Annotated in this window: 84 protein-coding genes and 1 rRNA gene (1 of these 85 running past the window's edge); 65 read left to right on the plus strand and 20 right to left on the minus strand. The window is 73.5% G+C overall.

Features of this window, described 5'->3' with window-relative positions; genetic code table 11:
* Positions 1–83 (plus strand): 5S ribosomal RNA (rrf, locus tag ACGFZP_RS34340); the annotation flags it as partial.
* Positions 84–180: 97 nt separating this feature from the next.
* Positions 181–1,020, plus strand: a complete 840-nt coding sequence (locus ACGFZP_RS34345) for a phosphatase PAP2 family protein (protein WP_392940432.1) — start codon at positions 181–183, stop codon at positions 1,018–1,020.
* A gap of 137 nt (positions 1,021–1,157) precedes the next feature.
* On the opposite strand, the gene ACGFZP_RS34350 is transcribed toward ACGFZP_RS34345, so the two are convergent.
* Together ACGFZP_RS34350 and ACGFZP_RS34355 are read right to left on the minus strand one after the other, a co-directional pair.
* Positions 1,158–1,718: an acetate uptake transporter gene (locus tag ACGFZP_RS34350; protein ID WP_392940434.1), complete on the minus strand. Its 561-nt coding sequence runs from the start codon at positions 1,716–1,718 to the stop codon at positions 1,158–1,160.
* A gap of 286 nt (positions 1,719–2,004) precedes the next feature.
* A complete protein-coding gene (locus ACGFZP_RS34355; protein WP_392940435.1) occupies positions 2,005–4,566 on the minus strand; it encodes a SpoIIE family protein phosphatase in 2,562 nt (853 codons plus the stop codon).
* A 570-nt stretch (positions 4,567–5,136) separates the two neighbouring features.
* Between ACGFZP_RS34355 and ACGFZP_RS34360 the strand changes: the two genes are divergently transcribed.
* The 9 genes from ACGFZP_RS34360 (at position 5,137) to ACGFZP_RS34400 (ending at position 18,474) form a co-directional block, all read left to right on the plus strand.
* Entirely contained in the window at positions 5,137–9,636 is a 4,500-nt protein-coding gene (locus ACGFZP_RS34360) for a HAMP domain-containing protein (protein WP_392940619.1), read from the plus strand.
* Between the two features lie 304 nt (positions 9,637–9,940).
* Positions 9,941–10,576 (plus strand): two-component system response regulator, encoded by a 636-nt coding sequence (locus ACGFZP_RS34365; protein ID WP_392940437.1) that lies wholly within the window; start codon positions 9,941–9,943, stop codon positions 10,574–10,576.
* Positions 10,577–10,700: 124 nt separating this feature from the next.
* Positions 10,701–13,394: a DNA translocase FtsK gene (locus ACGFZP_RS34370; protein WP_392940439.1), complete on the plus strand. Its 2,694-nt coding sequence runs from the start codon at positions 10,701–10,703 to the stop codon at positions 13,392–13,394.
* Between the two features lie 273 nt (positions 13,395–13,667).
* A complete protein-coding gene (locus ACGFZP_RS34375; RefSeq protein ID WP_392940441.1) occupies positions 13,668–14,528 on the plus strand; it encodes a helix-turn-helix domain-containing protein in 861 nt (286 codons plus the stop codon).
* A 96-nt stretch (positions 14,529–14,624) separates the two neighbouring features.
* The gene (rimO, locus tag ACGFZP_RS34380; protein ID WP_392940443.1) at positions 14,625–16,112 is read left to right on the plus strand and encodes a 30S ribosomal protein S12 methylthiotransferase RimO; all 1,488 of its coding nucleotides are present in this window, start codon (positions 14,625–14,627) and stop codon (positions 16,110–16,112) included.
* Positions 16,109–16,747: a CDP-diacylglycerol--glycerol-3-phosphate 3-phosphatidyltransferase gene (gene pgsA / locus ACGFZP_RS34385; protein WP_392940444.1), complete on the plus strand. Its 639-nt coding sequence runs from the start codon at positions 16,109–16,111 to the stop codon at positions 16,745–16,747. The genes rimO and pgsA overlap by 4 nt, the downstream gene beginning before the upstream one ends.
* A gap of 152 nt (positions 16,748–16,899) precedes the next feature.
* Positions 16,900–17,376, plus strand: coding sequence for a CinA family protein (locus tag ACGFZP_RS34390; RefSeq protein WP_392940621.1), 477 nt, complete (start codon positions 16,900–16,902; stop codon positions 17,374–17,376).
* 375 nt (positions 17,377–17,751) lie between these two features.
* Positions 17,752–18,120 (plus strand): helix-turn-helix domain-containing protein, encoded by a 369-nt coding sequence (locus ACGFZP_RS34395; RefSeq protein WP_148642736.1) that lies wholly within the window; start codon positions 17,752–17,754, stop codon positions 18,118–18,120.
* 153 nt (positions 18,121–18,273) lie between these two features.
* A complete protein-coding gene (locus ACGFZP_RS34400; protein ID WP_392940446.1) occupies positions 18,274–18,474 on the plus strand; it encodes a hypothetical protein in 201 nt (66 codons plus the stop codon).
* Between the two features lie 128 nt (positions 18,475–18,602).
* Here ACGFZP_RS34400 and ACGFZP_RS34405 read toward each other — a convergent pair whose 3' ends face one another.
* On the minus strand, positions 18,603–23,312 hold the full coding sequence (locus ACGFZP_RS34405; RefSeq protein ID WP_392940448.1) for an ATP-dependent helicase: 4,710 nt from the start codon (positions 23,310–23,312) through the stop codon (positions 18,603–18,605).
* 224 nt (positions 23,313–23,536) lie between these two features.
* Between ACGFZP_RS34405 and ACGFZP_RS34410 the strand changes: the two genes are divergently transcribed.
* The 7 genes from ACGFZP_RS34410 to rny all read left to right on the plus strand — a co-directional run bounded on the left by ACGFZP_RS34410 (position 23,537) and on the right by rny (position 31,438).
* Positions 23,537–25,150 (plus strand): S8 family serine peptidase, encoded by a 1,614-nt coding sequence (locus ACGFZP_RS34410; protein WP_392940450.1) that lies wholly within the window; start codon positions 23,537–23,539, stop codon positions 25,148–25,150.
* Between the two features lie 111 nt (positions 25,151–25,261).
* On the plus strand, positions 25,262–25,828 hold the full coding sequence (locus ACGFZP_RS34415) for a GNAT family N-acetyltransferase (protein ID WP_392940452.1): 567 nt from the start codon (positions 25,262–25,264) through the stop codon (positions 25,826–25,828).
* Positions 25,829–25,862: 34 nt separating this feature from the next.
* Complete coding sequence (locus tag ACGFZP_RS34420; protein ID WP_387950175.1) at positions 25,863–26,057, plus strand: DUF3046 domain-containing protein; 195 nt, start codon at positions 25,863–25,865, stop codon at positions 26,055–26,057.
* Positions 26,058–26,159: 102 nt separating this feature from the next.
* A complete protein-coding gene (locus ACGFZP_RS34425) occupies positions 26,160–27,485 on the plus strand; it encodes an AI-2E family transporter (protein ID WP_392940454.1) in 1,326 nt (441 codons plus the stop codon).
* A gap of 154 nt (positions 27,486–27,639) precedes the next feature.
* Positions 27,640–28,764 carry a recombinase RecA gene (gene recA / locus ACGFZP_RS34430; protein WP_392940456.1) on the plus strand — a complete coding sequence of 375 codons (1,125 nt, stop codon included), beginning with the start codon at positions 27,640–27,642 and terminating at the stop codon, positions 28,762–28,764.
* Between the two features lie 7 nt (positions 28,765–28,771).
* Positions 28,772–29,797, plus strand: coding sequence for a regulatory protein RecX (locus tag ACGFZP_RS34435; protein ID WP_392940458.1), 1,026 nt, complete (start codon positions 28,772–28,774; stop codon positions 29,795–29,797).
* Positions 29,798–29,983: 186 nt separating this feature from the next.
* Positions 29,984–31,438, plus strand: a complete 1,455-nt coding sequence (rny, locus tag ACGFZP_RS34440) for a ribonuclease Y (protein WP_392940460.1) — start codon at positions 29,984–29,986, stop codon at positions 31,436–31,438.
* On the opposite strand, the gene ACGFZP_RS34445 is transcribed toward rny, so the two are convergent.
* The 5 genes from ACGFZP_RS34445 to ACGFZP_RS34465 form a co-directional block, all read right to left on the minus strand.
* Entirely contained in the window at positions 31,419–33,164 is a 1,746-nt protein-coding gene (locus ACGFZP_RS34445) for an FAD-dependent monooxygenase (RefSeq protein ID WP_392940462.1), read from the minus strand. The genes rny and ACGFZP_RS34445 overlap by 20 nt on opposite strands.
* A gap of 107 nt (positions 33,165–33,271) precedes the next feature.
* Positions 33,272–34,123, minus strand: coding sequence for an amino acid ABC transporter permease (locus ACGFZP_RS34450; protein ID WP_392940463.1), 852 nt, complete (start codon positions 34,121–34,123; stop codon positions 33,272–33,274).
* Between the two features lie 76 nt (positions 34,124–34,199).
* A complete protein-coding gene (locus tag ACGFZP_RS34455; RefSeq protein WP_392940465.1) occupies positions 34,200–34,850 on the minus strand; it encodes an amino acid ABC transporter permease in 651 nt (216 codons plus the stop codon).
* A 48-nt stretch (positions 34,851–34,898) separates the two neighbouring features.
* On the minus strand, positions 34,899–35,801 hold the full coding sequence (locus ACGFZP_RS34460) for a glutamate ABC transporter substrate-binding protein (RefSeq protein WP_392940467.1): 903 nt from the start codon (positions 35,799–35,801) through the stop codon (positions 34,899–34,901).
* Positions 35,802–35,919: 118 nt separating this feature from the next.
* A complete protein-coding gene (locus ACGFZP_RS34465) occupies positions 35,920–36,693 on the minus strand; it encodes an amino acid ABC transporter ATP-binding protein (protein WP_392940469.1) in 774 nt (257 codons plus the stop codon).
* 384 nt (positions 36,694–37,077) lie between these two features.
* Here ACGFZP_RS34465 and ACGFZP_RS34470 point away from each other — a divergent pair, with 384 nt between their 5' ends.
* Both ACGFZP_RS34470 and ACGFZP_RS34475 read left to right on the plus strand, forming a co-directional pair.
* Positions 37,078–37,830 carry a response regulator transcription factor gene (locus ACGFZP_RS34470; protein ID WP_392940470.1) on the plus strand — a complete coding sequence of 251 codons (753 nt, stop codon included), beginning with the start codon at positions 37,078–37,080 and terminating at the stop codon, positions 37,828–37,830.
* A gap of 6 nt (positions 37,831–37,836) precedes the next feature.
* Positions 37,837–39,279 carry a sensor histidine kinase gene (locus ACGFZP_RS34475; RefSeq protein WP_392940472.1) on the plus strand — a complete coding sequence of 481 codons (1,443 nt, stop codon included), beginning with the start codon at positions 37,837–37,839 and terminating at the stop codon, positions 39,277–39,279.
* A 49-nt stretch (positions 39,280–39,328) separates the two neighbouring features.
* On the opposite strand, the gene ACGFZP_RS34480 is transcribed toward ACGFZP_RS34475, so the two are convergent.
* Positions 39,329–40,348 (minus strand): TAXI family TRAP transporter solute-binding subunit, encoded by a 1,020-nt coding sequence (locus tag ACGFZP_RS34480; RefSeq protein WP_392940474.1) that lies wholly within the window; start codon positions 40,346–40,348, stop codon positions 39,329–39,331.
* A gap of 85 nt (positions 40,349–40,433) precedes the next feature.
* On the opposite strand from ACGFZP_RS34480, the gene miaB reads away from it, so the two are divergent.
* Together miaB and ACGFZP_RS34490 are read left to right on the plus strand one after the other, a co-directional pair.
* Entirely contained in the window at positions 40,434–41,930 is a 1,497-nt protein-coding gene (gene miaB / locus ACGFZP_RS34485) for a tRNA (N6-isopentenyl adenosine(37)-C2)-methylthiotransferase MiaB (RefSeq protein ID WP_392940476.1), read from the plus strand.
* 72 nt (positions 41,931–42,002) lie between these two features.
* Entirely contained in the window at positions 42,003–42,701 is a 699-nt protein-coding gene (locus ACGFZP_RS34490; RefSeq protein WP_392940478.1) for a hypothetical protein, read from the plus strand.
* A gap of 38 nt (positions 42,702–42,739) precedes the next feature.
* Here the strand turns inward: ACGFZP_RS34490 and ACGFZP_RS34495 are convergent, their stop codons facing one another.
* Positions 42,740–43,051: an antitoxin gene (locus ACGFZP_RS34495; protein WP_392940480.1), complete on the minus strand. Its 312-nt coding sequence runs from the start codon at positions 43,049–43,051 to the stop codon at positions 42,740–42,742.
* Between the two features lie 168 nt (positions 43,052–43,219).
* On the opposite strand from ACGFZP_RS34495, the gene miaA reads away from it, so the two are divergent.
* From miaA to hflX, 5 genes are all read left to right on the plus strand, one after another.
* A complete protein-coding gene (miaA, locus tag ACGFZP_RS34500) occupies positions 43,220–44,185 on the plus strand; it encodes a tRNA (adenosine(37)-N6)-dimethylallyltransferase MiaA (RefSeq protein ID WP_392940482.1) in 966 nt (321 codons plus the stop codon).
* 261 nt (positions 44,186–44,446) lie between these two features.
* Entirely contained in the window at positions 44,447–44,956 is a 510-nt protein-coding gene (locus tag ACGFZP_RS34505) for a hypothetical protein (protein ID WP_392940484.1), read from the plus strand.
* Positions 44,957–45,041: 85 nt separating this feature from the next.
* A complete protein-coding gene (dapF, locus tag ACGFZP_RS34510; protein ID WP_392940485.1) occupies positions 45,042–45,950 on the plus strand; it encodes a diaminopimelate epimerase in 909 nt (302 codons plus the stop codon).
* 156 nt (positions 45,951–46,106) lie between these two features.
* The gene (locus tag ACGFZP_RS34515) at positions 46,107–48,461 is read left to right on the plus strand and encodes a RelA/SpoT family protein (RefSeq protein ID WP_392940487.1); all 2,355 of its coding nucleotides are present in this window, start codon (positions 46,107–46,109) and stop codon (positions 48,459–48,461) included.
* Positions 48,462–48,609: 148 nt separating this feature from the next.
* Entirely contained in the window at positions 48,610–50,115 is a 1,506-nt protein-coding gene (hflX, locus tag ACGFZP_RS34520; RefSeq protein WP_392940489.1) for a GTPase HflX, read from the plus strand.
* Between the two features lie 73 nt (positions 50,116–50,188).
* On the opposite strand, the gene ACGFZP_RS34525 is transcribed toward hflX, so the two are convergent.
* Both ACGFZP_RS34525 and ACGFZP_RS34530 read right to left on the minus strand, forming a co-directional pair.
* On the minus strand, positions 50,189–51,325 hold the full coding sequence (locus tag ACGFZP_RS34525) for a trypsin-like serine peptidase (RefSeq protein ID WP_392940491.1): 1,137 nt from the start codon (positions 51,323–51,325) through the stop codon (positions 50,189–50,191).
* A gap of 31 nt (positions 51,326–51,356) precedes the next feature.
* On the minus strand, positions 51,357–52,532 hold the full coding sequence (locus ACGFZP_RS34530; RefSeq protein ID WP_392940493.1) for a trypsin-like serine peptidase: 1,176 nt from the start codon (positions 52,530–52,532) through the stop codon (positions 51,357–51,359).
* A 394-nt stretch (positions 52,533–52,926) separates the two neighbouring features.
* On the opposite strand from ACGFZP_RS34530, the gene ACGFZP_RS34535 reads away from it, so the two are divergent.
* From ACGFZP_RS34535 to ACGFZP_RS34555, 5 genes are read left to right on the plus strand one after another with little or no spacing between them, the layout of a single operon-like run.
* A complete protein-coding gene (locus ACGFZP_RS34535; protein WP_392940495.1) occupies positions 52,927–54,750 on the plus strand; it encodes an IucA/IucC family protein in 1,824 nt (607 codons plus the stop codon).
* Entirely contained in the window at positions 54,642–55,319 is a 678-nt protein-coding gene (locus tag ACGFZP_RS34540) for a GNAT family N-acetyltransferase (protein WP_392940623.1), read from the plus strand. The genes ACGFZP_RS34535 and ACGFZP_RS34540 overlap by 109 nt, the downstream gene beginning before the upstream one ends.
* Positions 55,320–55,334: 15 nt before the next feature.
* Entirely contained in the window at positions 55,335–56,807 is a 1,473-nt protein-coding gene (locus ACGFZP_RS34545; RefSeq protein ID WP_392940497.1) for a lysine N(6)-hydroxylase/L-ornithine N(5)-oxygenase family protein, read from the plus strand.
* Entirely contained in the window at positions 56,785–58,611 is a 1,827-nt protein-coding gene (locus tag ACGFZP_RS34550; protein WP_392940498.1) for an IucA/IucC family protein, read from the plus strand. The genes ACGFZP_RS34545 and ACGFZP_RS34550 overlap by 23 nt, the downstream gene beginning before the upstream one ends.
* Positions 58,612–58,623: 12 nt before the next feature.
* Positions 58,624–60,756: an ATP-dependent DNA helicase gene (locus tag ACGFZP_RS34555; protein ID WP_392940500.1), complete on the plus strand. Its 2,133-nt coding sequence runs from the start codon at positions 58,624–58,626 to the stop codon at positions 60,754–60,756.
* Between the two features lie 85 nt (positions 60,757–60,841).
* Here the strand turns inward: ACGFZP_RS34555 and lexA are convergent, their stop codons facing one another.
* A complete protein-coding gene (gene lexA / locus ACGFZP_RS34560) occupies positions 60,842–61,504 on the minus strand; it encodes a transcriptional repressor LexA (RefSeq protein WP_224281048.1) in 663 nt (220 codons plus the stop codon).
* Positions 61,505–62,068: 564 nt separating this feature from the next.
* Between lexA and nrdR the strand changes: the two genes are divergently transcribed.
* From nrdR to ACGFZP_RS34635, 15 genes are all read left to right on the plus strand, one after another.
* A complete protein-coding gene (gene nrdR, locus ACGFZP_RS34565) occupies positions 62,069–62,566 on the plus strand; it encodes a transcriptional regulator NrdR (RefSeq protein ID WP_392940502.1) in 498 nt (165 codons plus the stop codon).
* A gap of 207 nt (positions 62,567–62,773) precedes the next feature.
* Complete coding sequence (locus ACGFZP_RS34570; protein WP_392940503.1) at positions 62,774–65,671, plus strand: vitamin B12-dependent ribonucleotide reductase; 2,898 nt, start codon at positions 62,774–62,776, stop codon at positions 65,669–65,671.
* 180 nt (positions 65,672–65,851) lie between these two features.
* Positions 65,852–66,136, plus strand: coding sequence for an RNA polymerase subunit sigma-70 (locus tag ACGFZP_RS34575; RefSeq protein ID WP_392940505.1), 285 nt, complete (start codon positions 65,852–65,854; stop codon positions 66,134–66,136).
* Positions 66,137–66,139: 3 nt separating this feature from the next.
* A complete protein-coding gene (locus tag ACGFZP_RS34580) occupies positions 66,140–66,700 on the plus strand; it encodes a Clp protease N-terminal domain-containing protein (protein WP_392940509.1) in 561 nt (186 codons plus the stop codon).
* Positions 66,701–66,957: 257 nt separating this feature from the next.
* Complete coding sequence (locus ACGFZP_RS34585; protein ID WP_392940511.1) at positions 66,958–68,640, plus strand: sensor histidine kinase; 1,683 nt, start codon at positions 66,958–66,960, stop codon at positions 68,638–68,640.
* Positions 68,640–69,074, plus strand: coding sequence for a roadblock/LC7 domain-containing protein (locus tag ACGFZP_RS34590; protein WP_392940513.1), 435 nt, complete (start codon positions 68,640–68,642; stop codon positions 69,072–69,074). Before ACGFZP_RS34585 ends, ACGFZP_RS34590 begins: the two co-directional genes overlap by 1 nt.
* A complete protein-coding gene (locus ACGFZP_RS34595) occupies positions 69,071–69,439 on the plus strand; it encodes a DUF742 domain-containing protein (RefSeq protein WP_392940515.1) in 369 nt (122 codons plus the stop codon). The genes ACGFZP_RS34590 and ACGFZP_RS34595 overlap by 4 nt, the downstream gene beginning before the upstream one ends.
* The gene (locus ACGFZP_RS34600; RefSeq protein WP_392940516.1) at positions 69,420–70,058 is read left to right on the plus strand and encodes an ATP/GTP-binding protein; all 639 of its coding nucleotides are present in this window, start codon (positions 69,420–69,422) and stop codon (positions 70,056–70,058) included. Before ACGFZP_RS34595 ends, ACGFZP_RS34600 begins: the two co-directional genes overlap by 20 nt.
* Positions 70,055–71,299, plus strand: coding sequence for a cytochrome P450 (locus tag ACGFZP_RS34605; RefSeq protein ID WP_392940518.1), 1,245 nt, complete (start codon positions 70,055–70,057; stop codon positions 71,297–71,299). The genes ACGFZP_RS34600 and ACGFZP_RS34605 overlap by 4 nt, the downstream gene beginning before the upstream one ends.
* Positions 71,300–71,468: 169 nt before the next feature.
* On the plus strand, positions 71,469–72,692 hold the full coding sequence (locus ACGFZP_RS34610; protein ID WP_392940520.1) for a cytochrome P450: 1,224 nt from the start codon (positions 71,469–71,471) through the stop codon (positions 72,690–72,692).
* A gap of 293 nt (positions 72,693–72,985) precedes the next feature.
* On the plus strand, positions 72,986–74,371 hold the full coding sequence (locus tag ACGFZP_RS34615; RefSeq protein WP_392940522.1) for an ABC transporter substrate-binding protein: 1,386 nt from the start codon (positions 72,986–72,988) through the stop codon (positions 74,369–74,371).
* A gap of 205 nt (positions 74,372–74,576) precedes the next feature.
* Complete coding sequence (locus ACGFZP_RS34620) at positions 74,577–75,584, plus strand: carbohydrate ABC transporter permease (protein WP_392940524.1); 1,008 nt, start codon at positions 74,577–74,579, stop codon at positions 75,582–75,584.
* Positions 75,581–76,660 carry a carbohydrate ABC transporter permease gene (locus ACGFZP_RS34625; RefSeq protein ID WP_392940526.1) on the plus strand — a complete coding sequence of 360 codons (1,080 nt, stop codon included), beginning with the start codon at positions 75,581–75,583 and terminating at the stop codon, positions 76,658–76,660. The genes ACGFZP_RS34620 and ACGFZP_RS34625 overlap by 4 nt, the downstream gene beginning before the upstream one ends.
* Before the next feature lie 98 nt (positions 76,661–76,758).
* On the plus strand, positions 76,759–79,905 hold the full coding sequence (locus tag ACGFZP_RS34630) for an Ig-like domain-containing protein (protein ID WP_392940528.1): 3,147 nt from the start codon (positions 76,759–76,761) through the stop codon (positions 79,903–79,905).
* Between the two features lie 183 nt (positions 79,906–80,088).
* Complete coding sequence (locus ACGFZP_RS34635) at positions 80,089–81,666, plus strand: DUF4153 domain-containing protein (protein ID WP_392940529.1); 1,578 nt, start codon at positions 80,089–80,091, stop codon at positions 81,664–81,666.
* 195 nt (positions 81,667–81,861) lie between these two features.
* Here ACGFZP_RS34635 and ACGFZP_RS34640 read toward each other — a convergent pair whose 3' ends face one another.
* A complete protein-coding gene (locus ACGFZP_RS34640) occupies positions 81,862–83,409 on the minus strand; it encodes an MFS transporter (protein ID WP_392940530.1) in 1,548 nt (515 codons plus the stop codon).
* Positions 83,410–83,569: 160 nt separating this feature from the next.
* Between ACGFZP_RS34640 and ACGFZP_RS34645 the strand changes: the two genes are divergently transcribed.
* From ACGFZP_RS34645 to ACGFZP_RS34655, 3 genes are all read left to right on the plus strand, one after another.
* Positions 83,570–84,415 carry a TetR/AcrR family transcriptional regulator gene (locus tag ACGFZP_RS34645; RefSeq protein ID WP_392940532.1) on the plus strand — a complete coding sequence of 282 codons (846 nt, stop codon included), beginning with the start codon at positions 83,570–83,572 and terminating at the stop codon, positions 84,413–84,415.
* Positions 84,416–84,594: 179 nt separating this feature from the next.
* Positions 84,595–85,296 (plus strand): ribonuclease HII, encoded by a 702-nt coding sequence (locus tag ACGFZP_RS34650; RefSeq protein ID WP_392940534.1) that lies wholly within the window; start codon positions 84,595–84,597, stop codon positions 85,294–85,296.
* Between the two features lie 100 nt (positions 85,297–85,396).
* On the plus strand, positions 85,397–86,119 hold the full coding sequence (locus ACGFZP_RS34655; RefSeq protein ID WP_392940536.1) for a hypothetical protein: 723 nt from the start codon (positions 85,397–85,399) through the stop codon (positions 86,117–86,119).
* A 396-nt stretch (positions 86,120–86,515) separates the two neighbouring features.
* Here the strand turns inward: ACGFZP_RS34655 and ACGFZP_RS34660 are convergent, their stop codons facing one another.
* Both ACGFZP_RS34660 and ACGFZP_RS34665 read right to left on the minus strand, forming a co-directional pair.
* On the minus strand, positions 86,516–87,127 hold the full coding sequence (locus tag ACGFZP_RS34660; RefSeq protein ID WP_392940538.1) for a hypothetical protein: 612 nt from the start codon (positions 87,125–87,127) through the stop codon (positions 86,516–86,518).
* Positions 87,128–87,603: 476 nt separating this feature from the next.
* Entirely contained in the window at positions 87,604–89,847 is a 2,244-nt protein-coding gene (locus tag ACGFZP_RS34665; RefSeq protein ID WP_392940540.1) for a RecQ family ATP-dependent DNA helicase, read from the minus strand.
* Positions 89,848–90,077: 230 nt separating this feature from the next.
* On the opposite strand from ACGFZP_RS34665, the gene ACGFZP_RS34670 reads away from it, so the two are divergent.
* Positions 90,078–91,619, plus strand: a complete 1,542-nt coding sequence (locus ACGFZP_RS34670; protein ID WP_392940541.1) for a DUF4192 family protein — start codon at positions 90,078–90,080, stop codon at positions 91,617–91,619.
* A gap of 127 nt (positions 91,620–91,746) precedes the next feature.
* Here the strand turns inward: ACGFZP_RS34670 and ACGFZP_RS34675 are convergent, their stop codons facing one another.
* The gene (locus ACGFZP_RS34675; RefSeq protein ID WP_392940543.1) at positions 91,747–93,060 is read right to left on the minus strand and encodes an alpha/beta fold hydrolase; all 1,314 of its coding nucleotides are present in this window, start codon (positions 93,058–93,060) and stop codon (positions 91,747–91,749) included.
* Between the two features lie 823 nt (positions 93,061–93,883).
* Here ACGFZP_RS34675 and ACGFZP_RS34680 point away from each other — a divergent pair.
* The 7 genes from ACGFZP_RS34680 to ACGFZP_RS34710 all read left to right on the plus strand — a co-directional run bounded on the left by ACGFZP_RS34680 (position 93,884) and on the right by ACGFZP_RS34710 (position 104,099).
* Entirely contained in the window at positions 93,884–96,019 is a 2,136-nt protein-coding gene (locus tag ACGFZP_RS34680; protein ID WP_392940626.1) for a glycogen debranching N-terminal domain-containing protein, read from the plus strand.
* Positions 96,020–96,175: 156 nt separating this feature from the next.
* Complete coding sequence (locus ACGFZP_RS34685; protein WP_387950094.1) at positions 96,176–96,934, plus strand: NUDIX domain-containing protein; 759 nt, start codon at positions 96,176–96,178, stop codon at positions 96,932–96,934.
* A 225-nt stretch (positions 96,935–97,159) separates the two neighbouring features.
* Entirely contained in the window at positions 97,160–98,782 is a 1,623-nt protein-coding gene (locus ACGFZP_RS34690; RefSeq protein WP_392940545.1) for an ATP-binding cassette domain-containing protein, read from the plus strand.
* 3 nt (positions 98,783–98,785) lie between these two features.
* Positions 98,786–99,691 carry a hypothetical protein gene (locus ACGFZP_RS34695; protein ID WP_392940547.1) on the plus strand — a complete coding sequence of 302 codons (906 nt, stop codon included), beginning with the start codon at positions 98,786–98,788 and terminating at the stop codon, positions 99,689–99,691.
* Between the two features lie 282 nt (positions 99,692–99,973).
* A complete protein-coding gene (locus ACGFZP_RS34700) occupies positions 99,974–100,852 on the plus strand; it encodes a FadR/GntR family transcriptional regulator (RefSeq protein ID WP_392940549.1) in 879 nt (292 codons plus the stop codon).
* 481 nt (positions 100,853–101,333) lie between these two features.
* Positions 101,334–102,983, plus strand: coding sequence for an RNA polymerase sigma factor (locus ACGFZP_RS34705; RefSeq protein WP_392940551.1), 1,650 nt, complete (start codon positions 101,334–101,336; stop codon positions 102,981–102,983).
* Positions 102,984–103,298: 315 nt separating this feature from the next.
* Positions 103,299–104,099, plus strand: a complete 801-nt coding sequence (locus ACGFZP_RS34710) for a S1 family peptidase (RefSeq protein ID WP_392940628.1) — start codon at positions 103,299–103,301, stop codon at positions 104,097–104,099.
* A 206-nt stretch (positions 104,100–104,305) separates the two neighbouring features.
* Here ACGFZP_RS34710 and ACGFZP_RS34715 read toward each other — a convergent pair whose 3' ends face one another.
* A complete protein-coding gene (locus ACGFZP_RS34715) occupies positions 104,306–104,539 on the minus strand; it encodes a hypothetical protein (RefSeq protein ID WP_387950084.1) in 234 nt (77 codons plus the stop codon).
* A gap of 539 nt (positions 104,540–105,078) precedes the next feature.
* On the opposite strand from ACGFZP_RS34715, the gene ACGFZP_RS34720 reads away from it, so the two are divergent.
* The 6 genes from ACGFZP_RS34720 (at position 105,079) to ACGFZP_RS34745 (ending at position 112,096) form a co-directional block, all read left to right on the plus strand.
* On the plus strand, positions 105,079–107,190 hold the full coding sequence (locus tag ACGFZP_RS34720; RefSeq protein ID WP_392940553.1) for a type IIA DNA topoisomerase subunit B: 2,112 nt from the start codon (positions 105,079–105,081) through the stop codon (positions 107,188–107,190).
* Between the two features lie 157 nt (positions 107,191–107,347).
* Positions 107,348–107,854, plus strand: a complete 507-nt coding sequence (locus ACGFZP_RS34725; protein ID WP_392940555.1) for a DUF1453 domain-containing protein — start codon at positions 107,348–107,350, stop codon at positions 107,852–107,854.
* A 52-nt stretch (positions 107,855–107,906) separates the two neighbouring features.
* Entirely contained in the window at positions 107,907–109,025 is a 1,119-nt protein-coding gene (locus ACGFZP_RS34730) for a sensor histidine kinase (RefSeq protein WP_392940630.1), read from the plus strand.
* Entirely contained in the window at positions 109,022–109,729 is a 708-nt protein-coding gene (locus ACGFZP_RS34735) for a response regulator (protein ID WP_392940557.1), read from the plus strand. The genes ACGFZP_RS34730 and ACGFZP_RS34735 overlap by 4 nt, the downstream gene beginning before the upstream one ends.
* Before the next feature lie 124 nt (positions 109,730–109,853).
* Positions 109,854–110,423, plus strand: a complete 570-nt coding sequence (locus ACGFZP_RS34740) for a DUF485 domain-containing protein (RefSeq protein WP_392940559.1) — start codon at positions 109,854–109,856, stop codon at positions 110,421–110,423.
* Entirely contained in the window at positions 110,420–112,096 is a 1,677-nt protein-coding gene (locus ACGFZP_RS34745) for a cation acetate symporter (RefSeq protein WP_392940561.1), read from the plus strand. Before ACGFZP_RS34740 ends, ACGFZP_RS34745 begins: the two co-directional genes overlap by 4 nt.
* Positions 112,097–112,153: 57 nt before the next feature.
* Here the strand turns inward: ACGFZP_RS34745 and ACGFZP_RS34750 are convergent, their stop codons facing one another.
* Positions 112,154–112,843, minus strand: coding sequence for a response regulator (locus ACGFZP_RS34750; RefSeq protein WP_392940563.1), 690 nt, complete (start codon positions 112,841–112,843; stop codon positions 112,154–112,156).
* Positions 112,843–114,558 (minus strand): ATP-binding protein, encoded by a 1,716-nt coding sequence (locus ACGFZP_RS34755; protein ID WP_392940565.1) that lies wholly within the window; start codon positions 114,556–114,558, stop codon positions 112,843–112,845. Before ACGFZP_RS34755 ends, ACGFZP_RS34750 begins: the two co-directional genes overlap by 1 nt.
* A gap of 366 nt (positions 114,559–114,924) precedes the next feature.
* Between ACGFZP_RS34755 and ACGFZP_RS34760 the strand changes: the two genes are divergently transcribed.
* Positions 114,925–115,343, plus strand: partial view of an ABC transporter ATP-binding protein gene (locus tag ACGFZP_RS34760; protein ID WP_392940567.1) — the 5' portion only. The gene runs 391 nt beyond the window's last position; only the first 419 of its 810 coding nucleotides appear in the window; it begins with the start codon at positions 114,925–114,927; its stop codon lies beyond the right edge, outside the window.

Genomic DNA, 115,343 nt, shown 5'->3' on the forward strand with positions numbered 1-115,343 from the left:
ACATTCCGAACCCGGAAGCTAAGCCTCACAGCGCCGATGGTACTGCAGGGGGGACCCTGTGGGAGAGTAGGACGCCGCCGAACAATCATTCCAAAAAGACCCCCATCCATTCGGATGGGGGTCTTTTTGCGTTAACGTCTCTGCCAGCACATCTGAGCTCGGTGGAGAGGCGCGATCCCGTTGCAGAACCTGACCCTGACCTGGCACTCCGCCGGGGGCGCCGCGGTCGCTCTCTACGGCGGCTCGTACGCGGCCGCGCGGGCCAGACGGACGCCGCTGTCGACGATGCTGCGGGAGGCCGGCACGCTGTTGGCGCTGTTCGCGCTCTGGCAGCTGGTCGGGCACCTCTCCGTGATGAGCACCGACCACGCCCTGGACCGGGCGGCGTGGATCCACCTGACGGAGTTGTCGCTGGGGCTGCCGGACGAGGCGTCCTGGCAGGCCGCCGTCACCCCCTGCCCGGCCCTGGTGAAGCTGGCGAACTACTACTACGCCTCCATGCACTTCGCGGTGATGATCGGGGTGCTGGTCTGGGTGTTCGTCCGGTACCGCGCGCGGTACGCGTGGGTGCGCAACACCGTGGTGATCACGACGGCGATCTGTCTGCTGGTCCAGTTCATCCCGGTGGCGCCGCCCCGGATGCTGCCCGGGAGCGGCTTCGTGGACGTCGCCAAGGAGTACGGGCAGTCGGTGTACGGGGGCGCGGTCGGCGGGGTGGTGGTGGCCGACCAGCTGTCGGCGATGCCCTCGGTGCACGTGGCCTGGTGCGTGCTGGCGGCGGTCGCGGTGATCAGGGTGTCGCCGAGCCCGCTGCGGTGGGTGATGGTGCTCCACCCGGTGCTGACCGTGGTGGTCGTCGTGGTCACGGCGAACCACTTCTGGGCGGACGGCCTGGTGGCGCTGGCGATCCTGCTGTTCGCGTACGCGGCCCAGGCGGCCGCGGCTCGGTGGCGGGCCCGGCGGCCGGCGGCCGCGTCGGAGGGCAGTCCGGCCGAGGAGCGCACTGCCGTACACCCCTGAGGCGCCGGGACGGGGGAGTGGCGACGACAGGACGCCGGTGGGCCGGACCCCGTACGAGGGGGTCCGGCCCACCGGCGGCTGCCAGAGCGGCCGCTTGTGCAGGAGCGGTGCCTACTGGATCAGCGGTGCCTAGCGGATCACTTGACCGGCAGTGCGGCCCGGCCCCACGCGCTGTTGGTCAGCGCGGCGGTGGCCCAGTACCAGGCGGCGAGCCCGGAGGCGGCCGCGACCCAGCCGGCGAACTTGGCCAGGCCACCGGTGGTGGTGAAGGTGGCGATCGCGGAGAGCGCCAGGGAGACCGTCAGCAGGCCGTAGACGAGGCGGCTGAACAGGCCGGACTGCCAGGCGGCCGCGGTGAGGGTGAGGGCCAGCAGGGCCCACAGCAGCAGGAACAGTCCCGCCGCGTTCTTTCCGGCCCCGCCGGCCACGGACCAGGTGGCCCAGAACGCGCCGAGGCTGGTGAAGGCCGTCCCGGTGAAGCCCTCGCCGGCGCGGAGCTGCCAGAGACCGGCGATGAACAGGGTGAGGCCGCCGAGAAGGTGGGCGAGAGAGGCTGCGTCGCCGGCCGTGGTGCCACTGAAGATGCCAGTGGAGAGCAGGCCGTAGGCGAGGAGAGTCAGGCCGAGGGCGAGGTAGCCGAGGTTACCCGCGTCGGCTCCGGAACGGGCGTTCTGTGCCCCGGAAGCTTCGTTGCTCACCGGAGGCTCCTTTCACTCTGGGCGCGCGCAGGGCGCTGTCAACGCAAGTGGGTGTTCGATGAGGTGGATGCGCGCGACCGCGCCGAGGGCGCACGGCTGGAGCGTGCGACGGCTGCGGTCAGAATGATGGGCCAGCGCGAAAGCCGCTGGTCGTGTCCCCTCCGGGGGATTCCCCGGTGAGATCGGTGTACCCGGCCCGGCTGGCTTGTACCCTTGTGAATCGTACAATTTGCGGCGCCGTCAGCTGTCGAACGCTCACGGTCGGCCGGTCGGCGGACAGCCGCGGTCAGCCCACGCGCTGGGTGGGCACCCGGAGGGTGAGGATCGCCATGTCGTCGGACGGCGGCTCCGGGGCGAAGCGCTCGACGGCCCGCTGGACCCGCAGGGCCACCGCTCCCGCGGTCAGGCCGGTGCAACCGGTGAGCACCTCCGCCAGGCCGTCGTCGCCCAGCATTCGCAGGCCCTCCCGGCGTTCGGTGACGCCGTCGGTGACGCAGAGCAGGACCTCGCCGGGTGCGAGCACCAAGTGCTCGGCGGTCAGGTCGAGTTCGTCCATCACTCCGAGCAGCGGCTGAGGTGTGGCGGCCCGGTCGACCTGGCCGTCGGTGCGCAGCCGAAGCGGCAGCGGGTGGCCGGCGCAGACCATCGAGAGCTCGGTGCTGCCGTCCGGCCGGGGCGTCATCTCGCCGTACAGCAGGGTCAGGAATCGGCTGCGCGAACCCTCGTCCAGGATGGCCGCGTTGAGCCGGCTGAGGACCTGCGGGGCGTCCAGGCCCTCGCGGGCGAGCAGGCGCAGCGAGTGCCGGGCGAGGCCGGTGACGGAGGCGGCCTCGGGGCCGGTGCCGCAGACGTCGCCGATGGCGAAGCCGTAGGTGCCCTCGCGAATGGTGAACAGGTCGTAGAAGTCCCCGCCGACCTCGTTGCCCTCGCCGGCGGCCTGGTAGTAGACGTCCACCTCGACGCCCGGGATCTCGGGCAGCTCCGGCGGCAGCAGGCTGCGTTGCAGGGCCTGGCTGGTGGCGGTGCGCTCGGAGTAGAGGCGCGAGTTGTCGAGGGCCAGGGCCGCCCGGCGGGAGAGGTCCTCGGCGAGCTCCAGGATCTCCTGGCGGAATCTGACGCCGGCCGGGGTGCCGAGTGCGAGCAGGCCGATGACCCGGTTGCGGGCGACGAGCGGCAGGACCACCGTCTCGCCGAGCAGGCCGGAGAGTTCGGGGCTCTCGGTGAGTCCGGCGGCGCGGGCGGTGTCGACCGGAGCGGTCCAGAACCGGGCGCCGTGGTTGGGGCCGGAGTCCGGGGCGGAGGTCTTGTCGAGCAGGGCGCGCAGCGGGTCGATGCGGTCCTCGTCCTCGTGCAGGACGAAGGCCAGCGAGGCGGCCGCGCCGTGGTCGCCGTTGGTGTAGACGGCGCACCAGGAGGCCAGGGTGGGGACGGCCATCTGGGCCATCAGGGCGAGGGTCTGCTCGTGTTCGAGGGTGCCGGCCAGCAGGTCGGAGGCCTCCACGAGGAAGGAGAGCGAGCCGCGGCGCAGTCGTTCGAGCTCGGTCAGCCGGGCGCTCTCGACGGCGAGGGCGACCCGGTCGGCGGCGAACTGGACGCGCAGCGCGTCCTCGTTGTCGTAACGGCCGGGCGTGGCGGCCGCGATGCCGAGCGAGCCGATCAGGCGGCCCTCGACCTTGAGCGGGACGGTGAGCAGCGAGCGCATGCCGCTGCCGGTGAGGACCGGCAGGCCGGTGGGGCGGGTGGCGAGGTCCTCGTGGACGGAGGGCAGCCGGGCGGAGTCGTAGCGGTTGCCGCTCTCGACCGGGAAACGGGTGTGCCGGCGGTGGCCGGAGGTGAGCCCGGTCGCGGCCCGTACCTCGAACTCGGTCTCGTCGTCGGTGGTGAGCAGCACGTAGGCGGCGTCGGCGTCGAGCAGGTCGCGGGCGCGTTCGACGGTGCGCTGGAGCAGGGCGTCGAGGTCGTCGCTGAGGGCAGGTCCGGAGAGCAGGTCGAGCCGGGTGCCGGTCGGGTCGGGGGCGTCGGCGGGCAGGCCGCGGGCGGGGGAGCGCAGGACCGCGCGGTCGGGCTCGCGGACCAGCAGGCAGAGCGTGGACGGGATGCCCTCGGTGTCGCGGATGCGGACCTGGACGCCGTACACGTCGATGGTCTGGCCGTCGGCGCGGCGCAGGCCGAAGCTGCCCTCCCAGCGGGCCAGTCGGAGGGTCTCGGCCAGACCGAGGCCGATGCCGGGGGACTGCGGCCAGGCGGCGAGGTCGGCCCAGGGCAGGCCGAGCACGGCGCCGGCGGGGTGCTGGAAGAGCGCCTCGGCGTCCGGGTTCCAGGCGAGGACCCGGCCGTCGTCGTCGAGTTGGACCACCGCGACGTGCACCGGGCCCGCGGTGCTGGGCAGTTCGCTGCCCGGGGTGGCGGGTACCGCGTACCGGGTGCCGATCACGTGGGCGGGCAGGGCGAGGCGGAACCAGACGGTCTTGCGGCCGGCGGAGTACTCGACGCCCCAGCGCTCGGCGAGGGCGGAGCACATCAACAGGCCGCGGCCGCCCTCGCCGTCGGGGTCGGCGTAGCGGTCGGAGGCGGTGACGGGGACGTCGGCGAAGGAGGGGAGGCCGCGTTCGGGGTGGTGGTCGGTGACCTCGATCCGGACGGTCTCCTCCTCCCGCAGACAGCAGACCTCGGCGGCCGTGCCGGCGTGCACCACGGCGTTGGTGACGAGTTCGCTGACCAGGACGACGGCGTCGTCGACGACCTCGGGCAGGCCCCAGCCCAGCAGGGCGTCCCGGACGAAGCCGCGGGCGGCGCCTGCGGAGCGGCCGACGGGTTCGAAGGTGGCGGCTGCGCGCGCGGTGACCACGTTGCCACTTCTCCTCTGCTCTGGCCCTGGCTGTCCCCGGTGCGGCGCCGACTCCCGGCGCGCCGGCCGGGCGGGCGGCGGCGCTGGGGCGGGTCGTGGCCCGGTGCAGCGCTCCACCCTACTTTCCGGTTGGTTCCCCGTGGGGGCGGGGCGGCGAAACAGGCACCTGAGGGTGATTCTGCCCACCTGTTTCGGCCGGGGCGGTACCAACCGAGCGCAACCGGCCGTATACCCGGCGCCGGTGCTGCCAGACTGGGGGGTCCGCGAGGGCCGGTCGGGCAGTACGGTCGTTGCGGGTGCCGGTGCGCCGAGAGGGCCGCCGGTGCGCAGTTGCGCCGGGCCGGTGGCCGGGCCGGGGCCCGATGGGGCGCGGGGCGGTCACCGGACAGTTCACGATGTGGGAGGGTCCCGTTGAGTTCGGCCACCAAGGACGCAACCGGTACGACGCCGCCGGCTCCGCGCGGCGGGCGGCCCGGGGCCGCGCCGCGGAGCGCGGCCGGTCGGCGAGTGAACCACAACCGGGGCGCCGAGCCGGCCGAGCTGCGCAAGTTGCTGGCCGCGCTGACCGCGATGCGGGACGGCAACTTCCGGCGCCGGCTGACGGTGCCGGGGGACGGTCCGCTCGCGGAGATCGCGGCGGTGTTCAACGAGGTCGCCGAGCGGAACCAGCACCTGACGGGCGAACTGGCCCGGGTCCGCCGGGCGGTGGGCCGCGAGGGCCGGCTGAACGAGCGGCTGGAGACCGGCGCGGGCGAGGGCGCCTGGATGGCCGCGGTCGACAACTGCAATGCGCTGATCGATGACCTGGCCCGGCCGATGGCCGAGGTGGGCCGGGTGCTGGCCTCGATCGCCGAGGGCGACCTGGACCAGAAGATGGAGCTCCGCTCGCTGCACAGCAACGGGGTGAGCCACCCGCTGCGCGGCGAGTACCTGAAGATCGGGCGGACCGTCAACGGGCTGGTGGACCAGCTGTCGGAGTTCACCGACGAGGTGACCCGGGTGGCGATCGAGGTCGGCACCGAGGGCAAGCTCGGCGGCCAGGCCAAGGTGCGCAGCGTCTCGGGCAGCTGGAAGGACCTGGCGGACTCGGTCAACACCATGGCGGGCCGGCTGACGGCGCAGGTGCGCAACATCGCCCAGGTGACCACCGCGGTGGCCAAGGGCGACCTCTCGCGCAAGGTCACGGTCGAGGTGGCCGGCGAGATGCTGGAGCTGAAGAACACCGTCAACACGATGGTGGACCAGCTCAACGGCTTTGCCGCGCAGGTCACCCGGGTGGCCCGGGACGTCGGGACGGAGGGCCGGCTCGGGGGTCAGGCGCAGGTGCCGGGCGTCGCCGGGGTCTGGCGGGACCTGACCGACTCGGTGAACTTCATGGCCGACAACCTGACCGGCCAGGTGCGCAACATCGCCCAGGTGACCACCGCGGTGGCGCGCGGGGACCTCTCGCAGAAGATCGAGGTGGACGCGCGGGGCGAGATCCTGGAGCTGAAGAACACCATCAACACGATGGTGGACCAGCTCTCCGGCTTCGCTGAGCAGGTGACCCGGGTGGCCCGCCAGGTGGGCACCGAGGGGCGGCTCGGGGGTCAGGCGCAGGTGCCGGGCGCGGCCGGGGTCTGGCGGGACCTGACCGACAACGTCAACTTCATGGCGAACAACCTCACCGATCAGGTGCGCAACATCGCCCAGGTGACCACCGCGGTCGCCAAGGGCGACCTGTCGCAGAAGATCCAGGTGGACGCGCGGGGCGAGATCCTGGAGCTGAAGAACACCATCAACACGATGGTGGACCAGCTGGGGGCGTTCGCGGACGAGGTGACCCGGGTCGCCCGGGACGTCGGCACCGAGGGCATCCTCGGCGGGCAGGCGAGCGTGCCGGGGGTGTCCGGCACCTGGAAGGACCTGACCAACAGCGTCAACCTGATGGCCAACAACCTGACCAGCCAGGTCCGCAACATCGCCGAGGTGACCACCGCGGTGGCCCGCGGCGACGTCTCGAAGAAGATCACCGTCGACGCCCGCGGCGAGATCCTGGAGCTGGTCACCACCGTCAACACGATGGTCGACCAGCTGTCGGCGTTCGCCGACGAGGTGACCCGGGTGGCGCGCGAGGTGGGCACCGAGGGGATCCTGGGCGGCCAGGCGCGGGTGCGCGGGGTGTCGGGCATCTGGAAGGACCTGACCGACAACGTCAACTTCATGGCCTCCAACCTGACCAGCCAGGTGCGGAACATCGCCGAGGTCGCCACCGCGGTGGCCCGCGGCGACCTCTCCAAGAAGATCGACATCGAGGCGCAGGGCGAGGTCGCGGCGCTGGCCGGCACCCTGAACACCATGGTCGACCAGCTCTCCGCGTTCGCGGTGCAGGTCACCAGGGTGGCCCGCGAGGTGGGTACCGACGGCATCCTGGGCGGCCAGGCCGGGGTGCCGGGCGTGGCCGGGATCTGGAAGGACCTGACCGACAACGTCAACCTGATGGCCAACAACCTGACCGGCCAGGTCCGCAACATCGCCCTGGTGATCACGGCGGTGGCCCGCGGTGACCTCTCGCAGAAGATCGACGTGGACGCGCGGGGCGAGATCCTGGAGCTCAAGACCAGCATCAACACCATGGTCGACCAGCTCTCGGCGTTCGCCGACGAGGTGACCCGGGTGGCCCGCGAGGTGGGCACCGACGGCCGCCTCGGCGGCCAGGCCCGCGTCCCCGGGGTGGACGGCACCTGGCAGGACCTCACCGAGTCGGTGAACGAGCTGGCCAACAACCTGACCCGGCAGGTGCGCGCGATCGCCCAGGTGGCCACCGCCGTGACCAGGGGCGACCTCTCGCTGCGGATCGACGTGGACGCGTCCGGGGAGCTCGACGAGCTCAAGGACAACATCAACCAGATGATCGCCAACCTGCGCGAGACCACCCGCACCAACCAGGAGCAGGACTGGCTGAAGACCAACCTGGCCCGGATCTCCGGCCTGCTGCAGGGCCGCCGGGACCTGGAGGCGGTCGCCTCGCTGATCATGACCGAGCTGACCCCGGTGGTCTCCGCCCAGCACGGCGCCTTCTTCCTGGCCCAGCCGGCCGGCCGCACCGCCGAGCTGATCACCGAGGACGACGACGAGAACGACACCGTGCTGCGGCTGATCGGCAGTTACGGCTACCAGCGCCGGGCGATGCCGACGACCTTCCGGCCCGGCGAGTCGCTGATCGGTCAGGCCGCGGTGGAGAAGCGCTCGATCATCCTCAAGGAGGCGCCGCCCGGGTACCTCAAGATCGCCTCGGGTCTCGGCGAGGCCTCGCCGGCCCACATCGTCGTCCTGCCGGTGCTGTTCGAGGGCCGGCTGCTGGGCGTGATCGAGCTGGCCACCTTCAGCTCCTTCACCACCGTCGCGCTGGACTTCCTCAACCAGATCGCCGACCTGATCGGCGTCACCGTCAACACCATCAGCGTCAACACCAAGACCGAGGGGCTGCTGCTGGAGTCCCAGCGGCTCACCGCGGAACTCTCCATGCGGTCGGCCGAGTTGGAGGCCCGCCAGGAGGAGCTGGAGCGCACCAACGAGGAGTTGCAGGAGAAGGCCGAGCAACTCGCCCAGCAGAACCGCGACATCGAGATCAAGAACAGCGAGATCGAGGAGGCCCGGCAGGTCCTGGAGGAGCGCGCCGAACAGCTCGCCCTCGCCTCCCGCTACAAGAGCGAGTTCCTCGCCAACATGTCTCACGAGCTGCGCACCCCGCTCAACTCGCTGCTGATCCTGGCCAAGCTGCTCTCCGACAACAACGAGGGCAACCTCTCGCCCAAGCAGGTCGAGTTCGCCGACACCATCCACGGCGCCGGCTCCGACCTGCTCCAGCTGATCAACGACATCCTCGACCTGTCCAAGGTCGAGGCCGGCAAGATGGACGTCCGCCCGGCGCGGATCGCCCTGGTCCAGCTGGTGGACTACGTCGAGGCGACCTTCCAGCCGGTCGCGGTGGACAAGAACCTGGACTTCGCCGTCCGGGTCTCGCCCGCCCTGCCGGTCACCCTGCACACCGACGAGCAGCGGCTCCAGCAGGTGCTGCGCAACCTGATCTCCAACGCGGTCAAGTTCACCGACGCCGGGGCCGTCGACTTCTCGATCAGCCCGGCCGGCCCGGACGTCCCGCAGCACGTCCGCGAGCGGCTGCTGGAGTCCGGGGCGATCAAGGACCCGGACGACGCGCTGATCGCCTTCTCGGTCTCCGACACCGGCATCGGCATCCCCGGCAACAAGCTGCGGGAGATCTTCGAGGCGTTCAAGCAGGCCGACGGCACCACCAGCCGCAAGTACGGCGGCACCGGCCTCGGCCTGTCGATCAGCCGGGAGATCGCCCGGCTGCTGGGCGGTGAGATCCACGCCGAGAGCGAGCTCGGCAAGGGCTCGACCTTCACCCTGTACCTGCCGCTGCGCACCGAGGCCGCCGAGCTCCCCGGCGCCGGGCAGCCGGTCCAGGCCGCCCCCGCGGTGCGCGCCGCGGTCGGGGTCACCCCGGCCGGCACGCCCGTCCCGGTCGGCGAGAACCCGGCCGACCACTGGGCCCAGGAGGTCCGCGAACTCGCCGAGGAGCGCCGCCGGGGCGCCGTCGAGCGCCGCCGCGCGGCCGCCCTGGAGGGCCCGGGCCTCACGTCGGTGCCCACCACGGCGGTCCGTCCGTCCGGTCGGGTGGCCGCCCGCTTCGACGGCGAGCAGGTGCTGATCGTGGACGACGACGTCCGCAACGTCTTCGCCCTCACCAGCGTGCTGGAGCAGCACGGCCTGACCGTCCTGTACGCCGAGAACGGCCGCGAGGGCATCGAGATGCTGGAGCAGCACGAGAACGTCGCGCTGGTCCTGATGGACATCATGATGCCGGAGATGGACGGCTACGCGACCACCGAGGCGATCCGGCGGATGCCCCAGTTCGCCGGGCTGCCGATCATCGCGCTGACCGCCAAGGCGATGAAGGGCGACCGCGAGAAGTCCCTGGAGGCCGGCGCCACCGACCACATCACCAAGCCGGTGGAGACCGACCACCTGCTCGCGGTGATGCGCCAGCGCCTGCACCGCGACTGACGGCAGGCCCGACCCGCCGGGGGCGCGAAGCGCGAGGTCCGCTCCGTGCTTCGCGCCAGCCGGGGGGCCGGTTTGCTGGCGGGGAGGGGCGGGAACCGGGTAGGGTCACCGATCGTTGCGAACAGTGACCGGATGGCAACACGCTGCTGAGCGTGCGCCGGTGCACTGGATGCGCGCCGCTCCGGATCATCTCGCGACGGAGCGATGTGCCGGGCGAGGGGGTGCGGCTAGCATGACCGGGGTAGTGGTGGGCAGTACGCGGGTGCCTTCCCCAGGCAGTCAGACGTCAGGAGGGCGGGTCGTAATGCAAAAGGCGAAGATCCTCCTGGTCGACGACCGGCCGGAGAACCTGCTGGCGCTGGAGGCGATCCTCTCCGCGTTGGACCAGACGCTGGTCCGTGCCGCGTCCGGCGAGGAGGCGCTCAAGGCGCTGCTCACCGACGACTTCGCGGTGATCCTGCTGGACGTCCAGATGCCCGGGATGGACGGCTTCGAGACCGCCGCGCACATCAAGCGGCGCGAGCGCACCCGGGACATCCCGATCATCTTCCTGACCGCGATCAACCACGGACCGCACCATACGTTCCGGGGCTACGCGGCCGGCGCGGTCGACTACATCTCCAAACCCTTCGACCCCTGGGTGCTGCGGGCCAAGGTCTCGGTCTTCGTCGACCTCTATGTGAAGAACTGCCAGCTCAAGGAGCAGGCCGCGCTGCTGCGCCTACAGCTGGAGGCCGGCGAGAACCGGCCGGCCATCGGCGGTGCGCTGCTCGGCGAGCTGTCGGCCCGGCTGGCGTCCGTGGAGGAGCAGGCCGAGGCACTCGGCAAGCAGCTGGACGGCGCCGAGCACGGCGGGGCGGCCGCGACCGCGGCGCACCTGGAGCGCAGGCTCGCGGAGCTGCGGCGCGCCCTGGAGGCGCTCCGCCCGGGGACGGACTGAAAGCCGGTCGGTTTCCGCCGTCCGGATGAAAACGGATCAGCATGACGGTGTGTCTGCGACACGGCCGAGCCCCCCGGCTCGGCCGCATGTGCACGGGGTGTCGGCGCCGGTAGGCTGCTGAGCCATGGCCACACGTACGCCCGGAAGCGCGGCACGCAACTCGAGTCCGGGACCGTCCAAGAAGGCCGCGGCGAAGGCTCCGGCCAAGCCGCCCGCGAAGAAGGCGGCCGTCAAGAAGGCCGCCCCGGCGAAGAAGGCGGCGGTCAAGCCGGCTCCGGCCGCGCCGCCCCCGCCGAAGCCGATACTCTTCCGCGCCGTGCGCGCCGTCTGGCTCGGCCTGGCGCACGGCGTCGGCGCCGTGTTCCGGGGCTTCGGCGACGGCGCCAAGAACCTGGACCCGGCCCACCGCAAGGACGGCGTCGGCCTGCTGCTGTTCGCGCTCGCGCTGGTCACCGCCGCCGGGACGTGGTTCAGCCCGCAGGGCTGGCTGGGCCAGGCGGCCACCAACGTGGTGTCCGGGCTGTTCGGCCGGCTGGACGTGCTGGTGCCGTTCCTGCTCGCGGCGGTGGCGATCCGGCTGATCCGCCACCCGGAGCTGCCGGAGGCCAACGGCCGGATCATGATCGGCCTGAGCGCGCTGCTGGTCGGCGTCCTCGGCCTGGTCCACATCGGCTGCGGCGCCCCCATGATGGGCAGCGGCGCGACCCGGATAAGGTCGGCCGGCGGCATCCTCGGCTGGGCCGCGTCCACCCCGATGATGGCCGCCGCCGGGCCCGCGCTCGCGGTGCCGCTGCTGCTGTTGCTGGCCTTCTTCGGCCTGCTGGTGGTCACCGCCACCCCGCTCAACCGGATCCCCGAGCGGCTGCGCGCGGTCGGCGTCCGGCTCGGCGTGGTCGAGCCCCGCCCGCAGGACGAATCGGCCGACGGGCGTGCGCCGGAGTGGGAGCCGTCCACCGAGCCGCCCGAGGACGCCGACCCCTCGGCGCTGCCCTTCACGGTGGACACCGACGGCGACGGCCCGCCGGACGAGATCGCCGCCCGCCGCCGGCGCCGCCGGCGCAAGCAGCCGGACGAGCAGGAGCTCGCCTCCGCCGTCCCCGACATGTTCGTGAAGGACCCCGAGGACCCGTACGCCACCCGCAACCTCGCCGCCGGAGCGGCCGCCGACCTGGACGGCGCGCTGGTCTACGGCGTGCCAGCCTCCTCCGCGGTGGCGGACATGATGCACCAGGTGCAGGACCGCACCGCCCCGCCGGAGGAGCCGGCCGTCCCGGCCGCCCGCGCCGGCGGCCAGGCCGCGCCCGAGGAGCACGGCCCGGCGCCGGTGCGGATGGAGCAGCTCCAGCTCTCCGGCGACATCACCTACGCGCTGCCCTCCCTGGACCTGCTGGAGCGCGGCGGCCCCGGCAAGACCCGCAGCAAGCTCAACGACGACGTGGTCGCCCAGCTCACCGGCGTCTTCGCCGAGTTCAAGGTGGACGCCCGGGTCACCGGCTTCACCCGGGGCCCGACGGTCACCCGCTACGAGGTCGAGCTCGGCCCCGCCGTCAAGGTCGAGCGGATCACCGCGCTCGCCAAGAACATCGCCTACGCGGTGGCCAGCGCGGACGTGCGGATCATCAGCCCGATCCCCGGAAAGTCGGCGGTCGGGATCGAGATCCCCAACCTCGACCGGGAGATGGTCAACCTCGGCGACCTGCTGCGCTCGCGCGCGGCCGCCGACGACTCGCACCCGATGCTGGTCGGCATGGGCAAGGACGTCGAGGGCCACACCGTGATGGCCAACCTCGCCAAGATGCCGCACATCCTGGTGGCCGGCGCGACCGGCGCGGGCAAGTCCTCCTGCATCAACTGCCTGATCACCTCGGTGCTGGCGCGGGCCACCCCGGACGAGGTCCGGATGGTGCTGGTCGACCCCAAGCGGGTCGAGCTGACGGCCTACGAGGGCATCCCGCACCTGATCACGCCGATCATCACCAACCCGAAGAAGGCCGCCGAGGCCCTCCAGTGGGTGGTGCGCGAGATGGACCTGCGCTACGACGACCTCGCCGCGTTCGGGTTCCGGCACGTGGACGACTTCAACGCGGCGGTGAAGGCCGGCAAGGTCACCCCGCCGCTCGGCAGCGAGCGCGAGCTGACGCCGTACCCGTACCTGCTGGTGATCGTCGACGAGCTGGCCGACCTGATGATGGTCGCCCCGCGCGACGTCGAGGACTCGGTGGTCCGGATCACCCAGCTCGCCCGTGCGGCCGGCATCCACCTGGTGCTGGCGACCCAGCGGCCCTCGGTGGACGTGGTCACCGGTCTGATCAAGGCCAACGTGCCGTCCCGGCTGGCGTTCGCAACCTCGGCGATGGCCGACTCCCGGGTCATCCTGGACCAGCCCGGCGCGGAGAAGCTGATCGGCAAGGGCGACGCGCTCTTCCTCCCGATGGGCGCCAGCAAGCCGATCCGGATGCAGGGCGCGTTCGTCACCGAGGCGGAGATCGCCGCCGTGGTCCAGCACTGCAAGGACCAGCTGGCGGCCGCCTACCGGGACGACGTGACGGTCGGCGGCGGGCCGAAGAAGGAGATCGACGAGGAGATCGGCGACGACCTCGACCTGTTGATCCAGGCGGCCGAGCTGGTGGTCTCCACCCAGTTCGGCTCCACCTCGATGCTCCAGCGCAAGCTGCGGGTCGGCTTCGCCAAGGCGGGCCGGCTGATGGACCTGATGGAGTCGCGTGGGATCGTCGGTCCCAGCGAGGGCTCCAAGGCCCGCGACGTGCTCGTCACACCGGACGAGCTCGACGGCATCATCGTGGGCATCCGGGGTTGAGACGGGTGCGCACCGAAGGTGACCTCCGATCCGGTTCACCCGTTCGGAGGGGGGTAGGCGCGGTGTACGGAACCGAACGGGCGTACACGGCGTCACAGGCCGCAAAGCGGCCTGGTTGCACGGCCTCCACCCGCGTTGATGCCAGGTCAGCGCGGGAACGGGCCCCGGCCCGGACGGGTCCGCGCATTCGGTCCTATTCCGCTTGAGAAACGATCCGCCCGCGCCCCTAGACTGTTCTCCAGCAGGTGGCCATCCGCTCGAAAGGCGTGCCCCGTGACCATCGGCAAGTCCCCCGACCGCGAGAACGCCCCGACGTCCGCCCACCCGGCCGGCGCGGAGCACGCGGCCGATGCCCCGAGCATCGGCCGGGTGCTGTCCGTCGCCCGGATCGACGCCGGGCTCACGGTGGATCAGGTGAGTAGCAGCACCCGCGTCCGGGTGCCGATCGTGCATGCCATCGAGGAGGACGACTTCGGCCGCTGCGGCGGCGATTTCTACGCCCGTGGCCATATCCGTGCGATCGCCCGTGCGGTCGGCGTGGACGGCGAGGAGCTCGTCGCCCGCTACGACGCCGCGCACGGCGGCGCCCCGGCCCAGCGGCGTCCGGCCCAGCTGCTGGACACCGGGCCGATCAAGGTCACCGACCGCCGTCGGCCGAACTGGACGGCCGCCATGGTCGCCGCGATCGTCGCCGTGGTCGCCCTGATCGGCTTCAACCTGGTCAGCGGCAAGACGGGCGGCTCCACCACCGGCTCCGCCAGTGCGCCGCTGCCCAGCGGCTCCGGCACCGGCTCGGTGGCCCCGGCGCCCTCGCCCAGCGTGCAGCCGCCCGCCCCGGCGCCCAGCGTCGCGGCGATCGCCGCCGCCCCGGCCGACAAGGTCACCGTGAAGCTGGTCGCCGAGAAGGACACCAGCTGGGTGTCCGCCCTGGACGGCGCCGGCAAGTCGCTGTTCCAGAACAACATCGAGGAGGGTCAGGACCAGACCTTCACCGACCCCAAGCAGATCAAGCTGGTGATCGGCAACGCCGGGGCCGTGCACGTGTACGTCAACGGCAAGGACCTCGGTCCGGCGGGCAAGAACGGCCAGGTGGTGCACGTCACGTACACCCCCGGCGACCCGCAGGCTGGCTGACCACGACGGGGTCGAGACCCGGCGGAGGCCGGGCAAAGCGAGGCGCGCGGCCTCCGGGGCGAACGGCACCGGGGGCCGCGCGTTAATCTTGGCCCTATGCCTGAACGCCGTACTGTCGCCCTTGTCACGCTCGGATGCGCCCGCAACGAGGTGGACTCCGAGGAACTCGCCGGGCGACTGGAGGCCGACGGCTGGTCCCTGGTCGACGATGCCGCCGAAGCCGATGTCGCCGTCGTGAACACCTGCGGCTTTGTCGAAGCCGCCAAGAAGGACTCCGTCGACGCCCTGCTGGAGGCCAACGACCTCAAGGGGCACGGCCGCACCCAGGCCGTCGTCGCGGTCGGCTGCATGGCCGAGCGCTACGGCAAGGAGCTGGCCGAGGCGCTGCCCGAGGCCGACGGCGTGCTCGGTTTCGACGACTACGCCGACATCTCCGACCGCCTGCAGACCATCCTCTCCGGCGGCCACCACGCCTCGCACATCCCGCGCGACCGCCGCAAGCTGCTGCCGCTCAGCCCGGTCGAGCGCCAGGCCGCCGCCGCCGAGATCGCGCTGCCCGGCCACGGCGCCCCCGAGGACCTCCCGGCGGGCCTCGCGCCGGCCTCCGGCCCGCGCACCCTGCGCAAGCGGCTGGACGACAGCCCGGTCGCCTCGGTGAAGCTCGCCTCCGGCTGCGACCGGCGCTGCTCCTTCTGCGCCATCCCGGCCTTCCGCGGCTCGTTCGTCTCCCGCCGCCCCTCCGACGTCCTGCACGAGGCCCAGTGGCTGGCCGGCGAGGGCGTCCGCGAGGTCGTCCTGGTCAGCGAGAACAACACCTCGTACGGCAAGGACCTCGGCGACATCCGGCTGCTGGAGACGCTGCTCGGCGAGATCTCCTCGATCGAGGGTGTCGAGCGGGTCCGGGTCTCCTACCTGCAGCCCGCCGAGATGCGGCCCGGCCTGATCGACGCGATGACCGGGACCACCGACGTGGTGCCGTACTTCGACCTGTCCTTCCAGCACTCCGCGCCCGCCGTGCTGCGCCGGATGCGCCGCTTCGGCTCCACCGACCAGTTCCTGGAGCTGCTCGGGACGATCCGCGGCAAGGCCCCGCAGGCCGGCGCCCGGTCCAACTTCATCGTCGGCTTCCCCGGTGAGACCGAGGAGGACTTCGCCGAGCTGGAGCGCTTCGTCACCAACGCCGGCCTGGACGCGATCGGCGTCTTCGGCTACTCCGACGAGGACGGCACCGAGGCCGCGACCTATGACGGCAAGCTGCCCGAGGACGTCGTGGCGGACCGGCTGAACCGGCTGACCCGGCTGGCCGAGGAGATGACCGCCCAGCGGGCCGAGGAGCGGATCGGCACCGAGGTCGAGGTGCTGATCGAGTCCGTGGAGGGCGACCTGGTCGAGGGCCGCGCCGCCCACCAGGCCCCCGAGACGGACGGCCTCACCGCGCTCACCGGGGTCGAGAACCCCGAGATCGGCCAGTTCTACCGGGCCCGGGTGGTCGCCAGCGAGGGCGTCGACCTGGTCGCCGAGGCGCTGGAGCAGGTCCGGGTGCCCAGGCTCGCGGGAGCCCAGGCCGTAGGAGCCGGGGAATGACCAAGGGGCCCGGCGCCCCGACCGCGGCCCACCCGGGCAGACCGGAGGCCGCGGTGCCTCCGGCGCCGGGCATCTGGAACATCGCGAACATGCTCACGATGCTCCGGCTGCTGCTGGTGCCGGTCTTCGTCGCGCTGCTCTTCGCCGACGGCGGCCACGACCCGAAGTGGCGCGCGGTGGCCTGGGCCTCCTTCGCCGTCGCGATGATCACCGACCTCTTCGACGGCGAGCTGGCCCGTCGCAAGGGCCTGGTCACGGACTTCGGCAAGATCGCCGACCCGATCGCCGACAAGGCGATCATGGGCTCGGCGCTGATCGGCCTGTCCATCCTGGGCGACCTGCCGTGGTGGGTCACGGTGGTGATCCTGGCGCGCGAGCTCGGCATCACCCTGATGCGGTTCTGGGTGATCCGGTACGGCGTGATCCCGGCCAGCCGGGGCGGCAAGCTGAAGACGCTCACCCAGGGCATCGCGGTGGGCATGTACGTGCTGGAGCTGACCGGCTGGCTGGCCACCGCCCGGGCCGTGCTGATGGCGCTGGCGGTGCTGCTGACCGTGGGCACCGCGCTGGACTACGTCGGACAGGCGCTGCGACTGCGCCGCGAGGGGCTGGCGGCGGCGCGCGCCGACCGGTGAAGGGGGATCCCGGAGTGGACGCGGCGGACGGACTGTTCGGGGTGGATGGAGTGTTCGGGGTGGACGGGGTGGACGGGGGCTTCGGGGTGGACCAGGTGGGCACGGGGGCGCCGACCGGCGCGGGGAGCGGCTCGGCGGGCGCCGACTACGAGCTGGCCGCGCGGGCGCACGCCGTGCTGCGCGGCGAGGGCAGCACCCTGGCGGTCGCCGAGTCGCTCACCGGCGGCCTGCTGGCCGCCGTCCTGGTGGACGTCCCCGGGGCGTCCCGGACCTTCCGGGGGTCGGTCACCGCGTACGCGACCGAGCTGAAGGCCTCGGTGCTCGGCGTCGACGAGGGCCTGCTGGCCGTCCACGGCCCGGTGCACCCGGTGGTGGCGCGGCAGATGGCCGAGGGGGTGCGGCGGCTGCTGGGCGCCACGTACGGGCTCGCGACGACCGGAGTGGCCGGGCCGGAGCCGCAGGACGGGCAGCCGGTGGGCACCGTACACCTTGCCGTCGCCGGTCCGGGGGGAAGTCTGGTCAGTTCGCCACGGCTGTCGGGGGAGCGTGCCACAATCCGTCACAGGGCGGTGACCGCCGCTCTGGAGCTGCTCGTCGGGCGGCTTCCGTCCGGTTCGGACACGCACTGACCCTGTCGTCCACCCGCCGCCGGCCCGGTACGGCGCCGTCGCGGCAGGGCTTCGGGAGAGACCGCCTACCCAAGATCTCCACCGAACCGAGATCTGCCGAGCTGGCGCACGGGTATGGCACAGCTGGAGGATCGTGTTACATCGGAGGGCCTGGTTGGGCAGAAACCAGGTGGCGAAGGAATGGCGCAGCGGTGGCCGGGTGCCGCGCGGAGGGCACGACGAGGGGCTCGACGGCCCGGGCGCGGCACCGAAAATGGGGAGGGGACAGCCTTGCAGCCCAGAGTGAACACGACCATGGTCCCCGCACGCGAAGCGGGCAAGGCGGTACGGTGGGGACGTGACATCTCGATCCGCAGTCCGAGGAGGGAGGCACCGATGATCCTGCTTCGTCGCCTACTGGGCGATGTACTGCGTCGGCAGCGCCAGCGCCAGGGCCGCACACTCCGCGAGGTGTCGGCAGCCGCCAGGGTTTCGCTCGGTTACCTCTCCGAGGTCGAGCGGGGGCAGAAGGAGGCCTCCTCGGAGCTGCTCTCCGCCATCTGCGACGCACTCGACGTCCGGATGTCCGAGGTCATGCGCGAGGTCAGCGACGAACTGTCGCTCGCCGAACTTGCGGCGATGGCCACCCTCTCCGAAGGTGAACTGCTGAGGCCGGTCCTCGAACCGGTACCGCTGCCCGCCCCCGGCACCGACCGGGCGAACCTCTCGCCCAAGGCCGCCGCGATGGACGTGGTCGCCGCCTGACTCCGGCCTCGACTTCCGGGCGCCTGGTGCCCGGGGCGAGCGAAGGAGGCGGTCGTGCGGAGAGCTGCGGTGGCGTACACCGAGGCCCGAATACGCCTGGGGCGCCTGGTGTCCCGACGGCGGTCGTCTCCCCGGTGGGTCCGATGGGTCCTGTTGTTCTTGACCGGTGCGCTCGGCTGGTGGCTGCTGGTCGCCCGGGGGCCGCTGCCGGACGGTGCCGCGCTGGGGCTGCTCGCGGCCGGCGGCTGGGGGCTCGGTCTGATCCCCGTCCACGCGGACTGGAGAGCGACCGGACCACGGAGCCGAACGGGTGAGGGCATGGCCCGGGTGGAGGCGGAACCTCCGATCGGGTGACAGCGCCTGACGGGCAGAGCCCTCGACCGGCGCAGAATCTCAGTGGGCAGAGCCCTCGCTGGGCAGAACCGAAGACGTGCACGAAGGCCGCGGGGCCGGTGGGACCGCCCCGCGGCCTTCGCCGTGTCTCAGGGCCGCAGCCGCAGCCCGCGCGGGGTGGCGTGGAAGCCGGCCTCCTCCAGGGCGGCGCCGAGGTCGGAGCCGAGGGCGGGCTCGCCGTTGGCCCGCTCGATGGTGACGCTGCCGAGTGCACCCTGGCGGACGGCCGAGGCGAGGGCCGAGGCGGCCAGTACCCGGGCGCCCTCCTCCTGCGGCCAGGCCAGCAGGGACTTGCCGCCGCGCTCCACGTAGAGGGCCAGCTCGCCGTCGACCAGGACCACCAGGGCGCCGGCCTTGCGCCCCGGCCGGTGGGCCCGGGCCTCCGTGGCGCCCGGGGCGGCGGGCGGATCGGGCCAGGGCAGCGCGGCCCCGTAGGCGTTCGCCGGGTCGGCGGCGGCCAGCACCAGCAGCTGGGGCGGCTCGGCCGACGGCCCGGCCGGCCATTCGGTGGCCCTGGTCCGCTCCAGCCGCCCGCTGACCGAGCGCAGCCGGTCCGCGGCGCCCTCCATGGCGAACTGGGCGCCGCCGAGGCCCTCCACGAAATAGCCCCGGCGGGCCCGGCCGCGCTCCTCCATGGCGGCCAGCACCCGGTAGACGCCGGCGAAGCCGCCGGGCACCCGCTCGGCGGCCGCCGCGCCCCGGGTGAGCAGGCCGTGCCGGTCCAACAGGCTCTGGGCCTGGGCGGTGGCCCGGACGGTCGGCTCGGCGGTGAAGGCGGGCAGCAGCGACCAGCGGCCGGCCACCGTCGGCGGCCCGCTGCGCAGGGCGCCGCCGGTGCGGCCGAAGGGGCGGCCGGCGCCGCCGTAGCGGCCGCGCGGGGTGGCCCGGGGGGCGCGGTGGGCGGTGGCGCCCGCCGTCCGGCCGGAGCCGAGCAGGGCGCGCAGCGGGGCGAGGGTGTCGTTGCTGACGTACCCGGCCCAGACCAAGTCCCACAGGGCGTCGACGACCTCCGGCTCCGAGGTCTCGGTGAGGCCTTCGGCGTGCAGCCGGTCGACCAGCTGGCGGAAGAACAGGCCGTAGCCGCCCTCCAGGGCCGCCATCAGGGCGGTGTGCACGGGGGTGACGGCGGGTGGGACGGGCTCGGGGCGCAGCAGGTGGGCGTTCTCGGCGAGGTGCAGGCTGATCCAGCCGTCCTTGCCGGGCAGGGCTCCGGCGCCGGACCAGCCGAGCTCGCCGGCGGCCATCAGCTCGTCCAGCAGGCCGGGCGTGTAGTCGGCGAGGCGGGCGGGCAGGACGAGCTTCTCCAGGGCGGAGGCGGGCAGGGCGGTGCCCTGGAGCTGTTCGACCACCCGGAGCAGGCCGTCGGGGCCGCGCAGCCGGTGGCCGGCCAGGTGCTGCCACTGCGGGAGGAAGGCGGCCAGGGCGCGTGGCGGCACGGCCTCGACCTCCTGGCGCAGGGCGGCCAGTGAGCGGCGGCGCAGTCGGCGCAGTACCTCGGCGTCGCACCACTCGACGGTGGCGGTGTGGCCCTCGACCGGTCGGAACTCTCCCTGGACGAGGCGGCCGGCGGCGGTGAGCCGGTGCAGGGTGCCGGTGACGACGGCGGCGCCGAGGCCGAAGCGCCCGGCCGCCTCGGTGGCGGTGAACGGGCCGTGGGTGCGGGCGTGCCGGGCGAGCAAGTCCCCCAGCGGGTCCTTGACCGGTTCGGTGAAGGCCTCGGGGACGCCGACCGGCAGGGGGGTGCCGAGGGCGTCGCGCAGGCGTCCGGCGTCCTCGATGGCGGCCCAGCGCTGTTCGCCGGCGATCCGGACCTGGATGACCCGGCGGGCGGCCTCCAGCTCCAGGGCCCAGAGCGGTTCGGCGCCGCGGGCGGTGAGCTCGGCCTCGGCGAGCGGGCCGAGCAGGCGCAGCGCGTCGGCGACGCCCTCGGCGTCCTTGATCCGGCGCTCGGGGGTGAGGCGCTGGAGTTCGGCCTCCAGCTCGGCGAGCACCGCGGGGTCGAGCAGCTCCCGCAGCTCGGCCTGGCCGAGGAGTTCGGAGAGCAGCCGGGAGTCGAGCGAGAGGGCGGCCGCGCGGCGCTCGGCGAGCGGGGAGTCGCCCTCGTAGAGGAACTGGGCGACGTAGCCGAAGAGCAGGGACCGGGCGAACGGGGAGGGTTCGGAGGTGGTGACCTCGACCAGGCGGACGGCGCGGGACTCCAGATCCCCCATCAGCTCGACCAGGCCGGGGACGTCGAAGACGTCCTGGAGGCATTCCCGGACCGCCTCCAGCACGATCGGGAAGGAGCCGTACTCGGAGGCGACCTCGAGGAGCTGGGCGGCGCGCTGGCGCTGCTGCCAGAGCGGGGTGCGGCGGCCGGGGCTGCGGCGCGGCAGCAGCAGGGCGCGGCCGGCGCACTCGCGGAAGCGGGAGGCGAACAGGGCGGAGCCGCCGACCTGGTCGGTGACCAGCTGTTCGATCTCGGCCGGGTCGAACAGGGCGGCGTCGGCGCCGACCGGTGCGTCGTCCGAGGCCGCCCGGCCGGTCTGCTCCGGCTGCTCCAGCGGGAAGTCGAGCAGGTCGGCGTCCGGCAGCCGGAGCACGATGCCGTCGTCGGCGTGCATGACCTGCGGGTCCAGGCCGTGCTTCTCGCGCAGGCGGGCGCCGAGGGCGAGTGCCCAGGGGGCGTGCACCTGGGCGCCGAAGGGGGAGTGGATGACGATCCGCCAGTCGCCCAGCTCGTCCCGGAAGCGCTCGACCACGATGGTGCGGTCGTCCGGGAGGTGGCCGCAGGCCGTCCGCTGCCGGGCGAGGTAGTCGAGCAGGTTGCCGGCGGCCCAGTCGTCCAGGCCGGCCGCCTTGAGCCGGGCGGTGGCGGCCTCGGGTGGCAGCGCGCCGAGCTCGCGGGTGAACGCGCCGAGCGCGCGGCCGAGCTCCAGCGGGCGGCCGAGGGTGTCGCCCTTCCAGAACGGGAGCCGGCCGGGGACGCCCGGGGCGGGGGTGACCAGCACCTTGTCGTGGGTGATCTCCTGGATCCGCCAGGAGGTGGTGCCGAGGGTGAAGACGTCGCCGACGCGGGACTCGTAGACCATCTCCTCGTCGAGCTCCCCGACGCGGCCGCCGCCCTTCTTCGGGTCCGCGCCGGCGATGAAGACGCCGAACAGGCCGCGGTCGGGAATGGTGCCGCCGGAGGTGACGGCCAGCCGCTGGGCCCCGGGGCGGCCGGTGACGGTGCCGGCCACGCGGTCCCAGACCAGACGGGGGCGCAGTTCGGCGAAGGCGTCCGAGGGGTAGCGGCCGGCCAGCATGTCGAGCACGGCGTCGAAGGCGGACTGCGGGAGGGTGGCGAACGGCGCGGCGCGGCGGACCAGGGTGAGCAGGTCGTCCACCGGCCAGCTGTCCAGCGCCGTCATGGCGACCAGCTGCTGGGCGAGCACGTCCAGCGGGTTGCGCGGGATGCGCAGCGCCTCGATCCGCCCGGACCGCATCCGCTCGGTGACCACGGCGGACTGGACGAGGTCCCCCCGGTACTTGGGGAAGACGACGCCGGTGGAGACGGCGCCGACCTGGTGGCCGGCCCGGCCGACCCGCTGCAGGCCGGAGGCGACCGAGGGCGGGGACTCGACCTGGACGACCAGCTCGACGGCGCCCATGTCGATGCCGAGCTCCAGGCTGGAGGTGGCGACCACGGCGGGCAGCCGGCCGGCCTTCAGCTCCTCCTCGACCAGGGCGCGCTGCTCCTTGGAGACCGAGCCGTGGTGGGCCCGGGCGATGACCGGCGGGGCGCCCTTGGCGACGCCGGACTCGGCCATCAGCTGGGCGGGGGAGTGCGCCTCGGGCAGCGGCTCGCCGGAGGCCCGCTCGTGGGCGATCTCGTTGAGCCGGTTGCAGAGCCGCTCGGCGAGGCGGCGGGAGTTGGCGAAGACGATGGTCGAGCGATGGGCCTGGACGAGGTCGACGATCCGCTCCTCGACGTGCGGCCAGATGGAGCTCTGCCGGGCCGGGTCGGCGGCCTCGCCGGGGCCGGCGGGCGCGGCGGGCAGGTCGTCCAGGTCGGGGACGGGGACGACCACCGAGAGGTCGAACTCCTTGGTGGAGGGGGGCTGGACGATGGCGGCGCCGCGCTGCGGGCTGAGGAAGCGGGCCACCTCCTCGACCGGGCGGACGGTGGCGGAGAGGCCGATCCGGCGGGCGGGTGCGTCGAGCAGCTCGTCCAGCCGCTCCAGGCTGAGGGCGAGGTGGGCGCCGCGCTTGGTGCCGGCGACGGCGTGCACCTCGTCCAGGATCACCGTGTCGATGCCGCGCAGGGCCTCCCGGGAGGCGGAGGTGAGCAGCAGGAAGAGCGACTCGGGGGTGGTGATCAGGATGTCCGGCGGGTGGCCGGCGAAGCGGCGGCGGTCGGCGGCGGGGGTGTCGCCGGAGCGGATGCCGACCTCGACCTCGGGCTCGGGCAGGCCGAGCCGGACGGCGGCCTGGCGCAGCCCGGCCAGCGGGGCGCGCAGGTTGCGCTCGACGTCGACCGCGAGGGCCTTGAGCGGCGAGATGTAGAGGATCCGGCAGCGTCGCTTGGGGTCGGCCGGGGGCGGGGTGCTGCTGAGCCGGTCCAGGGCGGAGAGGAACGCGGCGAGCGTCTTGCCGGAGCCGGTGGGGGCGACGACCAGGACGTCGGTCTGCCGCTGGATGGCGCGCCAGGCCTCGGCCTGGGCGGTGGTGGGCGCGCTGAACGCACCGGTGAACCAGGCCCGGGTGGCCGGGGCGAAGCCGGCGAGCGGGTCGGGCGGCTGGTCGGCCGGCTGCTGGTCTGGGGTGCGGGGCGCCATGCCCCCATGGTGCCGGGTGGCACTGACAACCGGGGGCGGGCGCCGGCGGGCCGGGGGCGGGTGCGGGCGGGCCGGGGGGGCGGGCCGGGGGCCTGAAACGTCTGGCGTCATTAAAAAAGGCAAAGCAGACAATTCGCTCCTATGGTGATTTCAGACCCGTGATTCCCCCGTGACCCTCGGGGCCCCTCCCGTGGACATCGGGACCGACGAGCGGAGACCGTGCGATGGCGCAGGTGCACCCGTCCGGCAGCGGTCCCGGGCACGTCCGGCGCGGCGCCCGGGGACCGGTCCGGGCGCTGCTCGCGATGCTGCTCACCGCACTGGTGGTCGGCGGCGCCGTCCCGTACGTCTCCGGGCCGGGCCGGGCCTACCTCAGCTACCTGGTGCTGGCCGAAGCGCAGGACGCGGCCGGCGCGGCCCTGGCCGGGGAGCAGACCCGGGCGGCCGGCGGGCAGGTCGTCCAGGAGTACCCGCAGATCGGGGCGGTGCTCGCGTACGCCACCGGCGGCTTCGCCGACAAGGTCCGCGCCCGGCCCGGGGTGGCCGCGGTCGGCGCCACCCGGACCGCCCCGGTGCCCGGCCCGCCGCGCCCGCTGGACGGCGCCGGGGACTTCGGCGCGGGCGCCGACCTGGCCCGCGGCGGCAGCGCGGACCGACTGGGCGGCGCCGGCAGCGCGGACGGACCTGCCCGCGGCGGCAGCGCGGACGGCCGGGACGACGCGACCGCCACCGTGCCGGACCCGGGCGAGGCCGACGCCTGGAACCTCGCCATGCTCGGCCCGGCCGGCCGGCCCGCGGGCGACGCGCCCGCCGGGCCGGGAGCCGCCCCCACCGCCACCCTGCTGACCAGCCCCGCCGCCGACCCGGGCGGCTCCTCCACCGAGGCGCTGCGCAAGGTGCTGGTCGCGGTGCTGGACTCCGGCGTCGACGACACCCACCCCGACCTGCGCGCCGCCGTCGACCCGAAGAGCTCGGCCTCCTGCGCCGACGGCCGCCCCGACGCCCGGACCGGCGCCTGGCGGCCCGACCTCGGCGTCGGCGAGAGCGGTCACGGCACCCACGTCGCCGGGATCGTCGGCGCCGCCCGGGACGGGCACGGCGTCAGCGGCGTCGCCCCCGGCGTGCGGATCGCCGCCGTCCGGCTGCTCGGCCCGCTCGGCCAGTACTACGCCGAGAACATCGTCTGCGGCATGCTCTGGGCCGCCGACCACGGGGCCAAGGCGATCAACAACAGCTACTTTGCCGACCCGTGGAAGTACAACTGCCCCGAGGACCGCGACCAGGCCGCACTGACCGCCGCCGTGGCCCGGGCCGCCGACTACGCCCGGCGCCAGGGCGCCGTGGTGGTCGCCTCGGCCGGCAACGACTCCCAGGACCTCGGCGCCGCCCGCACCGACGAGCGCAGCCCCAACGACCGGGTCTCCGGTCCGGCGCAGTCCCGGTACGTCGGCACCGAGTGCGTCCGGCTGCCCGGCGAGCTCCCCGGCGTGGTCACGGTGACCGCCGTCAACCGGGACGGCCAACCGTCCGGCTACTCCAACTACGGGCGGGGGAGGGTCTCGCTGGCCGCCCCCGGCGGGGACCCGGACGGCGGCGCCCAGGGCGCGATCGTCTCCGACTGGCCCGGCGGCCAGTACGCGGCGCTGGCCGGCACCTCGATGGCCGCGGCGCACGTCACCGGCGCGGTCGCGGTGGCGGCGGCGCTCCACCCGGACTGGGGGTCGGACCGGCTCGCGGCCCTGCTGGCCACCACCGCGTCGGCGGCCTGCCCGCCCGGCCCGTACGCCTGCGGGGACCGCCAGTACTACGGGGCCGGGACGCTCGCCCTGCCGCGCTGACCGGCTCTGCCGTCGTGGTCGCGCCGCCGTGGCCGCGCCGTCGTGGCCGGCACGGTGGCCGGGTCCGGAAAACCCGGTGACGGGCGGTACGGGGTGGGCGACGATCGGGACATGACCGTCTTCCTGACCACCGAGCGGCTGGTGCTGCGCCGCTTCACCGAGGCCGATGTCGACCACCTGGTGGAACTGGACGGCGACCCCGAGGTGATGCGCCACCTCACCGGCGGGCGGGCCACCCCGCGCGAGGTGGTGGAGCGGGAGCTGCTGCCGCTCTACTTCGAGCACTACCGGCGGTTCGGCGACCTCGGATGGTGGGCCGCCGAGGAGCGGGCGGGCGGGGCCTTCCTCGGCTGGTTCGAGTTCCGGCCGCCGGACCCGCAGGACCGGGGCGAGGTCGAGCTCGGCTACCGGCTGCGGCGCCCGGCCTGGGGGCGGGGCTACGCCACGGAGGGCGCGCGGGCGCTGATCCACCGGGGCTTCACCGGGCTCGGGGTCCAGCGGGTGGTGGCCTACACGATGGCGGTCAACGAGGGCTCGCGGCGGGTGATGGAGAAGGCCGGGCTCAGGTACGTCCGGACCTTCCAGGAGGAGTACCCCGAGCCGCTCCCCGGCAGCGAGCTGGGCGAGGTCGAGTACGCGCTGGAGGCCGCCGCCTGGCGGCCGGGCCAGGAGCCGTAGGGCTCGCCGGGCCCGGTCCGGGATACTGGTGGGCATGAGGCTGACGGAGTTCTGGCGACGGATGTACGCGCAGTTCGGCGAGGCTTACGCGGAGTCCTTCGCCTCCGATCACGTGATGAGCGAGTTGGGCGGGCGGACGGTGCGCCAGGCCCTGGAGGCGGGCTGGGAGGCCAAGGACGTCTGGCGCGTGGTCTGCGACACCCAGGGCGTGTCGGCGCTGCTGCGCTGAGCCGCCGTCCGACCGGGCCGGGCCCGCGGGCCCGGCCCGGTCGACGCTCCCGGGGCCCGGGCGGGTGTCCGGCCCCCGGACCGCATGGGTGAGACTGTGCGGGTGGAAAGCAGTGCAGAACCCCAGAATCCGGACAGGTCGCCGCAGGACGCCGAGGACGCCGAGGGGGCCGCGAGCCCGCCGCCCGCACCGGAGGCCGCCGCACCCGGCGGTCCCTCCGCGCCCGGCGGGGCGTTGGGCGCCGGAATGCCGCGCTGGCTGCCCCGCGCGATGATGCTGGCGCTGGCCATGGTCGGGCTCTTCCAGCTCGCCGACTGGGCCTTCCACCAGCTGATCGACCTCTTCGTGATGCTGCTGGTGGCCTTCTTCCTCTCGCTGGCGCTGGAGCCGGCGGTCGACCGGATGGCGGCCCGGGGCGTGCGCAGGGGCGTCGGCACCTTCCTGGTCTTCGTCGCGGTGGTGGTCGCGGTGGGCGGCTTCCTCGCCGCGCTCGGCACCCTGCTGGTCGACCAGGTCGGCAAGATCGCGGGGGACCTGCCGCACCTGCTCGACAACCTGATCCACTGGATCAACCGGACCTTCCACCAGGACCTCTCGCTCGACGAGTTGCAGAAGAAGCTGCTCAAGGACTCGGGCGCCATCGAGACCTACGCCCAGCAGGCCGCCGACAACGTCTGGGGCGTCTCCTCCACCCTGATCGGCGGGCTCTTCCAGGCCTTCACGGTCGGCCTGTTCACCTTCTACTTCACCGCCGACGGGCCCCGGGTGCGCCGGACGGTCTGCTCGCTGCTGCCGCCCGCCAAGCAGGCCGAGGTGCTGCGGGCCTGGGAGATCGCGCTCGCCAAGACCGGCGGCTACCTCTACTCGCGGGCGCTGCTCGCGGTGGCCTCGGCGCTGGCGCACTGGGTGATGTTCGCGCTGCTGGACCTGCCGTACGCGGCCGCGCTGGCGATCTGGGTGGGCGTCATGTCGCAGTTCGTGCCGACCATCGGCACCTATCTGGCGGGTGCGCTGCCGGTGCTGGTCGCACTGACGGTGGAGCCGATGGACGCGCTCTGGGTGCTGGTGTTCGTGGTGGTCTACCAGCAGATCGAGAACTACCTGCTGCACCCGAGGATCACCGCGAAGACGGTGGACGTGCACCCGGCGGTGGCGTTCGGCTCGGTGGTCGCGGGCGCCGCGCTGCTCGGCGCGGTCGGCGCGCTGATCGCCATCCCGGCGGCGGCCACCCTGCAGGGGTTCGTCGGGACCTATGTGCGCCGGTACGAGGTGGCCACCGACCCGCGGATCGACCGGGGCGCGCAGCGGCGGGCCCGACGGGAGCTGCGCCGCGAGGCGGCGCGCCGGCTGCGGCGGATGGTCGGTGCGGGTTCCGAACCGCGTTCCGGTGCAGGCCGGGGGCCGGACGACAAGGACGGGGAGAAGTAGGTCGCACGGGCCGGGCTTGAATCGAACAGATGTTCTTTGTACTCTCCGGCCAAGAGTTCTCCACGGGCCGAGCCCGGTCGGGGCCGATTGTCAGTGGGACGCGCTAGCGTCGAGGACGATGAAGCGCACAGCACAGAACCCGAGGGTGGAAGCCATGGCAGGTACGGACCGCGAGAAGGCCCTTGAGAACGCACTCGCCCAGATCGAGCGGCAGTTCGGCAAGGGCTCGGTGATGCGCCTGGGCGAGAAGGCCAACGAGCCGATCGAGGTGATCCCCACCGGATCCACCGCCCTGGACGTCGCCCTCGGCGTCGGCGGCATCCCGCGCGGCCGGGTGGTCGAGATCTACGGCCCCGAGTCCTCGGGAAAGACCACGCTGACCCTGCACCTGGCGGCCAACGCGCAGAAGGCCGGCGGCACGGTCGCGTTCGTCGACGCGGAGCACGCGCTCGACCCCGAGTACGCCAAGAAGCTCGGCGTGGACACCGACGCCCTGCTGGTCAGCCAGCCGGACACCGGTGAGCAGGCGCTCGAGATCACCGACATGCTGATCCGCTCGGGCGCGGTCGACCTGATCATCATCGACTCCGTCGCGGCGCTCGTGCCGCGTGCGGAGATCGAGGGCGAGATGGGCGACTCGCACGTCGGTCTGCAGGCCCGCCTGATGAGCCAGGCGCTGCGCAAGATCGCCGGCGCGCTGAACCAGTCGAACACCACCGCGGTGTTCATCAACCAGCTGCGCGAGAAGATCGGCGTGATGTTCGGTTCGCCGGAGACCACGACCGGTGGCCGCGCGCTGAAGTTCTACGCCTCCGTCCGCCTGGACATCCGCCGGATCGAGACCCTGAAGGACGGCACCGAGGCGGTCGGCAACCGCACCCGGGTCAAGGTGGTCAAGAACAAGGTTGCCGCGCCGTTCAAGCAGGCCGAGTTCGACATCCTCTACGGCGTCGGCATCAGCCGTGAGGGCGGCCTGATCGACATGGGTGTCGAGCACGGCTTCATCCGCAAGTCGGGTGCCTGGTACACCTACGAGGGCGACCAGCTGGGCCAGGGCAAGGAGAACGCCCGCAACTTCCTGCGCGACAACCCGCAGCTCGCCGACGAGATCGAGCGGAAGATCAAGGGCAAGCTCGGCATCGGGCCGAAGACGGAGGAGCCGGCCGAGGGCGAGGCTCCGGCGTCCGTTCCGTCCGCCGAGGCCGGCGCCAAGCCGATCACCGCGACCGCCGCCAAGACGGCCGCGGCGAAGAAGACGGCGGCGGCCGCCAAGGCCTGATCCGTTGATGCAGCACGACAGGGGACCGGGCACCGGCCCGGAGGATCCGGACGACGGCGACGACTTCGGGCCGCCGGACTGGTTCGCGGCCGTGGCCGAGCCGGAGCCCGCGCCCGCGCGTGCTCTCCCGCGCGGGGTGGAGGCGGTGGGCGACGGGCTCGGGATGGTGTCCGCGTCCGAGCTGCCCACCGGTCGGCGCCGGCGTCGTTCGGCGCTGATGGAGGAGGCGCCCCCCGGGCAGGGGGGAGAGGCGGCCGGTCACGGGGGTGCGGCCGCCTCCGCCTCCCCCGGCCTGGGGTCCGCGCGGCGGGGCCGGGCCCGGACGGGGTCCGACGACCAGGACGGCGCCGCGGTCGACGCCCCGGCCGGGCGGTCGGGGCGGAGGAGCCGAAGGGCCGCCGGCCCCGGTGGGGCCGGCCCGGCGAAGGCGGCCCGGGGAGCCGGACCGGCCGGCGCGCAGGCGTCCGCCGATCCCGAGTCGCAGGCCCGGGACATCTGCCTGCGGCTGCTCACCGGCGCGGCCAAGAGCCGTAAACAGCTGGCCGACGCGCTGCGCAAGCGGGAGATCCCGGACGAGGCCGCCGAGCAGGTCCTCAACCGGCTGGAGGAGGTCGGGCTGATCGACGACGCGGCCTTCGCCCGGGCCTGGGTCGAATCCCGGCACGCCGTCCGGGGCCTGTCCCGGCGCGCGCTCGCCCAGGAGCTGCGGACCAAGGGGGTGGCCGCCGAGCTGGTCGAGCTGGCCGTCGCGCAGCTCGACCAGGACGACGAGGCCGAGGCGGCCCGGGCCCTGGTCGAACGCAAGCTGCGGGTGACCAGGGGGCTGGAGCGACAGGCGCGGATGCGCCGACTGGTCGGCGTGCTGGCCCGGCGCGGCTACTCCGAGGGCCTGGCCTTCCGCGTCGTCCGCGAGGCCCTGGACGAGGAGGCCGCCGGATTCGGACCGTACGCCGACCTCCACGCGGACGGCTGGAGCGGAGGGGCCGGCAATGGAGAGGACGTGGACGGACCATCCGGTGACGGGTGGGAGTGACGGAGGTCCGGTGCGGGAGTTCGCCGACCCCCGGCCCAGTCTTGACCGTTTCGTAACCTGCGCTTAGCCTCGCACTCAGTGCGGGAGCACGTCGCTCACGTGTCACCAGGCCTCGGGCAGGCATGCGCGGGCCCGGTCGCGGTTGGTCCCGGCCGGTGTGCCGTGCGGGGACGGGGAGTGGGCAGGATGAGGATCGCGCTGAGCGCCGGATCGGTTGCCTCCCTGCTGGTCGTGGGCGTGCTGATCGCCGTCCTGGCCGTGACCTGGCTGATGGTCAGACGCCTGCAGGCCGCCCAGCGGCGCTCCGCCGCCGAGACCGAGCGGGCCCGGACGTGGGCCGAGGACCAGGCCGCGCAGCTGCGCGCCGAACTCGACCGGCGGGAGGAGCGGCTGTCCGAGGAGCTGCGCCGGCTGCGCGCCCAGGAGGAGGAGCTCGCCGAGCGGTCGGCGGAGGTGGAGCGGGCCCGCCGGGAGGCCGCCGAGCTGGTCGAGCGCCGGGCGCGCGCCCTGGAGCGGGCGGCCGGCCTGACCGCCGGTCAGGCGCGGGCCGAGCTCGTCCGGGCGGCCGAGTCCGAGGCCCGCCGGGAGGCCGCCGTGACCGTCCGGGAGATCGAGCGCGCGGCCAAGGAGGAGGGCGAGCAGCGTGCCCGGGGGATCGTCGCGGGGGCGATCCAGCGGTTGGCCGCCGAGCAGACCGCCGAGACGGCGGTGTCGGTGTTCCGGCTGCCCAACGAGGAGATGAAGGGCCGGATCATCGGCCGTGAGGGCCGCAACATCCGGACCTTCGAGGCCGTCACCGGGGTCAATCTGATCATCGACGACACCCCGGCCTCGGTGCAGCTGTCCTGCTTCGACCCCGTCCGCCGGGAGACCGCCCGGCTCACCCTGGAGCAGCTGGTCGAGGACGGCCGGATCCACCCGGTGCGGATCGAGCACGTCCACGAGCGCAGCCGCGAGGAGGTCGAGCGGCGCTGCGTCCGGGCCGGTGAGGACGCGCTGCTGGCCGTGCGGCTCGCCGGGATGCACCCGGAGCTGGTCCGCACCCTCGGCACGCTGCGCTACCGGGCCTCGTACGGGCAGAACGTGCTCGGGCACCTGGTGGAGTCCGCGCACCTGGCCGGGATGATGGCCGCCGAGCTGGGGGTGGACCCGGAGCCGGTGCGGCGTGCGGCGCTGCTGCACGACATCGGCAAGGCGATGACGCACGAGGTCGAGGGCAGCCACGCCGCGATCGGGGCGGAGTTCGCCCGGCGGTACGGGGAGACGGAGGACGTGGTGCACGCGATCGCGGCGCACCACGGCGAGGTGGAGCCGAAGACGGTCGAGGCGGTGCTGACCCAGGCCGCCGACGCCTGTTCGGGCGGGCGGCCGGGGGCGCGCAAGGAGTCGCTGGAGCTCTACGTCCGCCGGTTGGAGCGGCTGGAGGAGATCGCCCGGGCGCACGACGGGGTGGCCAAGGTGTACGCGATGCAGGCGGGCCGCGAGGTGCGGGTGATGGTCCGGCCGGAGGTGGTGGACGACCTCGGGGCGCAGGTGATCGCCCGCGAGGTCGCCAGGCAGGTGGCGCAGGAGCTGACCTACCCCGGTCAGATCCGGGTGACGGTGGTGCGGGAGAGCCGGGTCACCGAGGTGGCCCGCTAGGTTCGGCGGTCGGCGCGGGTTCCGGTTCGGGCTCGGGTTCGGGCTCGACGGCGGCCTCCGGTGCGCCGGCGAGCGGTACCGGGCCGCCGCGGGCCCGGTCGGCGAGCTCCTGGAGGTCCTCGGCGGCCGCGCCCTGGGTGATGCCGACCAGGTGGCCGTCAGGGCGGATCAGCAGCACGGTGTGCGGTCCGGCGCCGGGGTACTCCTCGGTGACCAGCACCTCGGCGGGCACCGGCAGCGCGGCGGCGACCTCGGCGAGTCTGGGCATCAGCCCGGCGCCCAGCCAGTGCTCGGCCGACCAGACGGCGGTGCCGGGGGCGACCAGCAGCAGCAGGAAGGTGGCGCCGAGCCGGGCGTGCAGCTGGTCGGGGGTGCCGTCGGTGGAGAGCACCGGTACGTCCGGGACGAGCACCCCGGGGGCGGTGGCGGGCAGCAGCTCGCTCAGCGTGGTGGTGGTGCGGCCGCCGCGCTGCACCGGTACCCGGCCGGGGACACCGGAGGGCGCCGCCGGGTAGGCGGGGGCGCCGCCGAAGCGGCCGGTGCCCAGCTGGCCGTCGGCGAGCATCGGGGCGTGCTTGCGGAACGAGCCGGTGAGCAGCGAGCGGCGGGTGGCCTGCCAGCCGCGCAGCGGGCGCAGCAGCGGCATGGCCTGGTCGACGGCGCGCAGCCGGGCGCCGACCGCGCCGCGCCGCTCGGCCTCGTAGCCGTCGAGCAGCGAGCCGCCGGGCTGGGGGCCGCCGGAGTGCAGGTGCCAGGCGAGGGCGAGGCGCCAGGCGAGGTTGTCGGCGTCGCGCAGCCCGTCGGCGAGGTTCTGCATGCCGAGGGCGCCGTGCAGGTGCGCGGCGTCGCCGGCGAGGAAGCAGCGGCCGCTGCGGAACCGGGCGGCGAGGCGCTGCTGGGCGGTGTGGTCGGCGGCGGCGAGCAGCTCGTAGCGGGGGAGTTCGCCGCACCAGCCGGTCAGGGCGGAGGTGACCCGGGTGAGCAGGGTGTCACCGGTGACGATGCCGGGCCAGGTGGCGTGCGGGTCGACCGTTTCGGTGGGGGCGGGCCGGCCGGGGGGCAGCCGCCAGTCGAGGCGCCAGACGCCGTCCGGCAGCGGGCGGGCGGAGGCCTCGCGGTCGCCGCGCCACGGGGGCTCGCGGTGCAGCCGGGCCTCGGTGAAGGGCAGGTCGACGCGGACGGTGGCGATGGCGTTGCGGTCCACGGCGGGGCGGCCGGGGAAGCGGATCCGCAGCAGCTTGCGGACGGCGGAGCGGGCGCCGTCGCAGCCGACCAGGTGGCTGCCGCGCCACCAGGTCTCGGTGCCGTCCTGCGGGTTGCGGGTGCGGACGCTGACGCCGTCGCGGTCCTGTTCGAGTTCGGTGACCCGGTTCAGCGGGACGAGCCTGACCAGCGGGGTGCCGGTCAGGGCGTCGCGCAGGCCGCGCTGGAGGCGGTGCTGGGGCAGGTGGAGGGCCGGGGCGTCGGCGAGGTCGATCCGCAGGACCTCCTGGCGGCGGCGCCAGATGGTGAAGGCGTCCCAGCGGGCGGAGTCCGAGACGGCCCGGGGGTAGCCGATCCGGGTCAGGAACGCGGCGGTGTCGGCGCCGAGGACGACGCTGCGGGGGCCCTCGGGGCAGAGCCCGGAGCCCTCGTCCAGGACGATGGTCGGCACCTCGTGCCGGGCGAGCGCGAGGGCCAGGGCCAGACCGACCGGTCCGGCCCCGACCACGATCACCGGGTCCATGCCGGGACCTCCGGGCATGGCCGGGCCGACGAGGGGGCGTCATATGCCGCGAGGATGGTCCCGGGTGGTGTCACGAAGAGCAATGCAACAGTTCACCTGCGTGTGCGTCAAGCAGCAGCCGATGTGCGCCGGTTCGCGCCGCGGCGGCCGCGTGCTTCGATCCACTGGGCGAGCGCGGTGAGCAGGAGGCACATCGCGATGTAGATCGGTCCGATCACCAGGACGGCGGGGATGTAGGGGAAGCCCGCGGCGTTGATCGGCTGACTGGCGATCTTCTTGCCGATGTACAGCAGCTCGGAGTAGGTGATGACGAAGCCGAGCGAGGTGTCCTTCAGGGTGACGACCAGCTGGCCGATCATCGCGGGGAGCATCGAGCGGACGGCCTGGGGCACCAGGATGGTGGTCATCACCTGGGTCTTGCGCAGGCCGATCGCGTAGGCGGCCTCGCCCTGGCCGCGCGGGACGGCGTTGACCCCGCTGCGGATGATCTCGGCCTGGACCGAGCCGTTGTACAGGGTGAGCCCGAGCACCAGGGCCCACATCGGGTCCTTGGCGAAGAACGAGTAGTAGAGCGCGACGATCAGGATCAGCAGCGGCATCGCCCGGAAGAACTGGACGAAGGAGACGGTCGCCCAGCGCACCGGCTTGTGGTCGGAGAGCTGCCCGGCCGCCAGGAGCACGCCGAGGGTGAGCGAGAGCACCGCGGCCAGCCCGAAGGCCTCCAGGGTGGACACCAGGCCGTCGAGGATCTGCTGCTGGACGGTGTTGTACTGGAACACCTCCCAGAGCTGGGCGTCGAACTGCCCGTTGTCGGCGAGGGTCGCGACGGCGTACCAGAGCAGTCCGGCGATGCCGACCAGCGAGAGCACGCCGAACAGCCGGTAGCGGGTGCGGGCGCGCGGGCCGGGGGCGTCGTACAGGACGCTGGCCGTGGCGGTACGGGTGAACAGGGAGCTCATGCGCCCGCCTCGCTTCGCTCGGCGGAGGCGGTCGCCGGGGCGCGCCGTTCCTCCGTGGTGCGTTCGGTTCGCTCGCTCATCGGGCCACCGCCAGTCGGTCTTCCAGGAAGCGGAACAGCAGGGCGACGGTGGCGCTGATCACCAGATAGGCGCAGGCCACCCAGAAGAAGATCGCGAAGATCGAGTAGCCGCGCTCGGAGAGGGTCTGCTGCACGCTGTACAGCTCGGGGACGCTGAACGCGCCGGCGATCGCCGAGTTCCTCGGCAGCGCGATGAAGACGCTGCTCATCGGCGCCAGCACGGTGCGGGCCGCCTGCGGCAGGACCACCTGGCCGAGGGTCTGGCTGAAGGTCATCCCGAGGCTGCGGGCGGCCTCCGCCTGGCCGAGCGGCACGGTGTTGATGCCGGAGCGCAGGACCTCGCAGACGAAGGAGGCGGTGTAGCTGCCGAGCGCCAGCACCGCGAAGGCGAGGTGGCTGAAGTGCACGCCGAGCGCGGGCAGTCCGAAGGCGACGGCGAAGAACAGGACGGTCAGCGGGGTGTTGCGGAAGAGCGTCACCCAGGCGGTGCCGAAGCCGCGCAGCGCCGGTATGGGGGAGACCCGGAAGGCCGCCAGTAGGGTGCCCAGCAGCAGGGCGAGCAAGGCGCTGAGCGCGCTCAGCTCGATCGTCTGCAGGAAACCGTCGCGGAACAGCGCGAAGTTGTCGTCCTCGAACAGTATGCCCATCTGGCGGCCCTCCTCTCAGAAGTGGTCAGAAATCGGTCAGGCAGGTGATCAGTAGCGGTCGAGGGCCGGCGGCTCGGGGGCCGTCGAACCGGACAGGCCGAGGGTGGCGTCGTACGCCTTCTTCCAGTCGCCGTTGTCCTGGTGCGCCTTGATGGCGTTGCTGATGGCGTCCCGCAGCACCTTGTCGTCCTTGTTCAGGCCGACGCCGTAGTTCTCCTTGGTGAACGGCTTGCCGACCACCTTGAGCTTGGGGGCGAACTTGGAGGCGTAGCCCTTGAGGATGGCGTCGTCGGTGGTGACCGCGTCGACCTCGCCGGAGAGCAGCTTCTCGACGCAGGCCGAGTAGGTGTCGAACTGGGTGATCTTCGGCGAGTACTGCTGGATGTTCTTGATCGAGGTGGACCCGGTGGCGGTGCAGACGTTCTTGCCGTTCACCGACTCCGGGCCGGTGATCGAGGTGTTGTCCGCCTTCACCAGGAAGTCCTGGCCGGCGATGAAGTACGGGCCGGCGAAGGAGACCGTCTTCTTGCGCTCGTCGTTGATGCTGTAGGTGCCGACGTAGTAGTCGATCTGGCCGTTGGAGATGGCCGGTTCGCGCTGCGAGGAGACCAGGGTCTGCCACTTGATCTGCTGCGGGGTGAAGCCGAGGTCCGCGGCGACCATCTTGGCGATCTCGATGTCGAAGCCGCTGCGGTCGCCGCTGGCGAGGTCCTCGAAGCCGAGGAACGGCTGGTCGGACTTGGCGCCGATGATCAGCTGGCCGCGCTTCTTGGCCTCGGTGAAGGCCGGCGAGTCCAGCTTGACGTCGGTCTTGACCGTGTAGGTCGGCAGCTTGGGGGCGTTGCTCGCGCTCGCGGCGGAGTCGCCGGGCGTGCCGTCCTTGCCGCAGGCGGCGGTTGCGGTGAGCGCGATGGCACAGAGCGCGACGGCGAAGGTGCGACGAGTCCTCATGAGGGTAGCTCTCCTGGGGCTGGGCCACGGGTCAACCGGGCTCTGGCGTCTTGGCGTTGCGTGCACGGATCCGGGCGGGTGGGGCCGCCCGTGATCCGATGATGCGTCAACTCGAAGGTCAGTGGTGCAGGATCTTCGAGAGGAAGTCCTTCGCGCGGTCGCTGCGCGGGGCGGTGAAGAAGGCCTCGGGGGTGTTCTGCTCGACGATCCGGCCGTCCGCCATGAAGAGCACGCGGTTGGCGGCGGAGCGGGCGAAGCCCATCTCGTGGGTGACGACGACCATCGTCATGCCCTCGGCGGCCAGCCGGCGCATGACCTCCAGCACCTCGTTGATCATCTCCGGGTCGAGCGCCGAGGTGGGCTCGTCGAAGAGCATGACCTTGGGGTTCATGGCCAGCGCCCGGGCGATCGCGACGCGCTGCTGCTGGCCGCCGGACAGCTGGGCCGGGTACTTGTCCGCCTGCGCGGCGACGCCGACCCGCTCCAGGAGCTCCCGGGCGGTCTTCACCGCCTGCTCACGGGCGATCTTGCGGACCTTGACCTGGCCGAGGACCACGTTCTCCAGCACGGTCTTGTGGGCGAACAGGTTGAAGCTCTGGAACACCATGCCGACCTCGGCCCGCAGCCTGGCCAGTTCCCGGCCCTCGGCGGGCAGCGGACGGCCGTCGATGGTGATCGTCCCGGAGTCGATGGTCTCCAGCCGGTTGATCGTCCGGCACAGCGTGGACTTGCCCGACCCGGACGGGCCGATCAGGACCACCACCTCGCCCTCGGCGATCTCCAGGTCGATGTCCTGGAGCACGTGCAGTGCCCCGAAGTGCTTGTTCACCCCGTTCAACACCACCAGCGGGGTCGACGTGGCGCTCGAGTCCTTGCTGAGGCTCGCGGTCATCGCGCCTGCTCCCTCGTGTCGGCCCGAGGGTGAACTCCCTTGGGTGGCAGTGGTGGTACGAAAGCCGGGGGCCGCAGCCGGCGGAGCCGCAGCCCCCGGTGCGGCGACCATAGGAGCCGTGACGATGCCACGTCAGCCGATCTGAGCGGAACTTGAGGATCACGATCCGGCCACACGCCGGGTGCGGACTGTTCACCGCGCGCCGTCGGGGGCACCGTGACAGCGGGCAGCCGCTCCGCCGCGCGCCGTCCCGGGGGGTTCCGGGGGATGGCCGAGCCTGGCGCCGGGCGGCCCGCTGGCCCATACTGCGCAGGACCGGGCCTGCCCGGCGGGGACCGTGAACACCGAGCGACACCCCGGGGAACTTCGGGGAGAGGAGGAACGATGAGACTGCTGCTCGTCGAGGACGACGAACGCGTCGCCGCGGCGCTGGTCGCGGTCCTGGGCCGGCACGGCTTCCAGGTCCGGCACGCCCGCAGCGGGCACGAGGCGCTCGACGCCCTGGTGCCCGACGGCAACGACCCGTACCGCGTGGTCCTGCTCGACCTCGGGCTGCCCGACCGGGACGGCTTCGAGGTGTGCAGCCGGATCCGGGCCGGCAGCGGCGTGCCCGTGATCATGGTGACCGCGCGCGCCGACATCCGCTCCCGGATCCACGGCCTCAACCTCGGTGCCGACGACTACGTCACCAAGCCCTACGACATGGGCGAGCTGCTCGCCCGCATCCACGCGGTGGCCCGGCGCGGTGCCGCGCCCGCCGCCGTCGCGGACCCCGCGCCCGACGCGGTGCCGCAGCAGCGCGGCCCGCTGGAGTCCCGCGGCATCCGGATCGACCGCGAGCGCCGCCGGGTCAGCGTGGACGGCCGCGACGTGCCGCTCACCCGCAAGGAGTTCGACCTGCTGGCGCTGCTCGCCCAGAGCCCCGGCGTGGTCTACCGGCGCGAGCAGATCTTCAGCGAGGTGTGGCGCAGCGGCTGGGAGGGCAACGGGCGCACCCTGGAGGTGCACATCGGCTCGCTGCGCACCAAGCTCGCCCTGCCCGGCCTGGTCGAGGCCGTCCGCGGGGTGGGCTACCGGCTGATCCCCGAGTCCCCGGCCGTCGCCGCGGACGCGCCCCCGGCCCGCGCGGAGCACTGACCGCACGTGCGCAACCGCCTGCTGGGCATCCTGCTCGCACTGATGCTCTGCGTCCTGGCCGCGCTCGGCCTGCCGCTGGCGGCGGCCGTCGCGGCCGCCGACCAGAGCCGGGTGGTGGTCGACCGGCTCGACGACGCGGCCCGGTTCGCCCAGGACCTCCCGATCTCGGGCGTCTCGGCCCTGGACGCCGCCCTCAAGGGCGACCTGGAGCCCGCGCCCGGCGACGTCAGCCGACGGCACGCGCTGGACGCCGAGGTGGTCCGGTACCACGAGCTCTACGGCGTGCGGATCGGCATCTTCCAGCGCGACGGCGCACCCATCGCCACCGCCCCGGCGGACTGGCGGGTCCCCGTCGGGGGCTGGGGGGCGACGGCCTTCCAGGAGGCGCTGGACGGGCGGCGCAGCCACAACCCGCCGCAGGTCTGGCCGTGGACCCCGGAGCGGGCGCTGACCATCGCGACGCCGGTGGTCCGGGACGGGGACGTGGTCGCGGTGGTGCTCAGCGAGTCGCCGACCGGCGCGATGCGCACCCGGGTGCTGCACCGCTGGCTGGTCATCGGGGCCGGGGAGGCCGCCGCGATGATCGTCGCGCTGCTGCTCGCCGTCCGGCTCACCGAGTGGGTGCTGCGCCCGGTCCGCACCCTGGACCGGGCCACCCACGACATCGCCACCGGCCGGATGAACGCCCGGGTGGCGCCCGGCGGCGGTCCGCCCGAGCTGCAGCGGCTGGCCCACTCGTTCAACGAGATGGCCGACCACGTGGTGCTCGCCCTGGACCAGCAGAAGGCCTTCGTCGCGGACGCCTCGCACCAGCTGCGCAACCCGCTGGCGGCGCTGCTGCTGCGGGTCGAGCTGCTGGGCATGGAGCTGCCGGAGGGGCACGACGAGGAGCTCGGCGGGGTCCGGGAGGAGGGCGTCCGGCTGGCCCGGGTGCTGGACGACCTGCTCGGCCTGGCCACCGCCGAGCACGCCCGCCCCGAGCCGGAGCCCACCGACCTGGCCGCGCTGACCCTGGCGCGGGTGGACGCCTGGCGGCCGGTGGCCGACCAGCGCGGCATCGAGCTGCGCTGGGACGGGCCCGCGCTGGCGCTCGGGATGGCCGACCCGATCGGCTTCGGCAGCGCGCTGGACGCGGTGCTAGACAACGCGCTCAAGTTCGGCCCGACCGGAAGCCGGGTGCGGCTGCTGGTCGCGGTGCAGCGCAAGGAGGTCGCGGTGACCGTCTCGGACGCCGGGCCCGGCCTGACCGAGGAGGAGCTGGCCCGGGCCGGCGACCGGTTCTGGCGCAGCCCGCGGCACCAGAACGTGGACGGCTCGGGCCTCGGCCTGTCGATCGCCCGCACCCTGCTGCTGGCCGGCGGCGGCTCGCTGGCCTTCGCCCCGGTGAAGCCGACCGGCCTCGCGGTGACCCTGGCGGTGCCGCGGCCCGACAAGGCCAAGCGGCTCTAGGGCAAGCGGCTCTGGGGCAAGGGCAGGCGGGGCGGCTCTGGGGCCTGCCTTAGGGCTTCACCGAGCGGTAGTAGCGCATCGCGCCCTCGTGCAGCGGGAGCGGGTCGGTGTAGACGGCGGTGCGCAGGTCGACCAGCTGGGCCGCGTGGACCTTGGCGCCGATCTGGTCGCGGCTGTCTATCACCGCCCTGGTCATGCCCTGCACCAGGTCGGTGTCCACGTCGTCCCGGGTGATCAGCAGATTGGGCACGGCGACGGTGGCGACGGCGTCCTTGGGCTCGGCGTTGGGGTAGGTGCCCTTCGGCATGGTGGCGGCCCGGTAGGCGTCGGTGCCGCCGCCCTCGATCTGGTGGACGGCCTCGGCGAGGTCGCCGAGCGGCACGATCCTGATCCTGAAGCGCTCGGAGAGGCTGGTGAGCGCCCCGGTCGGCAGCCCGCCGGACCAGAAGAAGGCGTCGATCCCGCCCTCCCGCAGCTGCTCGGTGGCCTCGCCGACGCCCAGCATGGCCGGCTGGATGTCGTGGTCGGGGTCGAGCCGGGCCGAGGCGAGCAGCCGCCTGGTCACCAGGTTCACCCCGGACAGCGACTGGCCGACGCCGACCCGCAGGCCCTTCAGGTCGGCCGTCCGGTGCACCGGCGAGTCGGCGGGGACCACCAGCTGCAGGTAGTCGTCGTAGAGCCGGGCGATCGCCCGCAGCCGGTCCTTGCCGGGCCCGGAGTACTGGGCGACGGCATCGGCGGTCGCGATCGCGAAGTCGTCCTGGCCGCTGGTCACCCGGGCCAGGTTGTCGATGGAGCCCTGCGAGTTGTCCAGCCGCAGCCGCACCCCGGGCATCGCCTTGGCGACGTGGGTCTCCAGCAGCTGCCCGTACTTGTCGTAGACCCCGCCCTGCACGCCGGTCACGAAACCCGTCGAACCGCGCGGGTAGCCGGGCGAGCGGTTGGCCGACAGCCACCAGCCGCCGAGCCCGGCCAGCACCAGGACCAGGGCCAGCACCGTCCGCCACAGCGGGCTGCGGGCGGCCGCGCGGACGGCGGCGCCGAGTCGTGGAGCGGTGGTGGGGGCCATGCAGGGATAGTGCCAGGCGCGTGCGGCGAACGGGAGGGGAGGCGGGTGGGGAAAAGGGTTTCGCGGCTGCCCGTACCCTGGTCTGGTGAGCGGTGAGAGCGGATTGAAGAGCTACAAGGTCGTCACGTACGGCTGCCAGATGAACGTCCACGACTCCGAGCGGCTGTCCGGCCTGCTGGAGGACGCCGGGTACGTGAAGGCCGGCCAGGAGGGCGACCCCGACCTGGTCGTGTTCAACACCTGCGCCGTGCGCGAGAACGCCGACAACAAGCTGTACGGCAACCTCGGCCAGCTGGCGCCGGCCAAGGGCCGCAACCAGGGCATGCAGATCGCCGTCGGCGGGTGCCTGGCGCAGAAGGACCGCGACACCATCGTCCGGAAGGCCCCCTGGGTCGACGTGGTGTTCGGCACCCACAACATCGGCCACCTGCCGGCGCTGCTGGAGCGCGCCGCGGTCGAGCGCAAGGCCCAGGTCGAGATCCTGGAGTCGCTGGAGACCTTCCCGTCGACCCTGCCCACCCGCCGCGAGTCCGCGTACGCCGCCTGGGTGGCCATCTCGGTGGGCTGCAACAACACCTGCACCTTCTGCATCGTGCCCGCGCTGCGAGGCAAGGAGGAGGACCGCCGCCCCGGCGACGTCCTCGCCGAGATCGAGGCGCTGGTCGACGAGGGCGTCATCGAGGTGACCCTGCTCGGCCAGAACGTCAACGCCTACGGCTCCGACCTGGGCGACCGCGAGGCCTTCTCCAAGCTGCTGCGCGCCGCCGGGCAGATCGAGGGCCTGGAGCGGATCCGCTTCACCTCGCCGCACCCGCGCGACTTCACCGACGACGTGATCGCCGCCATGGCCGAGACCCCGAACGTGATGCACCAGCTGCACATGCCGCTGCAGTCCGGCTCGGACACCGTGCTCAAGGCGATGCGCCGCTCGTACCGGCAGGAGCGCTTCCTCGGCATCATCCGCAAGGTCCGCGAGGCGATGCCGGACGCGGCCATCTCCACCGACATCATCGTGGGCTTCCCCGGCGAGACCGAGGAGGACTTCGAGCAGACCATGCACACGGTCCGCGAGGCCCGCTTCACCAACGCCTTCACCTTCCAGTACTCCAAGCGCCCCGGCACCCCGGCCGCCGACATGGAGAACCAGGTGCCGAAGGCCGTCGTGCAGGCCCGCTACGACCGGCTGATCGCCCTCCAGGAGGAGATCTCCTGGGAGGAGAACAAGAAGCAGGTCGGCCGCACCCTGGAGATCCTGGTCGCCGAGGGCGAGGGCAAGAAGGACGGCCAGACCGACCGGCTCTCCGGCCGCGCCCCCGACAACCGGCTGGTCCACTTCACCCGGCCGGCCGAGCCGGTGCGCCCGGGTGACCTGGTGACCGTCGAGATCACCTACGCGGCCCCGCACCACCTGCTCGCCGAGGGCCCGTCCCTCGCGGTGCGCCGCACCCGGGCCGGCGACGCCTGGGAGAAGCGCCAGGCCGCCCCGGCCGCCAAGCCGGCCGGTGTGCTGCTCGGCCTGCCGACCATCGGCGCCCCGGCGCCGCTCGCGGCCGCCCCGGCCGGCGGCTGCTGCGGCGACTGACCGCCACCGCCGCGTACCGAGGCCCGGTGGGATCCCCGATCCCGCCGGGCCGCGTTCGTTAGAGTGATCCACATGCTGGTAGCCGCCGCCGTGTGCCCCTGTCCGCCGCTGCTCGTCCCGGAGGTCGCCGCCGGTGCGGCCGCCGAGCTGGAGCCGCTGCGCCGTGCCTGCGACGAGGCGCTGGCCGCGCTGCTCGCCGCCGGACCGGAGCTGGTCGTGGTGGTCGGCACCGGCCCGGAGGCCGAGGTGTGGACCGAGGGCGGGGCCGGCTCCTTCCACCGCTACGGGGTGCCGCTGGTGGCCCGGCTGCCGTCCGGCGGGGTCGAGGGGCCGGAGCTGCCGCCCGCGCTGACGGTCGGGGCCTGGCTGCTGGAGCGGGCCGGGGCGGCGCTGCCGACGCACGCCTGCGCGGTGCCCGCCGACGCGCCCGCCGACCGGATGCTCGGGCTCGGCCAGGGGCTGGCCGGGCTGGCCGACCGGGTCGGGCTACTGGTCATGGGCGACGGCAGCGCCTGCCGCTCGGTGAAGGCGCCCGGCTACCTGGACGAGCGCGCCGAGGGCTTCGACGCGGCGCTCGCCGCCGCGCTCGGCTCGGCGGACCTGGCCGCGCTGGGCGCCCTGGACGTGGCGCTGGCCGCCGAGCTCAAGGTCGAGGGGCGGGCCCCCTGGCAGGTGCTGGCCGGTGCCGCCGAGGGGGCCGGCCTCGCGGCGCGGCTGGGCTACCAGGAGGCGCCGTACGGGGTCGGGTACCTCGTCGCGTCCTGGGGCTGACGCTCCCGCTCCTCGGCTCCCCGGGTAGGGCCCGGGCCTCAGGCGGACGGCCCCTGGCCGTTGCCCGGGGTGCCCGGGTCGATGCCGGGGGCGGGATGGGGTGCGGGGTGGGGTGCGGGGTGGGGTGCGCCGCCCTCGCCGGGGGCCTTGGGCTTGTGGGCGAACTCGTCCACCGCCCCCTTGGCCTTGCTGGCGCCGTGCTCGATCTTCTCCGAGTACTTGCCCTTGGTCGCCTTGTCGATGGCGCCGCCGGCTTTGTCCACCGCGTGCTCGATCTGGCTGCTGTGCTTGTCGGCCAGTTCGCTCGCCTTCTCCTTGAGCTCCCCGGCCTTGCCCTTGAGGTTGTCCATCAGACCCATGGTGTCCTCACCGTTCCTCTCTGTCCTCTTGCCCAACGTCCGTCGCACCCGAACAGTTCTCATCTGCGAATATCGCTCGAATCGGTCATATCGTCGCCCAGTGGGGCAGGCCCGACGGGGAGGTCACCGGCGCGGCGGCGGTTTTGCGAGACTGGTGCGGTGAGCAGCTCCACGAACGTCCAGCCCAGCGCCGCCCGGCCCCCCGTGGTCTGTGTGGTCGGCGCGACCGCCGCCGGCAAGTCCGACCTGGCCGTCGCCATCGCGCGCAGCCTCGGCGGCGAGGTGATCAACACCGACTCGATGCAGCTCTACCGGGGCATGGACATCGGCACCGCCAAACTCACCGAGGAGGAGCGCGGCGGGATCCCGCACCACCTGCTGGACGTCTGGGACGTCACCGAGGCCGCCAGTGTCGCCGAGTACCAGCGGCTCGCCCGCGCCGAGATCGACCGGCTGCTCGCGGCCGGCCGCGCCCCCGTCCTGGTCGGCGGCTCCGGGCTGTACGTCCGGGCGGCGATCGACGAGATGGACTTCCCCGGGACGGACGCGGCCGTCCGGGCCCGGCTGGAGGAGGAGCTGGCGCAGGCCGGCCCGTACGCGCTGCACCGGCGGCTGGCCGAGCTGGACCCGGCCGCCGCCGAGGCCATCCTGACCAGCAACGGACGCCGGATCGTCCGCGCGCTGGAGGTCATCGAGATCACCGGGCAGCCGTTCACCGCCAACCTGCCGAGCAACACCGCGGTGTACGAGGCGGTGCAGATCGGCGTCGCGGTGCCCCGCCCGGAGCTGGACGAGCGGATCGCCCTGCGGGTCGACCGGATGTGGGAGGCCGGGCTGTTGGCCGAGGTCCGCGAGCTGGAGAAGGCCGGCCTGCGCGAGGGCCGGACGGCCTCCCGGGCGCTCGGCTACCAGCAGGTGCTCGACCACTTCGCCGGGGAGTGCACCGAGGACGAGGCCCGCGCCGAGACCGTCCGCGCGACCAAGCGCTTCGCCCGCCGGCAGGAGTCCTGGTTCCGCCGCGACGACCGGATCCACTGGCTCTCCCGGCCGGCCGGGGCCGACCCGGCGGAGCTGCTGGCCCGCTCGCTGGAGCTGATCGGGCATCAGGAGCAGGCCCGGGCGTAAGGAGGACCGAGGGGGTTCGAGACGGGCCGTGGGCGGTATCCGGCCAATCCGGCGGTGCACCTGCGCGCGCAGGTGGGCGTGCAGGAAGAACCAGCGGTTACGGCCGGATCACGTGATGGCCACGGATCACCCGCCGACCCCGGTCAGGCCCGGAACGCCTCCCTGGACATGCCATCATCGATGCCATAAGGGTCGGTCCGTGCGGGCCGACCGTGCCCGGCCGCGAGTCCGCACTCGTGTCGAACTGTCAGGGGAGGCCGCGTGTCGACGGGTACCGGCCCCGAAACCGGGCAGCGCAGGAGCGCCACCGCAGAGGCCGACGGCCTGGACGCCTCGACCCTCCCGGACCTGCCCGTGCTGCCCGGCCTGGATGTGCCCACCTCCTACGCGGTGGCCCTCCCCGCCCTCGACACCCGCGCCCCCGCCGGCGCGGTGCACGAGCGGGAGATCCGCCCGCGCCGCCGGCTGCGCTGGTGGCAGACGCTGCCGATCGCCCTGCTGGCCACCGCCGGTTCGCTGATGTTCGCCTTCCCGCTGGCCTTCGGCTCGGGCGGGGCCGGCTCCGCGATGGTCGGGATGCTCGGCCTGCTGCTCACCGCCGCCTCGGTCGGCTGGGGAGCGATGGCCGCCCGGCACGCCGGGTACAAGTGGCCGGGCCTGCCCCGCCGGGGCTCCGGCGAGCGGGCCGGGTGGAAGGCGATCGTGATCTACACGCTGATCGCGCTGGTCGCCTGCGCGCTCGCCCTGTGGCGGGTCGTCCACCTGCGCTGACCGCGCGCCGCGGCCGGGGCCTACCGCCGGTCCGCCTGCTGGTCCGGGGCGGTGCCCCGCCGGCCGGCTCAGTACCATCGGGTGGGTGAGCGACTCCTCCCAGCAGCCCGCGGGCCTGCCCTTCCTCAAGGGCCACGGCACCGAGAACGACTTCGTCATCCTCCCCGACCCGGACGGCCGACTGGCGATCGGCCCCGCGGCCGTCGCCGCACTCTGCGACCGCCGGGCCGGGATCGGCGGTGACGGCCTGCTGCGCGTGGTGCGCGCCGCCGCCGACCCGGCCGCCGCCGCGATGGCCGACCGGGCCGAGTGGTTCATGGACTACCGCAACTCCGACGGCAGCATCGCCGAGATGTGCGGCAACGGCGTCCGGGTCTTCGCCCGGTACCTGGTCGAGGCCGGGCTGGCCAAGCCGGGCGAGGTGGCCGTGGCCACCCGGGCCGGGGTCCTGGTGGCGCGGGTCGCCGAGGACGCCGAGGACGGCACCCCCGGCCAGGTGACCGTGGACATGGGCCACGCCCGGCTGCCCGGCCCGGACGGGATCGAGGTGGCGGTCGGCGACCGGCGCTGGCCGGCCCGCAACGTCAACATGGGCAACCCGCACGCGGTGGCGTTCGTGGCGAGCCTGGACCACGCCGGCGATCTGCTGAACGCGCCGCTGACCAGCCCCGAGGGCGTCTACCCGGAGGGCGTCAACGTCGAGTTCGTGGTGGACCGCGGCCCGCGCCACGTCGCGATGCGGGTGCACGAGCGCGGCTCCGGCGAGACCCGCTCCTGCGGCACCGGCGCCTGCGCCGTCGCGGTGGCCGCCGCCCGGCGGGACGGCGCCGACCCGGCGCTGACCGGCGAGTCCGTCAGCTACACCGTGGACCTGCCGGGCGGCCGGCTGGTGATCACCGAGCACCCGGACGGCCGGGTGGAGATGACCGGTCCGGCGGTGATCGTGGCGAGCGGTGTGCTCGACCCGCGGTGGCTCGAAGCCTTCGGGCTCTGACGGCGGGCGGTTTGCCCATTTCGCGAGGCGGTGAATCCCCCCGTTCGGGTGATCCCCATGACGGACGGGGAGCAGCGCGTCGCGGAACGTGCTGTGCTCGGTAGCATGGACCACCGGGTCGGCCATCGGCTCCGGTGACCGCTGCCGGAGGTGCCGATGACCATCGAAGCCGGGCAGCCCCTGGCGGGGCAGCCGACACCCGCACGGCAGGCCGGGCCCAGGCGGCCCCTCGGCGGGCTGGGCCGGGCCGCACTCGGCCGGGCCGGCCGCGCGGCCCTGCTGGCCACCGGCCGCCCGCCGCTGCCGGACGCCATCGAACCGCTCGTCCAGGCCCACCGCCGCCACCATCCGCAGGCCGACCTCGGCCTGCTCGGCCGGGCCTACCGACTGGCCGAGGCCAGCCACCGCGGCCAGAAGCGCAAGAGCGGCGAGCCGTACATCACCCACCCGCTGGCCGTCACCATGATCCTGGCCCAACTCGGCGCCGGCACCACCACCCTGGTCGCCTCGCTGCTCCACGACACCGTCGAGGACACCGAGTTGACGCTCGATCAGGTCGGCGAGGGGTTCGGGCCCGAAGTCGCCTACCTGGTCGACGGGGTGACGAAGCTGGAGAAGGTCGACTTCGGCGCCGCCGCCGAGGCGGAGACCTTCCGCAAGATGCTGGTCGCCACCGGGGACGACGTCCGGGTGATGGTGATCAAGCTCGCCGACCGGCTGCACAACATGCGGACGATCCGGCACATGAAGCCCGCCAGCCGGGTGCGGATCGCCAAGGTCACCCGGGACGTGCTGATCCCGCTGGCCGAGCGGCTCGGCATCCAGGTGCTCAAGGCGGAGCTGGAGGACATCGTCTTCGCCACCCTGCACCCCGAGGAGTACGCCCGTACCCGGGCCCTGGTCGCCGGGCACGAGGACGGGCCGGACACCCTGCTGGAGCCCTTCGCCCGGACGCTGGCCCGCCAGCTCGCCGAGGCCGGGGTCGCCGCCGAGGTGACCGTCCGCCCCCGGCACTGCGTCTCGCTGCACCGGGTGCTGCTCAAGCGGGCCGCCGCGGCCGGTCCGGACGGGCGTCCGCAGGGCCCCCAGCCCGCCGACTTCGGGCGGCTGCTGGTCGTCGTCGAGGAGAACGCGGACTGCTACGCCGTGCTCGGTGAGCTGCACACCTGCTGGACGCCGCTGCCCGGCGAGTTCAAGGACTTCGTGGCCGCCCCCAAGTTCAACCTGTACCAGTCGCTGCACACCGCCGTGGCGCTGGACGGCGGCGCGGTGGTCGAGGTGCTGGTCCGCACCCGGCGGATGCACGAGGTGGCCGAGACCGGGGTGGTGGCCCTGGGCGACCCCCGGCAGCCCGGTGCCGACCAGGGCGCCGACGAGCTGGACCGCACCGACCCGGCCCGGCCCGGCTGGCTCAGCCGACTGCTCGAATGGCAGCAGGACACCCCCGACCCGGACGCCTTCTGGTCCGCGCTGACCGCCGACCTCTCCGGCGACCGCGAGATCACCGTCGTCACCGAGGACGGCGAAACGCTTCAGCTGCGGGCCGGGGCCAGCTGCGTGGACGCCGCGTACCTGCTCGGCGAGGACACCGGACACCGATGTATCGGCGCCCGGGTCAACGGCCGGCTCACCGCCCTGTCCACGGTGCTCCAGGACGGCGACCGGCTCGCCGTGCTCACCGAGAGCGGGCCGCGTGCCGCCGAGCCCTCCGGCCCGGCGCCCGAGTGGCTGGCGCACGCCCGCACCCCCGGGGCCCGGCTGGCCATCGAGCGCTGGCTGGCCGACCACCCGACCCGGGTGGCGGTGGTGCGCACCGGCCCGTCGGCCGGGCAGCCGGCGCCGCCCGCGCACCGGGCCGCCGAGCGCGGCGCGGCCCCCGCCACGGTGGCCGACCGGCCCGGGGCGCCGGTGCGGCTGGCCCGCTGCTGCACCCCGGTGCCGCCGGACGCGGTGAGCGGCTTCGCGATCCGCGGCGGGGTGGTGGCCGTGCACCGCGGCGGCTGCCCGGCGGGGGAGCGGATGCGGGCCGACGGGCGCGGAGTCCTGGAGGTGCACTGGCAGCCCGGGGCGGCGCCGCCGTCCGGGTACCGGGTGACGCTGCGGGCCGAGGCGCTGAACCGGCCCCGGCTGCTGGCCGACCTCACCGCGGCGATCTCGGGGGAGGGCGTCGGGATCGTCTCGGCCGAGGTCGAGCCGCCGCAGGAGCTGAGGGTCCGGCACACCTACACCGTGGAGCTGCCCGAGCCGGGCGCGCTGCCCGCCGTGATGCGGGCGATGCTCAAGGTCTCCGGGGTGTACGACGTCGGCCGCCCGCACGCCCCGGCCCCGGCGGCCGCCGCCCCGGACACGGCGGCCGAGCCCGCCCCGGAGGCGGCTTCCGAGCCCGCCGCGGCGCCCGCGGCCGGGTCGGCTCCGGCGCCCGACCCGGGAAATGGGGATGACCCGCCCGCGCCGGGCGTGCGACCATCATGGGGAATTCACGGCCGGTCCGCGGCGTTCACCGGGCACTGAGTAAAACAGCCTGGGTGCAGCCCGCGGTCCTCAGGGGTAGCTCACACCTCGCCCGAACGGTAGTCGGGGCGGCAGCTGGGCAGACTCCGGGTGCGACCGTCCGTACGGTCGCAGACAGGCCATCCGCACCAGCCAGCCAAAGGACAGAATGACCTCCACGTTCGACACCCGCGACAACGCCGAAGCCGGCCGCCGTATGGACGGCCTCCGGGCGGAAGCACTCATGGACGAGGACCTCGCGGCCATCGACGAGGACCTCGACCACCACTACGACGGCGACCAGTACGACCGCAGCGAGCGTGCCGCGCTGCGCCGTGTCGTCGGCCTCTCCACCGAGCTCGAGGACGTCACCGAGGTCGAGTACCGCCAGCTCCGCCTGGAGCGCGTGGTGCTCGTCGGCGTCTGGACGGACGGCACGGCCGAGGAGGCGGAGAACTCGCTCGCCGAGCTCGCCGCCCTCGCCGAGACGGCCGGCTCCCAGGTGCTCGACGGCGTCATCCAGCGCCGTGACAAGCCCGACGCGGCGACCTACATCGGCTCCGGCAAGGCCAAGGAGCTGCGCGACATCGTCGCCGCCACCGGCGCCGACACCGTGGTCTGCGACGGTGAGCTCACCCCGGGCCAGCTGATCCAGCTGGAGGACGTCGTCAAGGTCAAGGTCGTCGACCGGACGGCCCTGATCCTCGACATCTTCGCCCAGCACGCCAAGTCCCGTGAGGGCAAGGCGCAGGTCTCGCTCGCGCAGATGCAGTACATGCTGCCGCGCCTGCGAGGCTGGGGCCAGTCGCTCTCCCGGCAGATGGGCGGTGGCGGCTCCGGCTCCTCCGGTGGCGGTATGGCCACCCGTGGTCCCGGTGAGACGAAGATCGAGACGGACCGGCGCCGGATCCGCGAGAAGATGGCGAAGCTCCGCAAGGAGATCGCCGCGATGAAGACGGGCCGCGACACCAAGCGCCAGGAGCGCAAGCGCCACCAGGTGCCGTCCGTGGCCATCGCCGGCTACACCAACGCCGGCAAGTCCTCGCTGCTCAACCGGCTCACCGGTGCGGGCGTGCTGGTGGAGAACTCGCTGTTCGCCACCCTCGACCCGACCGTCCGCCGGGCGCAGACCCCGAGCGGCCGGGTGTACACCCTGGCCGACACCGTCGGATTCGTCCGGCACCTGCCGCACCACCTGGTCGAGGCGTTCCGCTCGACCATGGAGGAGGTCGCCGACGCGGACCTCATCCTGCACGTGGTGGACGGTTCGCACCCCGAGCCGGAGACGCAGCTGGCCGCCGTCCGCGAGGTGATCCTCTCGGTCGACGCACAGCACGTGCCCGAGGTCGTGGTGATCAACAAGGCGGACGCCGCCGACCCGCACGTCCTGCAGCGCCTGCTGCGCCGCGAGCCGCACGCCATCGTGGTGTCGGCCCGCAGCGGTCAGGGCATGGCCGAGCTGCTGAAGCTCATCGACGACGAGCTGCCGCGCCCGGCGGTCGAGCTGCAGGCCCTCGTCCCGTACACCCGCGGGGACCTGGTCTCCCGGGTGCACGCCGAGGGCGAGCTGCTCTCCACCGAGCACACCGGCGAGGGCACGCTGCTGCACGCCAAGGTGGCGGCGGAGCTGGCGGCCGAGCTGGAGCGCTACACGGTCGCGCTGACCCAGGGCTGAGCCCGGGCAGAGCTGCAACGCCTCGGGCCCCGGCCCCCCATCTCGGGGGGCCGGGGCCCGAGGCGTTGAGCGGCTACCGCACGTTCTTGCTGAAGTAGCCGAAGGCCTGCTTCGCCTGGTCCTGGAGCGAGGGGCCGGCCAGGTGCTCGGACGGGTTGCGGTTGCCGATCGAGCTGAGGCTGACCAGGTTCGGCTTGCCGTCCCGGACGATGAACCAGCCGCCGCCGGCGGCGCCGCCGGTCATGCTGCAGCCGATCACGTACATCGGCGGGCGCGCCGCGTCGAAGGAGAGCCGGCCCGGCCGGACGGCGGAGTCGCACTGGTTGAGCTCCGTGCCGTCGAACGGCCGCTCGGCGGGGTAGCCGTAGGAGGACGCCGAGGTGATCTGGTCGCGCGGGGCGTTGAACCAGATCGGGATCGAGCCGCCGACCGCCTCCTCCAGCGACGTGCCGGAGCCGTTCTCGTTCCTGACCCGGATGATCCCGTAGTCGTACTGGGCATTCGCGCCGACGCCGCTCTCCTTGAGCCAGGTCGGGGAGACCAGCGCGCGCACCGCGGTCCAGCGCCCGTACGGGGAGAGCTGCTGCTCGGTGGACGGCTTGCCGCGGACCGCCTGGCCGTCCCGGTTGTAGCCGGGGACGAAGACGAGGTTCTTCATCCAGCCGCCGCCCTTGCCGTCGTGCAGGCAGTGCGCACTCGTGTAGACCAGGTTGCTCCGGCCCGGGTTGGCCGGATCGCCGACCACCGTGCCCGAGCAGGCCGACTCGCCCTCGGGCGCGGTCATGAAGATCCTGCCGACCACCGCGGTGCCCGGGCCGTAGGGGTGCGGCACCGGTCTGGCCGCGGCGGCGGCCGGCGGCGGGTCGCGGTCGACGCCGGCAGCGGCCGTCCGGTACGAGAACTCCGGGGCCGCCCGGCCCTTGGCGCGCTCCATCCGGGCGACGGACCAGAAGCCCTGGGCCACCTCGTTGACGAAGGCGTTCTCGCCGACGAACCGCGCCCAGTCGGCGACCTTCCAGTTGGCCGGCTCCAGCTGGCCGGTGGGCAGGCCCGCGCCCGGCCGGGCGGCCGCGGGCGGCCTGGACGCGGCGCCGGAGCCGCCCGAGCCGCCCGGGCCGCAGCCGGCCGCGGCGAGCGAGAGCGCGGTGAGCGCCGCGGCACCGGCCGACACGGCCCGGCGCCGCGGCCCGCGCCGACTGGTCTTCGGCATGGTGAATCCGTCCCCGTTGGTGTGCCGGCGGCTACTGCTTCTTGGAGATCCAGTCCAGGGCCTGCCTGGCGACCGACTCCAGGTACGGGCCGCTCAGCGAGGTGTGGTCCTGGGTGCCGATCGAGGTGTTGCTGACCAGCGCCGTCCTCCCGTCCGGCATGGTGGCGAACCAGCCGCCGCCGCTGGCGCCCTGGGTCATGGTGCAGCCGATGGTGAGCATCGAGGGCCGCTTCGGGTCGAACGACAGCCGGGTCGGCCTGCCGCCGTCGCACTTGTACAGCTCCTGGCCGTCGAACGGCTTGTACAGCGGGTAGCCGATGGCCGAGACGCCGAGCTTGTCGCGGGGGGCGTCGAACCAGACCGGGACGGCCGCGCCGACCGTCTCCTCCAGGGACTTGCCGGTGTCGTTCTGGTTGTGCACCCGCATGATCGCGAAGTCGTACTGGTTGGCCGCGTCGCCCGTCCCGCCGCCCTCGACCATCCACTGCGGGGAGGTCGACACCTGGTCCGCCCACCAGGTGCCCAGCGGCGCCAGCTCGGACAGCGGGGCCTTCTTGCCGCCGCTGGAGGCACCGGAGTTGTTGTACGCGGGGACGAAGACCAGGTCCTTGAGGAAGTCGCCGCCCTTGCCCGCGTGCACGCAGTGCCCGGCCGTCCAGACCAGGTTGCTCTTCCCGGGGCGCTGCGGGTCGGTGATCACCGTGGCCGAGCAGTTGCCCCGGCCGCCCTGGGCGCTGAAGAAGACCTTCCCCGAGGGCTGCCTGGTGTACGGGCGGGCCACCGGGGTCGCCTTGACGACCGGCGGCTCGGGATCGGTCACCCCAGGGTCCTCGACCGGCTTCGTGCTGGGCGGCGCCGGCTCGGCGGGCTTGGAGTCACCCATCTTGTCCGGGTTCCAGAAGTCCTTCACCACCGGGTTGTTGAAGACGTGCTTGGACGCCCACTTGTCCCAGTCCTCGAACTTCCACTTCGTCAGGTCGTCCCAGCTCTTCGGCAGGCCCTCCAGCAGACTGGTCGGGATGCCGGAGGGCAGGGTCAGCCCGCCGATCACGCCGCCGCCCCCGGTGGTGGCGGTGGCGGCGGCCGAGGAGGGCGGCGGGGCGGCGCCGGCCCCGCCCGACGGGCCGTCCGGACCGCAGGCGCTCACGGCGAGCAGGGTCCCCGCGGCGAGGGCGGCGGCGAGGGCTGACCGGTGGATCGATGGCATGGTGTTCGCTTCCCCCTGCTGGTCCTGTGCGGTGGCGGCTCGCCGCCTTGGAGTCTCCCACTGGCCACCAGGACGGCACCGGCCGACCCCTGGTTGCACGGCCGGCCACCGGTCACCGGGTTGTGACGAGCCCTCCGCCGGGTCGGACGAGCCCTCCGCCGGGTCGGACGAGCCCTCCGCCGGGTCGGACGAGCCCTCCGCCGTGTCGTTGGAACGACAGGCCCTCCCTCCTGAGTGTTGAACAATCCCTGCTCTTCACCCGGACGAGTGAGCCGTTCTTGTGATCACCCGTCAGGGATAGGTAACCCTTACCTGACGCACCGGTGCGAGCGCCCGCCAGACCCCCTCCACCAACCGCCCGCGTCCGCACCTCCACGCGCCCCAAGGAGCAGCCTTGAGCACCGCCCTCACCGGAGCCCCGCCCGCGATCCCGGCCCGCCGCCCCGCCCCGGCCCGCCCCGCCCAGCCCGACCCGCTGCCGCACCCCGATCCGCTGCTGCACCCCGACCCCGCCGTCGCCGCCGAACAGGCCGCGACGGAGGCCCTGTTGCGCTGCTGGGCCCGCGAGACCGGTGCCACCCCCGGCCCCGACGGGCGGCTGCGGATCGCCGTCCTCGGCGGCGCCGCCCGGCTCTCCGCGCCCGTCCGCTACTGGTCGCTCGGCGGCTGGCACCGGTTCGGCCCCGCCACCCTCGCGGCCGGTGAGGGCGCCGCCGACGCCCCGGTCGACGCCGTCACCGCCGCGGCCCTGCTCGCCGCCGCGGCCGCCGACCGCCCCGACCCCGGCCAGGTCGCCGACCTCGCCGCCCGGGTCGCCGACTCCGTGGTGCGCACCGCCGACATCCTGGCCCACCGCCGCACCGCCGCCGCCCCCGGCGGGCCGGAGGGCTCGCACTTCCTCGCCGCCGAACAGTCCCTGCTGCTCGGCCACCCGCTGCACCCCACCCCCAAGAGCCGGGACGGCCTCGGCCCCGCCCAGAGCGCCGCCTACTCCCCGGAGCTCCACGGCTCCTTCCGGCTCCACTGGTACGCCGTCGACCGGGAGCTGCTCGCCGCCGGCTCCGCCGTGACCGAGAGCGCCGACCGGATCACCGCCGGACTCCTCGGCGACCCGGCCCTGCTGCCGCCCGGCACGGCCGCCCTGCCGCTGCACCCCTGGCAGGCCCGCGAACTCGCCCTGCGCCCGGCCGTCGCCGCACTGCTCGCCGACGGACTGCTGCACGACCTCGGCCCGCACGGCGAGCCGTGGCACCCCACCTCCTCGGTGCGCACCGTCTACCGGCCCGGCACCCCCTGGATGCTGAAGCTCTCGCTCGGCCTGCGGATCACCAACTCCCGCCGGGAGAACCTGCGCAAGGAGCTCCACCGCGGGCTGGAGATGCACCGGCTGCTGGAGAGCGGCCTGGCCGCCGAGTGGCGGGCCGCCCACCCCGGCTTCGACATCGTCCGCGACCCCGCCTGGATCGGCGTCGACCACCCCGCCCTCGGCGATCCCGGCGGCCTGGACACCGTGCTGCGCGCCCAGCCCTTCGGCCCCGCCGAACGCGCCCTCTGCGTCGCCGGCCTGGTCGCCGAACAGCCGCTCGGCACCGGCGACACCGTGCCCTCCCTGCTCGGCGACACACTGCGCACCCTCGCCGCCCGCTGCGGCCGCCCGCCCGCCACCGTGGCCGCCGAATGGTTCCTGCGCTACCTGGACGCCGTGGTCCTGCCCGTCCTGTGGCTTGACGGACAGGCCGGGATCGCCCTGGAGGCCCACCAGCAGAACAGCCTCGTCCTGCTCGACCGGGACGGCTGGCCGACCGGCGGGCGCTACCGCGACAACCAGGGCTACTACTACCGGCAGAGCGCCGCCGAGCGGCTCACCACCCGGCTCCCCGGCCTCGGCGCCCGAAGCGACACCTTCCTGACCGACGAGGTGATCGACCACCACTTCGCCTACTACCTCGGCATCAACCACATCCTCGGCCTGATCGGCGCCTTCGGCTCCCAGCGGCTGGCCGACGAAACCGTCCTGCTCGCCGCCCTGCGCGGCTTCCTCGGCAGCCCCCGGGTCGCCGCCACCGGATCCGCGCTGCCCGCCCTGCTGCTGGACGCGCCCACCCTGCCCTGCAAGGCCAACCTGCTCACCCGGATCAACGGCATGGACGAACTCGTCGGCCCGGTCGCCAGCCAGTCCGTCTACGTCGACATCCCCAACCCGGTGGCAGGCCGGTGACCCTGCTGCCCGACGACGCGCCCGCCCGGGCCGTACTGCCCACCGCCGCCGGCGAGTTCGCCCTGCGCCCGGTCCGGCTGCCCGCCGACCTGCCGCTGCTCACCGCCTGGATGAACGACCCCGAGGTCGCCGCCTACTGGGAGCTCGACGGCCCGCCCGCCACCACCGAACGCCACCTGCGCGCCCAACTCGACGGCGAGGACCGAAGCCTGCCCCTGATCGGACTGCTCGACGGCACCCCGATGAGCTACTGGGAGGTCTACCGGGCCGACCTCGACCCGCTCGCCCGCCACTACCCGGCCCGGCCGCACGACACCGGAGTGCACCTGCTGCTCGGCCCCGCCGCCGCCCGCGGCCGAGGCCTCGGCGCGACCCTGCTCGACGCCCTCGCCGCCGACATCCTCCGGACCAGGCCCCGCTGCGAACGGGTGGTCGGCGAACCCGACGTCCGCAACCGCCGCTCGGTCCGCGCCTTCGAACGGGCCGGCTTCGCCCGCGCCGCCGAACTCGACCTGCCCGACAAACGCGCCGCCCTGATGATCCGCGAGCGCCCTCCCCACTCCTCCTAGGACACCCCCGACCTCATGGAACCCCCTCAGCCGGACACCCTCCAGCCTGGGCCGTACGACCTGCTCGGCGTCGGCATCGGCCCGTTCAACCTGTCGCTCGCCGCGCTCGCCGAGCCCGTACCCGGCCTGCGCACGCTCTTCTGCGACCAGCGCCCGGAGTTCCGCTGGCACCCCGGGATGCTGGTCGACGGAGCCCGGATGCAGGTGCCGTTCCTCGCCGACCTGGTCTCACTGGCCGACCCCACCAATCCCTGGTCCTTCCTCAACTACCTGCGCGAGCAGGACCGGCTCTTCCCGTTCTACTTCGCCGAGCGCTTCCAACTCGCCCGCCGGGAGTACGACCACTACTGCCGCTGGGCCGCCGAACGCCTCGCCAACTGCCGCTTCGCCACCGAGGTCACCGCCCTGCACTGGGACGGCACGCTGTACCGGGCCGAACTGCGGGACACCGCGAGCGGGCGCGGCCGCACCGTCTACGCCCGCAACCTGGTCCTCGGCGTCGGCACCCGGCCCGTCCGGCCCGAGGCCTTCGCCGCCCTCGACGGCCATCCGCGGGCCTTCCACAGCGCCGACTACCTCGACCGCCGCGAGGCCCTCGACGGCGCCGGCGACATCACCGTGATCGGCAGCGGACAGTCCGGCGCCGAGGTGTTCCTCGACCTGCTGCGCCGCCGTGCCGGGGACGGCGCCCGGCTGCGCTGGCTCACCCGCACCCGGGCCCTCGCCCCCATGGAGTACTCCAAGCTCGGCCTGGAGCACTTCACCCCCGACTACACCCGCTACTTCCACGGCCTGCCCGCCGGCGTCCGGGACACCCTGGTCGAGGCCCAGTGGCAGCTGCACAAGGCCGCCAGCGCCGAGACCCTCGCCGAGATCCACGACCACCTGTACGAGCGGACCATCGGTCTGCCGATCGACACCGTCCCGGTCGAGATCACCCCCGGCACCGCCGTCACCGAGGCCCGGCCCGGTCCCTGCGGCGGCCTCGAACTGCGCTGCCGGCACACCGACTCCGGCGCCGAGCACGTGCTGCGCACCGATGCCGTGGTGCTCGCCACCGGGTACCGCGCCGCCCGCCCGGCCGCCCTGGAGCCGCTCGCCCACCTGATCGACTGGGACGAGGCCGGCCGCTATCGGGTCGACCTCGAACACCGTGTCGCGACCCTCCCCGAACTGACCGGCGGCCTGTACGTTCAGAACGCCGAACTGCACACCCACGGCGTCGGCACGCCCGACCTGGGTCTCGGCGCCCATCGTGCCGCCGTGATCCTCAACGCCGTGGCCGGCCGGACCGTCCACCGGCTGCCCGCCCGCACCGCCTGGACCGGCTTCGCGCCACCGGTGTCACCCGCCGGGGCCGCCGGTCCGACCGCCACCGCCCAGACCACCGCCTCCGCCGCTGCCCAGACCACCGCCTCCGCCGACTCCACCGTCCCCGCCGTTCCGCGACCCCAGGAGTGGACCCGTGCCGCAACCGCCGGCCGCTGAACCGCCGCTGTACCTGCCCCCGCAGCTCGCCCCCGGGCACTGGCAGCGCGCGAGCCGGGCACTGCTGGCCAAGATGCTCGGCGAGTTCGCCTACGAGGAGCTGATCACACCCGCCCCGGGCGACCGCGAGGGCGCCTACCTGCTCCGGCTGCCCGAGGCCGAGTACCGCTTCACCGCGCGCCGCGGCGCGTACGACGGCTGGCAGGTCGACCCCGCCTCGCTGCAGTGCCGCAACCCCGAGGGCCTCGACCCGCTGCGCTTCCTCCAGTACGCCCGGCACACCCTCGGCCTGCGCGGCGACACCACCGGCCACCTGATCCGCGAACTCACCGCCACCCTGATCGCCGACGCCCACCAGCTCGCCACCGCCCCCACCGCCGCCGAACTCGCCGACCTCGACCACGCCGAGCTGGAGGGCCGACAGACCGGCCACCCCTGGATCGTCCCCAACAAGGGCCGGATCGGCTTCTCCGCCACCGACGCCGCCCGCTGGGCCCCCGAGGCCCGCACCCCGCAGCCGCTGCCCTGGATCGCCGTCCACCGGCGCCTCGCCCAGTACCGGGGCGTCCCCGACCTCGCCGAGCCCGAGCAGCTCTACGCCCGCGAACTCGACGACCCCGACGCCCTGCGCGCCGCCCTCGGCCCGGACGCCGACGACTACCTGCTGCTGCCCGTCCACCCCTGGCAGTGGGACGAGACCGTCGTCCCGCTGTTCGCCCCGTGGATCGCCGGCGGCGAGATCGTCCCGCTGCCCTCCGACGGCGACCTGCGGCTGCCCCAGCAGTCCATCCGCTCCTTCTTCAACCTCAGCCGGCCCGAGCGCTGCACCGTCAAACTGCCGCTCGCCATCCTCAACACCCTGGTCTGGCGCGGCCTGCCCACCGAGCGCACGCTGGCCGCCCCCGCCGTCACCGCCTGGATCCACGGGCTGCGCCAGGCGGACGCCTTCCTGCGCGACGACTGCCGGGTGATCCTGCTCGGCGAGATCGCCTCCGTCACCGTCGACCACCCGCTCTACCGCGAACTGCCCGAGGCGCCCTACCAGTACAAGGAGCTGCTCGGCGCGATCTGGCGCGAACCGCTCGGCCCGCGCCTGGACCGCGGCGAACGCGCCCGCACCCTGGCCGCCCTGCTCCAGACCGGCTCCGACGGCCGCGCGCTCGCCGCCGAACTGATCACCCGCTCCGGGCTCACCCCCGCCGCGTGGACGACCCGGCTGTTCGCCGCGATGCTCCCGCCGCTGCTGCACTTCCTCTACCGCTACGGACTGGTCTTCTCCCCGCACGGCGAGAACGCCATCCTGGTCTTCGACCAGCACGACACCCCGGCCCGGCTCGCGGTCAAGGACTTCGTCGACGACGTCAACCTCAGCGACCAGGACCTGCCCGAGCTGCGCGACCTGCCCGCCGAGGTCGGCGAGGTCCTGCTGCGCGAGGACCCGCAGGGCCTCTGCCAGTTCCTCCACTCCGGCCTGTTCATCGGGGTCTACCGCTACCTCGCCCCGCTGCTCGAAGCGCAGACCGGTCTGCCCGAGGCCGAGTTCTGGGCCCTGCTGCGCGCCGAGGTGCTGCGCTACCAGCAGCGGTTCCCCGAGCTGCGCGAGCGCTTCGAGCTCTTCGACCTGTTCCCGCCCCGGATCGACCGGCTCTGCCTCAACCGCAACCGGCTGCTCCTGGACGGCTACGGCGACCGCCCGCACCGCCCGCACGCCGCCCGGCACGGCACCGTCCCCAACGCGCTGGCGCCCCGGGGCGCGGACGTGCTGCCCGGGCAACGGGATCGGATTGTCACCCCCGCCCCGTAGGCTGGGAGGGTCATGACGAACGACTCCGAATCCCAGCTCCCCGCCGACGCCGCCGAGGACTCCGAGGAGGCTCCCGAGGCCTCCGAGGCCGAGGTCGCCGCCGTCCCGCGGGCCCGTATCCCCGAGCTGCTGCACGCCGCGGTGGCGGCCGTCGGCGGCGTGGAGCGGCCCGGCCAGGTCCGCATGTCCGAGGCCGTGGCCGACGCCGTAGACAGCGGCGAGCACCTGCTGGTGCAGGCCGGCACCGGTACCGGCAAGTCCCTCGCGTACCTGGTGCCGGCCCTCGCCCACGGCGACCGCGTGGTGATCGCCACGGCCACCCTGGCCCTGCAACGCCAGCTGGTGGAGCGGGACTTGCCGCGCACCGTCGAGGCGCTGCACCCGGTGCTGCGCCGCCGCCCGCTGTTCGCGATGCTCAAGGGCCGCTCCAACTACCTCTGTCTGCACCGGGCCAACGAGGGCACCCCGAGCGACGAGGGCGAGGGCCTGTTCGACCCGGTGGACGCCCTCGGCGGCCCCACCGGCAAGCTCGGACAGGACGTCCTGCGGCTGCGCGACTGGGCGGACGAGACGGAGACCGGGGACCGCGACGACCTCACCCCCGGCGTATCCGACAAGGCCTGGGCGCAGCTCGCGGTGACGTCCAAGGAGTGCCTCGGCGCCACCCGCTGCGCGTACGGCCAGGAGTGCTTCGCCGAGAAGGCGCGCGAGCGGGCCAAGCTGGCGGACGTCGTGGTCACCAACCACGCCATGCTGGCGATCGACGCGATCGAGGGCGCACCGGTGCTGCCCGAGCACGGCCTGCTGATCGTCGACGAGGCGCACGAGCTGGTCAACCGGGTCACCGGCGCGGCCACCGCCGAGCTGACGGTGGGCGCGGTCAACCGGGCGGTGAAGCGGGCGGCCCGGCTGGCCAACGAGAAGGCCGTGGACGCCCTCCAGGCGGCCGCCGAGAACTTCCACGGCCTGATGGAGACGGCCCAGCCCGGCCGGGTCGAGGAGCTGCCCGAGTACCTGGCGTACGCGGTCACCGCGATCCGGGACGCCAGCCGACAGGTGATCACCTCGCTCGGCGAGACGCGGGACAAGGCGCTCAGCGACGAGGACGCGGTGCGCAAGCAGGCGATGGCCTCCGCGGAGACGCTGCACGAGACGGCCGAGCGGCTGCTCGGGGACTCCGAGTACGACGTGGTCTGGATCGAGCGCAGCGACCGCTTCGGGATGGGCACCGCCTCGCTGCGGGTCGCCCCGCTGAGCGTGTCCGGGCTGCTGCGGGAGGGCCTGTACAAGGAGCGCTCGGTGGTGCTCACCTCGGCCACGCTCAAGCTCGGCGGGGACTTCACCGGCGTCGCCGCCTCGGTCGGCCTGCCCTCGGAGGCCAGGCTGCCGGACGAGCGGGGGCCGGCCGACGCACCCGAGTCGGCCTTCGGGGAGGACCCGGTGCCGCACTGGAGGGGCATCGACGTCGGCTCGCCGTTCAAGTACCCCAAGCAGGGGATCCTCTACGTCGCCCGGCACCTGACCGACCCGGGGCGCGACCCCGAGCGGCCCGACATGCTGGACGAGCTGGCGGAGCTGATCGGCGCGGCCGGCGGCCGGACGCTGGGCCTGTTCTCCTCGATGCGCGGCGCCCAGACGGCCGCCGAGGCGATGCGCGAGCGGCTCGACAACCGGATCCTGCTCCAGGGGGAGGACACCCTGGGCGAGTTGATCCGCGACTTCGCCTCGGACGCCACCACCTGCCTGTTCGGCACGCTCTCGCTCTGGCAGGGCGTGGACGTGCCCGGTTCGGCCTGCCAGCTGGTGGTGATGGACCGGATCCCGTTCCCGCGTCCGGACGATCCGCTGATGAGCGCCCGGCAGAAGGACGTCGAGCAGCGCGGCGGGAACGGCTTCATGGCCGTCGCGGCCACCCATGCCGCGCTGCTGCTGGCGCAGGGCGCAGGCCGGCTGGTCCGGGCGGCGGACGACCGGGGCGTGGTGGCGGTGCTCGACCCGCGGGTCGAGACCAAGCGCTACGGGAGCTTCTTCCGCTCCTCGATGCCGGAGTTCTGGTACACCACCGACCGCAACCAGGTGCGCCGCTCGCTGGCGGCGATCGACGCCTCGGCGGAGCCGGTCCGGCCGGTGTCGAAGCGGGGCTGAGACGCCGGAGGGGCTCCGCGCGGTGTGCGTGGAGCCCCTTCCCGTGAGTGTGTGCCGCGTGCGCGCGGCCGGCGCCGGCGGGTGGTCAGAGCCGGCGCAGCACCGCCACGACCTTGCCCAGGATGGTCGCGTTGTCGCCGTTGATCGGCTCGTAGGCCGGGTTGTGCGGCATCAGCCAGATCCGGCCGTCCTCGCGCTTGAGGCGCTTCACGGTGGCCTCGCCGTCGATCATCGCGGCCACGATGTCACCGTTCTCGGCGACCGGCTGGCGGCGGACGGTGACCCAGTCGCCGTCGCAGATGGCCGCCTCGATCATCGAGTCCCCGCGCACGGTCAGCGCGAACAGCTCGCCCTCGCCGACCAGCTGGCGCGGCAGCGGGAAGACGTCCTCGACCGTCTGCTCGGCCAGGATCGGCCCGCCCGCGGCGATCCGGCCGACCAGCGGGACGTACGAGGTGGACGGCCGACCGGCCGTCTCGGCGGTGTTCGGGCGGGCCACCTCGACGCCGCGCACCTCGTAGGCGCGGGGGCGGTGCGGGTCGCGGCGCAGGAACCCCTTGCGCTCCAGGGCCATCAGCTGGTGGGCGACCGAGGAGGTACTGGAGAGGCCGACGGCCTGGCCGATCTCACGCATGGACGGCGGGTAGCCCCGGCGCTGGACGGAGTCCCGGATGACCTCGATCACCCGGCGCTGGCGCTCGGTCAGCCCGGCCTCGTCGGTGCGGATGCCGGGGGGGCGGCCCGGCATCGAACGGGTGGGAGCGGGGTGCCCGTCGTCCAGGACGGGGGCATGCTCGATCGGCTGGTCGGGAACCCGGCTCGGGCTGGAAACGGCCGGGCCGGAGAGGCGGTGGTCTTCGCTACGGTCCATGCTGATGTCCACGCTCTGCTGATTCGTGGTGCGCTGCCCCACCTTGAGCTGGGAGTGCTCCTGCACCGGGATGGTGTTGCTTTCGATCGTGTTCACGGCGGCCCCTCTCGACGGCTGTCCTCTCCCCTTTTCCAGCCCAACGGCACCTCCTATCGAAAGGTTGCGCCAAACACACGTTCGAGTGAATTATTCGGGAGTTGGCTGACTCGATCAAGGCTTTGCTGTACATCGATTAAATGTTCGACCGAAAGTCGGCTCCGGCAGTCTAATCGGCGCCGACACGCCAGGGGTGTCACCTCCCCCGAAGACCTAGATGTAGTGGCTACAGTCCACATCGTGCCCAGTACTAGTGGTCACGTCGCATGATCAGCTTGCCGAGGCCGGGTCGACATCGCGTAGACTCGACTAGTCCGCACGTTCCGCCCGGGAGGGATCTTTCAGGTGCACTGCCCCTTCTGCCGGCATTCCGACAGCCGCGTCGTCGACAGCCGGACCACCGAGGACGGCGGCTCGATCCGCCGTCGCCGGCAGTGTCCGGACTGCGGCCGCCGCTTCACCACGGTGGAGACGGCCGCGCTGATGGTCATCAAGCGCAGCGGCGTCACCGAACCCTTCTCCCGGGAGAAGGTCATCTCCGGAGTCCGCAAGGCCTGCCAGGGCCGCCCGGTCACCGAGGACGCGCTGGCCCAGCTCGGCCAGCGGGTCGAGGAGTGCGTGCGGGCCACCGGCAAGTCCGAGCTCACCACCCACGACGTGGGGCTGGCCATACTCGGACCGCTCAAGGATCTCGACGTCGTCGCGTTCCTGCGCTTCGCCAGCGTGTACCAGGCGTACGACGGACTGGAAGACTTCGAGGCCGCCATCGCGGAGCTCCGCGCCGAACGGCCCGTCCCCGAGGCGGACGGCACCTGCGTGCCGGTTCCCGCCGCCGCGCCCTAGGAGGCCCGGCGCAGTACCAGCGGCCCCCAGGGGCTGCCAGCCACACCGGCCCCACGGGGCCGAAGCATGCCCGGAAACGGGGCACAGAACACCACAAACCGTGTGGATACAGGCAGGTCGTCGCCTGTCCGCACACCGGAAGACGAACCAGCGGTGCCCGGACTTTTCGGGGCACTTTGGGCGTTTGCCCAGGAGGAGGAGCGAGAAGTGACAGACACCACGAGCGGTTCCGCACGCGGGTCGAAGTCCGACAAGGCCGCGACCAAGGGAGCCGGCAAGGCCCCCAAGGGCGGTCTGCGGATCGAGCGCATCTACACCACCCCTGGCGTCCACCCCTATGACGAGGTCCGCTGGGAGCGTCGCGACGTCGTCATGACCAACTGGCGCGACGGCTCGATCAACTTCGAGCAGCGCGGCGTCGAGTTCCCCGACTCGTGGTCGGTCAACGCGGTCAACATCGTCACGTCCAAGTACTTCCGCGGCGCGGTCGGCACCCCGCAGCGCGAGTGGAGCCTCAAGCAGATCATCGACCGCGTGGTGCTCACCTACCGCGCCGCCGGCGAGAAGAACGGCTACTTCGCCACCCCCGGTGACGCCGAGGTCTTCGAGCACGAGCTGACCCACGCCCTCCTCCACCAGGTGTTCAGCTTCAACTCGCCGGTCTGGTTCAACGTCGGCACCAAGCAGCCCCAGCAGGTCAGCGCCTGCTTCATCCTGGCCGTCGACGACTCCATGGAGTCGATCCTCGACTGGTACAAGGAAGAGGGCATGATCTTCAAGGGCGGCTCCGGCGCCGGCCTCAACCTCTCCCGGATCCGCTCCTCCAAGGAGCTGCTCTCCTCCGGCGGCAACGCCTCCGGCCCGGTCTCCTTCATGCGCGGCGCGGACGCCTCCGCCGGCACCATCAAGTCCGGTGGCGCCACCCGCCGCGCGGCCAAGATGGTCGTGCTGGACGTCGACCACCCCGACGTCGAGGCCTTCATCGAGACCAAGGTGAAGGAGGAGGAGAAGATCCGCGCCCTGCGCGACGCGGGCTTCGACATGGACCTCGGCGGGGACGACATCACCTCCGTCCAGTACCAGAACGCCAACAACTCGGTCCGCGTCAACGACGAGTTCATGACCGCCGTCGAGAACGGCACGGAGTTCGGCCTGCGCGCCCGGATGACCGGCGAGGTCATCGAGACCGTCGACGCGAAGAAGCTCTTCCGCAAGATGGCCGAGGCGGCCTGGGCCTGTGCGGACCCGGGCATCCAGTACGACTCCACCATCAACCACTGGCACACCTGCCCGGAGTCCGGCCGCATCAACGCGTCCAACCCCTGCTCCGAGTACATGCACCTGGACAACTCCAGCTGCAACCTCGCCTCGCTGAACCTGATGAAGTTCCTGCGCGACGACGACTCCTTCGACGCCGAGCGCTTCGCCAAGGTCGTCGAGCTGGTCATCACCGCGATGGACATCTCGATCTGCTTCGCCGACTTCCCGACCGAGAAGATCGGTGAGACCACCCGCGCCTTCCGCCAGCTCGGCATCGGCTACGCCAACCTCGGCGCCCTGCTGATGGCCACCGGCCACGCCTACGACAGCGAGGGCGGCCGCGCCCTGGCCGGTGCCATCACCTCGCTGATGACCGGCACCGCCTACCGCCGCGGCGCCGAACTCGCCGGTGTGGTCGGCCCGTACGACGGCTACGCCCGCAACGCGGCCCCGCACCAGCGGGTCATGCGCCAGCACGCGGACGCCTCCCGGTCGGCCGTCGCGGTCGACGAGCTGGACGCCCCCGTGTGGGCCGCCGCCACCGAGACCTGGGGCGACGTGCTCCGCATCGGCGCGGAGAACGGTTTCCGCAACGCGCAGGCCTCGGTGCTCGCGCCGACCGGCACCATCGGCCTGATGATGGACTGCGACACCACCGGCGTCGAGCCCGACCTGGCGCTGGTCAAGTTCAAGAAGCTCGTCGGCGGCGGCTCGATGCAGATCGTCAACGGCACCGTCCCGCGCGCGCTGAAGCGCCTCGGCTACCAGGCCGAGCAGATCGAGGCGATCGTCGCCCACATCGCCGAGCACGGCAACGTGGTGGACGCGCCCGGTCTCAAGAGCGCGCACTACGAGGTCTTCGACTGCGCGATGGGCGAGCGGGTCATCTCGGCCATGGGCCACGTGCGGATGATGGCGGCGATCCAGCCCTGGATCTCCGGCGCCATCTCCAAGACGGTGAACATGCCGGAGGCCGCCACCGTCGAGGAGATCGAGGAGATCTACTTCGAGGCCTGGAAGCTCGGGGTCAAGGCCCTCGCCATCTACCGCGACAACTGCAAGGTCGGTCAGCCGCTCTCGGCGAAGACCAAGGCCGCGGAGGCCAAGGCGGAGTCCGCCCCGGCGGCGGTCGAGAAGGTCGTCGAGTACCGCCCCGTCCGCAAGCGCCTGCCCAAGGGCCGCCCGGGCATCACCACCTCCTTCGCGGTCGGTGGCGCCGAGGGCTACATGACGGCCAACTCCTACCCGGACGACGGCCTCGGCGAGGTCTTCCTGAAGATGTCCAAGCAGGGCTCGACCCTCGCGGGCATGATGGACGCCTTCTCCATCGCCGTCTCGGTCGGCCTCCAGTACGGCGTGCCGCTGGAGACGTACGTCTCGAAGTTCACCAACATGCGCTTCGAGCCGGCCGGTCTGACCGACGACCCGGACGTGCGGATGGCGCAGTCGATCGTCGACTACATCTTCCGCCGCCTGGCGCTGGACTTCCTGCCGTTCGAGACCCGCTCCGCGCTGGGCATCCACTCCGTCGAGGAGCGCCAGCGCCACCTGGAGACGGGCTCCTACGAGCCGCTGGAGGCCGAGGAGGAGCTGGACACCGAGTCCCTCGCCCAGTCCGCCCCGCGCGCGGCCGCGGCCGCCGCTCCGGCGGCCCCGGCCAAGCCCGCCGCGGTCGAGGCCCCCAAGGCGGCCCCGGCGCAGGCCCACAACTCGACGGAGCTGCTGGAGATCCAGCTCGGCCTCAACGCCGACGCTCCGCTCTGCTTCTCCTGCGGCACCAAGATGCGCCGCGCCGGCAGCTGCTACCTCTGCGAGGGCTGCGGCTCCACCAGCGGCTGCAGCTGACCGGGCCCGGCCCAGGCCTTCGCCTGGTGAGGTGACCGGCCGTTGAGGCGGGGCGAGGACTTCGTGTCCTCGCCCCGCCTCTTTTGCGTGCCCGTCGTTCGTGTGCGCGGGGGCGGCTTCGGCGTCGGAGTTTGTCAACCAGGGTTGACAGCTGGAGGGGTGTCAACCTAAGTTGACACCATGAGCGACAGCGGAGAACTCGCGGCGGCGGCGAGCAGCCGTGACCCCGCGGTGGGACTTCGGGCGGTCCGTGCGCTGCGCGACCTGGCGGACCGGTTGGAGGGTCTGCAGGTGGGCAGCGCCCGTGCGCAGGGCTGGTCCTGGCAGGACATCGCGGTCTGCCTCGGGGTGACCCGGCAGGCGGTGCACAAGAAGTACGCCCGGCGCGGTTCCGGCGGGGGATCCAGCGGGGATTCCGGCGGCGGTTCCGGCAGGGGTTCCGGTGGCGACGAGAGCGGAGGCTGAGTGATGTTCGAGCGATTCACCGAGTCGGCACGGCGGGTGGTGGGCCGGGCGCGACAGGAGGCGGGGGAACTTCAGCACGGGTACGTCGGCACGGAGCACCTGCTGCTGGCGATCCTGGCCGAGCCGGAGGACCCGGCGGCCGCAGTGCTGATCGGGGCCGGGCTGGATCACGAGACCGCGCAGCGGGCGGTGCGGCGGCTGCTGGGGGCGGGGGACGACGCCCAGGCGCTGGCTGCGATCGGGGTGGATCTGGACGCCGTTCGGGAGGCGGTGGAGTCGGTGTTCGGGGAGGGGGCGTTGGATGCGCCGGCGGAGGAGTCGCAGGGGCGCGGCTGGTTCCGGTCGGAGTCCAAGGGGCGGCGCGGTCCGTTCACGGCCCGGGCGAAGAAGACGCTGGAGCTGTCACTGCGGGAGTCGCTGCGGCTGAAGTCGGGCCACATCGCGGTCGGGCACCTGCTGCTCGGGCTGATGCGGGAGGGGGACGGCCTCGGCGCCAGGGTGATCGCCGATCACGGGCTGGATGCGGCGGCCGTGCGGCGGGCGGTGGAGGCGCGGTTGGGGTGACCGGGTGCGGGGCGGAGGCGGCGTGATCAAGGTGCGGGGGCGGGGTCGCGGTTCGGTGTACACAGCGTGAATGAACGAGACTGACCGTCAACTGCCCAGTTGAGGACACATTCTCAATAGATATGATCTGCCGATTGCGTGAACCGATCAGCCGCCCGGAGACGTTTCATCACGTCGGCCGGGCGGTGGCGCATTCGCCCGTCCGCTGTCGGCGCCAGCCCCGTCGACGCCCGCCGCCGTTGCCGAGGACCGCACCGATGAGAGAACGCACCAGCCCCGATGGCGCGGCGCCCCGGCGGCCCGCCGCGCGTACCGCGGCCCTGACCGCGGGGGCCGTCCTGCTGGCGGCGGTCGCCGCGCCGGTGGGCGTCCGGCGGGCGCTGGCGGCCCATCAGCCGCTCACCGTCGCCGCCGTGTGCGCGGTCGCGGTGCTCTGGCTGATCGCGGTCGGCCTCGCGGCGACCGGTGCCGAGCGCTCCCGTCGGCTGGCGGCCGACCTGGCCGGGCAGCAGGGCGAGACCATGGCGGGCCTGGTGGCGGTCGACGCGGCCCGGAACGCCCAGGCGGCGGCCCGCGCCGATGCCGTCGCCGCGCGGGCCGAGCGGGACGCCGCCCGGGAGGAGCTGATCCGGGCGGGCGCCGATGTGGCGACCGCCCACGCCGAACTGGCCCGGCTCCGGTCGGCGGCCGAGGAGGAGCAGGCCGCGCGCGCCACACTGGACCGGCTCGCCGCCGAGATCCTGCCCGAGGTGGTGAAGAGGCTCCGCGACGGCGCGTCCGTGGACAGCGCGCTCACCGGGCACCGTACGCACCCCCAGTACGCGCTGCTGCGCGTCGTCGCCGAGGAGGTCGGGAAGGGCGAGCGGCTGCGGGCCGCCGCCCTCGCGGTCTGCGCGACCGCCGCCGGCCGCGTCCAGGCGCTGGCCACCAGCATGCACGCCGAGCTGCGCGAGATGCAGCACCGGCACGACGAGGAGGTGCTGGGCGACCTGCTGCGCCTGGACCACTCGACCGCGCAGGCGGGCCGGATGGCCGACGGCATCGCGGTGCTCACCGGCGCCCGCTCGGGGCGGCGCTGGGCGAAGCCGATCGCGGTGGAGTCGGTGCTGCGCGGTGCGCTCGGCCGGATCGGCGCCTACCAGCGGGTCCGGTTGCACAACGCCAGCACCGCGGCCGTCGCCGGGTTCGCCGCCGAGGGCGTGATGCACGCGCTCGCCGAACTCCTGGACAACGCGACCAACTTCTCCGCCCCGCCGGCCGAGGTGCACGTCTACGTCGAGGAGGTGTCGGCCGGGCTGGTGGTCACCGTCGAGGACAGCGGGCTCGGCCTGAGCGACAGTTGGCTGCGGCGGGCCGAACGGGCCGTGTGCGCGGAGCCGTTGGACCTCACCACGCTCGCGGCCGGTACCCGGCTCGGTCTGGCGGTGGTCGGTTCGCTGGCCCGCAAGTACGGTCTGCAGATCTCCTTCCGGCCGTCGGCGCGCGGTGGTACCGGGGTGGTGATGCTGATCCCGCAGCAGCTGGTCACCCACGCCGCTCCGGAGCCGGCGGCGGCGCCCGTCGAGACGGCCGCGCCGGTGCGACCGGTGCTCGCTCCGGCGGTCACGCCGCCCGCCGCGGTGGCCGTTCCCGCGTCGGCACCCGCGTCGGCATCCGCGCCCGCGTCCGCGCCCGTCCCGGTCACCGAGAGCGGACTGCCGCAGCGCCGCCGTGGGCAGACGCTCGCGGCGACCGCCCCGGTCGCGGCCCCCGCCGCGAAGCCGGCCCGCGCCGACGCGGTGAGCGCCGCCGCCCGGTTCGGCGCCTTCCGCAAGGCCGCACAGCAGGCCCGGACGCCCGCCGACACCCCCCGGTCCGGCAGCACGGACACCCTCTCAGCCACCACCGGCACCACGGACACCACCTCCGACGCCTCCCCCGTCACCGAGAAGGACTCCTGATGAGCACCGTCACCGATCGCGACCTCGACTGGCTGTTGGACAACCTGCTGACCGCCACCCCCGGCACCCGGCACGCCCTGGTGCTCTCCGCCGACGGCCTCAAGCTCTGCCACACCGCGGGCCTCACCGCGGACCAGGCCGACCAGCTGGCGGCGATCGCCTCCGGGATGCAGAGCCTGGCGCACGGCGCCTCGATCGAGTTCGGCGACGGCAGCGGCGGCGTGCGGCAGTCGATGACCGAGTTCCACGGCGGCATCCTCTGCATCGTGGCGGCCGGCGAGGGCGCGCACCTCGCGGTGGTCACCGACGACGAGGCCGACGTGGGCGTGGTCGGCCACAACATGCACGGCCTGATCGAGCAGATCGGGGTCCACCTCAGCGCCCCGGCCCGGGACACCGGGGGCGCGGTGGCGGACGGGAGCGCCCCGGCATGAGCGGGCGGCCGGTCCTACCGGGGCGCGACGACGACCCGGACCGCCTCTACACCATCACCCGGGGCCGCAGCCGTTCGCCGGAGAACGCCTTCGACCTGGTCACCCTGATCGTGGCCGAGCGCCGGCCGGCACCGGGCATGCAGTCGGAGCACGTGCGCATCCTGCGGATGTGCGAGGCGCCGGTCGCCGTCGTCGAGGTGGCCGCCGAACTGAAGCTCCCGGTCTCGGTGGTGAAGATCCTGCTCGGCGACCTGCTGGAGGCCGGGGCGGTCACCGCCCGGCACCCCCGGTTCGCGCCCGACAAGGCCCGGCTGCCCGATCTCGACACGCTGAAGCAGGTGCTCCATGGACTCCAACAGCTCTGACGCCCCGGCGTCCCGGCGCACCCCGCTGCGCGGCACCGCCGACAACGCGCTGAAGATCGTCGTGGTCGGCGGCTTCGGGGTCGGCAAGACCACCCTGGTCGGCGCGGTCAGCGAGATCCGGCCGCTGAACACCGAGGAGACGATGACCAGGGCGGGCGAGGGCATCGACGACCCCTCGGACGCCTGGGGCAAGCGCTCCACCACCGTCGCCTTCGACTTCGGGCGGATCACCCTGTCCGCCAGCCAGGTGCTGTACCTGTTCGGCGCGCCGGGGCAGGAACGTTTCTGGTTCCTCTGGGACCGGCTGTTCAGCGGCGCCCTCGGCGCGGTCGTCCTGGTGGACACCCGGCGGCTGGAGGAGTCCTGGTACGCCATCGACCGGCTGGAGCACCACGGCACGCCGTTCATCGTGGCGCGCAACAACTTCGGCGACCCGACCCACACGCTCGACCAGGTCCGCGAGGCGCTCGACCTGCCCGCCGACATCCCGTTGGTCGACTGCGACGCCCGCGACCGCGAGGACGGCAAGCGGGTGCTGATCGAACTCGTCCGCCACCTGGCCGCCCGGGTCGAGGCCCAGGACACCACCACCGCCGTGTACCAGGAGAGCACCCCGTGACCGAGCCCGCCGCCACCCCGCCCCCGGGCTGCCCGGCGCACGCCGGCGCCACCCCGCTGTACGGGCCGCGCTTCCAGACCGACCCCGCCCAGCTCTACCGCGAGCTGCGGGCCGCGCACGGCCCGGTCGCGCCGATCGAGCTGGCCGGCGGCGTCCCCGCCTGGCTGGTGATCGGCTACCGCGAGCTGCAGCTGGTCACCGGCCGGCCGCAGCTGTTCGGCCGGGACTCCGCCCGCTGGAACGCCTGGGCGGACATCCCCGAGAACTGGCCGCTGAAGCCGATGATGGCCCCGGTGCCGTCGATCCTGTACGCCGAGGGCGAGGAGCACGTCCGCCGCTCCCGGGCCGTCACCGACGCGCTCGCCGCCATCGACCCGTACGAGCTGCGCAAGCACTGCGAGGAGATCGCCGACCGGCTGATCGACGGGTTCGGCGGGCGCGGCGAGGCCGACCTGGTCGCCGAGTACGCCCACCGGATGCCGCTGCTGGTGCTCTGCCGGCTGCTCGGGCTGAGCGAGGAGCAGGCGCCGGTCCTGACCGAGGCGCTGCTGACGATGCTGGACGGCGGCCCGGACGCGCCCGCCGGAGCGCAGCGGCTGCTGGCCCTGATGCTCGACGTGGTGCGGGAGAAGGCCGAGCACCCCGGCAACGACATCGCGTCCGCGATGCTGCAGCACGAGGCGGGCCTGGAGCACGACGAGATCATGCGGGACCTCCGGGTGCTGCTGATCGCCGGCCACCAGCCCTGCTCGTACTGGATCTCCAACGCGCTGCGGCTGATGCTCACCGACGAGCGGTTCGCCGCCTCGCTCTCCGGCGGCCGGCGCAGCATCAGCCAGGCGCTGAACGAGGCGCTCTGGGAGGACACCCCGACGCAGATCTTCGCCGGCCGCTGGGCGACCCGGGACACCGTCCTCGGCGGGCAGCGGATCGCCGCCGGGGACATGGTGCTGCTGGGCCTGGCGGGGGCGAACGCGGACCCGCTGGTCCGCCGGCCGGACGGCAGTCCGGCCGAGGGCAACCGGGCGCACCTGAGCTACTCGTACGGGGAGCACGGCTGCCCGTTCCCGGCGCAGGAGGCGGCCGAGGTGATCGCCACCATGGCGATCGAGGTGCTGTTGGACCGGCTGCCGGACCTGCGGCTGGCGGTGGCGGAGCACGCGCTGGTGTGGCGGCCGTCGGCCTGGGTGCGCGGGTTGGTGGCGCTGCCGGTGTCGTTCAGCCCGGGCTTCTCGGTCTGAGCCTGCCGCCCGGTGCCCTGGGGTTCCGGCGGCCCCGGCCGGTGCCGACCTTCCTTCAAGAACCGAGCGACCCAAGAACCGAGCCACCCAAGAACCGAGCCACCCAAGAACCGAGCCACCCAAGAACCGAGCCACCCAAGAACCGAGCCACCCAAGGAGAACCGTGCCGATGACCGCCCCGATCGCCCTCGACCCGCTGGCGGGGGACAACGCCGCCGAGGGCGCCCTGCTGCGCGCCGCCGGTCCGGCGGTGGCCGTGGAGCTGCCCGGCGGGGTCGCCGCCTGGGCGGTGACGCGGCACGCGGCCGCGCGTGAACTGCTGACCGACGCCCGCCTGGTGAAGGACGCCGCGCACTGGGCCGCGTACCAGCGCGGCGAGGTGCCGAAGACCTGGCCGCTGATCGGCCTGGCGGTGCCCGGTCCGAGCATGGTGACCACCGACGGCGCCGAGCACCGGCGGCTGCGGGCGCTGGTGGCACAGGCGTTCACCCCGCGCCGGGTGGAGCTGATGCGCCCCCGGGTGGAGGAGATCACCCACACGCTGCTGGACGCGCTGGCGGCGGGCGAACCGGTCGTGGACCTCAAGACGGCCTTCGCCTTCCCACTGCCGATGACGGTGATCTGCTCGCTGCTCGGCGTCCCGGAGTCCGACCACGGCCATCTGCGCGACCTGTACGAGCGGTTCTTCGGCACCCGCCCGAATCCCGAGGGCATCCAGGCGACCATCGCCGCGCTGAACGCCTTCGTCAACGACCTGGTGGCGCAGCGCCGTTCGGCCCCCGGCGACGATCTGGCCAGTGCGCTGCTGGCGGCGGACACCGAGGGCGGGGCGCTGAGCGGCGCGGAGGCGGCGGCCACCCTGCGGGTGATCATCGCGGCGGGGCACGAGACCACGGTCAACCTGCTCGGCAACGCCGTCCGGGCGCTGTTGGCGCACCCGGACCAGCTCGCGCTGGTGCGCTCGGGTGAGATCGGCTGGGACGCGGTGGTGGAGGAGTCGCTCCGCTGGACGCCGCCGACCAGCAACTTCCTGTTCCGGTTCACCGCCGAGGCGATCGAGGTCGGCGGGGTCGGCGGGGCGGACGGGGTGGTGATCCCCAAGGGCGAGCCGGTGCTGGTCTCGTACAACGCGATCGGCCGGGACCCGGCGCAACACGGGGTGACGGCCGAGCTGTTCGACATCACCCGGGATCCGATCCGGCACCTCTCCTTCGGTCACGGTCCGCACGTCTGCCCGGGTTCGCCATTGGCACGCCTGGAGGCGGGGGTGGCGCTGCCGGCCCTGTTCGAGCGGTTCCCGGACCTGGCGCTGGCGGTGCCGGACGGCGAGTTGAGGCCCAGCCCGTCGCTGGTGGTGAACAGCCTGCGGGAGATCCCGGTCCGGCTGTTCTGACGGCCGGGGCGGTAGGGACGGTCCGGTGTCCGACCTGTCGCGACGACGGTTCCCGGCCCGCTCCGGGCGGGCCGGGACGGGTGGTGCGGCGGGTCACGAGTGGGGCACTTGCCGACGAAGGTCGAACGCGGACCTTGGCGGCGGGTGGCTGCTGCGTTAACGTCGTCAAACCGGCCAGCCCGCCGGGTACATGTCGATCTCCGGTACAGCGCACTGTCGTTCTGTCCCCTGCAGGTCCGTCGAGCTGCAGGTCTGTCGTACGAGGCGTTCACGCCCTGGCGAGGAGGACCGCATTGACCCCCAGCACGACCGAGCCGTCCACACGTTCCCGTCGCCGTCCGATCGCCGTCCCCGCCCTGCTGGCGGCGCTGGCGCTGACGGCGGCCTGTTCCAACAGTTCGAGCAGTTCGGGCGGTGGCTCGGGCGGTACCCAGACGCTGGCGGGGGACTGCGCCAAGTACCAGCCGTACGCGGGCCATTCAGGCAGTACGGTGACCGTCTTCGCGTCGATCCTCAGCCCGGAGTCGGACAACCTGGAGAAGTCCTGGGCGGATTTCGCCAAGTGTACGGGCATCAAGATCAGCTATGAGGGGTCCAACGACTTCGAGTCGCAGCTCCCGGTGCGGGTGACCGGCGGCAACGCCCCGGACTTCGCGATCATCCCGCAGCCCGGCCTGCTGGCCCAGATGGTGAAGAGCGGCAAGGTGGTCAAGCCGCCCGAGCAGACCGCCGCCAACCAGGACAGGTGGAGTCCGGTCTGGAAGACGTACGGCTCGGTCAACGGCACCTTCTACGCGGCGCCGATGAGCGCCAACATGAAGTCGCTGGTCTGGTACTCGCCGAAGGCCTTCAAGCAGGCCGGCTACGAGGTGCCGAAGACCTGGGCCGATCTGATGGCGCTCAGCGACCGGATCGCCAAGGCCGGTGCCACCAAGCCGTGGTGCGGCGGGATCGCCTCCGGGACGGCCACCGGCTGGCCCGCCACAGACTGGCTGGAGGAGGTGGTGCTGGGCACCTACGGCGGCGAGGTGTACGACCAGTGGGTGAGCCACAAGGTGAAGTTCTCCGATGAGAAGATCACCACGGCGATGAAGACCATTGCGGACTGGATGCAGAACCCCGCCTGGGTCAACGGCGGGTACGGCGACGTGAAGTCGATCGCCACCACGACCTTCCAGGACGCGGGCGCGCCGATCCTCACCGGCAAGTGCGCCATGCTCCAGCAGGCCTCCTTCTACAAGGCGCAGTGGCCCAAGGACACCAAGGTCGGCCCGGACGGCGACATCTTCGCCTTCCACCTGCCGGCCGTGAACCCGGCGGTGGCCAACCCGGTGGAGGGTGGCGGCGAGTTCCTGACCGCCTTCGCCAGCCGGCCCGAGGTGCAGGCGGTGCAGAACTACCTGTCCAGCGCCGACTGGGCGAGCAGCCGGGTGAAGACCGCCACCGGCTGGGTCTCGGCCAACCAGGGCGTGGACAAGAGCCTGTACACCGACCCGATCGACCGGCTCTCCGCCGACGCGCTCACCGACCCGGCCGCGACCTTCCGCTTCGACGGCTCGGACCTGATGCCCGCCGCGGTCGGCGCCGGGCAGGAGTGGAAGTCGCTGACCGCCTGGTTCGCGGAGGGCCAGTCCATCCAGAAGACCGCCGCCGACATCGACGCGGCCTGGCCGCAGTAGCGGCCTTCCCGCCAGGACCACCTGCCGAGGGCGGTGCGGGGCCACCCACCCGCACCGCCCGCCCCCTCTCCGCCTCCGGCTCCTACTTCCGTCCCCGTCCCCGTCCCCGCCTCTGCCTCTGTCTCTGCCTTCGACTCTGTCTCCGCTTCCACTTCCACTTCCGCAGGGTTCTCTCCGCCCTCCGCAGGGAAAGGACCGCGCAGCCATGTCCCTCACCGCTTCCGCGCTCGCCGACGGCGCCTGGGGCGACGCGGCCGTCAAGTTCGGCAACAGCTTCGGCGCCATCGCGGGCTTCCTCGGCATCCTCCTGCTGGTCTTCCTCGCCGCCGGCCGGGCCACCGGCCGGATCGCCCGCCCGCTGTCCGTCGCGGTCTTCCTCGGCCCGGCGGCGCTGCTGCTGCTCGTCGGCCTCGTCGTGCCGCTGGTCCGCACCGTCTACCTGAGCCTCTACAGCGACGACAGCAGCCGGTTCGTCGGCGGCGAGAACTTCGGCTGGGCGTTCACCACCGACTCGGTGCAGGAGGTGCTGGTCAACACCCTGCTCTGGCTGGTGGTCGCGCCGCTGGCGGCGACCGGCCTCGGCCTGGTGCTGGCGCTGCTGGTGGACCGGATGCGCGGCCAGGCGCTGTACAAGTCGCTGATCTTCATGCCGATGGCGATCTCGCTGGTCGGCGCCTCGATCATCTTCAAGTTCGTCTACGAGTCCCGCGATGCCTCGCAACAGCAGATCGGCCTGCTCAGCCAGGTGGCGATCAGCCTCGGCTGGGAGCACCCGCCGAACTGGATGCTCTCCCAGCCGCTCAACACCTTCCTGCTGATGGCTGTCATGGTCTGGGTGCAGACCGGGTTCGCGATGGTGGTGCTGTCGGCCGCGATCAAGGCGATTCCGGACGAGGTCACCGAGGCCGCCCGGTTGGACGGCGCGGGCGGCGTGCGGCTGTTCTGGTACGTGACGGTGCCGATGATCCGCACCACGGTGGTGGTCGTCCTCACCACCGTCATGATCACCACGCTGAAGGCCTTCGACATCGTCCGCACCATGACCGGCGGCAACTTCGGCACCCAGGTGCTGGCCAACGAGATGTACTCGCAGTCGTTCGTGCAGTTCAACACCGGGCGGGGCAGCGCACTCGCGGTGATCCTCTTCCTCGCCGTGCTGCCGCTGGTGGCCTACAACATCGTCCAGCTGCGCAAGGAGCGTGGAGTCCGATGAGCGAGCGCCGCACACCCAACCGCCGCAGTCGCTCCAAGGCCACCTCCGACGCGCCTCCGGTGGACGCGCCGCCGGTCGCGGACGCCAGGTCCGGCGCGGCTGGTCGGCCCGGCTCCGGTGCCCGGTCCGGGTCGGCGTCCGCGTCCCGGTCCCGGCTCGCGTCCGGGTCCGGGTCCGTGCGGGACGTCCGCAAGGCCTTCAGCAGTCCGCTCGCCTCGGTCTTCGTGATCGCGGTGACGGTGCTGTGGACCATCCCCACCCTCGGGCTGCTGGCCACCTCGCTGCGCCCCAAACAGGACGTCACCGCCGACGGCTGGTGGAACGTCTTCCTCCACCCGGACCTCGGCCTGTCCAACTACCACACCGTGCTGTTCGAGGGCGGCTCCGGCGTGAGCACCGGCCTGCTGCCCTTCCTGGTGAACTCGCTGGCGATCAGCATCCCGGCGACCCTGTTCCCGCTGGTCCTGGCGGCGATGGCCGCGTACGGGCTGGCCTGGGTGCGGTTCCGGGGCAGCGACACGGTGTTCTTCGCGGTGTTCGCGCTCCAGGTGGTGCCGATGCAGATGGCGCTGATCCCGCTGCTGCGGCTGTTCTCCGGCGGCGCCCACCTGGGCCCGCTGACGATCATCCCGGCGGTGGACTTCAAGGGCACCTACGCGCCGGTGTGGATCGCGCACACCATGTTCGCGCTGCCGCTGGCGATCTTCCTGCTGCACAACTTCATCGCCCAGCTGCCGCGGGACCTGATGGAGGCGGCGGTGGTGGACGGCGCCTCGCACTTCAAGATCTTCCGTTCGATCGTGCTGCCGCTCTGCACCCCGGCGCTGGCCTCCTTCGCCATCTTCCAGTTCCTCTGGGTCTGGAACGACCTCCTGGTGGCGCTGACCTTCGCCGGCGGCACGCCCGAGGTGGCGCCGATGACGGTCCGGCTGGCACAGCTGTCCGGCTCCTTCGGCGGGCGCTGGGAGCTGCTCACCGCCGGGGCGTTCCTGTCGATCGTGATCCCGCTGGCGGTCTTCTTCGCGCTCCAGCGGTACTTCGTCCGCGGTCTGCTGGCCGGATCCGTCAAGGGGTAGCCGCCTCCGGTGGGGGATTGTGGCGGTTCCGTGGACACGGTCGGCGCTGAACCTGTACACCGATAGGGGCAGTTGGCCGATGCGGCAAGGGGGCGGTCATGGCAGGTGCGGGCATCCGGACAGGCGTCCGTTGGCGGCGGAGACTCGCGGGCCTGCTGGCGGCCCTGACCACGGCGGCGGCGGTGGTGGCGGGCCCGGCGGCCGCGCCGGCCGGGGCGGCCACGGCGACCCTGGGCAGTACGGCGGTCGGCCCGTCCACCGACACCGGGGACTCCGGCTACCTCAACGCCTCCCGGTACGTCACCGGTCCGGCGGGCGGCACGGTCAGCGCCGTCAGCGTGTACGTGGACGCGGTCGACGCCGCTCCCGCCAACCAGTACCAGGTGGCGGTCTACCGCGACAACGCGGGCAGCCCGGGCGCCCTGCTGGCGAGCAGCGGCTCCGCCACGCTCACCGCCGACAGCTGGAACACGGTGCCGCTGACGGCCGCCCTGGCCGCCAACACCCCGTACTGGCTGGCCTACAACAGCAACGGCGGGAGTGCGGCCGTCAACAACCTGCGCTACACCGCCGGCGGCACCAGCGTGTACGGCAACGGCGGCCAGCCGTTCGGCGGTTGGCCGGGCGACTTCGGCGCGGTCACCACCAGCGGGCTGAGCTTCTCGATCTACGCGACGTACACCGCCGACCAGGCCCCGCCGCCCCCGCCGCCCGGCGCCGGCCCGGGCGGGGAGGGCCCGATCCTGCTGGTCACCAGCCAGGCCAATCCGTACACCCGCTACCTGGCCGAGATCCTCAAGGCCGAGGGCCTCAACTACTACCGCACGGTGGACATCTCGGCGGTGACCAGCTCGCTGCTCGGCTCCTACGACGTGGTGCTGCTCGGCGAGATGCCGCTCGACGCGGCGCAGTCGGGCCTGCTCACCACCTGGACCAACGGCGGCGGCCGGCTGGTCGCGATGCGCCCGGACAAGCAGCTGGCGCCGCTGTTCGGGCTCGCCCCGGTGAGCGGCACCCGCTCCGACGCCTACCTCAAGGTCGACACCGGTGCCGCGCCGGGCACCGGGATCACCGGCGACACCATGGGCTACCACGGCGCCGCCGACCTCTACACGCTGAGCGGCGCGACCGCCGTCGCCACCCTGTACAGCGACGCCGGGACGGCGACCGCCAACCCGGCCGTCACGCTGCGCACGGCCGGCAGCGGCCGTGCCGCCGCGTTCAGCTACGACCTGGCCAAGTCCGTGGTGCAGACCCGGCAGGGCAACATCGCCTGGGCCGGGCAGCAGCGTGACGGCACCGACGGCTACGAGGCCAGCGAGATGTTCTTCGGCACCGGCGGGCAGCCGGACTGGAACAACCTGGACAAGGCGCTGATCCCGATCGCCGACGAGCAGCAGCGGCTGCTGGCCAACCTGATCACCCTGATCGACTCGGCCAACAAGCCGCTGCCGCGCTTCTGGTACCTCCCGCGGGACGCCAAGGCCGCCGTGGTGATGACGGGCGACGACCACGGGGTCGGCGGCACCGCCGGCCGCTGGGACGGCTACATCGCGCAGAGCCCGGCCGGCTGCAAGGTCGCGGACTGGGAGTGCGTGCGCGGTTCCTCGTACATCTACACCGACGATCCGCTGACCCCGGCGCAGGCCCAGGCCTACACCGACCAGGGATTCGAGGTCGGCGTGCACGTCACCACCAACTGCCGCCCGTGGGGCAGCACCGCCGCGCTGGAGGGCTTCTACCGCGACCAGTTGGCCAACTGGCGGGCCAAGTACCCCGCGCTGCCCGCACCTTCGAGCAGCCGCACGCACTGCGTGGAGTGGGACGACTGGGCGACGCAGGCGAAGAGCAAGCTGGCCAACGGCATCCGGCTGGACACCGACTACTACTTCTACCCGTCCAACCTCACCAAGGACCGGCCCGGCTACTTCAACGGCACCGCGCAGATCATGCGCTTCGCCGACGCCGACGGCAGCGTGCTCGACGAGTACCAGGCCACCACCCAACTCACCGACGAGTCCGGCCAGTCGTACCCGGGCACCATCACCACGCTGCTGGACGCCGCCTACGGACCCAAGGGCTACTACGCGGCGCTGACCGCCAACATCCACACCGACTTCGCGGCCTCCACCGCCTCGGACGCGATCATCGCGGCGGCCAAGGCGCGCGGCGTCCCGGTGGTCTCCGGCCGGCAGATGCTCACCTGGCTGGACGGCCGCAACGGCTCGGCCTTCTCCAGGATGGCCTGGAGCGGGAGTTCGCTCACCTTCGACATCACCGGCGGGGCGAACGGCCTGCGGGCGATGCTGCCGGTCTCCTCCGCCTCCGGCACGCTGACCGGCATCGTCTCGGGCGGCCGGGCGCTGCCCTACCGGATAGAGACGATCAAGGGCGTGCCGTACGCCTTCTTCGACGGCGCGGTGGGCTCGTACACGGCCTCCTACGGCCGCGACACCACCCCGCCCGCCGTCACCGGCACCACCCCGGCCGGCGGCGCCACCGGGGTCGCCCCCGGTACGGCGGTGCGGTTCTCGTTCAGCGAGCCGCTGGACCCGGCGAGCGTCACCGCCTCCGCCGTCACCCTGCGCACCTCCGGTGGCACGGCGGTCGCCGGGACGGTGGGGTACGACGCGGCGACCAACGCGGTGCTGTTCACGCCGGCCGCCCCACTGGCCCTGACCACCGGGTACACCGCGAGCGTCCAGGGCGTCCGGGACGCCTCGGGCAACGCGCCGGCGAGCCCGTACCCGATCTCCTTCACCACCGGGGGAGCGCTGCCGAAGACGCTCGGGAACACCGTGGTGGGCTCGCTGGTGGACGACACGGACTCGAACCACCTGAACGGCAGCAGGGTCACCACGGGCGCCGCCGCGGTGCCGCTCACCTCGCTCAGCGTGCACGTCGGACCGGTCAGCGCGGCGCCGAACAACCAGTACCAGCTGGCCGTCTACACCGACGCCGGCGGCTCGCCCGGCACCCTGGTCGCCGCCTCGGGCGCCGGCACGCTGACCGCCAACGCGTGGAACTCGCTGCCGGTGAACGTGACGCTCGGCGCCAACACCTCCTACTGGTTCGTCTACAACAGCAACGGCACCGGCGCCACGGTGAACAACATGAACTACTCCACGGGTGCCTCCGGCTCCGGCGCCTACAGCAACTCCGTGGTGCCGTTCGGGACGTGGCCGACGACCTTCGGGCCGGCGGTGAAGGACCCGCTGCTGTACTCGCTGTACGGCTCCTACTGACTCTGGGCCGTCCCCCCGGCGGCCGGGCGCTTCTGTCACAGCCCCGTGACGGAGCGCCCGGACGTGTTTTTGAACCTGTTCAGAATGGTCTACAGTCGGCGTCAGTCGCGAAACTCGGCGTTCCCGCCGGCGGACTGCCCCGAGGGCGGTTTCCGCATGCCCACCGACCTCTGAGGGGGACTCATGTCCGGCCTGCCCGCACCCGTTCCGGCCGAGGCGCCACGCGGTCACGACCCCTACCGGCCGCCGGTCGCGAAGGCGCCGGCACCCACCTCCTGGCTGCGGCCCAGCGACCCCGGGCGCAAGGCCTCCGCGGGCCCCCGGGTGGTCGGGGCGGCGGCGCTGACCGGCCTGCTGACGGCCTGGATGCTGGGCGACGGCCTGGGCGTCAACCTGCTGCTGTGCGCGGTGGCCGTCGCCGTCGGCGCCGGGATCGCCGCCCGGTCGGCGGGCCGCAGGCTGCGCGTCTGGACGGTCCTCTGGAGCGTGCTGGCGCTGGTCCTGGTGGCCGTCCCCGCGCTGTCCGAGGCGGGCTGGCCGGTCGCCCTGTCGCTGGTCTGCGCACTGGCCCTGACCTCGCTCGCGCTGCACGGCGGCCGCCGCTGGCCGGGTGTCCTACTGGCCCTGCCGGGCGTCCTCTGGCACCTCGTGCCCGGCCTGCGCTGGGCCCGGGACGGGCTGCGCGGCCTCGGCGGGCCCGGCCGGGGCAGGCTGGTCCCGGTGCTCAAGGCGGTCGCGGTGGCCGCCGTCCTGCTGATCGTGTTCGGCAGGCTCTTCGCCAGCGCCGACGCGGCCATGGCGGACGTGCTGTCGAACCTCACGCCCTCCGTCGCCCCCGGTGAGGCGCCGCTGCGGTTCGCGCTGTTCGCCCTCGGCGTGGTCACCTCGCTCGGCTTCGCGCACATCGCGGCCGGTCCGCGCCGTTGGGACCGGACGGTGGTCAAGCCGGGCCGGGAGCGCGGGCGCCTGGAGTGGGCCCTGCCGCTGACCGCGCTCAACCTGATGTTCGGCGCCTTCGCGCTGGTGCAGGGCGTGGTGGTGCTCGGCGGCCGGGACGCGATCATGGACAACACCGGGATGAGCCGCTCCGAGTACGCCCGGCAGGGCTTCTGGCAGCTGATGGCCGTCACCGTGCTGACCCTGGTGGTGGTCGCCGTCGCCAAGCGCTGGGCGCCGCGCAGCACGGCCGCCGACCGCCGGCTGGCGCGGATCATGCTCGGTGTGCTCTGCCTGCTCACCCTGGTCGTGGTCGCCTCGGCGCTCGGCCGGATGTACTACTACGTCGACGCCTCCGGCCTGACCAGGCTGCGGCTCTGGGTGCTGGTGGTCGAGGTCTGGCTCGGTGCGGTCTTCCTGCTGCTGATCGCGGCCGGGCTGACCCGTTCGGCGGCCTGGCTGCCGCGCGCCGTGGTGCTCAGCGCCGCGGTCACCGCCGCTGTGTACGGCCTGATGGGCCCGGACGCGATCGTCGCCGAGCAGAACGTGTCCCGGTTCGAGCAGAGCCGGCAGATCGATCTGCGCAACGTCCGCGACCTCTCGCTGGACGCCGTTCCCGCCCTGGACCGGCTGCCGGGCGACCACCGGGCCTGCGCGCTGGAGCTGATGCGGATCGAGCTCGCGGAATCGCACTCGCCCTGGTACGCCACCAGCCTGGCGGAGTCCCGGGCCCGGGAGATCCTGACGGACCGCCCGGTGCCGGACGGCGGGTCCGCCTGCGACCGGGTCGGCCGGCGGGACTTCGACCGCACCGGGGCCTACTGAGCGGGGCCGGATCCGGCCTGGCCTGGTGTGGTGTGGGGCGCCGGGCGGTCCGGTCCCGGTGCCTGCGGGGTGGGGCGGATGAGGCAGCGGCCGGGGCGGTGGCCGGCAAAGCGCGAGGGCCGGTCGGGAGTGGTGCTCCCGACCGGCCCTCGCGCTGCACCGGTGCTCCTGCGTCCGCTGGTGTGCGGCCGCCGGTCAGTGCATGGCGATGCCGGACGCGTCCGACGGGAGGTCGCTGGCCTTCGCCTTGATCACGAAGACGGCGACCAGCAGGGCGACCCCGGCGAGTGCGGCGCCCGCGATGAAGCCGTGCGAAATGCCCTGCGCCAGGACCTCGTTGGCCGCACCCGTCCCCTTGGGGAACTCGTGCTTCTCCAGGAACTGCGCCTTCTGCTCCGGCGTGGCCGTGGCCATGAAGCTGGGCAGCTGGAGCTTGGCCTCCGCCGTGGCGTAGTGCGCGAACACCGTGGTCAGGATCGACAGACCCAGCGAACCGCCGATCTGCTGCATCGAGTTGAGCAGACCGGAGGCGGCCCCGGTGTCCTCGCTGGCGACGCCCGCGACGGCGAGCAGCATGACCGGGACGAAGATCAGACCCATGCCGAAACCGAACACCACCGTGGGGCCGAGCACCCCGTCGATGTACCCGCTGTCCGAGTTCATCTGGGTGAGCCAGCTCAGGCCGACGGTGACCATAGCGGCACCGGTGACCATGAACGGCTTCGGGCCGTACTTGACCTGGAGGTTGGACGCGAGCTGCGCGGCGACGATGATCGACGCGCTGATCGGCAGGAAGGCGAAGCCGGCCTTCAGCGGGCTGTAGTCCAGCGGGCCCTGCACGAACAGCGTCACGTAGAAGAAGATGCCGAACATGGCCGCGGCCAGGCAGAGCATCATCACCAGACCGCCGGTGCGGTTCCGGTTGGAGAACAGGTGCAGCGGGGTGATCGGCTGCGCGGTGCGCTTCTCGATCACCAGGAACGCCGCCACCAGCAGCACGCCGGCCGCGAAGGAGCCCAGCGTGAGGGGGTCCGACCAGCCGTCCGAGGCCGCGCGGATGAACCCGTAGACCAGTCCGACCAGGCCCAGCGTGGAGGTCAGTGCCCCCGGCAGGTCGAAGCGGCCCTCCACCCGGTCCGACTCCGCGATGTAGCGCGGCGCGGCCACCGCGATCAGGATCGCGATCGGGACGTTGACGAAGAAGACCCAGCGCCAGTCCAGGTACTCGGTGAGCAGGCCGCCCGCCAGCAGGCCGATCGCCGCGCCCGAGCCGGCCACCGCGGAGAAGACCCCGAAGGCCTTGTTGCGCTCCGGTCCCTCCTCGAAGTTGGTGGCGATCAGCGCGAAGGCGGTCGGCGAACATATCGCGCCGCCGATGCCCTGGAGCGCGCGGGCGGCGAGCAGCATGCCGCCGTCCTGCGCGAAGCCGCCGAGCAGCGAGGCCAGGCCGAACAGCAGCGTGCCGAAGATGAACACCCGGCGGCGGCCGAGGATGTCGCCCGCGCGCCCGCCGAGCAGCAGCAGGCCGCCGAAGGTCAGCGTGTAGGCGTTGATCACCCACGACAGGTTGGTGGTGGAGAAGTTCAGCGCGTCCCTGATCTGCGGCAGCGCGATGTTCACGATGGTGGCGTCGAGGACCACCATCAGCTGCGTGGCCGCGATGACGGTCAGGGTGATGCCCTTGCGCCGGCCCGGGCCGCTTTGCGGTGGAGAGTTCTTGCTGAGCGTGTCGGAGATAGCCAAGTTATTGCCCCCTGCTGGCTACTGCTTCGTATGCTGCGGACCCAGGGTCCACGCGTTTCCCGCGGCGTCCCGCGGGCTATGAAGGAACGGGATCGTTCACTACGCTGGACGATAGTCCTTACGAGATTGTGAACGCAAGCGTTCCCTAAGGTTGGTGACAATGGATCAGTTGGTGCGGCGCCAGGCGGTGGGCCGAGTGGCGGAGCGGGTGGCGGAACGGGTCGCGGAGCGGGCGGTGGGCCGGATGGCCGGACGCGCGACGGAGCGGTCGGGTGCGACGGCCTCGTCCGCGGTGTCCGCGTCCCCGGCGGCACAGTCCGGGGCTCCGACGGCGCAGGCCGCTGTTCCGGCAGCGAGGCCCGTGGCTCACTGCCCGATGAAGGTCGCGGCCGAAGTCCTGTCCCGACCGGCGCGCCGCCGGGGGAAGGCGCTGGAAAGCGCGATCTTCGAAGCCACGCTCGACCAGCTCACCTCCGGCGGATATGCGCGACTGACGATGGAAGGCGTCGCCGGCGCCGCGCGGACCGGAAAGGCCGCGCTGTACCGGCGTTGGGCGTCCAAGGTCGAACTGGTCATCGACGCCCTGGAGTCCACTCTGCCACGCCCTACGGACACCCCGGACCTCGGGTCCGCCCGTGCTGAATTGCTGCTGCTCATCGGCGGTTTCACCGAGGCGATCAGCTCGCGGGCGGGTGGGGCGATGCAGGCGCTGATGTCCGAGCTGGACCACGAACAGGCCGTGGTCTTCAAGGACTTCGTGGTGCGGCGGGTGATCGAACCGACCAAGGACACCATTCTGGACATCCTGCAGCGGGGGGCCGAGCGCGGCGACGTCCGCCCCGGCGCGGCCACGCCACTGGTCGCCGACGTGGCGCCGGCGATGCTGATGTACCGGGTCAAGGTCTGCGGGCGGGACGTCGGGGCGGAGTTCGCGGCCGAACTGGTCGACGAAGTGCTGATGCCGCTGATCGGCATGCCGGCGGGTGATCCGGCGGTGGACGGGTGACTGCGGCGGTGATTGCGGTGGGTGACTGACGGCTCGCGCGGTGTGGGTGTGGGTGCGCGGGGCGGCGCGGGCGTACGGGTGGCGTGCGCGGGTGCGGCGTGGGCGTGGGCAACCGGGCGGGCGGGTCGCCTCGGCGCGGGGCTTAGGCTGGAGGTTGCCCCAGCTGAACGGATACCGCGATGCCCATCGTCCCGCCGACGCACTCCGTCGAGCGCTCGCTGCGCCGGGCCGGCGCCAGGATCGTCGTCGGACTCGACGAGGTCGGGCGCGGCGCCTGGGCCGGTCCGGTCACCGTCGGCGCGGCCGTCACCGGCCTGCGCAAGCCCCCGGAGGGCCTGACCGACTCCAAGCTGCTCACCGAGCTGCGCCGGGAGGCCCTGGCACCGGTCCTCGCCGACTGGGTCACCGCCTATGCGCTCGGTCACGCCTCGGCGCTGGAGTGCGACGAACTGGGCATGACGGCGGCGCTGCGACTGGCCGCCGTCCGTGCCCTGGAGGCGCTGCCGGTCGAGCCCGACGCGGTGATCCTGGACGGGAAGCACGACTACCTCGGCGGCCCCTGGAAGGTGCGCACGGTGATCAAGGGCGACCAGTCCTGCATCTGCGTCTCGGCCGCCTCGGTGCTGGCCAAGGTCCACCGCGACGGCCTGATGGCCGAACTGGGCGAGGAGTACCTCGAGTACGGCTTCGCGGACAACGCCGGATACCCGTCCCCGGTCCACCGTGCGGCGCTGGAAGAGTACGGCCCCACCGGACAACACCGGCTCTCCTGGGCATATCTGGACGCGCTGCCCAAATGGCGCCACCTGAAGCGGGAGCGGGCGATGGCCGGCGCCTCCGGGGCCGGGCCGGCCGACGAGCAGCTGACGCTCGGTTTCTGACCTTCCGTCTGCTATTGCCCCGGGTGGGGGAGGTGCGGAGAGGTGCCCAAAGGGTGGGGCGCCCGTGCGCGTTCGACGGGCATTTGATAGATATCCGGGTATGCCTGTCTTCCCCGAGGAGCCGGAGATTCACGAGAGCCTCCCGGGCCCCGGCGTTCCCTTCCCCCGCGAGTCGGACGCACAAGCCCTTCGCACGCCTGCCACCGGCAGCGCGACCACTTCCGCACCGTCCACCACCACCACCACCGCTGCCGTGCCGGTGCCGGGCCCCCGCCCCGCACCCCCGAGGCCGGCGCCGCCGCGCGCCGACCGCCCGGGACCGCAGCCCCGTCCGGGTCAGATCCCCAAGCCCGGCCCGCGCCGACCGGCGCCCGCCCCCGAGCCGCAGCCCGCGGTTCAACGACCCGCAGCCCGACAGCCCGAGGTCCAACTGGTCGCCGCCGCTGCGGCGGACGCGCTGGACCGGGCCGACGAGGCGGTCGACCGACTGCTGGAGTCCGGCCGCAACCCCGGCGACATCCTGGTGCTGACGGTCGGCGACGCCCACCCCTGGCAGCAGCACGAGCTCACCTTCGGTGAGGAGCGCTACTGGGCGCAGCTCACCGAGGGCGGCGACGTGTTCTACGCGGACGCCGCGCTGAACCGCCCGGCCCGCCGCGAGGCGGTCGTCCTGGTCGTCAACGGCGGCTCGGCCGACCGGGTCGCCCAGGCGTACACCGAGGCGCTCGGCCACGCCGTCGCGCTGCTGGTGGTCTGCGGTGACGCGGGCCCCGCCGCCACGGCGGCCGCGGGCGCCTCGGCAGACCGGTCGGTACCGGCCTGAGGCGCGACGGCTGAAGGTACGACCGCTGGAGGTACGACCGCTGGAGGTGCGGCCGCCTGAGGTGGGGGCACCTGCGGTGCGTACCTGCCCCGAGGCCTGGGCTGTCAGGTCTCAAGGACTTCGGCGACGCTCGGCGGGTCGGCTCGTTCGGCCCCGCCCGCGAGGCCTGCCATGCCCGGCGTCCGACGGCGTCCGCTGTCACGGCGCGTGGCAGGCCCGCCCGGCGGCACGGATGCCGTCGGGCGCCGCCAGGAGTCAGGGGCGCTGCCACGCGCAGACCTTCCACGCGCAGACCTTCCACGGGCAGGCCCTCCACGGGCAGGCCCTCCACGGGCAGGCCCTCCACGGGCAGGCCCTCCAGGGGTGGCCCGAGGCCGACCTCGGCCGGCCTCGGGGTCAGCGCGTTCCGGTGCGCCGGGTCGGTTCGATGGTCGCCACCCGCGCGGGCGTCCACGGGCGCTCGGGCGGCTGGCGCAGCGGGCGCGGTCCGCGCGGTCCCTCCAGAGCCGACCGGGGCGGCAGCTCCGTCACGGTGTGGACCGGTCCTTCCGCCCACGAACCCGCGTGTGGATTGCGGCCGCTGCGCCCGTCGCCGAGGATCTGCCAGCCGGCCTGGGTCACCGCGATGTACGAGCCGCAGCGCAGCCCGTGCAGCGCGGCCGCGTCCTGCAGGGCCCACATCCAGGCGCCGTCCTGCTCCGCCCAGCCGGCCGCACCGTCCCGGCAGCGCAGCAGCACCGCCGTCCGGGTCGGGGTGGCGAGCCGCAGGTCGTGCGGGATGACCTGGCGCAGGTGGCCGAGGATCGCGTTGCGGTGCTGCCAGCCGTCGGTGTGGTGCGGCCAGGGCAGGAAGGACGCCGAGGCGTTCAGCCGGTGCAGCCCGTCCAGCACGGCGACCACCACCGTGCCGGGCTGCGGCAGGTGGCGCTGGTGCAGTTCCAGGACGAACTCGCGCGGATCGCGCAGTAACGGGATCCCCGAGGCCGCCCAGGTCTCCAGATCGATCACCCGTCTGGGCGACGAGCTCCGGGCGAGGGGATACTGACCTCGGTCGAGACCGTTGATCACGATCCTCCTTCCCGACCCACGGGCGCGCGGGTACGTGTGTACGCCGAAGGACGGGTCTGTTGGACCAGATTCCGGGTACGGTCCAAGTCTCGCGGCAGATGGGGTGGGGCGGCAACGATGAAATGATGAACGCCGCCCGAAAGTCCACGTTCTGCCAGATATATTCCACCGCCGCACAGGCGCCACTCAGGCGGCGCTGGATCGTGATCCAGGCCGTCCGCAGGCCGTGCGTAAGCGCCTCCACCACCCGGACCCTCCCTTCTCCGGCGGGGCGCCGCCGGTCGGTCGTCGCCGTCGCCGCGCCGCGTTGCCGCTGACTCGTCCGCTCCCGCCGCCTTTCCTCCGTTCCGCCGTTCGAGTGGTCGGCCCGGGCTGAGAACAGCCGCCGCCGAACCCCGGGCCCCGCAGGGCCGGGATCAGCCCTGCACGGCCAGGACCAGGGGAAGGACCGCGCTCGCCCCGGCCCGCCGCAGCAGCCGGGCGGCGACGGTGACCGTCCACCCCGAGTCGACCAGGTCGTCCACCAGCAGGACCGGCCCGCCTGCCGCGGCCACCGCGGCCTCCGCCTCGGGGGGCAGCACCAGCGCGCCGGCCAGCGAGTGCAGCCGCTGGGCGCTGTTGCTCCGGGCACCGTGCGGCCGCCCCGCCGCGTACTCGATCCGCCCGAGCAGGGGGAGCCGCCCGATCTCCGCGATCCGGGCGCCGAGGCTCCCGACCAGCTGGGGGCGGGTGGCGGAGGCCATGGTCACCACGCCGACCGGTCGGTCGAGCCGGGAGCCCTCGGCCGCCGCCGGCCCCGCCCAGCCGCCCGGGCCGCGCGCCCAGTCGGCCAGCACCGCGACCAGGGCGTCCACCACCTCGCCGGGGACGGGGCTGTCCGGGGCCTGCTCGGCCAGCATCGTCCGCAGTCGGTTGCCCCACCCGATGTCCGAGAGCCGGCCGAGCGCCCGGCCCGTCTCGGCCTGCTCACCCGCCGGGATGCGCCCCTTGAGCGGCACGCCCAGCGCGTCCATCCCGGTGGGCCAGAGCCGGCGCGGCTCGAAGCTGACGCCGGGGCGGCCGAGCGCGGCCCGGGCCGCGTCCAGCGCCGCGGGCGAGACGTCCGCGGTGTGCAGCGGTCCGGCGCAGTTGTCGCAGCGGCCGCAGGGCACGGCCTCCTCGTCGTCGAGCTGGCGGCGCAGGAACTCCATCCGGCAGCCGGTGCCCGTCGCGTACTCGCGCATGGCGCGCTGCTCGGCCTCGCGGGAGGCCGCGACCTTGGCGTAGCGGGCGGTGTCGTACGCCCAGCTCTGCCCGGTGGCCGTCCAGCCGCCCTTGACCCGTCGCACCGCGCCGTCCACGTCGAGGACCTTGAGCATCGTCTCCAGCCGGGCGCGCCGCAGGTCAACCCGGGGCTCCAGCGCGGCGGTGGACAGCGGTCGGCCGGCCTGGGCGAGCGCGTCGATGGTGCGCCGCACCTGCTCCTCGGGCGGGAAGGCCAGCGAGGCGAAGTAGCGCCAGATCGCCTCGTCCTCGCGGCCGGGCAGCAGCAGGACCTCGGCCCGGTCGACGCCGCGCCCGGCCCGGCCGACCTGCTGGTAGTAGGCGATCGGGGAGCTGGGCGAGCCCAGGTGCACCACGAAGCCGAGGTCCGGCTTGTCGAAGCCCATGCCCAGCGCGGACGTGGCGACCAGGGCCTTGACCCGGTTGGCCAGCAGGTCGGCCTCGGCGGTCCGGCGCTCGGCGTCCTCGGTGCGGCCGGAGTAGGAGGCGACGGTGAAGCCGCGCTCGCGCAGGAAGGCCGTCACCTCGTCGGCGGCGGCCACCGTGAGGGTGTAGACGATGCCCGAGCCGGGCAGCCGGTCCAGGTGGTCGGCCAGCCAGGCCAGCCGGTGCGCCGGGTCGGACAGGGCGAGCACGCCGAGGGTCAGGCTCTCCCGGTCGAGCGGGCCGCGCAGCACGAGGGCGTGCTCGTCGGTGGCGCCGGTGCCGAGCTGCTCGGCGACGTCGGCGGTGACCCGGGCGTTGGCCGTGGCGGTGGTGGCCAGCACCGGGACGCCCGGCGAGAGGTCGGCGAGCATGGTGCGCAGCCGGCGGTAGTCGGGGCGGAAGTCATGGCCCCAGTCGGAGATGCAGTGCGCCTCGTCGACCACCAGCAGGCCGGTGGAGGCGGCGAGCTTGGGCAGCACCTGGTCGCGGAAGTCGGGGTTGTTCAGCCGCTCGGGGCTGACCAGCAGGATGTCCACGGCGCCGGCCGCGACCTCGGCCTGGACGGCGTCCCACTCGTCGGTGTTGGCCGAGTTGATGGTGCGGGCCTGGATGCCGGCCCGGGCGGCCGACTCCACCTGGTTGCGCATCAGGGCGAGCAACGGGGAGACGATCACGGTCGGCCCGGCGCCCCGGGTCCGCAGCAGGGCGGTGGCGATGAAGTAGACGGCGGACTTGCCCCAGCCGGTGCGCTGGACGACCAGCGCCCGTCGGTGGTCGACGACCAGGGCCTCGATGGCGGTCCACTGGTCCTCGCGCAGGACGGCGCCGGGCCCGGCGAGCTCGCGCAGCACGGACTCGGCCCGCGTCCGGACCTCGGCCCGCTCGGCGGCCGTCGCGGTGCCGGTGCTGCCGGTGCTGCCGGTGGTGGCGGCGTGGGTGGTGGCGTTGGGGTGGGACTCGGGCTGCTGCATGGCGTCCATGTAACCCCGAGCCGCCGACAAGGGGCGAACGGCGTTGCCCGGTAGCGGGGCGCGAAGAGGGGGTAATTCATCGGCTCTTCCGCTGAAAGGCCGGTGGACGTCCCCCGGTGGAGTGGCCCGGACTGGTCCGAATGGGGGAGGAGTTATTCACAGGCCGGGTTTATCCACAGGGAAAAAGAAAATCTCCGGAGGCACTGGCCGGGTGCGGCAGTCTTCCCGCCATGAACAACGAACACATCGAGCTCTCCCTCGACCCGGCCCCCGGCCACCGTCCCGTCACCATGCGCGGCCCGTCCGACATGGCCGAGCTGCTGCCCTACCTGCTGGGCTTCTTCCCCGATGACAGCATCGTCGCGGTCGGCCTCCAGGGGCCGGAGCTGTACCAGGGCGGGGTGATCCGGCTGGACATCCCCGACTCGCCCGCGCAGTGGCCGGCCGCCGCCGACGAGACGGCCGCGCTGCTCATCGGCCTCTCCGAGCAGCGGGACCGGCGACCGGTCCAGGTGCTCCTCTATCTGTGCCGCGATCCCGAGGGGGCGCACGGCCCGCCGGCGGTCGCCGGTCTCAGACCGCTCGCGGACGGCTTGCGGGCGGCCTTCGAGAGCCGGGGCGTGGGGGTCAAGGAGTCGCTCTGCGTCTCGTCCGGCCGCTGGTGGTCCTTCCTCTGCCACCGCGAGGGCTGCTGCGACCCCGCGGGGAACCCGATCCGCCGTGCTCCGGCCCCGGGTGCGGCGGCCGCCGCGGCGACGTTCGCCGGGCTCGCACCGCGTGGCAGCCGCAAGTCGATCATCGCGGGGCTGGATCCGATCGGCCCGCCCGCCGCGGACACCCAGCGGTCGGCCCTGGCCCGGGCCGTGGGTGATCAGGACGGGCCGCTGCGCTCCCGCGAGCAGGGCACCGAACTGCTGGCCCAGGCCGTCGCCGAGTTCTCGGCCGGCGCCCGGGAGCTCGACGAGTGGCGCGCGGCGCAGCTGATCGTCACGCTCCAGGACCGGCAGGTCAGGGACCGCGCGGCCGAGTACGTCCGGTCGGCCGAGCTCGCGCCCGCCCAGCGGCTCTGGCGCTTCCTCGCCCAGCGCTGCGTCCCGCCGTACTCGTCCCATGCGGCGGCCCCGCTGACCTTGCTGGCCTGGACGTCGTGGGTCGCGGGGGACGCCGCGACGGCCCGCGTCGTGCTGGCCCACACCCTGCGGTCGGCTCCCTCCTACCTGCTCGCCCAGCTGCTGTACGAGTCGCTGAACGCAGGACTGTCGCCGGAGCCGCTGCTGGCGGGAGTGGAGGCCGAGCGGCGCCGTCGCACCGCGCCCGCAGCCGACGGGCCGCAGCGGGAGGAGGCGGCGCCCGCCCGGGCCGAGGGTGAGCCGCCCGAGTCGGTGCCGGGGCCGGGGCCGACCGGTGGGCCGGACGGCTCGCCGGGCCCGGCCGCGGCCAGGCGCCGACGGCGCGCCACGCGGCGGGAGGCACCGGTTCTCCTTGCCCCGCAGGCGCCCGAGTCGGCAGGCCCGGCATCCGGTACCGCCGTCGGACCGGAGCAGGCGGCGGTACCGGATGCCGACGGGCCGTCGGTGGTCGAGCCGGACGCGGGCCCGCTCGCACAGGCCCGCCGCGGCCCCGGCTGCCGTACGACGCCCCGGGGCACTGCCGCCCGCAGGGCGCGGCTGGGCCGCGTGTCGCCGTGGGCGGCGCCGGCCGTTGCCTCCGCCCGTCGCGGGAGGTGCCGCACCGCCGGGGCGGCGACGAGCGGGACGCGGCGTGCGCGCTGACCCCCACCGGGGCCGTCGACCAGGCCGACCGCCGGCCGGCGGAGCCGTCGGGCCGTGTCAGACGCGACCTGGCTCCGACCGGCCGGGGGCGGCGCCGTCAAGGCGCCGAGCGCTGTGGCGGCGCTTGCTACGCCTCGCCGCGCACCAGGGCGATCAGGCGGTCGAGCACCTTGCCGCCGCTGACCCGCAGGCCGTCGTGCTCCCACTCGTTGGTGATCCAGGTCCGCAGTCCGCGGACGGCCCGGGCGGTCTCCAGCGAGTCGGCGGTGTCGACGTACATGTCGTCGTGGTAGACGGCCGCCGCCACCGGCACGTCGTTGGCGGCCAGGCGGGCCGGGTCGTACAGGTCAGGCCAGTCGGTACGGGCGGCGAGCAGGTCCGCCGTCTCCTTCAGCGGGCGCAGGGCCGGGTCGGCGTCGAACAGCCAGGGGTAGATCATCTCGCCGGTGAACAGCACCGGCGCCCCGGACTCCAGCGCCGCCTCGGCGTCGAACTCGGGGAACTCCTTGCGGACGCGCTCGGCCGACCAGGCGGTGCCGGTCGGGTCCACCGACCGCTGGCCGTAGATCGACTCGTGCAGTACCGCGTACAGCGGGCCCTCGGCGAACGAGAGCTTCGCCTGGACACCGGCCAGGAAGGTGTCGGAGAGCTCGGGCCCGCCGACACCCTCCACCCAGGCCTCCTCCAACAGGTAGTGCAGGACGCCGGCGCCGCTTCCGGCACCGAGCAGCATGCCGAGGCCCTGGAAGGCCTGGACGGTGAGCGATCCGCCGCCGGGCAGCGAGACGGGGGCGGAGGCCAGGTGCGCGGCGATCCGGCGTACGGCTTCGACGTCCTGCGGGAACCGGGTGTAGTAGTCGGCGTTCTTGCGGACCACCCGGGGGTAGGCGGCCCGGTACACGTCGTCGGCCGAGCTGTGCAGACCGGAGAGGCCACCGGTGATGAAGGCCTCGCGCAGGCCCTCCGGCGCGATCGAGAGGTAGGTGAGGGTGCAGAAGCCGCCGAAGCTCTGTCCGAGCACGCTCCAGCGCTGGTCGTCGCCGAGCAGCCGGCGGCGGATCAGTTCGGCGTCGCGCACGATCGAGTCCGCACGGAAGTGCGCGAGGTAGTCCGCCTGCTCGGGTGCGCCGCCCCGCCGGGGGAGGGTCTGCCGGGTCGCGGGCGTGGACCGCCCGGTGCCCCGCTGGTCGAGCAGCAGCACCCGGTAGTCGTCCAGGGCGCGCTCCAGCCAGCTGTCCCGGCCGAGCGGGCGGGCGGCCTTGCCGCCGGGCCCGCCCTGGAGGAAGAGCAGCCAGGGCAGGTCGTCCTTCGCGCGGGTGGCGGACACCACCTCCCGGGCGTACACCTCGATCTGCTCGCCCTGCGGGGCGGTGTGATCGAGGGGCAGCTGGAAGACGTGGTCGGTCGTGACGATCCCGGGCAGCCGGCTGGCGGTGGACATACAACTCCTCGGTATGCGCTGGTCACAGCTGTCACGTCGCTGCTCACGGTGTTGCCGGTGCGGGCGCCATGACCTCCGCACCGTATCCTGACCGCGATCGGACGCCGGTTCGGCGGTCGCCGTCCACAACGGGCCACCGACCGCTGCTCCGGCAGGCCGTACGGCGCGACCGACGACTCGGCCCCGCCCGCGGTTCGACCAGGAACGGCAGCGCGGCGAGGCGGCGCCACCACCGCGACGGCGGCGGCACAATCGCACGCCTCCCCGCTCCGGTGACCGGCAGCGCTGCGCGGGGGCGTTACCTGCGGCCGGTCCGTGGCGTTCAACCCCGGGGCACCGCGCCCCGGCGGCCCCGGAATCCGGGGGCGTACGGGACCGCGGAGCGCCGGCTGCCGGGCCGTGCCGAACGTCCAGGACACCGGCGCCGGTGCGTCGGCACGAGGCGGGTCCGACAGCCGGGGCCGCCGGGGCCCGGGCGGGGCCGACCGCGCGGCCGGAGCCCTCCGCCGAGGCCGCGGACCGCCACCGCCACCGACGGCGGCCGCGCGGCCGCAGAACAGGGCACGGCGCCACCGGCACCACGGGAGCGCCGCACACGACGACGTGCCGGGCACAGCGAGGTGCCCGACACCGGGCGGGGCCGGTACCGGAGCGGTACCGCGCTTCGCATGGCACGACCCGGCGCCGGGTACGGCCAGACACGGCACACGCCGACGGGAACCCCCGCCGGCCCGGCACCATCAGCACGCGATCGAGCATGCTCGCGGCCCACCGGCCCCACCGGCCACCGGACCGCCGAGGGGAGGAGAGTCCGGTGACCGCCATGAGGCCACCACAGGCCGCACCGGCCGAGAGCGTGGTCGGTGCGCCGAGACCGGTCGGCCGTCCCGATCCGGTCCCCGCGGGCGTGCCCGCGGGTCAGACCAGGTCCGCGGCCGCGTCCCGCCCGCAGCCCGCCGCCGTCCACCACGCGGTGCTCTGCGTCAACGCGCCCGCGATGGCGGCCTCCGGACCGGACGGGCAGCTGCGCGGTCACGGCCTCCACGGCTTCTACCGCTCCGGCGTCCGGGTCGTGGCCAGGATGGAGCTGCGGCTCGGCGGCATGGAGCCGCTCCCGCTCCTGGGCACCCTGACCACGGCGGCCCAGGCCCGCTTCCTCGGCGCCGTCCGCCTGCCCGGAGACCCAGACCCGGACCCGGCGCTGACCGTGGAGCGGCTGCGCCATGCCGACGGCGTGGAGACCGTCATCGTGCGGAACTCCGGGAGCCGCCCCGCCCGTCTCCCGCTGGAGATCGCCCTCGGCACCGACCTCGGCCCGGTCGGTGACATCGCCGCCGGGCACCGCTCGCCCGACCTGCCCGGCCAGGTGCAGTCCGCCGGGCTGCGCTGGGCGGGGCCCGCCCACAGCGCCACCGTCAGTGCCAAGCCCTCGCCGCACGCCGTTCTCGCCGGGGCCGGCGTGCTGCGCTGGGACCTGGAGGTGCAGCCCGGCTCCCGTTGGTCGGTCGAGCTGCGCACCGAGCTGGAGGCCACCGCCCCCGGCCCGCGCCCGCCTGGCGGGCGCGGCACCGGAGTCCCGCTGCCCTGGGCGGAGCCGGAGATCCGCTGCGACGACCCGCGGGCCCAGCCGTTGGTGGCGCGTTCGCTGGACGCCCTCGGTGGGCTGCTGTTCGCCGACTCGGACCGGCCCACCGACCTCTACCCGGCCTCCGGAGCGCCCTGGCGGTTCGGGCTCGCACCGGCCGACGCGCTGTGGGCGGCGCGGCTCACGCTGCCGCTCGGCACCCGGTTGGCCGCGGGCACCCTGCGGGCCCTGGCCCGCCGCCAACAGCCCGCCCTGCCCGCCGGCCAGGGCGGCGGCCCCGGCCGACTGCCCGAGGGCCTGCTGCCCGGCGCGCTGCGGCACGCCGGGCCGGAGCTGCCGCCCACCTGCACCGCCACCGAGGCGACCCTGCTGTTCGTCACGGTGCTGGCCGAGGCCTGGCGCTGGGGCCTGCCCCGGCACGAGGTCGCCGAGCTGCTCCCGGCCGCCGAACGCGCCCTCGGTGCCCTGCGCGGCGGGCTGGTCGACGGCCTCGTCACCGACCTGAGCCGCCCGGCCGAGGAGCGGGCCGCCCACCCGGCGGCGGCCCGGACGGAGGTACAGGCCCAGGCACACCGGGCCGCCCTGCACGGCGCCGAGCTGCTGGAGGCCTTCGGGCGCCCCGGCGCCGAGGAGTGGCGCGGCTGGGCGGCCGAGCTGCGCGGGCGCTTCCGGGAGCGGTTCTGGATCGACGACCTCTCCGGCGGGCGCCCGGCGGCTGGTGTCGCCCCCGGCGGCCAGCCGCTGCCGGCGGTCGCCTCCTCCTCCTTCGTCCACCTCCTCGACCCCGGGCTCTGTGCCGACGGCGGTCGGCACGAGAGCCTGCTGGACCGCGAGCAGACCAGGCTGCTGGCCCACCGCCTGGCGGCGCCGGAACTGGACAGCGGATGGGGCCTGCGCACGCTCAGCGCCAAGTCGGCCCGGTTCAACCCGCTGGGCCACCGCAGCGGGGCGGTGCGCGTCCACGAGACGGCCCTCGCGATCGCCGGACTGGCCGAGGCCGGTCATGAGAACGAGGCCGGCGCCCTGCTGGAGGGCCTGCTCGGCGCGGCCGCCCACTACGAGGGACGGCTGCCCGAGATGTACGCGGGGGAGCAGCGCACGCCCGGCTGCCCGCCCGTGCCGCACCCGGCGGCGTGCCGCCCGGCGGCGGTCTCTGCGGCGGGCGCGGTGCACGCGGTGTTCGCGCTCGCCGGGGTCCGGCCCGATGTCCCGGGCGGGCGGGTACTGGTCCGACCGGCCAGCACGGCGCCGCTCGGCGAGCTGCAGCTGACCGGTCTGCGGGTCGCGGGCGAGCCGTTCTCGGTCCGGGTGAGCCGGATCGGCGTGGCGATGGTGGAGGAGGCATCGGCGGAGCTGCAACTGGTCGCCCGCTGACGGGCAGGCCGGTCCGCCCAGGCGCGCGGGCGGACCGCCCCCACCGCCGCCGAGGCCTGCCCTGTCCCGCAACCGGGCGGCGCTCCGCAGCGGGGTGCGGGGCGGCCCCGACGTCGGCCTGTGCTTATCGTCAGAGAGACGACTATGATCGTCGCCATGTCGCGTTATGACCCGTCGGCCTTCCCCCCGTTCGCTGTCACGGTTGACCTGGTGGTGCTGACGGTGCGGGACCACGCGCTGTGCGCCCTGCTGGTACGGCGGGGCGAGCCGCCCTTCCAGGGCTACTGGGCCCTGCCCGGCGGCTTCGTCCGCCCGGACGAGGGCCTGGCCGAGGCCGCCTCCCGGGAGCTGGCCGAGGAGACCGGCCTGCGCGCGCACTCGGCCCCCGGCCACGACGGGATCGGTACCGGCGCGGCCGGCGCCCACCTGGAACAGCTCGCGACCTACGGCCACCCGCAGCGCGACCCCCGGATGCGCGTGGTCAGCGTGGCCTACCTGGTACTGGCCCCGGACCTGCCGACGCCCAGGGCCGGCGGCGACGCCAGCAGCGCCCGCTGGGCCCCGGTCGCCGAGCTGCTCGGGCAGAACCCGGCTGACGGCGTCCCGCTCGCCTTCGACCACGGCCTGATCCTTGCCGACGGGGTCGAGCGCGCCCGATCCAAGATCGAGTACTCGTCGCTGGCGACCGCCTTCTGCCCGACCGAGTTCACCGTCGGCGAGATGCGCCGGGTCTACGAGGCGGTGTGGGGCGTGGTCCTCGACCCGCGGAACTTCCACCGCAAGGTCACCGGGACCCCGGGCTTCCTGCTGCCCTCCGGCGGCACGACGACCCGTCAGGGCGGCCGCCCGGCGCAGCTGTTCACCCCCGGCGGGGCCACCGTCCTCAACCCGCCCATGCTGCGCCCCGAGTCCTGACCGGGGCTGTCGACCGCACCCCGCCCGGCCCCGGCGGCCCTTCGCGTGCCGTCGCAGGATCGGATTGTCCCCTGATCGGGTGAGGTGGGCGGGCTGCGGGCCCGCGCCGCTCCCGTAATGCCCGGAATCTCCGGTCCGGCCCCCTAATGTGCTGGCGCGGGGACGTGCGGGCACGATCCCACGCCGTGCAGACCAGGTCGGCCAAGGGCATGGGAGCAGCCAGCGATGATCCAGATCACCGGACTGACCAAGGTCTACCGCAGAGGCGGTTCACCGGCGGTGCTCGATCTGACCTTCGACGCCCGCCCGGGCGTGGTCACAGCCCTCCTCGGTCCCGAGGGCTCGGGCAAGTCCACCGCGCTGCGGCTGATGCTCGAACTCGAACGCGGCCAGGGCGTCACACTCTTCGACGGTCGCACCTACCGTCGGCTGCGCCGCCCCGAACGGGAGGTCGGCGTCCTGCTGGCCGACCCGGCCGGCGCCTCCGGTGCGGCCGCCGGCCACCCCGGCCGGAAGGCGCACAGCCACCTCAGGATGCTTGCGGCGGCCGTCGGCCTCCCCGGCCGGCGGGCGGACGAGCTGCTGGAGCAGACCAGGCTGGCCACCGTCGCCGGGCAGCGGCTGCGGACCTTCTCGCCCGGCATGCACCGTCGGCTCGCCCTCGCCACCGCGCTGCTCGGCGACCCGCGCACACTGCTTCTCGACGCGCCCACTGACGGCCTGTCGCCGCGCAACGTCGAGTGGTTCCACTCCTTCCTGCGCTCGTTCGGAGTCGCGGGCGGCACCGTGCTGGTGACCACCCGTTCCCCGCAGGAGGCCGCGCAGCTCGCGGACCGCGTGCTCACCCTGGACCAGGGCCGACTGGTGGCCGACCAGCCGGTCACGGAGTTCTGCCGCACCAGGCTCAGCCCCGAGGTGGCCGTACGCGGGCCGCAGATGGCCAGGCTCGCCGACCTGCTGATCGGCCAGGGCGCGGAGGTCCGCCGCGACGGCGGGGCCGGCCTCGCCGTCGCGGGGATCGGCCGCACCGAGATCGGCGAGCTCGCCTACCGCCACGGCATCCTGCTGCACGAACTCGCCGACCGGGTGGTCGAGCAGCCCGCTCCCCGCGCCGCCCTGCCGACCGCCTCGGGCCGTTCCGGGCACATCCAGCTCCAGCCCGCGAAGGCCGGGCCGGCCAGGCCCGAACCGACCAAGTCCCAACCGACCAAGCCCCAACCCGCCCGGACCCCGGCGGTGAGGACCAGGTCCGAGGAGGAGCAGGCGGAGCCCCGGACGGTGAAGACCCCGGCGGCGCAGGTGCCCCAGCCGGCCGCCGCGGCCCCGGACGAGGGAGTGCTGCCCGCCCTGGCGCTGCCCGTCACCGCGGCCGCAGGCTCCGGATCCAGTGCCGCCACCTCGACCGTCTCCGCCTCCACCGTCCCCACCTCCAAGGTCTCCGCCGCGACCGCCCTGTCGGCGGCCACGGCGCGACCCACCAGGACCGCCGACCCCGTCCTCGCCCCCGCCCCCGCGGCAGCCGTGGCCGCGGAGGCGACCAGCCCCCTCGACGCCCTCGAGGACTCCCCGACGGTCGCCGTGGACCGCCTCTTCCGGGACAGCCGCACCGCCGTCACCCGGCAGAGCGACCCCGTCCCGGCCTCCACCCCCGGCCCCCGCGACCAGCGGACGGGCTCCTCCACAGCGGACCTGCTGACCGACGACACCGTCCGCCTCGGCCGCTTCGACCCGCTGGCCGCCCGGACCGCCGCCACCCCCCGCCCGACCCCGGACCGCCCGGCCACCGACCATCAGACGCCTGACCACCAGACCCCCGACCACCAGACCCCCGACCACCGGAGCGAGTGAACCGTGCGTGTACTGGCCTACGAGCTGCGCCGGCTGCGCGGCCTCCGCTCCACCTGGCTGCTCCTCGCCGCCGTGCTGCTCTGTGACGCGGTGGTGGCCGCGGTGCTCGCCCACCAGACGCCCGCGGGCTCGCTGGCCGCGCCGGCCGGCGTCCGGCTGCTGACGGCGGCCGTCCCGCTGATCCCGCTGCCGTTCGCGGCCCTCGGCGCCGGGGCACTGGGCGCCCTGTCGTACGGGCACGAGGTGCGCTACCCGGGCCTGGCGGCCTCGCAGGTGTCGTACTCACGCCGGGTGCGGCTGCTGCTGGCCAAGCTGATGGTGATCGGCCCGGTGGCGGGGCTGCTGGCCCTGGCCACCCTGCTGATCGACGCCGTGGCCGCGCACCTCGCACTGCCGGCCGGGGTGGTCGTGGCGGCCTGGTCCGAGCCGGCCGTGCTCTCGGTCGAGGTGTCCCAGGCGCTCTCCTCGGCCGGTCTGACCGGGCTGGCGGACCTGCCGGGGGCGCTCGCCCCGGTGGCGCTCGGGGCCGGCCACGGGTCGCCGTCCGCCCTGCTGGCCTTCGTCGTGCTGGTGGTGGTGGCGGGCTGGACGGGGGTGCTGACCGCCTCGCTCACCCGCAGCGCCGCGGCCGGGGTGCTGCTGCTCTGCGCGCTGCCCCCGCTGCTGGAGTCCGGGGTGGCGCTGCTGCTGCGTCAGACCGGTACGGCCTGGCCGTCCCGGGCGGCCGAACTTCTGCCGTTCCAGTCCGGCGTGGAGTGGGCGTACGGATGGGTGTACGGCGGGGACCGCCGGGTTGCGGTGACCGGGTCGGCGCTGACCGATCCCGTCCTGCTCGCGGCGGTGGTGGCGCCCGCGTTCGTGCTGCTGCTGGTCTGCCTGCTGGTCCAGGTCCGCCGCCGCGCGCTCTAGGCCCTGTCCGCCCAGCGCCCGTCAACTCCCGCCGGGCGGCCCGGTGCCCGCGGGGCCGGCCCGGCCGTCGGGTCGTACGCGGTGGGCCCCGGCGATGGGATGCTGACGATCCGTCTCCGCCCTGCCGGGCTCTGCCGAGCTTTGCCAAGATCGACCAGCAGTGACCGTAATGCGCGGTTCTTCCTGATAAGAAGTCAATTATCCAGTCACGGGCGATCACCCTTTCGTGTGCTTTTCACGAGAATCCTCAAGCTGGGCCCGCGGATCGCCGACAAAGGACCTGTGAGTACCCTTGCGCACCCCACCATGACCACCGCCCGCTCCATCGACGGCGCCATCCACGGCCCCGGCGATCTGGACCGTTTCTCGTACGCCGACCGGCCGACCCCGCCGGCGCCCCGCTGGGAGGGCGCCGAGTCGGACCTCGCCAGGGTCGGCCGCAAGACCACCAGCAGTCGCGGTCGCGGCCTGCACGGCCAGCTCGTGCAGCAGCTCGGCCAGATGATCGTCTCCGGCGATCTCGGCGCCGACCGCCCGCTCGTCCCCGAGGAGATCGGCCAGCGGTTCGAGGTGTCCCGCACGGTCGTCCGAGAGTCGCTGCGCGTGCTGGAGGCCAAGGGCCTGGTCAGCGCCCGGCCGAACGTCGGCACCCGGGTCCGGCCGGTCGGCGACTGGAACCTGCTGGACCCGGACATCATCGAGTGGCGCGCCTTCGGCCCGCAGCGCGACGAGCAGCGCCGGGAGCTGTTCGAGCTCCGCTGGGCGATCGAGCCGCTGGCAGCCCGGCTCGCCGCCGGCCACGGCCGCGAGGACGTCCAGCAGCGGCTGGTCGAGCTGATCGACATCATGGGCCACGCCGCCGCCCAGGCCGACCTGTCGACCTATGCGCGGGCCGACGTCGAGCTGCACGTCCTGGTCCTGCAGATGGCGGGCAACCGGATGCTGGAGCACCTCTCCGGCATCGTCTCCTGCGCCCTGCAGGTCTCCGGAGGTCCGGCCATCTCCTGCGAGCGCCCCTCGGAGGCCTCCGTCAGCCTGCACGCCCGGCTGGTGGACGCGCTCGGCACCGGCGACGGCACCGCGGGCGAGGCCGCGATGCGGGCGCTGCTCACCGTCCACCCGGAGATCGAGCCGTCCGTTCCGGCTCCCCGGGAGCACTGAGCCGTCCATTCGGCGACCGAGTGGCCCCCGCGAACCCCAGGCCCTCCGGCCGCACCGCACGGCGCGACCGGAGGGCCTCGGCATGTGGCGGCGCGGCACGGGGCGGACGCGGGGCGTCGGACACCGGACCTGGCCGTCCGGGGTACTTGCATCGTGTCCATGTCACGCGCTTCGCGGCGAGTGCGCGATGATGGATGTCGGCCCCCGGGCCGCGGGCGCCGAGTGGTGTGACCCGCGACACGAAGGCCATGCGTAACACTTGACGAGTAGCAGCGATGTGTACGGAGCGGAAGCAGCTCCGGAATACCCCAACATGTCAGAATGCTGTGTTGATCCACGGCGCTGTTGCCGTCCTGCAAACCCAGTCCTCAAGCCCGAGTCGGTCGGAATCGACACCGCGCGTCCGACGCGCGATTTCCTTCCCCGCCCGCTCGGGCGGCCGGTACGGGTTCGAGTCCACTCATCGTCCGAGAGGTTGTTCGTGTCGGCCAGCACATCCCGTTCACTTCCCCCCGAGATCGCCGAGTCCGCGGCTCTGCTGGCGCTCATCGAGCGGGGCAAGGCCCAGGGGCAGATCGCCGGTGACGACGTGCGCCAGGCGTTCGAGGCGGACCAGATCCCGGTCACCAAGTGGAAGAACGTCATGCGCAGCCTCAACCAGGTTCTGATTGAGGAAGGGGTGGATCTCATGGTCAGCGCGGCCGAACCGGCCGGCGCCAAGCGCAAGAGCGTCGCGGCCAAGAGCCCCACCAAGCGCACGGCGACCAAGGCGGTCACCACCCGCAACCCTGCCGCGCCCTCGGCACCGACCAAGCCGCCGGTGCGGATCGCGCCCGGTGCGACCATCTCCACCCCGTCGGTCGCGGCCGCCACGGCCTCGGTCAGCACCGTGTCCGCCGAGATCACCGTCGAGGGGTCGACGTCCGTCGCCGCGGAGCTGCTGAAGGCGGTTCCGACGAAGAAGGCCGTCCCCGCCAAGAAGGCCGCCGCCAAGAAGGCGGCCGCGCCGGCCAAGAAGGTCGCGGCCAAGAAGACCGCCGCCGGCAAGGGCGGCAAGGGCGACGAGGAGGTCATCGGCGAGGAGGAGCTGCTCGAGGACGCCGCGCTGCCCGGTGACAAGGCGGCGGGCGAGGAGGCGGAGCCCGAGGAGGAGTCGCAGGGCTTCGTGCTCTCCGACGACGACGAGGACGACGCCCCGGCCCAGCAGGTCGCCGTCGCCGGTGCCACCGCCGACCCGGTCAAGGACTACCTGAAGCAGATCGGCAAGGTCCCGCTGCTCAACGCCGAGCAGGAGGTCGAGCTCGCCAAGCGCATCGAGGCCGGCCTGTTCGCCGAGGACAAGCTCTCGGCCGCCGACAAGCTCGCCCCCAAGCTCAAGCGCGAGCTGGAGATCATCGCCGAGGACGGCCGCCGCGCCAAGAACCACCTGCTGGAGGCCAACCTCCGCCTGGTGGTCTCGCTGGCCAAGCGCTACACCGGTCGCGGCATGCTCTTCCTGGACCTGATCCAGGAGGGGAACCTCGGTCTGATCCGTGCGGTCGAGAAGTTCGACTACACCAAGGGCTACAAGTTCTCCACCTACGCGACGTGGTGGATCCGCCAGGCGATCACCCGCGCGATGGCCGACCAGGCCCGCACCATCCGTATCCCGGTGCACATGGTCGAGGTCATCAACAAGCTGGCCCGCGTCCAGCGCCAGATGCTCCAGGACCTGGGCCGCGAGCCCACCCCGGAGGAGCTGGCCAAGGAGCTCGACATGACCCCTGAGAAGGTCATCGAGGTCCAGAAGTACGGCCGCGAGCCCATTTCGCTGCACACCCCGCTCGGCGAGGACGGCGACAGCGAGTTCGGTGACCTCATCGAGGACTCCGAGGCCGTCGTCCCGGCAGACGCGGTCTCCTTCACCCTGCTCCAGGAGCAGCTGCACTCGGTGCTGGACACCCTGTCCGAGCGCGAGGCGGGCGTGGTGTCGATGCGCTTCGGCCTGACGGACGGTCAGCCGAAGACGCTGGACGAGATCGGCAAGGTGTACGGGGTCACCCGTGAGCGCATCCGCCAGATCGAGTCCAAGACCATGTCGAAGCTGCGCCACCCGTCGCGCTCCCAGGTGCTGCGCGACTACCTGGACTAATCGGCAGGATCGCAGGGCGCGAGCCCTGCGGAGAGCTTGACGGCAGAGGCCCGGAGCGCACCGCTCCGGGCCTCCGCGCATGTCCGGGGCCGGGCACGTCAGCGTCCGGGTGGCTCTTGTCCCTCGTCCGGGTGGCCGTGTGTCGGGAACCGGTCGCACACCGTAGTTGATCACCTACGCTGTGCCGGTTGCCTGCTGCCGAGCCACCCTGGAGAAACGGTGCTGCCCAACCCGGACCGCGCGGACCTGCCGACTGCCGCCCCGACGCCGGTACGTCCGGACCGGCCGAGGCGCCGGCGCCACCGGGCTGCCGTCCTGGCCCTGCTGGCCGCGCTGCCCGCGCCGCTCGTCGCACTCGGCCCGGCCGCTCCGGCCGAGGCGCAGCGCCGGATCGTCGGGGGTTCGGTCGCCGGCACCTCCGACCACCCGTGGGTGGTCGCGCTGTCCAGCCGGCCGCAGTTCGGCAACGGGCGCTCGGGGCAGTTCTGCGGCGCCGCGCTGGTCGCGCCGACCAAGGTGGTGACGGCCGCGCACTGCTTCTACGACGAGTCCAAGGGCAAGCGGGTCGACCGGCCGGAGCTGAAGGCCGTGATCGGCCGGGACGATCTGCGGGGTTCGGCCGGGCACGAGGTGCCGGTCCAGTCGGTCTGGGTCCACCCCGACTACGCCTTCGCCGCCAACATGAACGATGTGGCGGTGCTCACCCTCGCCGAGCCGCAGGCGGACCGGCCGGCGATCGATCTGGTCGGCCAGGGCGAGACCGAACCGTACGCGCCGGGGACGAGGGCGCAGGTCTTCGGCTGGGGGGACACCACCGGCTCCGGTAACTACTCGCCCACACTGCGTGGGGTGGAGGTGCCGATCATCGCGGACCAGACCTGTGCGCACGCCTACCCCGGCGGACAGGACGGGCGCTTCGACGCCCGCGGCATGGTCTGCGCGGGGGAGGAGAAGGGCGGCAGGGACGCCTGCCAGGGGGACAGCGGCGGTCCGCTGGTGGTCGGTGGGCGGCTGGCCGGACTGGTCTCCTGGGGGACGGGCTGCGCGGAGGCTGCCCACCCGGGCGTCTACACCAGGATCGGCGCGGTCTCGGACGCGGTGCGCTCGGTCCTGTGACCGGGTGCTCACGGCCGGTGGCCTTCTGATCCGGCGTCGGCCCGCCCGGCCGACAGCGGTGCCGGCCGGCGCGAGGGCGACCTGCGGGGAAAACAGCGGAGCCGGGCGCCGAACCTCCTGAAGGAGGTCCGCCGCCCGGCTCACCGGTCATGCGCAGTGCACGACCGGACACAGCTCGTGGCTGATTGCTGTTGTGGCGCCTCGGATCAGCGCTCCTCGTCGGCGGCCGTGGCCGTGGCCGTGTTGCTGAGACGGCCGCTCTCGTCCTGTATCTCCACGGCGATCTTCTTGAGCTCGGGCTCGAACTTCCGGCCGTGGTGGGCGCAGAAGAGCAGCTCTCCACCGCTGGCGAGTACGACGCGCAGGTAAGCCTGGGCGCCGCAGCGGTCGCAGCGGTCAGCCGCGGTGAGCGGGCTCGCAGGGGTCAGAACAGTAGTCACGTCGCCTCTTCTCTAGCTCGACGAGCTGTCGTACCAGGGTCAACATCCAACCAGGCCGAAAACGTTCCCGCTCGTGGCTTTTCTTCTTTGAGGATTCTGCAGGTGTTGATGAGGACGTGCCCCGGGGGCCGGTGGTTCATGCGTACCGAATCCCAGGATCCGTCTATCGCTCGAACGCCCGATCGGGACCGGGTGTCGAGGTCCGCGTAGCATAATCCTCTGCTGGGTTGGAGCATAAGCCCCGTCCCAGGCCCCGGTAGCCTGCATAACGGCAGTTCCGGAGCCTGTGCCCGGCCCCACGGTCCGCCAGGACCGGTGGTACCGGGAGGAGATGGCGCCCCGGCGCCCCGAATCCGGCGCAGCCCTTGTTCGCGCAGCGCGTACAAGCTGCGCGGGACCGGCCCGCCGTGCTGTGCACCGAGCGGAGGGGTGTACACACGCAGGGGAACGAATGTCGGTGCGATGTGCTGCACTGGCGGACGATCCGGGTGTGCCCGGATGTGACCGATGAGACAGAACTTCACCGAGGAGAGTGCCGCGTGAGTGCCGAAACGACCGTGCCGTCCGCACTGCTGGCCGGCGACGACGGTTCCAACTACACCGCTCGGCACCTGCTCGTCCTGGAGGGCCTGGAAGCGGTCCGCAAGCGTCCCGGCATGTACATCGGCTCGACCGACAGCCGGGGCCTGATGCACTGCCTCTGGGAGATCATCGACAACTCCGTCGACGAGGCCCTCGGCGGCTACTGCGACCGCATCGACGTGATCCTGCACGACGACTCCTCGGTCGAGGTCCGCGACAACGGCCGCGGCATCCCGGTGGACGTCGAGCCCAAGACAGGCCTGTCCGGCGTCGAGGTCGTGATGACCAAGCTGCACGCCGGCGGCAAGTTCGGCGGCGGCTCCTACGCGGCCTCCGGCGGTCTGCACGGCGTCGGCGCCTCCGTCGTCAACGCCCTCTCCGCCCGCCTGGACGTCGAGGTCGACCGCAGCGGCCACACCCACGGCATCAGCTTCCGCCGCGGCACCCCCGGGATCTTCACCGAGACCAGCCCGGACGCGCCCTTCGAGCCCGCCAACGGCCTCACCAAGGTCCGCAAGGTGCCGAAGACCCGCACCGGCACCCGGATCCGCTACTGGGCCGACCGGCAGATCTTCCTCAAGGAGGCCAGGCTCTCCCTGGAGGGCCTGCACAGCCGGGCCCGGCAGACCGCCTTCCTCGTCCCCGGCCTCACCATCGTGGTCCGTGACGAGCGCCTGACGGAGAGCGACAAGGTCGAGGAGTCGACCTTCCGCTACGACGGCGGCATCGGGGAGTTCTGCGAGTTCCTCGCGCCCGACAAGCCGGTCTGCGACGTGTTGCGGCTGCAGGGCGAGGGAACGTTCAAGGAGACCGTGCCCGTCCTGGACGAGCTCGGCCACATGACGCCCACCGAGGTCACCCGCACCCTCGGCGTGGACATCGCGCTGCGCTGGGGCGCCGGCTACGACACCACCCTGCGGTCCTTCGTCAACATCATCGCCACCCCCAAGGGCGGCACCCACGTCACCGGCTTCGAGCGCTCGCTCGCCAAGACCGTCAACGAGGCGCTGCGGTCCGCCAAGCTGCTGCGGGTGGCCGAGGACGACATCACCAAGGACGACGCCACCGAGGGCCTCACCGCGGTGGTCACCGTCCGCCTCGCCGAGCCGCAGTTCGAGGGCCAGACCAAGGAGGTGCTGGGCACCTCGGCCGCCAACCGGATCGTCGCCGCGGTGGTCGCCAAGGAGCTCAAGGCCTTCCTGACCTCCGCCAAGAAGGACGAGAAGGTCCAGGCCCGGGCCGTCATGGAGAAGGTGGTCGCCGCCGCCCGCACCCGCGTCGCGGCCCGCCAGCACAAGGAGGCCCAGCGCCGGAAGACGGCGCTGGAGACCAGCTCGCTGCCGGCCAAGCTGGCCGACTGCCGCAGCGACGACGTCGACCGCACCGAACTCTTCATCGTCGAGGGGGACTCCGCGCTCGGCACCGCCAAGCTGGCCCGCAACTCCGAGTTCCAGGCCCTGCTGCCGATCCGCGGCAAGATCCTCAACGTGCAGAAGGCGTCCGTGAGCGACATGCTCAAGAACGCCGAGTGCGCCTCGATCATCCAGGTGATAGGGGCCGGTTCGGGCCGCACCTTCGACATCGACCAGGCCCGCTACGGCCGGGTCATCTTCATGGCCGACGCCGACGTCGACGGCTCGCACATCCGCATCCTGCTGCTGACGCTCTTCCAGCGCTACATGCGTCCGATGGTCGAGCAGGGCCGGATCTTCGCGGCCGTGCCGCCGCTGCACCGGATCGAGCTCACCAACCCCAAGCGCGGGCAGGAGAAGTACCACTACACCTACTCCGACGCGGAGCTGCGCTCCACCCTGCTGGAGTTCCAGCGCAAGGGCATGCGCTGGAAGGACCCGGTCCAGCGGTACAAGGGCCTCGGTGAGATGGACGCCGACCAGCTGGCCGAGACCACCATGGACCCGCGCCACCGCACGCTGCGCCGGATCAACCTGGGCGACCTGGAGCAGGCCGAGAAGATCTTCGACCTGCTGATGGGCAACGACGTCGCCCCGCGCAAGGAGTTCATCGTCGACTCGGCGGCCACCCTGGACCGCTCCCGCATCGACGCCTGAGCGCACCCGGTCGCCGCGGGCCCTCCACCCACGGGTGGAGGGCCCGCGTGCTGTCGGATCCACCCGCCCGTCCACCCGGGCTCCGATCAGCCGCAGGCGCCGGATCCGTAGCGTCGGGGAGGTCAGCAACAGCCCTCCCGTCGGTACGGAGCGTCCGATGAGCACCCTTGTCAACGTCGTCGCGGTCATCGCGGTGATGGCCCTGGTCGTCGGCCGCCAGATGCGCGCACAGCGCCTGGACACCGAGCGCCGCTTCTGGGTCCTGCCGCTGGTCCTCGGCGGGCTCGCGCTGCGCGACCCGCAGTTGATCGACCACGAGCACACCGCACAGTCCGCCGTCCTGCTCGGGTGCGGACTGGTGGCGGTGCTCGCGATGGGCTCCGTCTGGGGCTGGACCGTCCGGCTCTGGCGGGACGCGGACGGCGCGCTCTGGGCCAGGGGCACCAAGGCCACCGTGGCCGCCTGGGCCGGGATGGTCGTCATCCGGTTCGGCATCTACGAGACCGGTGCGGCCCTGCACGTCCACCAGGCGGGCAGCGCCCTGCTGCTCGGCCTGGCGGTGCTGCTCCTGGCCCGCACGCTCGTGGTGAACTGGAGGGCCCGGATGCTGGAGGTCCCGGAGGAGGCCGCAGGGCCCGTACCGGTCCGAAGCCGTGAGTTGTGAGGAGGCACCCGTGGCCGGGTGGTACTGGACCCGTTGGCCGTCCCGCGAGGGGATGGAGCGCGACGCCGAGAGCCGGCCGCGGCGGATCCTCACCGTGCTCGGCCGCGGCATCCTGCTGGTCACCGTCTGCTGGGGGACGTTCTCCGACGGGAAGTACACCGGCTGGACGGCGGCCGCCGCGGCGGCCGGGCTGGCCGCGGCCGTCGGTCTGAGCGCCGGATACCTGTACGCCAGCCGGGAGCAGCGCCCGGTGGCGGCGTTCGGCCTCGCCGCCGGACTGCTCGGCGCGGCCTGGCTGGCCAACTGGGGGCAGGCCTTCCTGCTCGCCGACGTCCTCTGGTACGGGCTTGCCGTGACCGCCATCGTCCGGCTGCCGCCCGCGCCCGCGCTGCTCACCGCGGCGGCCGCGCTCGGCTCGTACACCGCCGCCAGCTGGGCGAGTTGGCTGAGCGTCATCGCCACCGTCGGCGGGCTCGTCCTGCTCGGCTACCTGCTGCGGCTGGATATCGAGGCGCGCGGCACCGCCCGGCGACTGCTCGTCCAGGAGCGGGCCGCCCGGGCCGCCGAGGCGGAGAGCGCGGCGCTCGCCGAACGGGCCAGGATCGCCCGGGAGATCCACGACGTGCTGGCCCACAGCCTCTCCGCCCAGCTGGTCCACCTGGAGGCGGCCCGGCTGATGCTGGACGCCGGCACCGACCGGCAGCAGGTCCGCGAACGCGTGGTGGCCGCGCGGCGGATGGCGCAGGACGGCCTGGCCGAGACCCGGCAGGCGCTCTCCGCGCTGCGCGGCGAGTTCACTCCGGTCGGGGAGTTCCTGGTGGAGCTGTCGGGCCGTGAGCGGGCCGGGCTCTCCGTCACTGGGGTCCCGCGTCCGCTGGCGGCCGAGGCGGGGCTCGCGGTCCGGCGCACGGCGCAGGAGGCGCTGACCAACGTCCGCAAGCACGCCCCCGGCGCGCGCTGCACGGTCGAACTCCGCTACCTGGCCGAGGAGGTGGAGCTGGAGGTGCGCAACACCCGGCCGGCCCGGGGCGAACCGGCCGCGGAGCTGGCCGCCAGCGGCAGCGGGTACGGTCTGCTGGGGATGCGCGAACGCGCGGAACTGCTCGGCGGCACCCTGCTGGCGGGCCCGGAGGACGGAGGGTGGCGCGTGCTGCTGAGGGTGCCGGCATGACGACGGGGAACACCAGGGTGCTGGTGGCCGACGACCAGACGGTGGTGCGCGAGGGCATCGTGATGCTGCTCGGGCTGCTGCCGGGCATCGAGGTGGTCGGCGCGGCCGCCGACGGCGAGGAGGCCGTCGCGCTGGTGGAGCGCCACCACCCGGACGTGGTCCTGATGGACCTGCGGATGCCGCGGGTGGACGGTGTCGAGGCGACCCGGCGGATCCGCGCCGCCCACCCGGAGACCGAGGTCGTGGTGCTCACCACGTACGCCGACGACGACTCGCTGTTCCCCGCGCTGCAGGCCGGGGCCCGCGGCTACCTCACCAAGGACGCCGGCGGCGAGGAGATCGCCCGGGCCATCGCGGACGTCCGCTCGGGCGCGGCCGGCCTCTCACCGCTGGTGCAACTGCGGCTGCTGGAACGGCTGGCGGGCGCAGGGCCGACGGCTCCCGGGGAGGCCGGCCCGGCCTCGGCGGAGCCCTACCCGACCCGGTCCGGCGAGCTCCCGGACGGGCTGACCGCCCGGGAGGCCGAGGTGCTGGCGCTGATCGCCGAGGGGCTCTCCAACACCGAGATCGCCCGGCGGCTGTTCGTCAGCCCGGCCACGGTGAAGACGCACATCAACAACCTGTTCGCCAAAACCGCCGTCCGGGACCGGGCGCAGGCGGTCGCGTACGCCTTCCGACACGGGATCACCGGTACGCAGCAGTAGTCGGATGAGTGTCTGTCGGATCATCGATCACCTCATCGAGTGAACGTATCTGCATTGGTCGTTGGGGGTGTTCGCGGGCCACCATCATGGGTGCGGTCAGAGCGCCCTCGGCCCAGGAGCAGCAGTGCCACAGCAGCAGACGAGCAGTCCCGAGCAGGGGCAGCGATTCGACTGGTGGGCCGCCGCTCCCGCCACCACCCCCGAACCCGGGCGGCCGGCCGCCGCACCCGCGGCCCCCGCCCAACCGGCCCCGGCGCAGCCCGCCGCCGCTCCGCCGCCCGCCGCGTCGGTGCCCTCCCACCCGGTGTCCGCCCATCCGGTGCCCGTCCGGTCGGTGCCCGTGCAGCCGGCGCCCGCCGGGCCGGGCCGGGTTGGCAGCCACAGCACCGAGGTGTACCGCTCCGTCCAGGGCAGCGAGGCCTTCCAGGAGATCCGGCGCGGCTACCGGTCCTTCGTCTTCCCCGTCAGCGGGGCCTTCCTCGGCTGGTACCTGATGTACGTCGCCGCGCAGGCCTGCGCGCCCGGGCTGATGCGCAGCCAGATCGCCGGCCCGGTCAACGTGGCCTGGCTGCTCGGACTGCTGCAGTTCGCCTCGACCTTCCTGCTCACCTGGCTCTACGCCCGCAACGCCCGGACCAAGCGCGACCGGGCCGCCCTCGACCTCCGCTGGGACACCCAGGACCAATTGCGATGACCACCGCCACCCCGCCCCCTGTCGCCCCCGCCGGGGACCACCACGATCTGGCCATCGTGCTGTTCGCCGTCATCGTCCTGGTCACCCTGGCGATCACCCTCTGGGTGGGCCGCCGAGGCAGCGCCGCCGAGGACTTCTACGCCGGCGGGCGCGACTTCACCCCGCTGCAGAACGGCTTCGCGCTCTCCGGGGACTACCTCTCCGCGGCGTCCTTCCTCGGCGTCGCCGGGCTGATCGCCCTGTACGGCTACGACGGCGTGCTCTACAGCATCGGCTTCCTGGTCGCCTGGCTGGTGGTGCTGATGCTGGTCGCCGAGCTGGTCCGCAACGCCGGCCGGTACACCCTGGCCGACGTACTGGCGCTGCGGCTGCGCCGCCGCAAGGTCCGGGCCGCGGCCGGCGGCGCCAGCGTGGTCGTCACCCTGCTCTACCTGGTCGCCCAGATGGTCGGTGCGGGCAGCCTGGTCGCCCTGCTGCTCGGCACCAACAGCGGCGAGGCCCGGACCTGGACCATCGTGGCGGTCGGCGGTCTGATGATCGTCTACGTCACGGTCGGCGGGATGCGGGCCACCACCTGGATCCAGATCGTCAAGGCGTTCCTGCTGATCGCGGGCTCGGTACTGCTCACCGTGCTGCTCATGGTCCGCTTCCACGGGGACGTGGCCGAGCTGATGCGGCAGGCGGCCCAGCACAGCGGCGCCGGGCAGCGCTACCTGGAGCCGGGGCTCAAGTACGGCAAGACCGTGACCAGTCGGATCGACTTCTTCAGCCTCGGCCTGGCCCTGGTGCTGGGCACCGCGGGCCTGCCGCACATCCTCTCCCGCTTCTACACGGTGCCCACCGCGCGGGCCGCCCGCCGCTCCACGATGTGGGCGATCGGGCTGGTCGGCGGCTTCTACCTGATGGCCATCGCGCTGGGGCTGGGCGCCACCGCACTGGTCGGCTCGGCGGAGGTCCGGCACGCCAACGCGGCCGGGAACACCGCCGTCCCGCTGCTGGCCCTGGTGCTCGGCGGCGGCAACGGCAGCACCGGCGGGGTGGTGCTGTTCGCGCTGATCTCGGCGATCGCCTTCGCCACCATCCTCGCCGTGGTCGCCGGACTGACCCTGGCCTCCTCGGCGGCCTTCGCACACGACATCTGGGCGGGCGCCTGGCGCGACCGCCCCCGGCGCAGGCGTCGGCGTGCCGCCGTCCCGGCCGCCCGGGCGGGGCGCGGCGACGTCGGCGAGCGCCAGGAGGTCTGGGTCGCGCGGATCGCGGCGGTGGGGATCGGCGCGGTCGCGATCGCGCTCAGCCTCTTCGCCCAGCAGCTGAACGTCGCCTTCCTGGTCGGCCTGGCCTTCGCCGTCGCCGCCTCGGCCAATCTGCCGGTGCTGCTCTACACGCTGTTCTGGCGCCGGTTCACCGCCCGCGGCGCGGTCTGGTCGGTGTACGGGGGGCTGGTGCCGGCCATCGTGCTGGTGACCTTCTCGCCGGTCGTCTCGGGCAGCAAGGTGGCGCTCTTCCCCGGGGTGGACTTCCACTGGTTCCCGCTGGAGAACCCGGGCCTGATCTCGATCCCGCTCGGGTTCCTGGCCGGCTGGATCGGCACGCTGACCTCGCCCGAGCCGGCCGACCCGGACCGCTACGCCGAGCTGGAGGTGCGCGCCCTCACCGGCGCCGGCGCCGCGTAGCGGCCGCCGTACCCGAACCCCGGCGGGCGCCTCGGACCGGCGCCCGGCCGGGGTTCGTCACGTCCGGGCGGCCAGGCCGTAGCGGTGCTCGGGCCGACCGGTGTCGCCGTAGCGCAGGGTCAGCCGCAGCCGGCTGTCGCGCTCCAGCTGCTTGAGGTAGCGCTGCGCGGTGGAGCGGCTCAGCCCCGCGGCGTCCGCGACCTCCTGGGCGGAGAGCGGCCGTCCGGCCCGCCGCAGCACCCCGAGGACCAGGTCGGTGGTGGGGGCCGAGTGACCCTTGGGCAGCGTGGGGGCGGGAGCGGCGGCGCTGCGCAGGGTGGCGAACAGCCGGTCCACCTCGTCCTGGCCCGCCTCCCGCGCGGCCGGCCCGGCCAGGGCGTGCCGCAGCTGCGCGTACGCGACCAGCTTGTCGCGCAGCCCGGCGAAGGTGAACGGCTTGACCAGGTACTGCAGCGCGCCGTGCTGCATGGCGGCGTGCACCGTGGAGACGTCCCGGGCGGCCGTCACCATCATCACGTCGCAGGCCACCTGCCGGTCCCGCAGCCGGCGCACCAGGGCGAGGCCGGTCTCGTCGGGCAGGTGGTGGTCGAGCAGCAGCAGGTCCACCGGACGGCGCTCCAGCGCGGCCAACGCCTCGCCCGCCGAGTGCGCGGTGCCGACCACCCGGAAGCCGGGCACCTTGGCCACGTACGCGGCGTGCACATCGGCGACCCGGAAGTCGTCGTCCACCACGAGTACGTCGATCATCACGCCTCCACGAGCGGTGCGGTGCGGCCGGCGGCCGAGGTCCGGTCAGGCGGGGTCCGGTCAGGCGGGGTCTGCGCGGGCGGGGTCTGCACGCACGGGGTCCGGTTGTGCAGGGCCTCGGGCAGCTCGACGGTGAACCGGGCGCCGCCGAGCGGGCCGCCGTCCAGCACGATCCGGCCACCGGCCCGTTCGACCAGCCGCCGCACCATCGCCAGCCCGAGCCCGCGCGGGCGGTGCGCGGGTGCCTCCTTGCTCGTCCACCCCTCCTCGAAGACCCGCTCGCGCAGCCGCTCGGGCACCCCGGGACCGCTGTCCGAGACCTGCACCAGCAGGGTGGAACCGGCCGCCGCCAGGGTCACCTCAAGCCGCCCGCCGCCACCCGGCGCCAGCGCGTCCACCGCGTTGTCGATCAGGTTGCCCAGCACGGTGACCAGCGCCCGGGCGTCCACCACCGCGTCCGGCAGATGGGCGGCCGGGGCGACCAGCAGCCGCACGCCGCGCTCGCCCGCCACCGCCGTCTTGCCGGCCAGCAGCGCGGCCACGTGCGGGTCCTGCACCTGCTCGGCGATCCGCGCCGCGACCGCCGCGTGCGAACCGGACTGCTCCGAGATGAACGCCACCGCCTGCTCGTACCGGCCCAGCTCCAGCAGGCCCAGCAGGGTGTGCATCCGGTTGGCGTGCTCGTGGTCCTGCGCCCGCAGCGCCTCGGTGAGGCTGCGGGTGGTGTCCAGCTCCCGGACCAGCGACTCCAACTCCGTCCGGTCGCGCAGCGTCACCACCGCGCCGCCCTCGGCCGTCGCCATCCGGTTCACCACCAGGACCCGGTCGTCCCGGACGGCCGGCAGGTCGGCGCCGGCGATCCGCCCGGTCAGCACGTCGGCCAGCCGGCCCGGCGGCAGCACGGCGTCGATCGGCCGCCCGGTGCAGTCCCCGGGCAGGGCGAGCAGCCGCACCGCCTCGTCGTTGGCCAGCCGGATCCAGCCGCGCTCGTCCAACGCCACCATGCCCTCGCGGATGCCGTGCAGCATCGCCTCCCGCTCCACCAGCAGCGCCGAGATGTCGGCCAGCGCGATGTTGTGGGTGCGCCGCTTGAGCCGCCGGGCCAGCACCAGGGTGGCGGCGGTGCCCGACGCCAGACCCGCGCCCGCGCAGAGCAGGATCCCGGTGAGCATCTTCAGCAGCCGCCGCCGGATGGAGTCGTCGCTGATGCCGACCGACACCTCGCCGACGACCCGCCCGTCCGCCGCCCGCAGCGGCACCTTGCCGCGTGCGGTGCGGCCCAGGGTGCCCTGCTGGATCGCGGTGACGCTGCGCCCGCTGAGGGCCGGCTCCGGGTCGGTGCTGACCCGGTGGCCGATCCGGTCCGGGTCGGTGTGCGAGAGCCGGATCCCGGCCAGGTCGGTGATCACGACGAAGCTGGCGCCGGTGGCCAGCCGGATCTGCTCGGCGTTGCGCTGCGCGGTGGCGGAGTCGCGGACCTCGGCGGCGCGGGCGATCACCTCGTCGCCGGCGGTGGCCTGGGCGATCGACAGGGCGCGCTGCATCGCGTCGTGGTCGAGCTCGGAGCTGACCGGCGCCAGGAACAGCCCGGCGGTGACGGCGGTGACGCCGACCGTGACGACGGTCTGGCCGAGCAGCAGCTGGGCGAAGACCCGGCGGGGCCAGTGCGGGCGGCGGGGCCAGTGCGGGCGGCGGGGCCAGTGCGGGCGCTTCATCCGGGCCTCCTCTCGGCGGCTGGGTGGACGGGGGGCGGAGGGGCGGGCTGCGGGCGGCTCGGGCAGGGGCGGTGGCCGGGCAGGCGGGAGCCGCGGGCGGCTCGGGCGGTCGGCTGGCACACCCTACGTTTCCGGGGTGGGTCTGTCAGCTGCGTCCCCGCTGTTGTAGCGGAAGCAAAACGAGCAGAACAGCCCTCAACGCGGAGAACCCGCAGTACGCCGACAAGCCTCCCGCCGGGTGCCCGGCCGCTCCTAGCCTCCCGGGGCAAGCACAGACCCGGGAGGTCCAATGAGCGAGCGAAGCGCGCGAACCACGAAGCGGGGCGCGTTGCGCGAGGCACACGTCGAGCGAAGCGGGGCGTGGGCATGAGCACAACCCCGGCGATCGAGTTGACCGGCGCGACCAAGCGGTTCCGCACCCCCTCCGGGGCGCTGCACACCGCCGTCCGCGATCTCGACCTGACCGTCGCCCAGGGCGAGTTCGTGGCCGTCGTCGGCCCGACCGGCTGCGGCAAGTCCACCACGCTGACCCTGGTCAGCGGTCTGGAGGAGCCCACCGAGGGCGACGTCCGGGTGTACGGCGAGCCGGTGGACGGGATCAACGACAAGGTCGGGTTCGTCTTCCAGCAGGACGCCGTCTTCCCCTGGCGGACCGTCCTGTCGAACGTGATGGCCGGCCCGCGCTTCCGCGGGGTCCCCGCCGCCGAGGCCAGGGAACGGGCCCGTGACTGGCTGGCCCGGGTCGGCCTGGGCGCCTTCGAGGACCGCTACCCGCACCAGCTGTC

The sequence above is a fragment of the Kitasatospora sp. NPDC048239 genome, assembly GCF_043202015.1.
In the GTDB taxonomy this organism is placed as follows: Bacteria; Actinomycetota; Actinomycetes; order Streptomycetales; family Streptomycetaceae; genus Kitasatospora.

What these genes read in the sequence shown, in the direction of transcription:
- ACGFZP_RS34575 (WP_392940505.1), top strand. Translation starts at nt 65,852, where the DNA reads ATGAGCGACAGCGGAGAACTCGCGGCGGCGGCGAGCAGCCGTGACCCC.
- ACGFZP_RS34755 (WP_392940565.1), bottom strand. Translation starts at nt 114,558, where the DNA reads ATGAAGCGCCCGCACTGGCCCCGCCGCCCGCACTGGCCCCGCCGCCCG.
- ACGFZP_RS34630 (WP_392940528.1), top strand. Translation starts at nt 76,759, where the DNA reads ATGGCAGGTGCGGGCATCCGGACAGGCGTCCGTTGGCGGCGGAGACTC.
- ACGFZP_RS34555 (WP_392940500.1), top strand. Translation starts at nt 58,624, where the DNA reads ATGACGAACGACTCCGAATCCCAGCTCCCCGCCGACGCCGCCGAGGAC.
- ACGFZP_RS34685 (WP_387950094.1), top strand. Translation starts at nt 96,176, where the DNA reads ATGTCGCGTTATGACCCGTCGGCCTTCCCCCCGTTCGCTGTCACGGTT.
- rny (WP_392940460.1), top strand. Translation starts at nt 29,984, where the DNA reads ATGAGGATCGCGCTGAGCGCCGGATCGGTTGCCTCCCTGCTGGTCGTG.
- ACGFZP_RS34645 (WP_392940532.1), top strand. Translation starts at nt 83,570, where the DNA reads ATGGATCAGTTGGTGCGGCGCCAGGCGGTGGGCCGAGTGGCGGAGCGG.
- rimO (WP_392940443.1), top strand. Translation starts at nt 14,625, where the DNA reads ATGCCTGAACGCCGTACTGTCGCCCTTGTCACGCTCGGATGCGCCCGC.
- ACGFZP_RS34745 (WP_392940561.1), top strand. Translation starts at nt 110,420, where the DNA reads ATGACCACCGCCACCCCGCCCCCTGTCGCCCCCGCCGGGGACCACCAC.
- ACGFZP_RS34750 (WP_392940563.1), bottom strand. Translation starts at nt 112,843, where the DNA reads ATGATCGACGTACTCGTGGTGGACGACGACTTCCGGGTCGCCGATGTG.
- ACGFZP_RS34495 (WP_392940480.1), bottom strand. Translation starts at nt 43,051, where the DNA reads ATGGACAACCTCAAGGGCAAGGCCGGGGAGCTCAAGGAGAAGGCGAGC.
- ACGFZP_RS34530 (WP_392940493.1), bottom strand. Translation starts at nt 52,532, where the DNA reads ATGCCATCGATCCACCGGTCAGCCCTCGCCGCCGCCCTCGCCGCGGGG.
- ACGFZP_RS34680 (WP_392940626.1), top strand. Translation starts at nt 93,884, where the DNA reads ATGAGGCCACCACAGGCCGCACCGGCCGAGAGCGTGGTCGGTGCGCCG.
- ACGFZP_RS34675 (WP_392940543.1), bottom strand. Translation starts at nt 93,060, where the DNA reads ATGTCCACCGCCAGCCGGCTGCCCGGGATCGTCACGACCGACCACGTC.
- ACGFZP_RS34635 (WP_392940529.1), top strand. Translation starts at nt 80,089, where the DNA reads ATGTCCGGCCTGCCCGCACCCGTTCCGGCCGAGGCGCCACGCGGTCAC.
- pgsA (WP_392940444.1), top strand. Translation starts at nt 16,109, where the DNA reads ATGACCAAGGGGCCCGGCGCCCCGACCGCGGCCCACCCGGGCAGACCG.
- ACGFZP_RS34650 (WP_392940534.1), top strand. Translation starts at nt 84,595, where the DNA reads ATGCCCATCGTCCCGCCGACGCACTCCGTCGAGCGCTCGCTGCGCCGG.
- ACGFZP_RS34595 (WP_392940515.1), top strand. Translation starts at nt 69,071, where the DNA reads ATGAGCGGGCGGCCGGTCCTACCGGGGCGCGACGACGACCCGGACCGC.
- ACGFZP_RS34450 (WP_392940463.1), bottom strand. Translation starts at nt 34,123, where the DNA reads ATGAGCTCCCTGTTCACCCGTACCGCCACGGCCAGCGTCCTGTACGAC.
- ACGFZP_RS34735 (WP_392940557.1), top strand. Translation starts at nt 109,022, where the DNA reads ATGACGACGGGGAACACCAGGGTGCTGGTGGCCGACGACCAGACGGTG.
- ACGFZP_RS34515 (WP_392940487.1), top strand. Translation starts at nt 46,107, where the DNA reads ATGACCATCGAAGCCGGGCAGCCCCTGGCGGGGCAGCCGACACCCGCA.
- ACGFZP_RS34470 (WP_392940470.1), top strand. Translation starts at nt 37,078, where the DNA reads ATGAGACTGCTGCTCGTCGAGGACGACGAACGCGTCGCCGCGGCGCTG.
- ACGFZP_RS34490 (WP_392940478.1), top strand. Translation starts at nt 42,003, where the DNA reads ATGCTGGTAGCCGCCGCCGTGTGCCCCTGTCCGCCGCTGCTCGTCCCG.
- ACGFZP_RS34410 (WP_392940450.1), top strand. Translation starts at nt 23,537, where the DNA reads ATGGCGCAGGTGCACCCGTCCGGCAGCGGTCCCGGGCACGTCCGGCGC.
- lexA (WP_224281048.1), bottom strand. Translation starts at nt 61,504, where the DNA reads ATGCCGGGCCGCCCCCCCGGCATCCGCACCGACGAGGCCGGGCTGACC.
- ACGFZP_RS34610 (WP_392940520.1), top strand. Translation starts at nt 71,469, where the DNA reads ATGACCGCCCCGATCGCCCTCGACCCGCTGGCGGGGGACAACGCCGCC.
- ACGFZP_RS34625 (WP_392940526.1), top strand. Translation starts at nt 75,581, where the DNA reads ATGAGCGAGCGCCGCACACCCAACCGCCGCAGTCGCTCCAAGGCCACC.
- ACGFZP_RS34600 (WP_392940516.1), top strand. Translation starts at nt 69,420, where the DNA reads ATGGACTCCAACAGCTCTGACGCCCCGGCGTCCCGGCGCACCCCGCTG.
- ACGFZP_RS34420 (WP_387950175.1), top strand. Translation starts at nt 25,863, where the DNA reads ATGAGGCTGACGGAGTTCTGGCGACGGATGTACGCGCAGTTCGGCGAG.
- ACGFZP_RS34545 (WP_392940497.1), top strand. Translation starts at nt 55,335, where the DNA reads ATGGAACCCCCTCAGCCGGACACCCTCCAGCCTGGGCCGTACGACCTG.
- ACGFZP_RS34590 (WP_392940513.1), top strand. Translation starts at nt 68,640, where the DNA reads ATGAGCACCGTCACCGATCGCGACCTCGACTGGCTGTTGGACAACCTG.
- ACGFZP_RS34365 (WP_392940437.1), top strand. Translation starts at nt 9,941, where the DNA reads ATGCAAAAGGCGAAGATCCTCCTGGTCGACGACCGGCCGGAGAACCTG.
- ACGFZP_RS34580 (WP_392940509.1), top strand. Translation starts at nt 66,140, where the DNA reads ATGTTCGAGCGATTCACCGAGTCGGCACGGCGGGTGGTGGGCCGGGCG.
- ACGFZP_RS34655 (WP_392940536.1), top strand. Translation starts at nt 85,397, where the DNA reads ATGCCTGTCTTCCCCGAGGAGCCGGAGATTCACGAGAGCCTCCCGGGC.
- ACGFZP_RS34585 (WP_392940511.1), top strand. Translation starts at nt 66,958, where the DNA reads ATGAGAGAACGCACCAGCCCCGATGGCGCGGCGCCCCGGCGGCCCGCC.
- ACGFZP_RS34395 (WP_148642736.1), top strand. Translation starts at nt 17,752, where the DNA reads ATGATCCTGCTTCGTCGCCTACTGGGCGATGTACTGCGTCGGCAGCGC.
- ACGFZP_RS34405 (WP_392940448.1), bottom strand. Translation starts at nt 23,312, where the DNA reads ATGGCGCCCCGCACCCCAGACCAGCAGCCGGCCGACCAGCCGCCCGAC.
- ACGFZP_RS34465 (WP_392940469.1), bottom strand. Translation starts at nt 36,693, where the DNA reads ATGACCGCGAGCCTCAGCAAGGACTCGAGCGCCACGTCGACCCCGCTG.
- ACGFZP_RS34690 (WP_392940545.1), top strand. Translation starts at nt 97,160, where the DNA reads ATGATCCAGATCACCGGACTGACCAAGGTCTACCGCAGAGGCGGTTCA.
- ACGFZP_RS34725 (WP_392940555.1), top strand. Translation starts at nt 107,348, where the DNA reads ATGAGCACCCTTGTCAACGTCGTCGCGGTCATCGCGGTGATGGCCCTG.
- ACGFZP_RS34460 (WP_392940467.1), bottom strand. Translation starts at nt 35,801, where the DNA reads ATGAGGACTCGTCGCACCTTCGCCGTCGCGCTCTGTGCCATCGCGCTC.
- ACGFZP_RS34665 (WP_392940540.1), bottom strand. Translation starts at nt 89,847, where the DNA reads ATGCAGCAGCCCGAGTCCCACCCCAACGCCACCACCCACGCCGCCACC.
- hflX (WP_392940489.1), top strand. Translation starts at nt 48,610, where the DNA reads ATGACCTCCACGTTCGACACCCGCGACAACGCCGAAGCCGGCCGCCGT.
- ACGFZP_RS34415 (WP_392940452.1), top strand. Translation starts at nt 25,262, where the DNA reads ATGACCGTCTTCCTGACCACCGAGCGGCTGGTGCTGCGCCGCTTCACC.
- ACGFZP_RS34360 (WP_392940619.1), top strand. Translation starts at nt 5,137, where the DNA reads ATGCGGGACGGCAACTTCCGGCGCCGGCTGACGGTGCCGGGGGACGGT.
- ACGFZP_RS34455 (WP_392940465.1), bottom strand. Translation starts at nt 34,850, where the DNA reads ATGGGCATACTGTTCGAGGACGACAACTTCGCGCTGTTCCGCGACGGT.
- ACGFZP_RS34370 (WP_392940439.1), top strand. Translation starts at nt 10,701, where the DNA reads ATGGCCACACGTACGCCCGGAAGCGCGGCACGCAACTCGAGTCCGGGA.
- ACGFZP_RS34435 (WP_392940458.1), top strand. Translation starts at nt 28,772, where the DNA reads ATGCAGCACGACAGGGGACCGGGCACCGGCCCGGAGGATCCGGACGAC.
- ACGFZP_RS34480 (WP_392940474.1), bottom strand. Translation starts at nt 40,348, where the DNA reads ATGGCCCCCACCACCGCTCCACGACTCGGCGCCGCCGTCCGCGCGGCC.
- recA (WP_392940456.1), top strand. Translation starts at nt 27,640, where the DNA reads ATGGCAGGTACGGACCGCGAGAAGGCCCTTGAGAACGCACTCGCCCAG.
- ACGFZP_RS34445 (WP_392940462.1), bottom strand. Translation starts at nt 33,164, where the DNA reads ATGGACCCGGTGATCGTGGTCGGGGCCGGACCGGTCGGTCTGGCCCTG.
- ACGFZP_RS34670 (WP_392940541.1), top strand. Translation starts at nt 90,078, where the DNA reads ATGAACAACGAACACATCGAGCTCTCCCTCGACCCGGCCCCCGGCCAC.
- ACGFZP_RS34525 (WP_392940491.1), bottom strand. Translation starts at nt 51,325, where the DNA reads ATGCCGAAGACCAGTCGGCGCGGGCCGCGGCGCCGGGCCGTGTCGGCC.
- ACGFZP_RS34730 (WP_392940630.1), top strand. Translation starts at nt 107,907, where the DNA reads ATGGAGCGCGACGCCGAGAGCCGGCCGCGGCGGATCCTCACCGTGCTC.
- ACGFZP_RS34620 (WP_392940524.1), top strand. Translation starts at nt 74,577, where the DNA reads ATGTCCCTCACCGCTTCCGCGCTCGCCGACGGCGCCTGGGGCGACGCG.